The 112,427-nt window shown below is 74.3% G+C and carries 110 protein-coding genes, 1 tRNA gene and 1 pseudogene; 35 read left to right on the forward strand and 77 right to left on the reverse strand.

Going from position 1 to position 112,427, the window contains the following annotated elements; translation table 11 throughout:
* The first annotated feature begins 12 nt into the window (after positions 1–12).
* Positions 13–675 carry an SGNH/GDSL hydrolase family protein gene (locus ABEA53_RS08455; protein WP_345480659.1) on the forward strand — a complete coding sequence of 221 codons (663 nt, stop codon included), beginning with the start codon at positions 13–15 and terminating at the stop codon, positions 673–675.
* Here the strand turns inward: ABEA53_RS08455 and ABEA53_RS08460 are convergent.
* Positions 648–1,592, reverse strand: coding sequence for a DMT family transporter (locus ABEA53_RS08460; protein WP_345480660.1), 945 nt, complete (start codon positions 1,590–1,592; stop codon positions 648–650). The two genes, ABEA53_RS08455 and ABEA53_RS08460, sit on opposite strands and share 28 nt — an antisense overlap.
* A gap of 82 nt (positions 1,593–1,674) precedes the next feature.
* Between ABEA53_RS08460 and ABEA53_RS08465 the strand changes: the two genes are divergently transcribed.
* Entirely contained in the window at positions 1,675–2,586 is a 912-nt protein-coding gene (locus tag ABEA53_RS08465; protein WP_345480661.1) for a LysR family transcriptional regulator, read from the forward strand.
* A gap of 22 nt (positions 2,587–2,608) precedes the next feature.
* On the opposite strand, the gene ABEA53_RS08470 is transcribed toward ABEA53_RS08465, so the two are convergent.
* Both ABEA53_RS08470 and ABEA53_RS08475 read right to left on the reverse strand, forming a co-directional pair.
* Positions 2,609–3,478 (reverse strand): alpha/beta fold hydrolase, encoded by an 870-nt coding sequence (locus ABEA53_RS08470; protein WP_345480662.1) that lies wholly within the window; start codon positions 3,476–3,478, stop codon positions 2,609–2,611.
* A complete protein-coding gene (locus ABEA53_RS08475; protein WP_345480663.1) occupies positions 3,475–4,269 on the reverse strand; it encodes an alpha/beta fold hydrolase in 795 nt (264 codons plus the stop codon). The genes ABEA53_RS08470 and ABEA53_RS08475 overlap by 4 nt, the downstream gene beginning before the upstream one ends.
* Before the next feature lie 148 nt (positions 4,270–4,417).
* Between ABEA53_RS08475 and ABEA53_RS08480 the strand changes: the two genes are divergently transcribed.
* Positions 4,418–5,794, forward strand: a complete 1,377-nt coding sequence (locus ABEA53_RS08480; protein WP_345480664.1) for a protein kinase domain-containing protein — start codon at positions 4,418–4,420, stop codon at positions 5,792–5,794.
* Positions 5,795–5,881: 87 nt separating this feature from the next.
* Here the strand turns inward: ABEA53_RS08480 and ABEA53_RS08485 are convergent, their stop codons facing one another.
* The 5 genes from ABEA53_RS08485 to ABEA53_RS08505 all read right to left on the reverse strand — a co-directional run bounded on the left by ABEA53_RS08485 (position 5,882) and on the right by ABEA53_RS08505 (position 11,303).
* Complete coding sequence (locus tag ABEA53_RS08485; RefSeq protein WP_345480665.1) at positions 5,882–6,565, reverse strand: phage holin family protein; 684 nt, start codon at positions 6,563–6,565, stop codon at positions 5,882–5,884.
* 85 nt (positions 6,566–6,650) lie between these two features.
* Positions 6,651–7,475: a carbohydrate ABC transporter permease gene (locus ABEA53_RS08490; protein WP_345480667.1), complete on the reverse strand. Its 825-nt coding sequence runs from the start codon at positions 7,473–7,475 to the stop codon at positions 6,651–6,653.
* Between the two features lie 118 nt (positions 7,476–7,593).
* A complete protein-coding gene (locus ABEA53_RS08495; protein WP_425550613.1) occupies positions 7,594–9,243 on the reverse strand; it encodes an AMP-binding protein in 1,650 nt (549 codons plus the stop codon).
* A gap of 81 nt (positions 9,244–9,324) precedes the next feature.
* Positions 9,325–10,386, reverse strand: a complete 1,062-nt coding sequence (locus ABEA53_RS08500) for a mandelate racemase/muconate lactonizing enzyme family protein (RefSeq protein WP_345480669.1) — start codon at positions 10,384–10,386, stop codon at positions 9,325–9,327.
* On the reverse strand, positions 10,383–11,303 hold the full coding sequence (locus ABEA53_RS08505) for a 5-dehydro-4-deoxyglucarate dehydratase (RefSeq protein WP_345480670.1): 921 nt from the start codon (positions 11,301–11,303) through the stop codon (positions 10,383–10,385). Before ABEA53_RS08505 ends, ABEA53_RS08500 begins: the two co-directional genes overlap by 4 nt.
* 86 nt (positions 11,304–11,389) lie before the next feature.
* Here ABEA53_RS08505 and ABEA53_RS08510 point away from each other — a divergent pair, with 86 nt between their 5' ends.
* Both ABEA53_RS08510 and ABEA53_RS08515 read left to right on the forward strand, forming a co-directional pair.
* Positions 11,390–12,070, forward strand: coding sequence for an SDR family NAD(P)-dependent oxidoreductase (locus tag ABEA53_RS08510; RefSeq protein ID WP_345480671.1), 681 nt, complete (start codon positions 11,390–11,392; stop codon positions 12,068–12,070).
* 118 nt (positions 12,071–12,188) lie between these two features.
* Positions 12,189–12,548 carry a UBP-type zinc finger domain-containing protein gene (locus ABEA53_RS08515; RefSeq protein ID WP_345480672.1) on the forward strand — a complete coding sequence of 120 codons (360 nt, stop codon included), beginning with the start codon at positions 12,189–12,191 and terminating at the stop codon, positions 12,546–12,548.
* A 7-nt stretch (positions 12,549–12,555) separates the two neighbouring features.
* Here ABEA53_RS08515 and ABEA53_RS08520 read toward each other — a convergent pair whose 3' ends face one another.
* Together ABEA53_RS08520 and ABEA53_RS08525 are read right to left on the reverse strand one after the other, a co-directional pair.
* Positions 12,556–13,434, reverse strand: a complete 879-nt coding sequence (locus tag ABEA53_RS08520) for an aldo/keto reductase (protein WP_345480673.1) — start codon at positions 13,432–13,434, stop codon at positions 12,556–12,558.
* Positions 13,435–13,448: 14 nt separating this feature from the next.
* Positions 13,449–13,766, reverse strand: coding sequence for a DUF7882 family protein (locus ABEA53_RS08525; protein ID WP_345480674.1), 318 nt, complete (start codon positions 13,764–13,766; stop codon positions 13,449–13,451).
* A 443-nt stretch (positions 13,767–14,209) separates the two neighbouring features.
* Here ABEA53_RS08525 and ABEA53_RS08530 point away from each other — a divergent pair, with 443 nt between their 5' ends.
* From ABEA53_RS08530 to ABEA53_RS08550, 5 genes are all read left to right on the forward strand, one after another.
* Positions 14,210–15,889, forward strand: a complete 1,680-nt coding sequence (locus ABEA53_RS08530; protein WP_345480675.1) for a CocE/NonD family hydrolase — start codon at positions 14,210–14,212, stop codon at positions 15,887–15,889.
* A gap of 48 nt (positions 15,890–15,937) precedes the next feature.
* Complete coding sequence (add, locus tag ABEA53_RS08535; RefSeq protein ID WP_345480676.1) at positions 15,938–16,990, forward strand: adenosine deaminase; 1,053 nt, start codon at positions 15,938–15,940, stop codon at positions 16,988–16,990.
* Between the two features lie 140 nt (positions 16,991–17,130).
* Positions 17,131–17,775 (forward strand): hypothetical protein, encoded by a 645-nt coding sequence (locus ABEA53_RS08540; RefSeq protein ID WP_345480677.1) that lies wholly within the window; start codon positions 17,131–17,133, stop codon positions 17,773–17,775.
* Positions 17,759–18,346: a signal peptidase I gene (locus tag ABEA53_RS08545; protein ID WP_345480678.1), complete on the forward strand. Its 588-nt coding sequence runs from the start codon at positions 17,759–17,761 to the stop codon at positions 18,344–18,346. The genes ABEA53_RS08540 and ABEA53_RS08545 overlap by 17 nt, the downstream gene beginning before the upstream one ends.
* Positions 18,343–20,031 (forward strand): hypothetical protein, encoded by a 1,689-nt coding sequence (locus tag ABEA53_RS08550; RefSeq protein WP_345480679.1) that lies wholly within the window; start codon positions 18,343–18,345, stop codon positions 20,029–20,031. Before ABEA53_RS08545 ends, ABEA53_RS08550 begins: the two co-directional genes overlap by 4 nt.
* A 16-nt stretch (positions 20,032–20,047) precedes the next feature.
* On the opposite strand, the gene ABEA53_RS08555 is transcribed toward ABEA53_RS08550, so the two are convergent.
* Positions 20,048–21,127 (reverse strand): spore photoproduct lyase family protein, encoded by a 1,080-nt coding sequence (locus ABEA53_RS08555; protein ID WP_345480680.1) that lies wholly within the window; start codon positions 21,125–21,127, stop codon positions 20,048–20,050.
* A gap of 85 nt (positions 21,128–21,212) precedes the next feature.
* Between ABEA53_RS08555 and ABEA53_RS08560 the strand changes: the two genes are divergently transcribed.
* The gene (locus tag ABEA53_RS08560) at positions 21,213–22,139 is read left to right on the forward strand and encodes an aldo/keto reductase (RefSeq protein ID WP_345480682.1); all 927 of its coding nucleotides are present in this window, start codon (positions 21,213–21,215) and stop codon (positions 22,137–22,139) included.
* 63 nt (positions 22,140–22,202) lie between these two features.
* Here ABEA53_RS08560 and ABEA53_RS08565 read toward each other — a convergent pair whose 3' ends face one another.
* A complete protein-coding gene (locus tag ABEA53_RS08565; protein WP_345480683.1) occupies positions 22,203–23,105 on the reverse strand; it encodes a 2-deoxy-5-keto-D-gluconate 6-phosphate aldolase domain-containing protein in 903 nt (300 codons plus the stop codon).
* A gap of 84 nt (positions 23,106–23,189) precedes the next feature.
* Between ABEA53_RS08565 and orn the strand changes: the two genes are divergently transcribed.
* Both orn and ABEA53_RS08575 read left to right on the forward strand, forming a co-directional pair.
* The gene (orn, locus tag ABEA53_RS08570) at positions 23,190–23,813 is read left to right on the forward strand and encodes an oligoribonuclease (RefSeq protein ID WP_345480684.1); all 624 of its coding nucleotides are present in this window, start codon (positions 23,190–23,192) and stop codon (positions 23,811–23,813) included.
* Between the two features lie 47 nt (positions 23,814–23,860).
* Positions 23,861–23,936 (forward strand) — tRNA-His (locus tag ABEA53_RS08575).
* Between the two features lie 46 nt (positions 23,937–23,982).
* Here ABEA53_RS08575 and ABEA53_RS08580 read toward each other — a convergent pair.
* Complete coding sequence (locus ABEA53_RS08580; RefSeq protein ID WP_345480685.1) at positions 23,983–24,180, reverse strand: hypothetical protein; 198 nt, start codon at positions 24,178–24,180, stop codon at positions 23,983–23,985.
* 174 nt (positions 24,181–24,354) lie between these two features.
* Between ABEA53_RS08580 and ABEA53_RS08585 the strand changes: the two genes are divergently transcribed.
* Positions 24,355–24,633 carry a metallopeptidase family protein gene (locus ABEA53_RS08585; protein ID WP_425550614.1) on the forward strand — a complete coding sequence of 93 codons (279 nt, stop codon included), beginning with the start codon at positions 24,355–24,357 and terminating at the stop codon, positions 24,631–24,633.
* Positions 24,634–24,676: 43 nt separating this feature from the next.
* Here the strand turns inward: ABEA53_RS08585 and ABEA53_RS08590 are convergent, their stop codons facing one another.
* The 5 genes from ABEA53_RS08590 to ABEA53_RS08610 are packed head-to-tail and all read right to left on the reverse strand — an operon-like array spanning position 24,677 to position 28,409.
* A complete protein-coding gene (locus ABEA53_RS08590; protein ID WP_345480687.1) occupies positions 24,677–24,955 on the reverse strand; it encodes a hypothetical protein in 279 nt (92 codons plus the stop codon).
* An 11-nt stretch (positions 24,956–24,966) separates the two neighbouring features.
* A complete protein-coding gene (locus tag ABEA53_RS08595) occupies positions 24,967–25,557 on the reverse strand; it encodes a nucleoside/nucleotide kinase family protein (protein WP_345480689.1) in 591 nt (196 codons plus the stop codon).
* On the reverse strand, positions 25,550–26,347 hold the full coding sequence (locus tag ABEA53_RS08600; protein ID WP_345480691.1) for an energy-coupling factor transporter transmembrane component T family protein: 798 nt from the start codon (positions 26,345–26,347) through the stop codon (positions 25,550–25,552). The genes ABEA53_RS08595 and ABEA53_RS08600 overlap by 8 nt, the downstream gene beginning before the upstream one ends.
* Positions 26,344–27,774: an ABC transporter ATP-binding protein gene (locus ABEA53_RS08605; protein ID WP_345480692.1), complete on the reverse strand. Its 1,431-nt coding sequence runs from the start codon at positions 27,772–27,774 to the stop codon at positions 26,344–26,346. The genes ABEA53_RS08600 and ABEA53_RS08605 overlap by 4 nt, the downstream gene beginning before the upstream one ends.
* Entirely contained in the window at positions 27,771–28,409 is a 639-nt protein-coding gene (locus ABEA53_RS08610; protein WP_345480693.1) for an ECF transporter S component, read from the reverse strand. The genes ABEA53_RS08605 and ABEA53_RS08610 overlap by 4 nt, the downstream gene beginning before the upstream one ends.
* 181 nt (positions 28,410–28,590) lie before the next feature.
* Between ABEA53_RS08610 and ABEA53_RS08615 the strand changes: the two genes are divergently transcribed.
* Complete coding sequence (locus ABEA53_RS08615; RefSeq protein WP_345480694.1) at positions 28,591–29,493, forward strand: TIGR03560 family F420-dependent LLM class oxidoreductase; 903 nt, start codon at positions 28,591–28,593, stop codon at positions 29,491–29,493.
* Positions 29,494–29,555: 62 nt separating this feature from the next.
* Here the strand turns inward: ABEA53_RS08615 and ABEA53_RS08620 are convergent, their stop codons facing one another.
* Both ABEA53_RS08620 and ABEA53_RS08625 read right to left on the reverse strand, forming a co-directional pair.
* Positions 29,556–31,115, reverse strand: a complete 1,560-nt coding sequence (locus ABEA53_RS08620) for a molybdopterin-dependent oxidoreductase (protein ID WP_345480695.1) — start codon at positions 31,113–31,115, stop codon at positions 29,556–29,558.
* Positions 31,116–31,433, reverse strand: a complete 318-nt coding sequence (locus ABEA53_RS08625) for a hypothetical protein (protein ID WP_345480696.1) — start codon at positions 31,431–31,433, stop codon at positions 31,116–31,118. It lies immediately after the preceding gene.
* A 114-nt stretch (positions 31,434–31,547) separates the two neighbouring features.
* Between ABEA53_RS08625 and glgX (ABEA53_RS08630) the strand changes: the two genes are divergently transcribed.
* The 4 genes from glgX (ABEA53_RS08630) (at position 31,548) to ABEA53_RS08645 (ending at position 39,180) form a co-directional block, all read left to right on the forward strand.
* Positions 31,548–33,770 carry a glycogen debranching protein GlgX gene (glgX, locus tag ABEA53_RS08630; RefSeq protein ID WP_345480697.1) on the forward strand — a complete coding sequence of 741 codons (2,223 nt, stop codon included), beginning with the start codon at positions 31,548–31,550 and terminating at the stop codon, positions 33,768–33,770.
* A 6-nt stretch (positions 33,771–33,776) separates the two neighbouring features.
* A complete protein-coding gene (gene treY, locus ABEA53_RS08635) occupies positions 33,777–36,119 on the forward strand; it encodes a malto-oligosyltrehalose synthase (protein ID WP_345480698.1) in 2,343 nt (780 codons plus the stop codon).
* The gene (gene treZ, locus ABEA53_RS08640) at positions 36,116–37,864 is read left to right on the forward strand and encodes a malto-oligosyltrehalose trehalohydrolase (RefSeq protein ID WP_345480699.1); all 1,749 of its coding nucleotides are present in this window, start codon (positions 36,116–36,118) and stop codon (positions 37,862–37,864) included. The genes treY and treZ overlap by 4 nt, the downstream gene beginning before the upstream one ends.
* A gap of 119 nt (positions 37,865–37,983) precedes the next feature.
* Positions 37,984–39,180 carry an NAD(P)/FAD-dependent oxidoreductase gene (locus ABEA53_RS08645; protein ID WP_345480700.1) on the forward strand — a complete coding sequence of 399 codons (1,197 nt, stop codon included), beginning with the start codon at positions 37,984–37,986 and terminating at the stop codon, positions 39,178–39,180.
* Here the strand turns inward: ABEA53_RS08645 and ABEA53_RS08650 are convergent.
* The 7 genes from ABEA53_RS08650 to ABEA53_RS08680 form a co-directional block, all read right to left on the reverse strand.
* Positions 39,177–39,812 carry a class F sortase gene (locus tag ABEA53_RS08650; protein WP_345480701.1) on the reverse strand — a complete coding sequence of 212 codons (636 nt, stop codon included), beginning with the start codon at positions 39,810–39,812 and terminating at the stop codon, positions 39,177–39,179. The genes ABEA53_RS08645 and ABEA53_RS08650 overlap by 4 nt on opposite strands.
* Before the next feature lie 47 nt (positions 39,813–39,859).
* Positions 39,860–40,702: a DUF4397 domain-containing protein gene (locus ABEA53_RS08655; protein WP_345480702.1), complete on the reverse strand. Its 843-nt coding sequence runs from the start codon at positions 40,700–40,702 to the stop codon at positions 39,860–39,862.
* A gap of 51 nt (positions 40,703–40,753) precedes the next feature.
* Complete coding sequence (locus tag ABEA53_RS08660) at positions 40,754–42,697, reverse strand: hypothetical protein (protein WP_345480703.1); 1,944 nt, start codon at positions 42,695–42,697, stop codon at positions 40,754–40,756.
* 5 nt (positions 42,698–42,702) lie between these two features.
* The gene (gene dinB, locus ABEA53_RS08665; RefSeq protein ID WP_425550615.1) at positions 42,703–43,869 is read right to left on the reverse strand and encodes a DNA polymerase IV; all 1,167 of its coding nucleotides are present in this window, start codon (positions 43,867–43,869) and stop codon (positions 42,703–42,705) included.
* Between the two features lie 215 nt (positions 43,870–44,084).
* Positions 44,085–44,579: a GNAT family N-acetyltransferase gene (locus ABEA53_RS08670; RefSeq protein WP_345480705.1), complete on the reverse strand. Its 495-nt coding sequence runs from the start codon at positions 44,577–44,579 to the stop codon at positions 44,085–44,087.
* On the reverse strand, positions 44,576–45,151 hold the full coding sequence (locus ABEA53_RS08675; protein ID WP_345480706.1) for an isoprenylcysteine carboxyl methyltransferase family protein: 576 nt from the start codon (positions 45,149–45,151) through the stop codon (positions 44,576–44,578). The genes ABEA53_RS08670 and ABEA53_RS08675 overlap by 4 nt, the downstream gene beginning before the upstream one ends.
* Positions 45,148–46,239 (reverse strand): type III polyketide synthase, encoded by a 1,092-nt coding sequence (locus ABEA53_RS08680; protein WP_345480707.1) that lies wholly within the window; start codon positions 46,237–46,239, stop codon positions 45,148–45,150. The genes ABEA53_RS08675 and ABEA53_RS08680 overlap by 4 nt, the downstream gene beginning before the upstream one ends.
* A gap of 75 nt (positions 46,240–46,314) precedes the next feature.
* Here ABEA53_RS08680 and ABEA53_RS08685 point away from each other — a divergent pair, with 75 nt between their 5' ends.
* Entirely contained in the window at positions 46,315–47,331 is a 1,017-nt protein-coding gene (locus tag ABEA53_RS08685) for a magnesium and cobalt transport protein CorA (protein ID WP_345480708.1), read from the forward strand.
* A gap of 57 nt (positions 47,332–47,388) precedes the next feature.
* Here the strand turns inward: ABEA53_RS08685 and ABEA53_RS08690 are convergent, their stop codons facing one another.
* The 3 genes from ABEA53_RS08690 to ABEA53_RS08700 all read right to left on the reverse strand — a co-directional run bounded on the left by ABEA53_RS08690 (position 47,389) and on the right by ABEA53_RS08700 (position 49,566).
* Positions 47,389–47,832: an OsmC family protein gene (locus ABEA53_RS08690; protein WP_345480709.1), complete on the reverse strand. Its 444-nt coding sequence runs from the start codon at positions 47,830–47,832 to the stop codon at positions 47,389–47,391.
* 102 nt (positions 47,833–47,934) lie between these two features.
* On the reverse strand, positions 47,935–48,819 hold the full coding sequence (locus ABEA53_RS08695) for an oxygenase MpaB family protein (protein ID WP_345480710.1): 885 nt from the start codon (positions 48,817–48,819) through the stop codon (positions 47,935–47,937).
* A 99-nt stretch (positions 48,820–48,918) separates the two neighbouring features.
* Complete coding sequence (locus ABEA53_RS08700; protein WP_345480711.1) at positions 48,919–49,566, reverse strand: hypothetical protein; 648 nt, start codon at positions 49,564–49,566, stop codon at positions 48,919–48,921.
* Positions 49,567–49,749: 183 nt separating this feature from the next.
* Between ABEA53_RS08700 and ABEA53_RS08705 the strand changes: the two genes are divergently transcribed.
* The gene (locus ABEA53_RS08705) at positions 49,750–50,730 is read left to right on the forward strand and encodes a TIGR03557 family F420-dependent LLM class oxidoreductase (RefSeq protein ID WP_345480712.1); all 981 of its coding nucleotides are present in this window, start codon (positions 49,750–49,752) and stop codon (positions 50,728–50,730) included.
* 68 nt (positions 50,731–50,798) lie between these two features.
* Here ABEA53_RS08705 and ABEA53_RS08710 read toward each other — a convergent pair whose 3' ends face one another.
* Both ABEA53_RS08710 and ABEA53_RS08715 read right to left on the reverse strand, forming a co-directional pair.
* Positions 50,799–51,026 (reverse strand): DUF3072 domain-containing protein, encoded by a 228-nt coding sequence (locus ABEA53_RS08710; protein WP_345480714.1) that lies wholly within the window; start codon positions 51,024–51,026, stop codon positions 50,799–50,801.
* 65 nt (positions 51,027–51,091) lie between these two features.
* Complete coding sequence (locus ABEA53_RS08715) at positions 51,092–51,763, reverse strand: HAD family hydrolase (RefSeq protein WP_345480715.1); 672 nt, start codon at positions 51,761–51,763, stop codon at positions 51,092–51,094.
* A gap of 30 nt (positions 51,764–51,793) precedes the next feature.
* Between ABEA53_RS08715 and ABEA53_RS08720 the strand changes: the two genes are divergently transcribed.
* Positions 51,794–52,288, forward strand: a complete 495-nt coding sequence (locus ABEA53_RS08720; RefSeq protein ID WP_345480716.1) for a metallophosphoesterase family protein — start codon at positions 51,794–51,796, stop codon at positions 52,286–52,288.
* On the opposite strand, the gene ABEA53_RS08725 is transcribed toward ABEA53_RS08720, so the two are convergent.
* Both ABEA53_RS08725 and ABEA53_RS08730 read right to left on the reverse strand, forming a co-directional pair.
* A complete protein-coding gene (locus ABEA53_RS08725; protein WP_345480717.1) occupies positions 52,231–53,229 on the reverse strand; it encodes a prenyltransferase/squalene oxidase repeat-containing protein in 999 nt (332 codons plus the stop codon). The two genes, ABEA53_RS08720 and ABEA53_RS08725, sit on opposite strands and share 58 nt — an antisense overlap.
* 43 nt (positions 53,230–53,272) lie before the next feature.
* The gene (locus ABEA53_RS08730) at positions 53,273–54,109 is read right to left on the reverse strand and encodes a DUF3097 domain-containing protein (RefSeq protein WP_345480718.1); all 837 of its coding nucleotides are present in this window, start codon (positions 54,107–54,109) and stop codon (positions 53,273–53,275) included.
* A 103-nt stretch (positions 54,110–54,212) separates the two neighbouring features.
* On the opposite strand from ABEA53_RS08730, the gene ABEA53_RS08735 reads away from it, so the two are divergent.
* A complete protein-coding gene (locus tag ABEA53_RS08735) occupies positions 54,213–55,013 on the forward strand; it encodes an NAD-dependent epimerase/dehydratase family protein (protein WP_345480719.1) in 801 nt (266 codons plus the stop codon).
* Between the two features lie 21 nt (positions 55,014–55,034).
* On the opposite strand, the gene ABEA53_RS08740 is transcribed toward ABEA53_RS08735, so the two are convergent.
* From ABEA53_RS08740 to ABEA53_RS08755, 4 genes are all read right to left on the reverse strand, one after another.
* Entirely contained in the window at positions 55,035–55,499 is a 465-nt protein-coding gene (locus ABEA53_RS08740; protein WP_345480720.1) for a nucleoside deaminase, read from the reverse strand.
* Positions 55,496–56,926 carry a purine-cytosine permease family protein gene (locus ABEA53_RS08745; protein WP_345480722.1) on the reverse strand — a complete coding sequence of 477 codons (1,431 nt, stop codon included), beginning with the start codon at positions 56,924–56,926 and terminating at the stop codon, positions 55,496–55,498. The genes ABEA53_RS08740 and ABEA53_RS08745 overlap by 4 nt, the downstream gene beginning before the upstream one ends.
* An 83-nt stretch (positions 56,927–57,009) precedes the next feature.
* On the reverse strand, positions 57,010–57,834 hold the full coding sequence (locus ABEA53_RS08750) for an SDR family oxidoreductase (RefSeq protein ID WP_345480723.1): 825 nt from the start codon (positions 57,832–57,834) through the stop codon (positions 57,010–57,012).
* 36 nt (positions 57,835–57,870) lie between these two features.
* A complete protein-coding gene (locus ABEA53_RS08755) occupies positions 57,871–59,313 on the reverse strand; it encodes a phytoene desaturase family protein (RefSeq protein ID WP_345480724.1) in 1,443 nt (480 codons plus the stop codon).
* 73 nt (positions 59,314–59,386) lie between these two features.
* Here ABEA53_RS08755 and ABEA53_RS08760 point away from each other — a divergent pair, with 73 nt between their 5' ends.
* On the forward strand, positions 59,387–59,671 hold the full coding sequence (locus ABEA53_RS08760; RefSeq protein WP_345480726.1) for a GNAT family N-acetyltransferase: 285 nt from the start codon (positions 59,387–59,389) through the stop codon (positions 59,669–59,671).
* A gap of 58 nt (positions 59,672–59,729) precedes the next feature.
* On the forward strand, positions 59,730–60,221 hold the full coding sequence (locus ABEA53_RS08765; protein WP_345480727.1) for an FBP domain-containing protein: 492 nt from the start codon (positions 59,730–59,732) through the stop codon (positions 60,219–60,221).
* A gap of 19 nt (positions 60,222–60,240) precedes the next feature.
* Here the strand turns inward: ABEA53_RS08765 and ABEA53_RS08770 are convergent, their stop codons facing one another.
* From ABEA53_RS08770 to ABEA53_RS08780, 3 genes and pseudogenes are all read right to left on the reverse strand, one after another.
* On the reverse strand, positions 60,241–61,095 hold the full coding sequence (locus ABEA53_RS08770) for an NAD-dependent epimerase/dehydratase family protein (protein WP_345480728.1): 855 nt from the start codon (positions 61,093–61,095) through the stop codon (positions 60,241–60,243).
* Positions 61,096–61,131: 36 nt separating this feature from the next.
* Positions 61,132–61,866: a DUF7782 domain-containing protein gene (locus ABEA53_RS08775; RefSeq protein WP_345480730.1), complete on the reverse strand. Its 735-nt coding sequence runs from the start codon at positions 61,864–61,866 to the stop codon at positions 61,132–61,134.
* 271 nt (positions 61,867–62,137) lie between these two features.
* Positions 62,138–62,779 (reverse strand): annotated as a pseudogene (locus tag ABEA53_RS08780) (DUF7059 domain-containing protein); the annotation flags it as partial.
* A 325-nt stretch (positions 62,780–63,104) separates the two neighbouring features.
* On the opposite strand from ABEA53_RS08780, the gene ABEA53_RS08785 reads away from it, so the two are divergent.
* Positions 63,105–63,932 (forward strand): alpha/beta hydrolase family protein, encoded by an 828-nt coding sequence (locus ABEA53_RS08785; RefSeq protein ID WP_345480731.1) that lies wholly within the window; start codon positions 63,105–63,107, stop codon positions 63,930–63,932.
* A 194-nt stretch (positions 63,933–64,126) separates the two neighbouring features.
* The gene (locus ABEA53_RS08790) at positions 64,127–64,486 is read left to right on the forward strand and encodes a VOC family protein (protein ID WP_345480732.1); all 360 of its coding nucleotides are present in this window, start codon (positions 64,127–64,129) and stop codon (positions 64,484–64,486) included.
* Between the two features lie 147 nt (positions 64,487–64,633).
* On the opposite strand, the gene gatB is transcribed toward ABEA53_RS08790, so the two are convergent.
* The 8 genes from gatB to ABEA53_RS08830 all read right to left on the reverse strand — a co-directional run bounded on the left by gatB (position 64,634) and on the right by ABEA53_RS08830 (position 75,572).
* Entirely contained in the window at positions 64,634–66,157 is a 1,524-nt protein-coding gene (gatB, locus tag ABEA53_RS08795; RefSeq protein WP_345480733.1) for an Asp-tRNA(Asn)/Glu-tRNA(Gln) amidotransferase subunit GatB, read from the reverse strand.
* Positions 66,157–67,713: an Asp-tRNA(Asn)/Glu-tRNA(Gln) amidotransferase subunit GatA gene (gene gatA / locus ABEA53_RS08800; RefSeq protein ID WP_345480734.1), complete on the reverse strand. Its 1,557-nt coding sequence runs from the start codon at positions 67,711–67,713 to the stop codon at positions 66,157–66,159. Before gatA ends, gatB begins: the two co-directional genes overlap by 1 nt.
* Positions 67,713–68,024, reverse strand: coding sequence for an Asp-tRNA(Asn)/Glu-tRNA(Gln) amidotransferase subunit GatC (gene gatC, locus ABEA53_RS08805; protein WP_345480735.1), 312 nt, complete (start codon positions 68,022–68,024; stop codon positions 67,713–67,715). The genes gatA and gatC overlap by 1 nt, the downstream gene beginning before the upstream one ends.
* 101 nt (positions 68,025–68,125) lie before the next feature.
* The gene (locus tag ABEA53_RS08810; RefSeq protein ID WP_345480737.1) at positions 68,126–68,719 is read right to left on the reverse strand and encodes a GDSL-type esterase/lipase family protein; all 594 of its coding nucleotides are present in this window, start codon (positions 68,717–68,719) and stop codon (positions 68,126–68,128) included.
* Positions 68,720–68,790: 71 nt separating this feature from the next.
* Positions 68,791–71,172, reverse strand: a complete 2,382-nt coding sequence (gene ligA / locus ABEA53_RS08815; RefSeq protein ID WP_345480738.1) for an NAD-dependent DNA ligase LigA — start codon at positions 71,170–71,172, stop codon at positions 68,791–68,793.
* A 57-nt stretch (positions 71,173–71,229) separates the two neighbouring features.
* Positions 71,230–72,327, reverse strand: a complete 1,098-nt coding sequence (mnmA, locus tag ABEA53_RS08820; RefSeq protein ID WP_345480739.1) for a tRNA 2-thiouridine(34) synthase MnmA — start codon at positions 72,325–72,327, stop codon at positions 71,230–71,232.
* Positions 72,328–72,400: 73 nt separating this feature from the next.
* Positions 72,401–74,293 carry a S53 family peptidase gene (locus ABEA53_RS08825; RefSeq protein ID WP_345480740.1) on the reverse strand — a complete coding sequence of 631 codons (1,893 nt, stop codon included), beginning with the start codon at positions 74,291–74,293 and terminating at the stop codon, positions 72,401–72,403.
* 139 nt (positions 74,294–74,432) lie between these two features.
* The gene (locus tag ABEA53_RS08830) at positions 74,433–75,572 is read right to left on the reverse strand and encodes a cysteine desulfurase family protein (protein WP_345480741.1); all 1,140 of its coding nucleotides are present in this window, start codon (positions 75,570–75,572) and stop codon (positions 74,433–74,435) included.
* A 20-nt stretch (positions 75,573–75,592) separates the two neighbouring features.
* Between ABEA53_RS08830 and glgX (ABEA53_RS08835) the strand changes: the two genes are divergently transcribed.
* Positions 75,593–77,614, forward strand: coding sequence for a glycogen debranching protein GlgX (glgX, locus tag ABEA53_RS08835; protein WP_345480742.1), 2,022 nt, complete (start codon positions 75,593–75,595; stop codon positions 77,612–77,614).
* 123 nt (positions 77,615–77,737) lie between these two features.
* Here glgX (ABEA53_RS08835) and glgP read toward each other — a convergent pair whose 3' ends face one another.
* Positions 77,738–80,320, reverse strand: coding sequence for an alpha-glucan family phosphorylase (gene glgP / locus ABEA53_RS08840; RefSeq protein ID WP_345480743.1), 2,583 nt, complete (start codon positions 80,318–80,320; stop codon positions 77,738–77,740).
* Between the two features lie 117 nt (positions 80,321–80,437).
* On the opposite strand from glgP, the gene ABEA53_RS08845 reads away from it, so the two are divergent.
* The 3 genes from ABEA53_RS08845 (at position 80,438) to ABEA53_RS08855 (ending at position 86,754) form a co-directional block, all read left to right on the forward strand.
* Positions 80,438–82,570 (forward strand): alpha-1,4-glucan--maltose-1-phosphate maltosyltransferase, encoded by a 2,133-nt coding sequence (locus tag ABEA53_RS08845; protein ID WP_345480745.1) that lies wholly within the window; start codon positions 80,438–80,440, stop codon positions 82,568–82,570.
* Between the two features lie 82 nt (positions 82,571–82,652).
* Positions 82,653–84,866, forward strand: a complete 2,214-nt coding sequence (gene glgB / locus ABEA53_RS08850) for a 1,4-alpha-glucan branching protein GlgB (protein WP_345480747.1) — start codon at positions 82,653–82,655, stop codon at positions 84,864–84,866.
* A gap of 427 nt (positions 84,867–85,293) precedes the next feature.
* Positions 85,294–86,754 (forward strand): sugar transferase, encoded by a 1,461-nt coding sequence (locus tag ABEA53_RS08855; protein WP_345480749.1) that lies wholly within the window; start codon positions 85,294–85,296, stop codon positions 86,752–86,754.
* An 81-nt stretch (positions 86,755–86,835) separates the two neighbouring features.
* Here the strand turns inward: ABEA53_RS08855 and ABEA53_RS08860 are convergent, their stop codons facing one another.
* Both ABEA53_RS08860 and ABEA53_RS08865 read right to left on the reverse strand, forming a co-directional pair.
* Complete coding sequence (locus ABEA53_RS08860; RefSeq protein WP_345480750.1) at positions 86,836–87,801, reverse strand: tetratricopeptide repeat protein; 966 nt, start codon at positions 87,799–87,801, stop codon at positions 86,836–86,838.
* A 5-nt stretch (positions 87,802–87,806) separates the two neighbouring features.
* On the reverse strand, positions 87,807–89,543 hold the full coding sequence (locus ABEA53_RS08865; protein ID WP_345480751.1) for a DUF8094 domain-containing protein: 1,737 nt from the start codon (positions 89,541–89,543) through the stop codon (positions 87,807–87,809).
* A gap of 236 nt (positions 89,544–89,779) precedes the next feature.
* Here ABEA53_RS08865 and ABEA53_RS08870 point away from each other — a divergent pair, with 236 nt between their 5' ends.
* On the forward strand, positions 89,780–91,201 hold the full coding sequence (locus ABEA53_RS08870; protein WP_345480753.1) for a DivIVA domain-containing protein: 1,422 nt from the start codon (positions 89,780–89,782) through the stop codon (positions 91,199–91,201).
* 16 nt (positions 91,202–91,217) lie between these two features.
* The gene (locus ABEA53_RS08875; RefSeq protein ID WP_345480754.1) at positions 91,218–92,297 is read left to right on the forward strand and encodes an AI-2E family transporter; all 1,080 of its coding nucleotides are present in this window, start codon (positions 91,218–91,220) and stop codon (positions 92,295–92,297) included.
* A gap of 4 nt (positions 92,298–92,301) precedes the next feature.
* On the opposite strand, the gene ABEA53_RS08880 is transcribed toward ABEA53_RS08875, so the two are convergent.
* The 9 genes from ABEA53_RS08880 to rpsB all read right to left on the reverse strand — a co-directional run bounded on the left by ABEA53_RS08880 (position 92,302) and on the right by rpsB (position 99,209).
* On the reverse strand, positions 92,302–93,039 hold the full coding sequence (locus ABEA53_RS08880) for an alpha/beta hydrolase (protein WP_345480755.1): 738 nt from the start codon (positions 93,037–93,039) through the stop codon (positions 92,302–92,304).
* Entirely contained in the window at positions 93,036–93,308 is a 273-nt protein-coding gene (locus tag ABEA53_RS08885) for a hypothetical protein (RefSeq protein ID WP_425550611.1), read from the reverse strand. The genes ABEA53_RS08880 and ABEA53_RS08885 overlap by 4 nt, the downstream gene beginning before the upstream one ends.
* Positions 93,309–93,314: 6 nt before the next feature.
* A complete protein-coding gene (locus ABEA53_RS08890; RefSeq protein WP_345480756.1) occupies positions 93,315–93,983 on the reverse strand; it encodes an aggregation-promoting factor C-terminal-like domain-containing protein in 669 nt (222 codons plus the stop codon).
* 77 nt (positions 93,984–94,060) lie between these two features.
* The gene (locus tag ABEA53_RS08895) at positions 94,061–94,603 is read right to left on the reverse strand and encodes a DivIVA domain-containing protein (protein WP_345480758.1); all 543 of its coding nucleotides are present in this window, start codon (positions 94,601–94,603) and stop codon (positions 94,061–94,063) included.
* Positions 94,604–94,676: 73 nt separating this feature from the next.
* The gene (locus ABEA53_RS08900; protein ID WP_345480760.1) at positions 94,677–95,600 is read right to left on the reverse strand and encodes a phosphatidate cytidylyltransferase; all 924 of its coding nucleotides are present in this window, start codon (positions 95,598–95,600) and stop codon (positions 94,677–94,679) included.
* A 108-nt stretch (positions 95,601–95,708) separates the two neighbouring features.
* Positions 95,709–96,263, reverse strand: a complete 555-nt coding sequence (gene frr / locus ABEA53_RS08905) for a ribosome recycling factor (protein ID WP_345480761.1) — start codon at positions 96,261–96,263, stop codon at positions 95,709–95,711.
* 69 nt (positions 96,264–96,332) lie between these two features.
* Complete coding sequence (pyrH, locus tag ABEA53_RS08910; protein WP_345480762.1) at positions 96,333–97,031, reverse strand: UMP kinase; 699 nt, start codon at positions 97,029–97,031, stop codon at positions 96,333–96,335.
* 135 nt (positions 97,032–97,166) lie between these two features.
* Entirely contained in the window at positions 97,167–97,994 is an 828-nt protein-coding gene (gene tsf / locus ABEA53_RS08915) for a translation elongation factor Ts (protein ID WP_345480763.1), read from the reverse strand.
* Between the two features lie 105 nt (positions 97,995–98,099).
* Complete coding sequence (gene rpsB, locus ABEA53_RS08920; protein WP_345480764.1) at positions 98,100–99,209, reverse strand: 30S ribosomal protein S2; 1,110 nt, start codon at positions 99,207–99,209, stop codon at positions 98,100–98,102.
* A gap of 426 nt (positions 99,210–99,635) precedes the next feature.
* Here rpsB and ABEA53_RS08925 point away from each other — a divergent pair, with 426 nt between their 5' ends.
* Positions 99,636–100,118: a peptidoglycan DD-metalloendopeptidase family protein gene (locus ABEA53_RS08925; RefSeq protein ID WP_345480765.1), complete on the forward strand. Its 483-nt coding sequence runs from the start codon at positions 99,636–99,638 to the stop codon at positions 100,116–100,118.
* A 3-nt stretch (positions 100,119–100,121) separates the two neighbouring features.
* On the opposite strand, the gene ABEA53_RS08930 is transcribed toward ABEA53_RS08925, so the two are convergent.
* From ABEA53_RS08930 to ABEA53_RS08985, 12 genes are all read right to left on the reverse strand, one after another.
* Entirely contained in the window at positions 100,122–101,036 is a 915-nt protein-coding gene (locus ABEA53_RS08930; RefSeq protein ID WP_345480766.1) for a tyrosine recombinase XerC, read from the reverse strand.
* 90 nt (positions 101,037–101,126) lie between these two features.
* A complete protein-coding gene (locus tag ABEA53_RS08935; protein WP_345480767.1) occupies positions 101,127–101,981 on the reverse strand; it encodes a metallophosphoesterase in 855 nt (284 codons plus the stop codon).
* A 71-nt stretch (positions 101,982–102,052) separates the two neighbouring features.
* Positions 102,053–103,219 (reverse strand): DNA-processing protein DprA, encoded by a 1,167-nt coding sequence (gene dprA / locus ABEA53_RS08940; RefSeq protein WP_345480768.1) that lies wholly within the window; start codon positions 103,217–103,219, stop codon positions 102,053–102,055.
* Complete coding sequence (locus ABEA53_RS08945) at positions 103,216–104,784, reverse strand: YifB family Mg chelatase-like AAA ATPase (protein WP_345480770.1); 1,569 nt, start codon at positions 104,782–104,784, stop codon at positions 103,216–103,218. The genes dprA and ABEA53_RS08945 overlap by 4 nt, the downstream gene beginning before the upstream one ends.
* Positions 104,781–105,140, reverse strand: a complete 360-nt coding sequence (locus ABEA53_RS08950) for a YraN family protein (protein ID WP_345480771.1) — start codon at positions 105,138–105,140, stop codon at positions 104,781–104,783. Before ABEA53_RS08950 ends, ABEA53_RS08945 begins: the two co-directional genes overlap by 4 nt.
* Before the next feature lie 119 nt (positions 105,141–105,259).
* Positions 105,260–105,670 carry a hypothetical protein gene (locus ABEA53_RS08955; RefSeq protein WP_345480772.1) on the reverse strand — a complete coding sequence of 137 codons (411 nt, stop codon included), beginning with the start codon at positions 105,668–105,670 and terminating at the stop codon, positions 105,260–105,262.
* Positions 105,671–105,735: 65 nt separating this feature from the next.
* Positions 105,736–106,149: a nitroreductase/quinone reductase family protein gene (locus ABEA53_RS08960; RefSeq protein ID WP_345480773.1), complete on the reverse strand. Its 414-nt coding sequence runs from the start codon at positions 106,147–106,149 to the stop codon at positions 105,736–105,738.
* 141 nt (positions 106,150–106,290) lie between these two features.
* Complete coding sequence (locus ABEA53_RS08965) at positions 106,291–106,614, reverse strand: DUF2469 domain-containing protein (protein WP_345480774.1); 324 nt, start codon at positions 106,612–106,614, stop codon at positions 106,291–106,293.
* Between the two features lie 12 nt (positions 106,615–106,626).
* Entirely contained in the window at positions 106,627–107,319 is a 693-nt protein-coding gene (locus ABEA53_RS08970; RefSeq protein ID WP_345480775.1) for a ribonuclease HII, read from the reverse strand.
* Positions 107,316–108,056, reverse strand: coding sequence for a signal peptidase I (lepB, locus tag ABEA53_RS08975; protein ID WP_345480776.1), 741 nt, complete (start codon positions 108,054–108,056; stop codon positions 107,316–107,318). The genes ABEA53_RS08970 and lepB overlap by 4 nt, the downstream gene beginning before the upstream one ends.
* An 86-nt stretch (positions 108,057–108,142) precedes the next feature.
* Positions 108,143–108,493: a 50S ribosomal protein L19 gene (gene rplS, locus ABEA53_RS08980; RefSeq protein WP_345480777.1), complete on the reverse strand. Its 351-nt coding sequence runs from the start codon at positions 108,491–108,493 to the stop codon at positions 108,143–108,145.
* A 202-nt stretch (positions 108,494–108,695) separates the two neighbouring features.
* A complete protein-coding gene (locus ABEA53_RS08985; protein ID WP_345480778.1) occupies positions 108,696–109,169 on the reverse strand; it encodes a hypothetical protein in 474 nt (157 codons plus the stop codon).
* Positions 109,170–109,317: 148 nt separating this feature from the next.
* Here ABEA53_RS08985 and map point away from each other — a divergent pair, with 148 nt between their 5' ends.
* Positions 109,318–110,085 (forward strand): type I methionyl aminopeptidase, encoded by a 768-nt coding sequence (gene map, locus ABEA53_RS08990; RefSeq protein WP_345480779.1) that lies wholly within the window; start codon positions 109,318–109,320, stop codon positions 110,083–110,085.
* 62 nt (positions 110,086–110,147) lie between these two features.
* Here the strand turns inward: map and trmD are convergent, their stop codons facing one another.
* Genes trmD through rpsP form a run of 4 tightly spaced genes read right to left on the reverse strand, consistent with a single transcriptional unit; the run spans position 110,148 to position 112,222 of the window.
* Positions 110,148–110,837, reverse strand: coding sequence for a tRNA (guanosine(37)-N1)-methyltransferase TrmD (gene trmD / locus ABEA53_RS08995; RefSeq protein ID WP_345480780.1), 690 nt, complete (start codon positions 110,835–110,837; stop codon positions 110,148–110,150).
* Positions 110,838–110,839: 2 nt separating this feature from the next.
* The gene (rimM, locus tag ABEA53_RS09000) at positions 110,840–111,514 is read right to left on the reverse strand and encodes a ribosome maturation factor RimM (protein WP_345480781.1); all 675 of its coding nucleotides are present in this window, start codon (positions 111,512–111,514) and stop codon (positions 110,840–110,842) included.
* Position 111,515: 1 nt separating this feature from the next.
* The gene (locus ABEA53_RS09005; protein ID WP_345480782.1) at positions 111,516–111,752 is read right to left on the reverse strand and encodes an RNA-binding protein; all 237 of its coding nucleotides are present in this window, start codon (positions 111,750–111,752) and stop codon (positions 111,516–111,518) included.
* Positions 111,752–112,222 carry a 30S ribosomal protein S16 gene (rpsP, locus tag ABEA53_RS09010; protein WP_345480783.1) on the reverse strand — a complete coding sequence of 157 codons (471 nt, stop codon included), beginning with the start codon at positions 112,220–112,222 and terminating at the stop codon, positions 111,752–111,754. The genes ABEA53_RS09005 and rpsP overlap by 1 nt, the downstream gene beginning before the upstream one ends.
* Positions 112,223–112,427 lie beyond the last annotated feature (205 nt).

A 112,427-nucleotide genomic window follows, 5' to 3' on the forward strand; every position in this document is an offset into this window, starting at 1 on the left:
CACACTCGAGGGATGCAGCGGCGTGCACCGACCCGGCGGACCGTGGCGGTGCTCGGCGCCGCGGCGGTCGCGACGCTGCTGGCGCCGGACCGGGACGTCCGGTCGCTGTTCGTGCTCGGCGACTCCTGGGCCGCCGGGCTGCACGCCGACCCCGCGCGGGCGCTCGGTCAGGTCGCGGCGGCGCGGCTGCACTGGGCGGTCACCGTCGACGCCGTCTCGGGCACCGGCTACGTGACGGATGCGGGCGGGGGCGCCGCCTACGCCGATCGCGTGGCGCGCGTCGAGCCCTCGGTGCGCGCCGACCTGGTGGTGGTGCAGGGCGGCAGCAACGACCGCGACGCGTCGCAGGCGGAGCTGGCCGCCGGTGCGCGGCGGACCCTGCGGGCGCTGGGGAGCCGGTTCCCCGCGGCGCCGCGCGTGATGCTCGGGCCGGGACCCGATCCCGAGCCGGTGACCGCCGAGCAGCGCGCGGTCGACGACGTGCTCGCCGACGTGGCCGAGGCGGAGGGCGTGGCGTACATCTCCATGCTCCGCGCGGCATGGATCCCCTCCGCGCCGACCCGCGTGCTCGATCCGCGGAACCATCACCCGACGATCGACGGCCAGGCCTACCTGGGGCTGCGGCTCGAGCAGCGTCTGCGGGGCCTCTACCCGCGGCTGACGCGCTCCGTCTGACGGCCCCCGACCGCAGGCGCGCGGCGCGGCCGGCCGCCGAGCACGCCGGTGGCGAGGGCGACGCCGACCAGGCAGATCGCGCCGCCGACGAAGGTGAGCGGTGCGGGCACCTCCGCGAGCACCGCCCAGGACAGCAGCACGACCAGCGGCGGGACCGCGTAGGTCGACGCCGCCATCCGGCCCGCGCTGGTCCGCGACAGCGCCCAGCCCCACAGCAGGAACGCGATCGCGGTCGGGAACACGCCCAGGTAGACGACCACGGGCAGGGTGGCGCCCGGTGCCGTGGCGACCTGCTCGACGAGCCGCGGGGCGAAGGGCAGGCAGACGACGGTGCCCGCGGCCGCGCCGAGCCAGGTGAGCGTCAGCGCGTCGAGCCGCACGAGCAGCCGCTTCTGCACCGTCGCCGCACCCGCGTAGAGCACCGCCGCGGCGAGGCCGAGCAGCACGCCGAGCAGGTCGCCTCGACCGGTGGAGGTCGTGACCGCGATGAGCGCGACGCCCGTGAAGGCGACGGCGAGCCCGATCATCAGCCGGGCGGGGAACCCCTCGCCGAGCAGCAGCCCCGCGAGCACGCCCACGATCACGGGCGCCAGGTTCACGAGCAGAGCGGTGGTGCCGGCGTCGATCCGCGTCTCGGCGGTGTTCAGCGCCAGGTTGTACAGGCCGAACCAAGCGACGCCCCACGCGGCGACGGCGAGCAGCAGCCGGCCGCGCGGCAGAACCGGCGCTCTCCCGCGTCGTGCCGCGCGCACGCCGACCACCAGCGTCAGCACGAGGGTCCCGACCAGCATCCGGCCCAGCGCGAGCGGGCCCGGGTCGAGGTCCGCCCCGACCGCTCGCACCCCGATGAAGGCCGATGCCCAGAGCACGACGGTCACGACGGCGGCGAGCACGGGCAGGACGCGGGAGGCGGGCACGGCTCCACCTTCGAGCAGTGGAGGATTCAGTGCAATCACCGGATGCTTCCGCTCCCTTCAGCCCGACTGTACGATCCGGCGCATGCTCGACGTGCAGCGCCTCCGCGTGCTCCGCGCCGTCGTGGCGACCGGTTCCGTGCAGGCGGCAGCCGCGAACCTGGGGTACACGCCCTCGGCGGTGAGCCAGCACGTCGGCGCCCTGCAGCGGGAGACCGGCCTGGTGCTGCTCGAGCGGGCGGGCCGGGGCGTGCGCCCCACCGCGGCGGGCCGCACGCTCGCCGCCGAGGCGGAGGCGGTGCTGGCGCGGATCGCGGAGAGCGAGACCCTCGTCGCCGATCTGCGCGCCGGCCGCACGGGCGCGCTCTCCATCGCGTACTTCGCGTCGGTCGGCGCGGTGTGGATGCCCGTCGTCGTGCGGGGGCTCATCGAGGCGTTCCCGGCGGTCCGGCTCGACCTGCGGCTCGCCGACGACCCGGCGGAGGACGGGATGGACCGCGCGGACGTCCAGCTGGTCGTCGACCGGCCCGACCTCGCGCCCGCCGTCGGCTCGACGGCCCACCACCTGCTCGACGACCCCTACGTGGTCGTCCTCCCCGAGCAGCACCCCCTGGCGTCGCGCCCGGAGGTGCCGCTCGGCGATCTGCCCGCCGAGTCCTGGATCGACAACGACTTCACCCGGGGCTGGTGCCGCCGCGTCCTGCTCGACGCGTGCGCCGCGGCCGGCTTCGCCCCGACCTTCCGCGTGGAAGCGCACGACTACCCGTCCGCGATCTCCTTCGTGGCCGCGGGCGTCGGCGTCACGGTGCTGCCCGCGCTCGGCGCGGCCCGGCTGCCGGCCGGCGTGGTCGCCCGGCCCATCGTGCGGCCGACGCCCGTCCGCTCGATCCACGCGGTCGTGCGGGACGCCGTCGCGCGGACGCCGCCGGTCGCGCTGGCCCTCCGGCTGCTGCAGCAGGCGGCCTCCGCGGACGTGGCCGACCCCGCGCGGACGTAGTCGCCCCGCTGCCGCGTCCGGATCAGGCGCCGGCCGCGGGCTCCTCGTCGACCGGGTGCGCCCGCAGGTGCGCGATCACGAGGGCGGCGAGCTCGTCGGGCCGCTCCTCCGGGATCCAGTGCGACGCCCCGCGCAGCACCTCGAACCGGTAGGGCGCCCGGACGAAGTCGGCGGCCCCCTCCGCGGCCCGGCGGCCGATCGCGGTGTCGCGGTCGCTCCACACGAACAGCGTCGGCACGCGGGTGCGGCCCGCGCTCAGCTGGCCGCGCAGGCGGATCGCCCGGTACCAGTTCAGGGTCGCCGTGGCGGTGCGGGGATCGGTCAGCAGGCGGAGGGAGGCGTCGAGCGACGGCAGCCCGGTGCCGGCGAGCAGCCGGCGCGCGAACGCGCCGCCGCGCGCCCGCAGCAGGCGCTCGGGCAGCACCGGCGGCTGGAACAGGCCCATGTACCAGGACCGCAGCAGCTGCGGGCCCGCGAGCGCCCGGCGCAGCGCCGCGGGGTGCGGCACCGACACGGCGGCGAGCGACGCGACGCGGTCGGGGTGCCGCCCGGCGAGGGTCCAGCCGACGGCGGCGCCCCAGTCGTGGCCGAGCACCGCGAACCGGTCGGCTCCCGCCGCGTCGGCGAGCGCGAGCACGTCCCCGGTCAGGGCGCCCATCGCGTAGTCCGCGACGCGCTGCGGCTGCGCGCCCCGCGAGTAGCCCCGCTGGTCCGGCGCGAGCACGCGGTACCCCGCCGACACGAGCCGCGGCGTCACGGCGGCCCAGCTCGCCGACGTCTGCGGGAACCCGTGCAGCGCGATCACGACGGGGCCGTCGAGCGGCCCCTCGTCGCGGACGGAGAGCAGCAGCCCGTCGGACGCGAAGCTCGCGAGGCGTTCCGGCACGCTCACCCCTGCAGGAACGCGGCGGCGCGGCGACCCCACCCGCGCACCTCGTCGGGCGTCGACGCCACCTCGAGCGTCGCGGCGGGCAGCAGCGCGGCGAGGTGCTCCGCGCTCGAGACGGGGTGGCTCGCGTCCGTGCCCCAGGCGAGCACCAGCGTCGGCTGCACGATCGTGCGGAGGGCGTCGTCCTCCGGGAACGCGCTGCCCGCAGCGCCGCGCAGCACGGACGGCACGAGCTCGTCGCGGATCGGGATCCAGGAGGGGCGGGTCCAGCCGCCGCGCTGCAGGATCTCGGGCGGCGCGGCCGCGGTGACGAGGCGCTGCCACGCCTCCGGTCCCCGCAGGTCGATCAGCTCGGCGGCGCCGCGGTAGAGCTCGGCCTGCTCCGCGCGCGCGGCTCCCGTGGTCGGCGGGATGACCAGCACGAGGCGCCGGAACCGGTCCGGCGCCGCGAGCACGGCGTGGAGCAGGACGCCGCAGCCCGTGCTCTCACCGAGTGCGTCGACGGGGTCGGTCGGCGAGACGGCCCGGGTGACCGCGACCAGGTCCTCGGCGAGCGCCGGCCAGCGGTACTGCTCGTCCGTGGCGCCGCCGCTCGACTCGCCGTGGCCGCGGCTGTCGATGCGCACCAGCCGCTGCCCCGCGTCGGCGACCGGGCTCCAGTCGAAGACGCCCGCCTCGTCCTCCCAGCGGCGGCTCGTCGCGAGCGAGTGCGCGACCACGAGGGTCCGGTCGGCTGCGGCGAGGGTGCTGCTGTACGCGATGCGGGCCTGCGGGCGCTCGAGGTACTCGTCCACGGCGGGGAGTCTACGAACGCGATCCGGCCGCACTCCTGGACGGGCTCCGGGTGCACATCCGGCCGGTTCGCGCACGCCTCGGCCGCTCCGGCGCCCGAGATGGAACGATGCTCCCGACCTGCTCGCGACGGAAGGGAGCGCTGGACCCGTGGTCGACGCCGCCTCCCCGGTCTCCCTCCCGTCCGTCCTCCAGGGCCGGTACCGCATCGGCCCCGTGCTCGGGCGCGGCGGCGCCTCCGTCGTGTACCGCGCGCGCGACCTGCTGCTCGGCCGCGACGTGGCCATCAAGGTGTTCAGCGCCCGCGCGGCGACCCCGGAGCAGCTGAAGGCGCAGGAGGGCGAGGCCCGCATGCTCGGCGGGCTGAACCACCACGCGCTCGTGGCGCTGCTCGACGCGGGGGTGGACCTCACCGACGCCACGGCGCCGCAGATGTTCCTGATCATGGAGTTCGTCGACGGGCCCGACCTGCGCCGTCGGCTCCGCACCGGGGCGCTGACGCCCTTCGAGGTCGCGTACCTCGCGTGGGACCTGCTCGCCGCGCTGCAGTACGTGCACGAGCGGGGCATCATCCACCGCGACCTGAAGCCGGCGAACGTGCTGCTGGCGCCCGCGCAGGCGCGTCCCGCGCGCGGGAAGATCGCGGACTTCGGCATCGCGGTGCTGAGCGGATCGACGGACGAGCCGAGCGAGGAGACGACGGGCACCGCCGCATACCTCAGCCCGGAGCAGGTGGAGGGCGAGCCGCTCGGCTCGGAGACGGACATCTACTCCCTCGGCCTCGTGCTGCTCGAGGCGTACACCGGACGCACGGCGTTCCCGGGCGGCGTGCTCGAGTCGGCGTTCGCGCGACTCGACGCGGACCCCGCCATCCCGGGCGACATGCCCGCGGAGCTCGCCGCGATCCTCCGCGGCATGACCGCGCGCGACCCGAAGGACCGTCCGACCGCCCAGGAGGCGGTCACCGCCTTCCGGGCGATCATCGTCGGCCACCTCGGCGGCGATCGCCCGAAGCCGGCGGACTCCGAGTCGTCGCGCCTCGCCGCGGTGCGCGACTCCGACCTGCTGGACAGCGAGCCGGACGTGGAGTTCGACCGGATCACCTCGCTCGCCGCGCGGATCTTCGACGTGCCCGTCGCGGTGATCAGCATCGTCGACGCCGATCGCGTGTGGCTGAAGTCGCGCCAGGGCATCGACGTGCAGGAGCTGACGCGCGACCGCGGCCTGGGCGGCACCGGCGGGCTGCACGACGAGACGCTCGTGATCGAGGACGTGCGCGCCGACCCGCGCACCGCCTCCCGCCCCGCCGCGGAGCACGCGGGCCTCCGGTTCTACGCGGGCGCGCCGCTGATCACCGCGGACGGCCACAACCTGGGCTCGCTCTCGATCTCGGACGTGCGGCCGCGCTCGATGGGCGCCGCGGAGGTCGCCACCCTCGAGGACCTCGCCGCGATGGCGCTGCACGAGATGGAGCTGCGCCGCGCCGCCCGCCGGGTCGCCCTCGGCCTGCTCGGCAAGCGCGACTAGCCCCGTGCGCGCAGCTGCGCGCCGTGGTCCCGGATGCGCGCGCTCGCTCGCGCGCAACTGCGTCTGGCGCGCGCAATCGCGGGACCGTCAGTCCTCGCGGGGTGCGGCGGGGCCGAGCGCGATCGGGCCGCGCTCCGTCTTCTCCGGAGCGGGTGCGGGTGCGGGTGCGGGCGACGTCGCGCTCGGCGTGGGAGCGGGCGACGTCGCGCTCGGCGCGGGAGCGGCCTCCGGGGCGGGAGGCGCGGGCGTCTCGGCAGCGGGTGCGGGGGCCGCGCCGTCGGAGGCGGCCGCCTTCCGGGCCGCGCGAGCGGCGGCCTGCACGCGCCCGAGCTCCGCGGTGCCGCTGGCGGCGAGCGCGGCCGCTGCGCCCGCGGACAGCGCCGCGACGACGAGCGCCGACTTCGCGAAGCCGATCCGGTTGCCGAGCCCGCGCCACACCGCGACGCCCGTGAAGAGCACCGCCGTGTTCCCGGCAGCCGCGGCGCCGCCGAGCAGCCCGGCGCCGCGCGCCGCCGACTTGGCGGAGGCGACCACGTCCGAGCGCGCCGCGCCCAGCTCCTGCCGCACGAGGTCCGCGACGTTCTGCCCGACCCCGCCGACGAGCCCGCCGAGCGCCGCCGCGGCTGCCCGCTTCGCCGACTGCGGGTCGCCCTCCGCGCGGGTCGCGTCGAACTCCTGCTTCACGCGCTCGGAGACGTTCTGCCCGACCCCGCTCATCAGCCCGCTGAGCGCCGCCATGGCGGCCCGCCTGCCCGACTTCGCATCGCTCACGGACGCGCCTCCTCCACCGCTGCACGCGGATCCCGCGCTCCGACCACCTTTCCGCAGCCGCCGGTGAGGAGGCCGCGAGACGGCGCTAGGCCCGGGCAGCCGAGTCGGCGATGCCGCCGAACCGGAACCAGCGGTGCAGCAGCAGGTAGACGACCACCGGGGGCACGAGGCCGATTATGGCGAGCCCCGGCGACCGGCCGCCGCTGACGAGCGCGAGGCCCACGGTGAAGAACCGCTGGTCCTGCACGAAGAGCAACGCGATCCAGTACTCGTTCCAGGCGAACAGGAACGTGATGAGCGCCGTCGACAGCAGCGCGGGCCCCGAGTTCGGCAGCACCATCCGCACGAACGCGCCGAACGGGGTGCAGCCGTCGAGCCACGCGGCCTCCTCCACCTCGATCGGCAGGGTGGAGAACCAGGTGGTCGTGGTCCAGGTCGCGACCGCGAGGGAGAACCCGACGTACAGCACCGTCAGCCAGACCAGGTCGTCGATGCCGCCGACTTGCACGAGCATCACGTAGAGCGGCGGCAGCAGCACCATCGCGGGCAGCGACTGCAGCCCGAAGAGCACGACGGCGTAGGCGCCGAGCGCACGGCTGCGCCCGCGCGACAGGGCGTAGCCCGCCGGGGCGGCGACGACGAGCACGCCGATCACGGTGCCGGCGGTCACGAGCACGCTGTTCAGGAGCCACTGCAGCGCGGGCCCGTCGCCGAGCTGCAGCAGCACGCGCAGCGGCGCGAACGTCCCGTCCCGGGTCACGACGAGCGGGAGGAGGATCGGCACGAGCGGCACGAGCGCCACCGCGGTGACGACGAGCAGGAGGGCCGACCGCAGCCACGCGCCGAGCGACGGCCGGGCGGGACGCCGCGACGGACGAGCTGCCGTCCGCGGCTGTGCGATCGCGCTCATGCGTCCTCCGCTCCCCACCGCGACCGCTCCCCCGGGCAGCCCGTCGCGGCCTCCGACGCTAGCCGGGTCCCCATGTGCCTCCGCGGCGCGGGCCGGGCGCCCGATCGCGTGGAGGCGGTCAGGCGCGGCCGCCGCGCAGCTGCGGGAACCCGTCGTCGCGCCACTCGTCGGGCAGCGCCACCCCGTCGCGCGCCGCGTCCGCCTCGCGCTGGCGCAGCTCGACGCGGCGGATCTTGCCCGAGATCGTCTTCGGCAGGTCGAAGAACTCGAGCCGCCGCACGCGCTGGAACGGCGGCAGCTGCTCCCGCGCGTACTGCAGCACCGCGAGCGCCGTGCCCTCGTCGGCCGCCCAGCCCGGCGCGAGCGCGACGTACGCCTTGACCGCGTTCAGCCGCGTCTCCTCCGGAGCCGGCACGACCGCCGCCTCCATCACCGCGGGGTGCTCGATCAGCACGCTCTCCACCTCGAACGGCGACACCTTGTAGTCGGAGGACTTGAAGATGTCGTCGGTCCGGCCGATGAAGGTGATCACGCCGTCGGCGTCGCGCTGGGCGACGTCGCCGGTGCGGTAGTAGCGCTCCGTCGTGCCCGCGCCCGTGCCGGGCACGCCCAGGTAGCCCGCCATCAGGTACGGGGAGGTCTGCTGCAGGTCGATCGCGATCTCGCCCTCGTCGGCCTGCTCGCCGGAGATCGGGTCGACGAGCGCGATGCCCACGCCCGGCAGCGGCACGCCCATGGATCCGCTCTTCACGGGGCTGCCGGGGGTGTTCGCGATGATGGCGGTCATCTCGGTCTGCCCGTAGCCGTCGCGGATCGTGAGGCCCCAGGCGTCCTGCACCCGGTCGATGACCTCGGGGTTCAGCGGCTCGCCGGCGGACAGCGCCTCGCGCAGCGCGAGCGGCTTCGCACCCAGGTCGGCGCGGATCAGCATGCGCCAGACGGTCGGGGGCGCGCAGAACGTCGTGACGCCGCCGCGGTCCAGCTGCTGCCGCAGGGCGGCGGCGTCGAAGCGCGCGTAGTTGAAGACGAAGACCGTCGCCTCCGCGATCCAGGGGGCGAAGAAGCAGCTCCACGCGTGCTTCGCCCAGCCGGGTGAGCTGATCGCGAGGTGCACGTCACCGGGCTGCAGGCCGAGCCAGTACATCGTCGTGAGGTGCCCGACCGGGTACGAGACGCGGGTGTGCACGACCATCTTCGGCCGGTTGGTGGTACCGGAGGTGAAGTAGACGAGGGAGGGGTCGTCCGACCGCACCGCCACCTCGGGCCGGGTGCCCGTCCACCCCGCGGCGTCGGCGTACGGGGCCCAGCCGTCGACCGGGTCGCCGACGACGATGCGCGAGAAGCCGCCGAGCCCGTCGAACTTGCCGGTGTCGGCCGCGTTCGCGATCACGTGCTTCACGAGCCCGCGCTCGACCCGGTCGCGCAGGTCGCCGGGCGTCAGCACCGTGGTGGTCGGCAGCAGCACCGCGCCGATCTTCATCACGGCGAGCATCGACTCCCACAGCTCGACCTGGTTGCCGAGCATCAGCATCACGTGGTCGCCGGGCGCGACGCCGTGCTCCGCGAGCCAGCCGCCGACCTGGTCGGAGCGCTGCCGCATGCGGTCGAACGAGACCTGCCGGTCGCGCCCGTCCTCCTCCACGATCCGCAGCGCGATCCGCTCGTTGCCGAGGGCGATGCGGTCGAACCAGTCGGTCGCCCAGTTGAACGTGGGGCCGACGTCGGGCCAGACGAACTCCTCGGTCGCCCGGCGGTGGTCGGCGCGCAGCGCGATCAGGCGGTCCGGGCAGCGCGGAAGACCTCGTCGGCGTCCATGCGTTCATTCTGCCGCCCGGCCGGAGGCGGGGGCTCAGGCGAGGCGCAGGCCCAGCCCCAGCGCCGGGCCGCCCTCGACGACGCCGTCGTGGAAGCGCAGACCGGTCGGCTCGGCGAGCGCGCCGAGCTGCTCGAAGCGGGCGTCCTCCACGTCCTCGATCCGCACCGGGTCCGGCAGCGCGAAGGCGAGCTGCGCGGACAGCTCGGGCAGCAGGTGCGGCGCGAGCCGGGCGCCGCGCTCCCGCACGAGCTCGGCGATGCGGAGGAACGGGGTGATGCCGCCCACGCGCACGACGTTGGGCTGCAGCACCCGGGCGGCACCCGCGTCGAGGTACTCCCGGAACCGGTGCTCCGTGTGCAGGTTCTCCCCGACCGCGATCGGGATCGCGATGCGCTGCGCGAGCGCGACGTGGCCGGCCAGGTCGTCCGCGCGCAGCGGCTCCTCGAGCCACGCCGGCGCGAACGGCTCGAAGGCCTCCGCGGCGCGGACGGCCGTCGCCAGGTCCCAGCGCTGGTTCGCGTCGAGCATCAGCTCGCGGTCCGGCCCGAGCAGCGCCCGCACGGCGGCGACGCGCCGCAGGTCCTCGGCGAGGTCGGGTCGTCCGACCTTGATCTTCACCGCGGTCATGCCGCCGTCGATCCAGCGCCGGACCTGCGCCTCGAGCTCCGGCAGCGGGTAGTGCAGGTTCACGCCGCTGCCGTAGACCGCGAGCGCGTCGTGCCGGCGACCGAGCAGCTCGGCGAGCCCGATCCCCGCGCGACGGGCGCGCAGGTCCCAGAGCGCGGTGTCGAGCCCGGCGAGGGCGATCGTCGTCACGCCTCCTCCCCCGGCCTCGTGGAGGTGCCGCCAGACGTCGTCCCACCCCTCCGGTTCCGCCGGACGGCCGACGACGAAGGGCGCGACGTCGTCGTCGAGCAGCGCGCGGACCGCCGTCGCGCCGATGGTCGGCGTCCAGCTGAATCCGGTGCCGATCGCGCCGTCGTCCGCGGTGACGCGGACCTCGACCACGCCGAGATCCGGCACGTCCGCTCCCCACGGGCGCGACAGCGGGACGCGCAGCAGCCGCGTCGCGAGCGCGGCGATGCGCCCGCTCACCGGCCGGCGGCGACCAGCGCCCGCCCCGCCTCGAGGAGCGCGGCGAGCCGTTTCTCCTGCTCGTCGGTCGGGTCCGTGAGCGGCGGCCGGACCGGACCCACCGCCGCGCCGCCGAGGCGCAGCCCGGCCTTGATCAGCGACACCGCGAAGCCCGGCGTCTCGTCGCGGAGGCGCACGAGCGGGCCGTAGAACCCGTCGAGCAGGCGGGTGCGCGCCGCGTCGTCGCCCGACTCGAGCGCGGTGCGGAACGCGGTGGCGATCTCGGGCGCCATTGCGAAGACGGCCGAGGAGTAGCGGGGCACGCCGATCGCGGAGTAGGCGGCCTGCGACATCTCCGCGGTCAGCAGGCCGTTGAAGAACAGGACGTCGTCCCGGCCGGCGGCCTTCGCGGCGAGCACGAACGCCTGCATCAGCGCGGTGTCGCCCACGCCGTCCTTGATCCCGATCAGGCCGGGCACCTGCAGCAGCCGCCGCACCCCGTCGACCGTGAAGGCCGCGTTCGCGCGGTGGTACGCGATGACGGGCAGACCGCTCGCCGCGGCGATCGCCTCGACGTAGCGGACGAGCCCCTCCTGCGTCCCGCTCACGAGGTAGGGCGGCAGGACGAGCAGCGCGTCCGCACCCGCCTCCGCCGCGCCGCGGGCGCACGCGAGGGCGTGCCCGAGCGGCCCGCCCGTGCCCGCGACGACGGGGACCGCGCCGCCGGCGGCCGCGACCGAGGCCCGCACCGCGGTCCGGTGCTCCTCCGCCGACAACGCGTGGAACTCCCCGGTGCCGCAGGCCGCGAACACCCCGCCGGCGCCGTGGCGCAGCCCGTCCGCGACGAGGCGGGCGAGCAGCGCCTCGTCCACGCGGTCCCGGTCGTCGAAGGGGGTGACCGGGAAGAACAGCACCCCGTCGCCGAACGTCGTCGTCATGTGGCCTCCATCGCGCCGCGACCCGCTGCCGGGTCCCGTCGATCGTAGGCGGGCGCCGCGCAGGACCCCGTGGCTACCGTGGAGGCATGGATCTGCAGCTGCGCGACCGGGTCGTCCTCGTGGTGGGCGGGGCCGGCTACATCGGCTCGGCGATCGTGGAGCGGGCGCGGGAGGAGGGCGCGACGGTCGTCGTCGCCTCCCGCCACCCGGGCGAGGGCGGGATCGAGCTCGACGGCCGCGACGACGGGTCCGTGCGCCGGGCGATCGCCGCCGTGCTCGCCGAGCACGGCCGCATCGACGCCGCGGTGCTGACCGCCGCGCCGAGCCTGGGCACGCTCGACCCGGCGCGCAAGAACGATCCCGACCAGGTCGCGGACGCCGTCGCGGGCAAGGCGCTGACGTTCCTCCGCGTCGCGAACGCCGTGCTGCCCGGGATGCGGGAGGCGGGCTACGGGCGCGTCGTCGGCATCGCCGGCCAGGCCGCGGTGCTGACCGGCAACCTCGCGGGCGCGGTCCGGAACACGGCGCTGATCGTCGCCGCGAAGAACCTGGCGGACGAGTACGCGGGCACCGGCGTCGGCGTGAACGTCGTGAACCCCGCCGTCGTCACCGACGAACCCGCCGCCGAGGTGACGCCTGGGCAGGGCGGCCAGTCGAGCCCCGACCAGATCGCGGACCTCGTGACCTTCCTCATCTCGCCGCGCAACGTCGTCTCGGGCGAGGCGATCGCGATCGGGCACCGCGTGCAGGGCGTCACCGCGCTCTGAGGACCCGGTCCCGGCTGCGGACCGGCCGGACGTCCGACCACGCGCTCCCTGGTCCGGCGTCCGGGACCGGGGCGGACGGAGCGGTGCGCGCCGCAGCGCGAGCCCGCATGCTGGAGCGATGACCGACACCGCGATGATCGACCCGACCGCCCGCCCCTCCGGCACCGGCTGCGCGGAGTGCGAGGCGACCGGCTCGTGGTGGCTGCACCTGCGGCGGTGCGCGGCGTGCGGGCACATCGGCTGCTGCGACGACTCCCTGGGCCGGCACGGCACCGCGCACTGGCGCGAGACCGGCCACGCGGTCGAGCAGTCGTTCGAGCCGGGCGAGGACTGGTTCTGGGACTACCGGGTCGACGCGTTCGTCGACGGGCCGCGCCTCGCCGACCCGCAGAGCCGTCCGGATGCGCAGACCGTGCCCGGGCCCGCGGAGCGGGTGCCGGCGGACTGGACGGCGCAGCTCGAGGCGAGCCGGGGCTGACGCGCGCTCAGGTCGAGCTCGGCCAGTCCGCGCCGACACGACGCCACGTCGAGTCGATGCGCTGCAGCACCTCCTCCGGCAGCGGCCCGCGCTCGAAGGCCTCGACGTTCCGCCGCAGGTTGTCGAGCTTCGCGGTGCCGACGATCGCGCTGTGCACCCCCGGCGCGTGCGCGGTGAAGCGCAGCGCGAGCTCCGCGGGGTCGAGGTCGCCGAAGTCGTAGTCGAGCTCGCGGAGTCGCTGCCAGTACAGCTCCGCGTAGTGGCCGACCGGGCGCTCCGCGAACCGCCACGGCGCGTTCGCGATGGGCCGCTTCGCGATGACCCCGAGCGCCGGGGAACGCCCGATCACGTGGCGCAGGTTCCACTGGTCGGCGATGCTCGCGCTCGCCTCGACCGAGCCGAAGCGGCCGGAGTCCGCCGCGAAGGCGAGGTGCTCGTTGTCGCCGCTGTACGCCGCCACGCCCACGTCGCCCGCGGCGACCGCGTCGTCGAGCACGTCCTGCAGGTCCCCGCGACGCAGCACCTCCACCGGGCAGGAGTGCAGGTGGAACACGTCGATGCGCTCGGAGCGCGTGCGGCGGAGGGAGTCCTCGATGCCGCGCCGCAGCGCCTCCGGACTCCAGTCCGGCTCGCCCTCGACGCCCGCGCCGCCCTTGCTCGACAGCACGAACTCGCCGCGCCGGTGCGCCAGGTGCCGGCCGATCCGCTCCTCGCTCAGGCCGTAGCCGCGGGCGGTGTCGATCAGCGTGACCCCGAGGTCGAGGGCGCCCTGCAGCACCGCGGCCGCGTCGTCCTCGCCGACCTCGCGCTCGCCGATCTGGCCCGCGCCGAGCCCGATCGCCGAGACCTGCAGACCCGTGTCCCCGAACCGCCGCTGCTCCAGCACCGGGCGATCCTCCCTCAGCCCCGCTTGGCGCTCGTCGAGCGCGCGGTGCGCCCGTCCTCGGTCGTCACGATCAGGCCGCGCGAGCCGCGGGCGGACTCCGTGAGCCGCTGCACCCACTCCTCGTCGATCTCGGGCGCGCGGGAGCCGGCGAAGCGGAAGGAGAGGTCCCCCTCCGGATGCAGCCAGATCGAGCTGCGGCCGCTGCCGGCCTCGACGCCGTCGATCCACGACAGCACGAACCGCTCCTGCATGCGCGGGCGCTGCACGATCACGATCTGCAGGTGCGCCAGCAGCCGGTCGTCGAACTCGACCGTCCACTGGCCGCAGGTCATGCTCCCCGAGGCGCGTCGTCCTCGTCGGTGCCCGTGCCCCGAGCGGCTGCGCGGCGATCACGTCGTAACTCGCGATGCGCGACCGCAGGTAGGCCTCGGCCTCCGCGTTTGCCGGCTCGGGCAGCGACGTCGTGGCGGACTGGATCACAAGGGCGGTCCCGCTGTTCAGGAGGAGCCCGGCCGTCACGTCGTTGCCGTCCGTGTCGGTTGCGTGCACGGAGACGCTGTCGCCGCTCCGCAGCTGCGCCAGCAGCGCGCCGTACCGCAGCAGCAGCTCCGCGACCTCGTCCCCGACCAGCAAGGTCTTGTCGGCGATGAGCAGGTGCTTCACGGATCGACCGTATGAAAGGCGGACATTCGCGAACCGGGGCTCGACGACAGTCGCTCACCCCGCCAGGCGCCCTCGCGGCGCGCTGTCGAGCGGGGCGAGCAGACTGCGGTCCATGAGGCGATCCCGCGCACTCCCCCTCGCCCGCGTCGGTCGACGGGCGGCCGAGCTCGCCCTCGGGCTGCCGGCCGGCGGCACCGACTACGCGGTCACGCGAGACCTGCGCGTGCCGATGTCCGACGGCGTCGACCTGCTCGCCGACCTGTACCGGCCACGCGGATCCGGCCCGGGCCCCGTGGTGCTGATCAGGACTCCCTACGGCCGCACGACGCTCGGCAGCCGGCTGTTCGCGATCGTGCTCGCGCGGCGGGGCTTCCAGGTGCTGCTGCAGTCGGTGCGGGGCGGCTTCGGCTCGGGCGGGTCCTTCCGGCCGTTCACGACCGAGCACCAGGACGGGCTCGACACCCTGGCGTGGGTCCGCCGGCAGCGGTGGTGCGACGGCCGCGTCGCCACCACCGGTGCGAGCTACTTCGGGCACACGCAGTGGGCGGTGGCGCCCTACGCCGACCCGCCGCTCGTGTCCTCCTCCCTCCACATCACGGCTGCGCGCATCAGCGACGGCTTCTACGAGCACGGGGCGCCGGGCCTGCTGAACGGGCTGACCTGGAGCGACCTGCTCGCCAGGCAGGAGCTGCCCGCGCCGCTGCCGCTGATCGGCGGCTTCGGGCGGCGCACCCGCGTGGTCCGGGCCCTGCGGACCCGGCCGCTGCGGGACGCGGACGTGACCGCCGCGCAGGTGCCGGTCGCCTTCTGGCGCGACTTCACCGGCCACGCGGAGCCGGGCGACCCCTTCTGGCAGGTCGCCGACCACGACGGCGCGGACCTCGGCCGCATGCCGCCGGTCAACATGGTGACCGGGTGGTGGGACCTCTTCCTCCAGGCCCAGCTGCACGACCACGAGCGGCTCGTCGCCGCCGGGGTGCCCGTGTGGCTGACGGTCGGCCCGTGGCTGCACGGCGCGACGCCCGAGGTGCGCGAGATGCTGCGGACGGACCTCGAGTGGCTCGAGCACCACCTGCACGGCGGGCCCGCGCCGGAGGGGGCGCCCGTGCGGGTCTGGCTGCAGCAGGCGGACCGCTGGCTCGACCTCGAGGCCTGGCCGCCGCCCGCCGCGGTCGTCGAGCGCCGCTGGCTCGCGCCGGACGCCGCGCTCGCGCCGTCGCCGGTGGGCGGCGCGGCCGGGCCGAGCGTCTTCGTGTTCGACCCCGCGGACCCGACCCCGGTCGACGGCGGTCCGCTGCTCGCTCCCCCGGGAGGTCAGGTCGACGACCGCGAGACGGAGGCGGGCATCGACGTGGTCGTCTTCACCGGCGCGGCGGAGGCGCAGGACCTCGACCTGGTCGGACCGGTCGTCGCCCGCGTGCACGTGCAGCCGGAGCGGGACCGCGCCGACGTGTTCGTCCGCCTCTGCGACGTCGACCCCGACGGGGTCTCCCGCAACGTCGTCGAGGGCATCCGTCGCCTCGATCCGCTGACGGTGCCGGCCGACGACGTGACGGTCGGGGACGACGGGGTGCTCGCGGTCGACGTCGAGCTGTTCCCCACCGCCTACCGCGTCGCCGCCGGGCACCGCCTCCGCCTCGTCATCGCGGGCGGCGCCTTCCCGCGGTTCGCGCCGAACCCCGGCGTCGAGGGCGCGCTGGGCGACTCGCCCGAGGGCGTGCCGTGCCGGTTCCGCGTCTTCCACGACGCGGAGCACCCCTCCCACGTCCGGCTGTCCGTGCTGCCGGCCTGAGACGGGAGCGGTAACACCGCGGAAACCGCGCTCCCCTAGCGTGCGCCGATGCTCGCACTCGACGACTACCTGCGCCTGCTGCCGAAGACGGAGCTGCACTGCCACTTCGTATCGACGATGTCAGCAGGGATGCTGATCGCGCAGGCCGAGCGCTACGGCGTCCCCCTGCGGACCTCGGACGCCGCCGAGCTGTTCGACTACGCGGACCTGCGCGAGTTCCTCGTCGACTTCGAGGCGGCGCATCAGGTGCTGCGCACGCCGCAGGAGCTCGCCCGGGTCGCGTACGACGGCGTCCGCCTCGCGGCGGCCGACGGCGCGCTGCGGTACCGCGAGTACTTCGTCAACCCGCACTCGTTCGCCGCGGTGGGCCTGGGCTACGGGCCGCTGATGGACGGCGTGCTCGACGGGCTGCGGGCCGCCGAGCGCGACTTCGGCGTCGGCTTCAACGTCGTCGTCGCGATCCGGAAGGACGTGACGCCGACGGAGGCGACCGAGTTGGTGCAGCTCGTCACCGACACCCCGTACCCGGAGGTGGTCGGCATCGGCGCCGACTACCTGACCGCGGAGGGGACGGAGGACCCGGCCCGGTTCGCGGAGGCGTACGCCCTCGCGAAGCGGGTGGGGCTGAGGACGACGATCCACGCCGGCGAGACGCCGCACTCGGGCCCGGAGGACGTGCGGGCCGCGCTCGACGTGCTGCACGTCGACCGCATCGACCACGGCTACCGCGTCGTCGACGACGCCGAGCTGCTCGCCCGCGTCGTCGACGAGCAGGTGCCGTTCGATGCGACGCCGATCTCCACGACGATCTGCTCGGGCTGGCGTCTGGACCCCGAGCACCGGCTGGCGACGCTGATCGCCGCGGGCGCGAACGTCAACATCTCCACCGACGACGCCCTGTTCTTCCGCACGGATCTCGGGCGCGAGTACCGGGAGGGGCTCGTAGCCCTCGGCGTCGACGCCGCGACCGCGCGCCGGCTCGCCCTGAACGGCGTCGAGGCGGCCTTCTGCTCCGACGACGAGAAGGCCGCGCTGCGCGCCCGGTTCACCGGCGAGCTGCTCGCGCTCGACGCGATGCTCGACCCGGCGGTCGCGGGGTAGCCCCCTCCACCTGGGGTCGAGAGGCGTGCGCCCGTCGCGACGAATCGTGCAGCCGCTGCGCCATCCGCTGCAGACCGCCTCCCGGGCCTCCAGCCTGGCCCCTGCCGCGATCGACGCGGCAGCGAACGGGAGCCGACACCATGACCTCACCGACCGTGCAGCGCCGACGGCGCCGCCGCCTGCTCGCCGTCGCGACGGCGGGCCTGGCGCTCTGCATCGGCGTCAGCGTCACCTCGCTGGCCGCCTGGCAGCAGTCGATCACCGTCGCCGGGTCCGACGGCAACGGCGGCTTCGGCTCGTCGCTGCTGAAGATCGAGCTCAGCCTCGACGGCGGGACCACCTGGACCGCCGCGACGGTGAACGCGAACGGCAGCCTGAACTTCGGTTCCAACGCGTCGCTGCTCACCCCGGGCGACACCGTGTACGCCTCCGTGCTGCTGCGCGCCGCGGCCGGCTCCCGCGGCGCGGACGTGACGCTGCAGGGCGGCACCGTCGGCTCCGACGCGCTGCTCGGCGCCCTCACCTACGGTGCAAGGCTCGGCGTCCTCCGCGCCGACTGCAACGCCGCCTCCTTCCCCTCCGCCGGTCAGGTGCTCGTGAACGCGGGCTCCGTGCTGTCGGCCGCCGCGCCGACGAGCTTCTCCGTGCCGACGCCGACGACCACCGGGCAGCCGGGCACCGCGGTCGGCGTGTGCCTCGCGGTGTCGCTGCCGACCGGCGTGCCGAGCGCGCTGGGCGGACAGACGACGTCGCCGCTGTGGCGCTTCGATGCGACGTCCCGCTGACGGCACGGCGCGCGGAGCCCGCCCCCTGAGCCGCGCGCTCGACGTCGCGCTCGCGTGCTGCGCGCTCGCGGGGCTGGCGAGCGTCGCCTGGTGGATCGTCTCGGCGGCCCTCGGGCTCGGACTCGTCACCTTCGCGACCGGCTCGATGTCGCCCGACTACCCGACCGGCTCGCTCGCGGTCTCCGCGCCGATCGCGCTCCGCGACGTGCGCGCGGGCGACGTGGTCACGGTGCAGCGCGGCAGCGGGCAGCCGCCGATCACCCACCGCGTGGTCGCGGTCGCGGTCGACCCGTCGGGCCGCACCGCCACGGTGCGATTGAAGGGCGACGCGAACCGGGTGCAGGACCCGCAGCCCTACACGGTCACCGCGCTGCGACGGGTCGTGCAGCCGCTGCCCGCGGCCGCGGACGTGCTGCGCTACACCGGCTCCCCCGTCGTGATCGCCGCCGTCGCGGCCGTCATCGCGGGCAGCCTCGGCTGGGCGTTCTGGCCGGAGCGGATCCGCGCCCGGCACCGCGGCCCGGTCACCACCGCGCCGGTCGGTCCTCCGATGGGACGGCACCTGGCATGAGGCGCCACCTGGACGCCGGACGGAGGCGCCGCCGCCGATTCGGCACAGGCGTCGCAGCCGCCGCGGCGCTGGCCGTCGCCGTCGGCGCGGGCGTGCAGTCCAGCTCGGCGGCGTGGGTGAGCAGCACGACCCTCGGCGACGCCGTGGGCTCGGCGTCCTCCTCCTGCACCACCCCGGGCGTCTACCGCACGACCGCGAGCAGCCGGTGGCTGGCCGGATCGGTCGCGGGCGCACCGCTCACGGCGCGCGCCGCGCTCGCCCCGATGACCGCGGACAACCCGGCGTCGATCGCGGTCTTCCCCGCCGGCGCCGTCCCGCAGGGGTCCGACGCGGCGACGACCGCGGTGAGCAGCGCGTCCGCGGCAGCGGCGCTGGGCTCCGCGCTCACCGCGCCGTCGGGTTCGCAGACGCAGTACGCCGCCGCGACGAGCACCGGCACCTCCGTGGCGGGCGTCGGTGCCGTCGACACGGCGGGCATCGCCTCGGGCAGCGCCCCCGCCCTCGGCGCGCTCGACGTCGACGGCCTGCTCGGGCAGGTCTCCGGCGGCACCGCGGCGGCGGGCGACCTGTCCCGCCTCCGGCTGGCCGTCGGCCGCGTCGCTGCGACGTCCACCCTGCGCGAGTGCAGCAGGCGGTGGGGCGCGTCCCTGGCGAGCGCCCTCGACCGCGGCGTCACGGTGTCGTCCCTGTCGCTGACCACCAGAACGGCGTCGGTGACGAGGCTCGTCGGCGCGACGGGTGCGCAGCGCGCCGCGGTCCGCACCGCCTTCGACGCGGTCACGGGCGGCGCCGGGACGAGCCCGGCGGAGACGTCGTTGGCCGGCACGGCCGGCACGGGCCTCGTCGGCGCGGTGAACGCCGCGCTGGGCTCGCTCGGGTCCCTCGCCCGCGCGGGCGGCGCGTCGGCGACGGTGCGGATCGGCGCGGACCTCGGCGCGGTGGACACCGCCGCCGCGCAGACCACGCCGGCCGGCGGCCTCGTCCGGCTCGACGCCTCCGCCGGCGACGTCGTCGTGGACGTCGGCTCGCTCGCACCCGCTGCTCCCGCGCCCAACACAGCGCTGCTGACCGCGGCGGACGCGAGCCGGATCGCCTCCGGGACGTCCGCCGCTGCGGGCGCGGTCGTCACCGACGTCGGCGCCGCCTGGAGCGCGGCGGCCTCCGAAGCGACGGTGTCCGTCGACGTCAGCGTGCCCGTGGTCCTGGCCGGCGCGACGATCGCGACGGTCGGCGAGTCGATGTCGGGCACGGTGGCGCAGTTCGCCGCGGGCACGGAGACGCGGAGCGCCCCGAGCGTGGTCGTGCTGTCCGTGCTCGACCCGACGAGCCTGCTCGCGGCGGTGACCGCGCAGCTCGCACCCCTGCTCCTCGGGCCCGTGGAGGGAGCGGTCGGCACGGTCGTGTCGGCGCCGCTCACCGCCGCCGTCGCGGACGCGAAGGGCTCGCTGGCGACGTCGCTCACCGCCGCTCGAAGCGCCTTGCCCGGCGAGCTCGGCGTCCTGCCCGCGGTGCTCTCCGTGACCCTGAACGAGCAGCCCGACGTCGCGCCCCATCCGGCTCCGGCGGCCGGCACGGGCGGCGGCTACCGCACGACGGCGCTGCGGCTGAAGGTGCTGGGCGGCAGCGCGCTGGACCTCGCCGTCGCCACGACCTCCGTCGGCCCGGACCGCACGGTGAACGAGTGAGGCGGGCCGGAGGGGGTCAGAACGCGTAGCGGACGCGGCAGTACGGCAGCTCCTCCGCCATGATCGCGAGCAGCTGGTCGAGGTACCGGCGCTTCTCGCCCATGCGGTACCGCACGTTGATCGCGCCGTTCTCGCTGCGCTTCGGCTCCTGCAGCTGCGGCTGCCAGAGCACCTCCTCCGCCTTCGGGTGCCAGCCGAGGTTCACCTCGTGCAGCGCGGCGTTGTGCGTGAGCAGGATCACCTCGCAGGCGAGCTGCGCCTTCGCCGCCGGCCCGATGCCCGCGTCGAGCTGCCGGAACAGCTGCCGCCATTCCTCCTGCCAGCCGGGCGCGATGATCACCGGCGAGAAGTTCACGTGCACCTCGTACCCGGCGGCGACGAAGTCGTCGATGGCCGCGATGCGCTCGGGGATCGGCGTGGTGCGGATGTCGGTCAGCTTCGCCATCGCGGCGGGCATCAGGGAGAAGCGGACGCGCGTGCGCCCCTGCGGGTCCCACTCGAGCAGCTCGCGGTTCACGAACTTCGTCGCGAACGACGCCTTCGCCGTGTCGAACGTCGCGAACAGGTCGACGAGGTCGTGCACGTTGTCGCCGAGCAGGGCGTCGGCCGAGCAGTCGCTGTTCTCGCCGAGGTCGTAGACCCAGTCGACCGGGTCGCACTGGTTCGCCTCCGGCTTCGCCCCCTGCTTGTGCACGTGCTTCGCGATCGCGCCAGCGATGCGGTCGATGTTCGTGAAGGCCGTGATCGGGTTGCTGTAGCCCTTGCGCCGCGGCACGTAGCAGTAGGAGCAGGCCATCGCGCAGCCGTTCGCGGTGGAGGGGGCGATGAAGTCGGCGCTGCGGCCGTTCGGGCGCACGGTCAGGGTCTTCTTGATCCCGAGCACGAGCGCCTCCCGTTTGATGCGCACCCAGCGCCGCACGTTCGCCTCGTCGCCGTGCAGCTCGGGGATGCGCCAGTGGCTCTCGACCGGCACGATCTCGGCGTCCGGCCATCGCGCCGCCATCTCGCGCCCGCGCGGCAGGTCGAGCGCTGCGGGCTCCGCGTAGATGCGGCTGATGTCGATCAGCGGCGGAGCGGCGACTGCAGCGGTGGGCATCGGAACAGCCTGCCGCCGACCACAGACACCGCCCCTGCCCGGGCTTCCCCGGCGGATCCCGGCGACCGGTGGCACGATCCCACCCGTGAAGCAGCTCGACCTCCCCCAGACCGACCTCACCGCGCCGAACGTCGTCCTCGGCCTGATGCGCATCCCCGACATGAGCGACGAGGAGATCCGCACCCTCGTCCGCTCGGCGATCGACGTCGGCGTGACGATGTTCGACCACGCCGACGTGTACGGCGGCGACCACCTGTGCGAGCGCCGCTTCGGCGAGGCGATGGCCTTCTCCCCCGCCGAGCGCGACGACGTGGTCCTGCAGTCGAAGGTCGGCATCCGCGACGGGTACTTCGACTTCTCGACCGAGCACATCCTCGCCTCCGTCGACGAGTCCCTGCAGGCGCTGCGCACCGACCGCCTCGACGTGCTGCTGCTGCACCGCCCCGACGCGCTCGTCGAGCCGGACGAGGTCGCGGCCGCGTTCGACCAGCTCGCGGCGGCGGGCAAGGTGCAGGCGTTCGGCGTCAGCAACCACACGCCGTACCAGGTGGAGCTGCTGAAGCGGTCGGTCACGCAGCCGCTCGCGTTCAACCAGGTGCAGCTGTCGATCACGCACGCCAACCTCATCGCGGCCGGCGTCGCGTCGAACATGGCGGCCCTGGACCAGTCGATCGACCGGGACAACGGCATCCTCGACTACGCGCGCATCAACGGGATCACCCTGCAGGCGTGGTCGCCGTACCAGGCGGGCTTCTTCACCGGCCCGTTCATCGGCGACCGCGAGCACTACGCCGAGCTGAACGACGTGCTCGACGAGCTCGCCGCGAAGTACGACGTGACGCCGACCGGCATCGCGACGGCCTGGATCACCCGCCACCCCGCGGACATGCAGGTGATCCTCGGCACGACGAAGCCCGAGCGCGTGCGGGAGGCGGCGGCCGGCAGCGAGCTGCGCCTCACCCGCCCCGAGTGGTACCGCCTCTTCACCGCCGCGGGCCACACCGTCCCCTGACCTGCAGCCCGTTCACGGATCAGGGGATGCCGTCCCGGAGACCCCTGATCCGTGAACAGGTGGTCAGGCGCGAGCGGCCAGGTACGTCTGCACGAAGTGCGTGTAGTTGTCGGCGACCTGCTTGCGGGCCGCCGCCTCGTCGAGGTCCTCCGCGAGCCGGCCCTCGAGCGCGTCCCACCACACGCTGCGACCGATGGCGAAGCCGATGAAGCCCTCGACGGGCGCCGCGACCCGCAGCCACTCGTCGAGCTGCTCCTGCGGCGCGTGCCGCCCGAGCACGATGCAGCGGGCGTCGCGGCCGTCCCGGCGCGCGGCGGCGGCCACGCGCTCCGCGTCCTCCCGCTGCGCGAGCCCCTCGATCTTCCAGATCGCGGGCTCGACGCCGTGGTCCTGCAGGTACTCGATCGCCCGCACCGTGAGCCCCGGGCGGATCTCGCGGTCGTAGCGGTCGGTGTCGCCGTCCACCTCCGCCAGGTCGTCGTCGCCCGCGGGCACGAGCAGCTCGACGATGAACTCGAGACCCGCCTTGCGCGCCCAGGCGGAGATCGTCGCGATCTTCCCCGCCTGCTCGGCCCGGTGCTGCTCGTCGAGCCCCGGGTTGTCGCGGATCAGCACCTTCGGGTGCTCGGCGCCGAAGAACTCGGCGTGCGTGCGCCAGTCGTGCCCGTAGGCGAAGTCGAACCACTCCTGCCCGCTCGCCTCGATCGGCATCGCCACGCTGACGCGCGAGTCCGCAGCGGCGAGCACCGCAGGCGACCCGCCGTACTGCTCGTCGACCAGGAAGCCGGGCCTCGCCCCCTCCGGCACGCCGGGCACGGCGTCGAGCAGGCCGCGGTAGACGAGCAGCTTGTTCGCCGCGATGCTCGCGGACTGCTCGGGCGTCGGAGCGGACTGCAGCTCGTACAGCTTCTGCTCGATGCTGTCGCGCTGGTCCATGGCGAGGATGAACAGGAGCGGTTCGGTCATCGCAGCATGCTGCTCGCGCTCCGCTGCACGTTGCTCGAACGCCCGCCGGACGGCGGTGACAGGGGGCCTCGGTAGGATCGGGGTATGCCGTCCGGTGACCGTCTCGTCTGGATCGACTGCGAGATGACGGGACTGGACCTCACCGTCGACGAGCTCGTCGAGGTCGCCGTCGTCGTCACCGACTTCGAGCTGCGGGTGCTCGACCCGGGCTTCGACGTGGTCATCAAGCCGTCGGAGGCCGCGAAGGCGCAGATGGGCGACTTCGTCACGAAGATGCACACGAACTCGGGGCTGCTCGAGGCGATGGAGCAGGGCGTGACGCTCGAGGAGGCGCAGCGCCAGGTGCTCGAGTACCTGCAGCGCTTCGTCCCGCAGGCCGGGCAGGCGCCGCTCGCGGGCAACACGATCGGCACGGACCGCGGGTTCCTGTCGAAGTACATGCCCGACGTCGACGGGTTCCTGCACTACCGCAGCATCGACGTCTCCTCCATCAAGGAGCTCGCCCGCCGCTGGTACCCGAAGGTGTACTACGCGGCGCCGACGAAGCACGGCGGTCACCGCGCCCTCGCCGACATCCTCGAGTCGGTGCGCGAGCTCGGCTACTACCGCGCGACCGTGTTCGCTCCGCTGCCCGGTCCGACGTCGGAGGAGGCGCAGGCCGCCGCGGCGCAGGTGGTCGAGGACTTCGCGAGTGGGACCGGGGCCTGAGTCTCCGGTACACTTCTGAACGCTCCGGTGGCGACGCCGGACGCATGGTGGGCGTAGCTCAGTTGGTAGAGCGCTGGCTTGTGGTGCCGGATGTCGCGGGTTCGAGTCCCGTCGTTCACCCCAGTTCCGCGGACGACCCGGTCGGGTCTGCCGCGGAGGGCGGTCTCCCTCAGTCCCTGCGGTGGGTCCGCCGGTCCTCGTAGGCCGGCAGCAGCAGCACGAGTCCGACCAGGCCGATGCCGCCGCTGATGAACGGCAGCACGTCGAGGTCCAGGCCGCTGCCGAGCTGGATCGCGACGCGCGCCGCGGCCGAGATCATCAGCCACAGCGCCATCGCGACGTACACGATCACGAAGACGGTCCTCACCGCACCAATATGACGAACGCTGCTTGGGCGGTTGCTCAAGGTCATCGGTGCGGACCTCGTGCGCAGTGCACGGGGGTGCCGCCGCCCGGCTAGCGTCGACGCGTGGGGCTCGAGCTGACCGCCGCCGCGTTCGAGCGGATCGTCGAGGAGGAGCTCGACGCGCTGCCCGACGACATGGTGGAGGGCCTGCAGAACGTCGCGTTCGTGATCGAGGACGCGGCCGCCGACGGCGAGGACCTGTTCGGCCGGTACGAGGGCGTCGACCTGACGTCCCGCGGCCAGTACGGGTTCGGCGAGCTGCCCGACCGCATCGTCGTGTTCCGGCTGCCGCACCTGGGCGCCGCGGACACGGAGGAGCAGCTGCGCGACGAGCTGCACACGACGCTCGTGCACGAGATCGGCCACTTCTACGGCCTGGACGACGAACGCCTGCACGACCTCGGCTGGGCCTGACTGGGCCGAGGGGTGCAGGCGTCCGCCTGAGGATCCCGAGGGATCAGAGGTGCTCGGACTCCTCGTTCGGATCCGCCTGGCCCTGCAGGTCGTCGCTGTCCTTCGCGTCGAAGGAGTACTGCACGTACTGCTGGCCGTTCAGCTCGCGCGGCTCGCCGGCCACGTACTCGAACATCGCGTCGGTGCCGTCGACGAGGGCGTACTGGGTGACGCGCGGCTCGATGGCACCGTCCTGGAGGAAGCGGTGCTCGGTCGTGCCCTCCAGCGGACCGTCGAGGTACTCCGCGACGTACTGGTTCGAATCGGAGGAGGTGTCGCTCATGGGACTCGAGATTAGTGAGCGTCTTCCGTAAGGTCGCTGACCATCGGCTGCGGGAGGCTCCGCCCGTCGACGACGAGCCCGGCGAGCCGCTGCGGCTCCTGCACGGCGATCGCCGCCGCCTCCTGCGCCGCCCAGCGCCGCCACTGCCGCGCGTAGGGCTCGCCGTCGCGCGCGATCGCCCGGCGGCGCCGCTCGGGCTCGTCGAGGTCGACCCACACCGCCAGGTCGGCGAGCGGGGCGGAGGCGCGGGTCAGCACGCCGGAGCCCTCGCAGACCAGCCCGCCGCCGGCCGGCACGACCGACCGCTCGGCGGGCGCGTCCGAGGCCCAGTCCCACCGGCGCCAGGTGCCGGCGCGACCGGTCGCCCTGGGCACGAGCAGGTCGCGGCGCACCGCCTCCGCGCCCGCCGCGAGGCCGTCCCAGCCGGGGTAGAGGTCGTCGAGGCGCACCAGCACGGCACCGGTGGCGGCGACGAGCAGGTCGGCCAGCGTCGACTTGCCGGCGCCCGAGCCGCCGTCGATCAGCACCGTCCAGCTGCGCCGGGCCGCCGCCAGCGCCCGCACCGCCGCGACGGCCGCGGCGGGGGGCAGGGGCTCAGCCACCGGACACCGGGTTCCAGGTGCCGGCCGCGAGCGCTGCGCCGACGGCCGCCGCGAGCACGAGCGCGGTCGCCAGCACGAGCACCGCGTCCGCTCCGCCGAGGCGCGAGGGGCGCGCCCACGTGCGCCCGCCCGGCCCGTCGAAGCCGCGCGCCTCCATCGCCGTCGCCAGCGCGCCGCCGCGGCGCACGGCGAGCACCAGGAGGCCGAAGGCCTGCCCGGCGAGCCGGCGGAGGCGCTTGTCGTCCGCGATCCCTCGCGCCCGGCGGGCCAGCCCGAGCGCCCGCCAGTCCTCCCCGAGCAGCCCGAACAGGCGGAAGGCGGCGAGCGCCCCGAGCACGAAGCGGGCGGGCAGGCGCAGCAGCTGGGCCAGCCCGTCGGCCAGGCGGGTCGCGTCGATGCCGCCGAGCAGCCCGATGCCGCACACGCCGATCGCGAGGATGCGCAGCAGCGTCGCGGCGGCCAGCGCGAGCGACCCGTCGCTGACCCGCACGAAGCCCCAGGCGAGCAGGACCCGCCCGCTCTCCTGCCCGTAGAGCGCGATCGTCAGCGCGGCGAGCGGCGCGGCGACGACCACCGGCAGCATCCGGAGCGCGAGCCGGCGGCCGCCCGCGCCGGCGGCGAGCAGCAGCACACCGCCAAGCACGAGCGCGACGCCGGCCGACACGACGTCGACGCTCAGCACGAGGACGACGGCGAACGCGAGGGAGGCGAGCAGCCGCACGACGGGGTTCGTCCGCTCGAGCGGCGTCGTCCGCCGCCGGTCCGCCGTCCGCTCGGCGACCGCGGTCATGCGACGGCCCCGATCTCGAGCCGGTCGGCCCCGATGGCGCGGGTGAAGTCCTCGTCGTGCGTGACCGCGACGAGGCCCGTGCCCGCGTCGAGGAGGCCGCGGAACAGGTCGACCAGCGCGCCCCAGGTGCGGGCGTCCTGCCCGAAGGTGGGCTCGTCGACGACGAGGACGCGCGGGGCCGCCGCGAGCGCGGTGGCGACGGAGAGGCGCCGCTGCTCGCCGCCGGAGAGCGTGAAGGGGTTCGCCTCCGCGAGCGCGGCGAGCCCGAGGCGGTCGAGCAGCTCGTCCACCCGTCGCGCGACCTCCGCGTCGGGCAGGCGCAGCGCTCGCGGGCCGATCGCGAGCTCCCGCCGCACGTCGGGGGCGAGGAACTGGTGCTCGGGCTGCTGGAAGACGCAGCCGATCCGGGTGAGCAGCTCGCGCGACCGCCAGCGGATCGGCGCGGGTCGCAGGCCGCCGGCGAGGACCGCCTCCGCGCGGACGGCGCCCGCGACCGGCGGCAGCAGCCCCGCGAGGGTGTGCGCGAAGGTCGTCTTGCCGGCGCCGTTCGGCCCGAGCACGGCGAGCGCGCCGCCGCTGCGCACGGTCGCGCGCAGGTCCGTCTGCACGGCGGCGCCCGACCGGCCGACGGCGAGCCCGTCCGCGACGAGCAGCGCCTCCCCGTCCGTCAGCGGGGTCCTCGGGGCGCGCGGCACGGAGCCCGGCACCCACACGCCCGCTGCCCGCAGCTCGTCACCGCGGGCGCGCAGCACCTCGTCGGGGTCGCCGTCGGCGAGCACGCCACCGCCCGGCTGCAGCACGACCACCCGGTCGACGGAATCGCGCCACACGGCGACCCGGTGCTCCACGACGAGCAGGGTCGCTCCCGCCGTCGCGGCGAGCACCGCGTCCCGCACCTCCTCCACCCCCGCCGGGTCGAGGTTCGCGGTCGGCTCGTCGAGCAGCACCGCGCCCGGCCGCATCGCGAGCACGCCCGCGATCGCCAGGCGCTGCTGCTGGCCGCCCGAGAGCGCGGAGGTGGAGCGGTCGAGCGCGACCCGCAGCCCGACCGCGTCGAGCGCCTCCCGCACCCGCCCACCGATCTCGGCGGGCGGCACGCGGAGGTTCTCGCAGCCGAACGCGACGTCGTCGCCGACCCGTTCGAGCACGATGTTCGAGTCGGGCGCCTGCATGACCAGGCCGACGCGGCCGCGCGCGTCGTGCGCGTCGCGCCCGTCGACGAGCAGCCGCCCGTCGTCCTCCCCCTCGTCGTCGCCGAGCACCGCCGCGAACGCGCGGAGCAGCGTCGACTTGCCCGCGCCGGAGGCGCCGAGCAGCAGCACCCGCTCCCCCGCGGCGACCTCGAGGTCGACCCCGCGGAGCGCCCAGTCCGGGCGCCCCGCGTGCCGCCAGCCCCAGCCGCGCGCCGCGAGCGCGGCGGGCGTCATCGTGCGGCGCGGACCCGGCCGGCGGGGAAGCGCGCGAGCACGCCCGTCGCCGCGAGCGCCCGGACGATCACCCAGGCGAGCAGGCCCGCGAGCACCGCGCCCGAGATCGCCTGCGAGACGAGGTACACGACGGCGAAGCCCGGGCGGGAGCCCGCGTAGTAGCCGGCGAGCCCGGGGATCACCCCGAGGTCGTAGACGGACGCGCCGACGCCCGCTGCCGCGCCGGCGAACAGCGCGCTCCACCAGGTCCAGACGCGGTAGGCGAGGACCGCGAACACGATCTCGGCGCCGAGGCCCTGCACGAGCCCGGAGATGATCGTCGTCGCGCCCCACTGGTTGCCGACGAGCGCGGAGACGATCGCCGCGAGCAGCTCGCCGTACAGCGCCGCGCCCGGCTTGCGGATCACGAGCGCGACGAGCGGTCCGGCGATGAACCAGGGCCCGTTCACGAGGCCCTGCACGCCCGGCAGCAGCGGCGTGAGCAGGTTGCTCGGGCCCTCGTAGCCGACGTTCCAGACGATGAAGAGGAAGGAGCACGCCACGGCGAGCACGCTCGCCACGACGATGTCGACGACGCGCCAGCGGAGCCGCCGCCCCGCCGTGCCGGTCCGCCTGCTGGTCTCGGTGGTGCTCATGGGGTGCCCGCCTTCGAAGGATCGAGCACGGGCGATGTGAAGAGTCTCCCTGCGCCGGCATGATCCGGATCAGGTGCGGGGTGCGCGCCCTCGGGCCCGCCCCCACGGTCGAAGCTTGGAGCAGCTTCCTCTCAGCCCGGCTCACCGGACTCCCGTGTCGCGGACAGCCTAGCCTCGGCGCATGGAGCTCTGCGTCTTCACCGAACCCCAGCAGGGCGCGAGCTATGACCTGCAGCTCGCGCACGCGCAGGCCGCGGAGGCACTCGGCTTCACCGGCTGGTTCCGCAGCGACCACCTGCTCGCGATGAGCGGCGACGGGCTGCCCGGGCCGACCGACGCGTGGACCACGCTCGCGGGACTCGCCCGCGAGACCTCCCGGGTGCGGCTCGGGACGCTGGTGTCGAGCGTGACGTTCCGGCACCCCGGCCTGCTCGCGATGCAGGTCGCGCAGGTGGATGCGATGTCGGGCGGCCGCGTCGAGCTCGGGCTCGGTGCCGGCTGGTTCGCCGCCGAGCACCTCGCGTACGGCATCCCGTTCCCCGAGCGCCGGTTCGACCTGCTCGAGGAGGCGCTCGAGATCGTCACCGGCCTCTGGTCGACCGAGGTCGGCGACACGTACGCGTTCGACGGCGTGCACTGGCGGCTCGAGGAGTCCCCCGCGCTGCCGAAGCCCGTGCAGCAGCGGGTGCCCGTCATCGTCGGCGGCACCGGGGCGAAGCGCACGCCGGCCCTCGCCGCCGAGTTCGCGACCGAGTACAACGTGCCCTGGGCCGACGGCGACGACCTCGAGCGGGCCTGGGGCCGCGGGCGCGCGGCAGCGGACGCGGCGGGCCGCGACGACCTGCGCCTCTCGGTCGCGAAGCAGACCGTGGTGGGGCGCACGGAGGCGGAGTTCCGCCGCCGTGCGGAGGCGATCGGCGCGGATCCCGACGAGCTGCGGGCCACCCAGCTGGGCGGCACGGCGAACGAGGTCGCCGACCGCGTCGCGGCGCTCGGCGAGGCGGGCGCGGTGCGGGTCTACCTGCAGACGATCGACATGACCGACCTCGACCACCTCGACCTGCTCGCCGCCACCCTCCTCTGAACCTTGCTCACGCTTCGTGCCGCCCCGACCGCAGCCGGGCGGCACGAAGCGTGAGCAAGTGATCAGGTGATGGAGACCTGGACCGTGTGGAGGCCGGTCGCCCCGTCGGGCGCCTCGCCCGCGAGCTTCGCGGTCTGCACCAGGCCCTTCGCGTCGGTCGCCCGCACCCGCAGGGTGTGCTCGCCCTTCGGCGCCGTCCAGCGGTAGCGCCACTGCCGCCAGACGTCGGCGGACCAGGCGTCGGCGAGCTCGCAGTCGCGCCACGGTCCGTCGTCGATCTGCAGCTGCACGCGCGCGATGCCGGTGTGCTGCGCCCACGCGACGCCGGCCACGTCCACCACGCCGGCGGCGCTCGGCCGGTTCGGCACGTCGATGCGGCTCGACACCTTCACCGGACCGCGCGCGCTGTACCCGCGGGTGGTCCAGTAGGCGGTCGCGCGGTCGAACCGCGTCACCTCGAGCCTCGTCAGCCACTTCGTGGCCGACACGTACCCGTAGAGCCCGGGCACGACCATGCGCACCGGGAAGCCGTGCAGCTGCGGCAGCGCCTCGCCGTTCATCCCGACCGCGAGGAGGGAGTCGCGACCCGCGTCCTGCAGCACGGACAGCGGCGTGCTGGCGCTGAAGCCGTCGGCGCCGGACGAGAGCACCATGTCCGCGCCGGCCTTCGGAGCCGCGCGCACGAGCAGGTCGCGGATGGAGGTGCCGAGCCAGACGGCCGTGCCGTTCAGGGTGCCGCCGACGGGGTTCGAGACGCACATCAGCGTCGTCGCCGACTCGTGCATCGGCAGCTTCAGCAGCTCGTCGTACCCGATCGAGAACGGGTGCTCGACCTCGCCGGTGACCTCGAGCCGCCAGCTCGCCGGGTCGACGGCGGGCGGCGACAGGGCGATGTCGATCCGGTAGAAGTCGGCCGTGTCCGTGACGAGCGGCGTCAGCCCCGCGACCTTCAGGGAGTCGGCCGCGGCCGGCGCCGTCGCGGTCGCGGTGGGCTTCGGCAGCACCACCGTGTCGATCGCCGCCTGCACCCCGCGCTGCCCGGCGCTCAGCGAGCGCGCGAGCACACCGGCCGCGACCCCCGCTGCGGCGGAGACGGCGGCGCTCATCAGGAACGCGCGTCGGCCCGTCGTCACCGAGCGCGTGACGAGGCGCGCGAGCAGGGCCCCGCCGACGACCGCCGTGATGACCGACGGCGCCGCGTCGGGCACGCCCGCACCGGAGCGCGTGATCGCCGCGACCGCCGCGACGAGGCCGAGCACCGCCACGACGACGACGCCGAGGGGCGGACGACGGGCCTGCAGCACGCCGGCGAGCGCCCCGATCGCGAGCACGACGACCAGCAGCACGACGACCAGGAACGGCTTGTCGCCGGTGCCGAACGCCGCGATGACCGCGGACTTGAGGAAGGGAGGCGTGAGGTCGATGACCAGCGACCCGACGGACAGCAGCGGGCTCGCCGCCGCGTTGAACACCGACGCGGTCAGCTCCCCCGCGCCGATCGCCGCGGCGCCGGCCGCGATCCCGGCGATCGCCGCGGAGCGGTCGTCCCGCGGTGCGCGCAGGCGCGGCTCCGGGGCGTCCGGCTCGGCGGGCGCGTCGACGACGAACGGGCGGTCCGCCACCTACTTCTTCAGCGCCTTCACGACGCGCGCGAGCGCCTTGCCCGACACCCAGACGAGCGGGATGGCGACCGCGGCGAGCGCGACCGGGTTGGCCTGGAAGCGGATGCCGAGGCTGTCGCCGACGTAGGCGCCGACGGGGATCGCGTAGGCGCCGCCGCCCCCGCCGCCCTCCTCCTCGGGTCCGCCGCCGCCGAAGCCGTAGGCGATGAGCGCGACCGGGACGAAGGTGGTGCCCTCGATCTCCCGCTCCTCGCCGTAGGCGACCTGGGCACCGAACTGCTTCAAGGTGTCCGCGATGCGGACCGGGAGCGCACTCATGACGACGACGGTAGCCCCGGTTCTTCAAGGAGTCCGCCAGTACCCTCGACGCCGTCCATGCGGCGCCCGAGCGCGCGCCGCAGACTTCCGCGCCTTCCCCTCGAGGAGACCTCCGTGCAGACCTGGCCAGGCACCGCGTACCCGCTGGGTGCCACCTTCGACGGGAGCGGCACGAACTTCGCGCTGTACTCCGAGGCCGCCGAGCGCGTCGAGCTGTGCCTCTTCGACGAGGACGGCACCGAGACCCGCGTCGACCTGATCGACGTGGACGCGTACGTGTGGCACGCCTACCTCCCGCAGATCCAGCCCGGCCAGCGCTACGGCTACCGCGTGCACGGCCCCTACGACCCGGAGAACGGCGTCCGCTGCAACCCGGCGAAGGTGCTGCTCGACCCGTACGCGAAGGCGACCGTCGGCGCCTACGACTGGGACCAGTCGCTGTTCTCGTACACGTTCGGCGACCCCGACTCGTTCAACGACGAGGACTCCGCGTCGCACGTGATGCTGTCCGTCGTCGTCACGCCGTTCTTCGACTGGGGCGGGGACCGCCCGCCGAAGGTGCCCTACAACGAGACGCTGATCTACGAGGCGCACGTGAAGGGCCTGACGAACCTGCACCCGGACGTGCCGGAGGAGGAGCGCGGCACCTACGCGGGCCTCGCGAACCCGCACGTGATCGACCACCTGCAGAAGCTCGGCGTGACCGCGATCGAGCTGATGCCGGTGCACCAGTTCGTGCAGGACTCGACGCTCGTCGAGAAGGGCCTCCGCAACTACTGGGGCTACAACACCATCGCGTTCTTCGCGCCGCACAACGAGTACGCCTCCGCGGGTCAGCTCGGGCAGCAGGTGCAGGAGTTCAAGTCGATGGTCCGCGCGATGCACGACGCGGGCATCGAGGTCATCCTCGACGTGGTCTACAACCACACCGCGGAGGGCAACCACCTCGGCCCGACGCTGTCGATGCGCGGCATCGACAACAGCGCGTACTACCGCCTCGTCGACGACGACAAGCGGTTCTACATGGACTACACCGGCACGGGGAACTCGCTCAACGTGCGGCACCCGCACGCGCTGCAGCTGATCATGGACTCGCTGCGCTACTGGGTGACCGAGATGCACGTCGACGGCTTCCGCTTCGACCTCGCGGCGACGCTCGCCCGCGAGTTCTACGAGGTCGACCGGCTGTCGACCTTCTTCGAGCTCGTGCAGCAGGACCCGATCGTCAGCCAGGTCAAGCTGATCGCCGAGCCGTGGGACATCGGCCCCGGCGGCTACCAGGTCGGCAACTTCCCGCCGCAGTGGACGGAGTGGAACGGCAAGTACCGCGACACCGTCCGCGACTTCTGGCGCGGCGAGCCCTCGACGCTCGGCGAGTTCGCGGCGCGGCTCACGGGCTCCGCCGACCTGTACGAGAACTCGGGCCGGCGCCCGGTCGCCTCGATCAACTTCGTCACGGCGCACGACGGCTTCACGATCCGCGACCTCGTGTCGTACAACGAGAAGCACAACGACGCGAACGGCGAGGGCGGCAACGACGGCGAGAGCCACAACCGCTCCTGGAACGGCGGCGTCGAGGGCGAGACCGACGACACCGCCGTGCTCACCCTGCGCGCGAAGCAGCAGCGCAACTTCATCGCGACCCTGCTGCTCAGCCAGGGCGTGCCGATGCTGCTGCACGGCGACGAGCTCGGCCGCACGCACCGCGGCAACAACAACACCTACGCGCAGGACAGCGAGATCGCCTGGCTGCACTGGGACCAGGCGGACCAGCCCCTGATCGAGTTCACGGCCGCGATCTCCCGCCTCCGCAAGGAGCACCCGGTCTTCCGCCGCGCCCGCTTCTTCGACGGCCGGCCGCAGCGCCGCGAGGAGGGGGCCGCCAAGCCCGACATCCTCTGGCTGCGGCCCGACGGCTCCGAGATGCAGCCGGAGGACTGGGACAGCGGCTTCGGCCGGGCGGTCGGCGTGTACCTGAACGGGGAGGGCCTGCAGGACCGCGACGCCCGCGGCGAGCGCGTCGTCGACGTCGACTTCCTCCTGTACTTCAACGCGGGCGACGACGTGGTCGAGGGCAAGCTGCCTGCGAAGACGTACGGAGCCTCCTGGGACGTCGTCGTGGACACGAGCGCCCGCAACACGGACCGTGGTCCACTGCGTGCCGGGAACCAGCTGCACCTCGAGCCGCGCTCGCTCGTCGTGCTGCAGGCCCACCAGGCTCCCGAGATCGAGCCCGACCACTCCGTCGCCGCCTCCCTGGCGGTCCTGGCCAATGCGCAGGCGACCGGCCAGGCCGCTGCCCAGGTGGCCTCCGACGCCAAGCCCGACAAGAAGTAGGCCCTCGTGACCGACCACGCAGCTCCCTCGTCCGCCCCCGCCCAGACGCCCGTCTCCACCTACCGCGTGCAGGTGCGCAAGGCGTTCGACCTCCACTCCGTCGCGGAGCTGACCGGCTACCTCGCCGACCTCGGCGCGGACTGGGTCTACCTGTCGCCGCTGCTCGAGGCGGAGCCCGGCTCCGACCACGGCTACGACGTCGTCTCCCACGAGCGGGTCGATCCCGACCGCGGCGGCGACGAGGGCCTCGTGGAGGCCGCGAACGCCGCCCACGCCAAGGGCCTCGGCGTCCTGATCGACATCGTGCCGAACCACATGGGCGTCGCCACCCCGGCGAAGAACGCCTGGTGGTGGGACGTGCTGCGGAACGGGAAGGCGTCGCGCTACGCGGACGCGTTCGACATCGACTGGGACTTCGGCGGCGGCAGGCTGCGCATCCCGGTGCTCGGCGACGAGAGCGACCTCGACTCCCTGGAGGTCGAGGGCGACGAGCTCGTCTACTACGACAACCGCTACCCGATCGCGCCGGGCACCGCGGACGACGGCGCCGACGCGCGCACCGTCCACTCCCGTCAGCACTACGAGCTGATGCACTGGCAGCGCGCCGACTCCGAGCTGAACTACCGGCGCTTCTTCGCGGTGAACACCCTCGCGGGCATCCGCGTGGAGCTGCCGCAGGTGTTCGAGGAGTCGCACCGCACGATCGTCGGCTGGGTGCGCGACGGCCTGGCCGACGGCCTGCGGATCGACCACCCGGACGGGCTCGCGGACCCGAAGGGGTACCTCGACGACCTGGCGGAGGCGATCGGCGGACGGTACGTCCTCGTGGAGAAGATCCTCGAGGGCGACGAGCCCCTGCCCGAGGACTGGGCCACCGCCGGCACCACCGGCTACGACGCGCTCGGCGACGTCGACCGCGTGCTGATCGACCCCGCCGGCGAGGGTCCCCTGACCGTGCTCGCCGCGCGCCTCGACGGCCCGACCGACTGGCAGGACCTGATCCACACCACGAAGCGCGAGGTCGCCGACGGCATCCTCCACTCCGAGGTGCTGCGGCTCGTCCGCACGGCTGCCGACGCCACGGAGGGCACCGACCCGGAGCGCCTCGCGGACGCGATCGGCGAGCTGCTCACCTGCTTCCCGGTCTACCGCTCCTACCTCCCGCGCGGCGTCGAGCAGCTCGACGTCGCCGTGCAGGAGGCGAAGCGGTACCGCCCCGACCTCGCGGCCGAGATCGACGTCGCCTCCGCGGTCCTGCGCGACCCCGCCTCCGCCGCCGCCCAGCGCTTCCAGCAGACGAGCGGGATGATCATGGCGAAGGGCGTCGAGGACAGCGCGTTCTACCGCTACACCCGCCTCGGCAGCCTGACGGAGGTCGGCGGCGAGCCGAACGACTTCGCGTTCTCGCTCGACCGGTTCCACGAGCGGCAGGCCCGGCGGCAGGCCGACTGGCCGAACGCGATGACGACCCTGTCGACGCACGACACGAAGCGCGGCGAGGACGTGCGCGCCCGCATCGACGTGCTGTCCGAGCTGCCCGGCGAGTGGGCGGAGGCGCTCGCGACGCTCGAGCGCGCCGTCGGCTTCGGGGACCCGACCTTCGCGAACCTGCTGTGGCAGGCGGCCGTCGGCGCCTGGCCGATCGAGCGCGACCGGCTGCAGGCCTACGCCGAGAAGGCGTCGAAGGAGGCGGGCGTCTCCACGACCTGGACCGCACCGGACGAGGCCTTCGGCGAGCGGCTGTCCGCCGCCGTCGATGCGGCGTACGACGACGACGCGGTGGCGGAGCTGGTGCAGCGGATCGCCACGCGGCTCAGCCCCGCGGGATGGACGAACAGCCTCTCCATGAAGCTGCTGCAGCTGGCCGCGCCGGGCGTGCCCGACGTGTACCAGGGCAGCGAGCTCTGGGAGCAGAGCCTCGTCGACCCCGACAACCGCCGGCCGGTCGACTTCGCGACGCGGCGCGAGCTGCTCGCGCAGATCGACGAGGGCGCGCTGCCCGACGTCGACGAGACGGGTGCCGCGAAGCTGCTCGTCGTCGCGAAGACGCTGCGCCTGCGCCGCGACCGGCCCGAGCTGTTCACCGGGTACACCCCGCTGACCGCCTCCGGCACCGCCGCCGAACACCTCGTCGCCTTCGACCGCGGCGGCGCCATCGCGCTGGCCACGCGGCTGCCGATCGGCCTCGCCGAGCACGGCGGCTGGGGCGACACCACCGTCGACGTCGGCAGCGCGCCGGTCATCGACGTCCTGACCAACCGCGAGTTCGAGGGCGGCGTCCTGCGCGTCGCCGACGTGCTCGCCCACTACCCGGTCGCGCTGCTGATCGAGGTCGGAGGAAAGCCGTGACCGTCCCCATCCGTCATCCCCTCGCCGTCTGGGCGCCGAAGCCCGAGCGGCTCCGGCTGCAGCTCGGCGAGCAGGTCGTGCCCATGACGCGCGACGAGGACGGCTGGTGGACCCCCGACGGCGTCGACGCCGTGCCCGCCGACGCCCGCTACGGCTACCTGATCGACGACGAGGAGACCCCTCGGCCCGATCCCCGCTCCCGACGTCAGCCCGACGGCGTGCACGGGCTGTCCCAGCGGTTCGACCCGGCCTCCTACGAGTGGACCGACGCCGCGTGGACGGGCCGCCCGCTCGCAGGAGGCGTCGTCTACGAGCTGCACATCGGCACCTTCACCCCGGACGGCACGCTCGACTCGGCGATCGACCGCCTCGACCACCTGGTGCGCCTCGGCGTCACCCACGTCGAGGTGCTGCCGGTCAACGCCTTCAACGGGATCTGGAACTGGGGCTACGACGGGGTGCTCTGGTATGCCGTGCAGGAGACGTACGGCGGCCCCGGCGCCTACCAGCGCTTCGTCGACGCCTGCCACGCCCGCGGCCTCGCCGTGATCCAGGACGTCGTGTACAACCACCTCGGTCCCTCCGGGAACTACCTGCCCGAGTACGGTCCGTACTTCTCGGAGGGCGGCGCGAACACCTGGGGCACGTCGATGAACCTGGACGGCCCCGAGTCGGACGAGGTGCGCCGCTACATCATCGACAACGCGCTGATGTGGCTGTCGGACATGCACGTCGACGGCCTGCGCCTCGACGCCGTGCACGCGCTCGTCGACCACCGCGCGCAGCACCTGCTCGAGCAGCTCGCCGAGGAGACCGCCGTGCTGTCGGCGCACCAGAGCCGCCCGCTCACGCTGATCGCCGAGTCGGACATGAACGACCCGCGGCTGATCACGTCGCGGGAGGCGCACGGCTACGGGCTCGACGCGCAGTGGAGCGACGACTACCACCACGCCCTCCACGTGGCGCTGACCGGCGAGACGACGGGGTACTACTCGGACTTCGAGAGCCTGTCGACGCTCGCCCGCGTGATGACCCACGGGTTCGTGCACGACGGCACCATGTCGACGTTCCGCGAGCGCCACCACGGCCGCCCCATCGACCGGCTCACGATGCCGACGAACCGGCTGGTCACATTCGCGCAGGACCACGACCAGATCGGCAACCGGGCGGAGGGCGACCGGCTGTCCCAGTCGCTGTCGCCGAAGCGCCTCGCCGTGGGCGCCGTGCTGAACCTGCTGACGCCGTTCACGCCAATGCTGTTCATGGGCGAGGAGTGGGGCGCGACCACGCCCTGGCAGTTCTTCACCTCCCACCCCGAGCACGACCTCGGCGAGGCGACCGCGAAGGGCCGCATCGACGAGTTCGCCAAGATGGGCTGGGACCCGGCGGTCGTGCCGGATCCGCAGGACCCGGAGACGTTCCAGCGCTCGAAGCTCGACTGGGCCGAGCCGGAGCAGGGCCACCACGCGGCGCTGCTCGACCTGCACACGCGGCTGATCGTGCTGCGGCGGCGCCTGTCGGACCTCACCGACCCGCGCTTCACGACCACCAGCGCCGTGGCGGACGACGAGGCGAAGACCCTCGTGCTCGTGCGCGGCGGCGTGACGGTCGCCGTGAACCTCGGCACCGCGGACGCCGTGGTGCCGGCCGACGGCGCCCTGGTGCTGAGGACGGCGGAAGGCGTCGCGGTCTCCGCGGGCGACCTCACCCTGCCGCCGGACAGCGCCGCGATCCTCGTCGCCTGATCCCTTTCGTCTCTCCGGAGTTCTGGCGCAGCCAGAACTCCGGAGAGACGAGAGCCCCCGTCTGCTCGGGATGCGACGATGCTCAGGCTCGGGGTGCGGACGGCTGCCACAGTGAAGCCATGACGCGCTACGAGTACGTGATCGTGGGCGCCGGCATGGTCGCCGACGCCGCCGCCAAGGGGATCCGCGAGCTGGACCCGGACAGCGCGGTGCTCGTCCTCGGCGACGACCCCGACGAGCCCTACACGCGCCCCGCCCTGTCGAAGCTGCTGTGGACCGACCCCTCCTTCACGGAGGACAAGGTGCCGCTCGGCACCGAGGCGACCGGCGCCGAGATCCGCACCGGGGTCACGGTCGAGTCCTTCGACCCGGAGGCGAAGACCGTCACCGCGGGCGGCGAGACCATCGAGTACGGCGCCCTGCTGCTCGCGACGGGCGGCTCCCCGAAGACGCTGGACCTCCCCGCCGGCGACCGCGTCGTGTACTTCCGCACCTTCGCCGACTACCGGCACCTCCGCGCTCTCGCCGAGGACCAGCCCGCCGTCGTCGTGGTCGGCGGCAGCTACATCGGCACCGAGATCGCGGCGGCCCTCGTGCAGAACGGGTGCCGCGTCACCCTCGTGATCCCGGACTCCGGGCTGCGCGAGGGGGTGCTGCCCGCGGACCTCGCGAGCCGCTTCCAGAGCTGGTTCGAGGACGCCGGCGTCGAGATCGTCACCGACACCCGCATCGCCTCGGGCGAGGCCTCGGAGGACGGCGTCGTGCTCACCACCGAGGACGGCCGGACGCTCGAGGCGGACGTCGTCGTGCTCGGCCTCGGCATCACCCCGAACACGCGGCTGGCGGAGGAGGCGGGCCTCGCGGTCGACGACGGCGTCGTGGTCGACGAGCATCTGCGCACGAGCAGCCCGTCCGTCTACGCCGCGGGCGACGTCGCCTCCTACCCCGACGCGCTGCTCGGGCGCCGCCGCATCGAGCACGTCGACCTCGCGCGCAAGCAGGGCCGCGCGGCCGGTCGCGCGATGGTCGGCGACGAGACGCCGTTCACCTACACGCCGTACTTCTACTCGATGGTCTTCGGCCACCGCTACGAGGCGATCGGCACGCTCGACGCGTCGCTCGACGTCGTCGAGGCGTGGGCCGAGCCGCAGGAGAAGGGCACCGTCTACTACCTGGACGGCGATGCGGTGCAGGGCGTCCTGCTGTGGGGCAACTCGTCCGACGCGGAGCCCGACGCGCGCGACGGGGCGAGGGCCGTGCTGGCCGAGCCCGCCCGCTGGTCGAAGGCGGAGCTGGCGGAGCGCTCGCTGGCCTAGCCCTGGGCCGACCCGCCCCGCAGCGTCGCGAACACGACGAGGTTGTCCGTGTAGCTGTGGGCGACGGGGTCGAACGGCTCGCTGCAGGTGATGAGCCGCAGCTGGGCGTCCGGGGTGGCGCCGTAGACGGCGTCGCTCGGGAAGAGCGCCTTCTTCACGACGTGGCTGCCGTCGACCGAGAACCGCACGGTGCGGCCGTCCGACATCCGCACCGCGATGAGGTCGCCCGGCCGCAGCTGCTTCAGGCGCACGAAGACGGCCGGGCCGAGGATCGTGTCGAGGTGGCCGACGATCACGGCCGCGCCGATGTCGCCGGGCACGACGCCCTTCGTCCACCAGCCGGCGGTGTCCGCGTACTCGGGCGCGACGAGCACGCCCCGCGAGTCCTGGTGCAGGTCCTCGAGCGCGCTGTCGACGCCGATCCGCGGGATCACGAGCCGCACGGGCGTCGCGGTGCTGCGGGTCGGCGGCTGCGACACGGTCGGGTCCTGCAGCCCGTCGGTGCCGCCGCGCGCGGCGCGGCGCTCCGCGGCGGTCATCGCGGCGAGGCGCGCCCGCTCCACCTCGACGCGCTCGGCCGCCGCACGGCGCTCGACGACGCCGTGCCACGTCACGGCGGCACCGCCGCCCATCGCGAGGACGAGGGCGACGACCGCCGCGAGGACCCGGACCCTGGCGATCAGGACCGGCGCGCCCCGCTGCGTCGGCGCGCCATGACGCCGAGCGCGCCGGCGCCGCCCGCCGCCGCGATGCCGGCGAGCAGCAGCGCGAGCTGCGAGTCCCCGTCAGCGAGCCCGCCGCCGCCCGCGGCGAGGGAGCCGACGGGCTTCTCGGTGGCGGCGGCGCTGTCGAGCGCAGGCGACACCGTGAGGTCGCCCTTCGAGTCGTCGATGACGAACAGCGTGTGCGCGCTGCCCGCGGTGAAGCGCTGCGAGACCGTCTGCACGTCGGAGCCGGCCTTGAGGTCGATGGAGGTCGACCCGGCGGGCACGGTCGCGTAGCCCGACACCTTGCCGAACGACGCGTCGTCCGCGACCGTCTTCTCGCCGGCCGTCGCGTCGACCGTCTTGTGCGTGACGGAGGCCTGCACGATGCGCACGCGGGCGTCGCCGCCGCCGACCGCGTCGAGGTCGTCGGGGAAGACGACGGTCTTCAGCGCGTCGTTCTTGCCGATGGCCGCGAGCGTCTCCGCCTCGCCCGCCTTGATCTGCACGGAGCCGCTGATGACGGGCGTCGCGTCCGGGTCGTCCTCCCCCGCCGGCACCATCGCGAGCGCGTAGGTGCCCTGGGGCAGCCGCATGTACTTCGAGACCGCGCCGTAGCCGACGTTCTGCAGCCGGAACAGCGTCACGTCGCCGGAGAGGCTCGACAGCGTGATGTTCACGGCCGCGGTGTCGGGCGACATGTGGGCGAGGCGCACCCAGCCGTCGCGGGAGGCGGCGGAGGCGGGCGCGGCCGGCAGCGCCACGGCGACGAGCGCGGCGGCGAGCACGGCGAGCAGGGGGCGGCGGTAGCGGTTCATCGGAACCGGATTGTGGACCATCACGCTTGGCATCGCCCGAGCACCGGCGTGTCAGCCCTTCGGGACGAGGTCCGGCCGTGGTGCGAACGACGCGGTGATGCCGTCGTCGGCCGCGTCGATGGAGCGGGTCGCGAAGTCGCCCCGCAGGTCGGAGAGGAAGCGCAGCAGCACCCCGGTCTTCGTGCCGTCGGACGGCACCCGGCGGTCGTCGATCTCGCTGATCGCGACCGTCGTCCGCACGCCGGAGGCGTCGCCCTCCGTCGTGCCGAAGTCGCGGACGGCGATGCGGTGCGCGGTCGCGAACTGGGCGAGCACGAGCACGATCCGGGCGTCCACCTCGCCCGCGAGCAGCCGGGCGCGGTCCTGCCCGTCGACCTCGATGCGGGGGTTCTGCGCGAGCTGCGCGCCGACGGTGCGGCGGAAGCGGGCGGCCTCGCGCCCCGCGGCCGTCGTCGGGGGCGCGGGCGCCGCCGCAGCCGCCGGCTCGCGGACCGCGCGGATCGCCATCGCCGCATCGCCGGCGCCGTAGGACGCGACCTCGAGCGAGCGCGAGAGCGCGGTCGCGGCGGCGCCCGTGCGATCGGGCGGCAGGGAGGCGTCCTCGACGACGTAGTCGGCGGTGCGCCACGGCACGGAGCTGCGCACCGCGGTGCCGCCCCGCTGCCCGGCGTACCAGCCGACGTCCGCCCGCCCGTGCGTCACGAGGTCGGGCCACGCGCCGAGGCCCACGAGCACCGTCTGGCCTGCGGGCACGCCGCTGTCGATCCACCGCGCGACCTTCGCCACCGGCTGGTCGCGGCCGGGCACGAGCCCGCTCAGGCCGACCAGCCAGGCGACGGTCGCGACGACGAGCAGCGCGAGCACGCCGGTGAGCCAGGCGGAGCCGAGCACGCTGCGCACGAACAGCGGGTCGGCGAGACCCGCGATGCCGACCTCGACCGAGCGGGCGACCGCCGCGGCGACGACCGGCAGCAGCACGACGGTCGGCGCGACCGGGTCGCCGCCCTCGGGCCAGACGGACGCGGCCAGCAGCACCACCGCGACGACCGGGACCGCGCGGTCCCGGGCGACGACCGCCGTGAGCACGAGCGCCCCGACCGCGACCAGGAGGCCGAGCGGGTCGACGACGGCCCACCGCGCGAGCGCGGCACCGCCGAGCACCGGCGACGGGGACTCGGCGGCCACCAGCGCGTCGAGCCGCGCCGCCGCGGCCGTGGCGGGCAGCGCGGCGAGGACCGCCAACACGGCGGCGAGCAGCACCGCGACGACGCCGAAGCCGGCGCCGACCGCGAGCAGGGCGCGAGCGGGCCGCTCCCCGCCCGGCGACCGGGCCAGCCGCAGGACGAGCAGCACGGCGAGCGGGACGACCGCGACGACGAGCACGGGAGCGGACGCGACGGCGACCGCGGCGAGCGCACCGGCGGCGACCAGCGACGATCGGCGCCGACCGAGCCCCAGGCCGACCGCCCCGAGCAGCCAGACCGCGGCGACGGCCGTCGCGGACACGGCGGCGTGCGTCGCGACGGCGACGGGCGCGATGGCGAACACGGCCGTGGCGAGCCCGGCGGCGATGCCGCCCGAGCCGAGGCGCCGCAGCACCCACCACAGCAGCACGGCCTGCACGACCGCGAGCAGCAGCATGCCGCCGTGCGCGGCCGCGAGCACGCTCTGCGCCGTGCCGCCCTGGAGCGCGCGCAGCAGCAGCCCGAGCTGCAGACGGCCGAGCGCAGGGGTGGTCGGCCAGGAGGTCGTGCCCGCGAGCGCGCCCGGCGCGGAGGCGAGCCAGGCGCCCGCGGTCTCGAAGCGCGCGGCGCCCGTCGGCACCCGCTGCGCGACCGGGCTGAGCGCCTGCACGACGACCAGCAGGACGAGGGGCGGCAGGAGGGACAGCACCGGGGTGAGCACGGCGGCGGCGCGGCCGGCCGGCCGCGGCAGCGCGAAGCGCGACGCGGAGCGGTGCCGCGACGCGCCCCGTCGCGGGTCCTGCGTCTCCACCCGGCTCAGCCCTCGCCGTCGGCGAGGCGCTCGCGGCCCGCGGGCCGCTCGAGCAGGGCGGCGGGCATCACGGCGCCGCGACCGAACCGCAGGGCGGCGAGGTCGGCGGCCGTCTCCGCGCCGCGCCACTGCTCCTGGTCGCTCCACAGGCCGAGCACCTCGTCCTCGGCGCGCACGAGCTGCTCGCCGCGCGTGCCGAGCAGGCGCACCGCCCGCCCGCGCAGCTGGGCGGCGTCGAGCAGCGCGACGGTCTCCTCGTGGATGCGGCGGGCCAGGTCGGTCGCCTCGGGCAGCGTGTGCGAGCGGGTGATCGTGGTGAAGTCCGCGAACCGCACCTTCAGCGAGATCGTGCGGGCGCGCCAGCCCGCCTTCCGCAGCCGCGCGCCGACGCGGTCCGCCTGATCGAGCAGCTCGCGCTTCAGCGCGTCGACGTCGCGCACGTCGGTGCCGAACGTGTTCTCGTGGCCGATGCTCTTGTCCGCCCGGCTGGTCGTGACGCGGCGCGGGTCGCGGCCCCAGGCGAGGTCGTGCAGCTTCGCGCCGGCGCCCGCACCGACCCAGCCCTCGAGCACCGCGCGGGGCGTCTCGGCGAGATCGCGGACGAGGCGGATGCCGCGGCGCTCGAGCGACTCCCGCGTCGCGGGACCCACGCCCCAGAGCGCGCCGATGGGCAGCGGGTGGAGGAACTCGAGGGTCTGCTCGGGCGGCACGACGAGCAGCCCGTCGGGCTTCGAGCTCGTGGAGGCGAGCTTGGCGATGAACTTCGTGGCGCCCGCGCCGATGCTGCAGGTGAGGCCGGTCTCCCGCTGCACCCGCGCGCGCAGCTCGGCGGCGATCTGCGCGGGCGGACCGAACAGCTTCACGGCCCCGGCCACGTCGAGGAACGCCTCGTCGATCGACAGCGGCTCCACGAGCGGCGTCACGTCGCGGAAGATCCGCATCACCTCGGCGGAGGCGTCGCGGTACTTCTCGAAGTGCGGGCGCAGCACCACGGCCTGCGGGCAGAGCCGCATCGCCCGGGCGACCGGCATCGCCGAGCGCACGCCGAACCGGCGGGCCGGGTAGTTCGCGGAGGTGACCACGCCGCGGCCTCCCTCGTGCCCGATGATCACCGGCCGGTGCACGAGCTCGGGGTGGTCGAGCAGCTCGACCGATGCGAAGAACGCGTCCATGTCGACGTGGAGCACGGTGGCCCGGGTGCTGTCGACGTCGGCGGCGGACACCTGCCGCTCGCCCTGCCCGCCCTTCGCCGCCACGCCTTCATTCTCCCTGGCGGCACCGACCTTCCGCACGCGCCCGGACGCGGAGGACCGGTGCCGCCGTGCGGACCGGGCGCGACGTCTCCCCCCGACCCGCACCGCGACGCTGCGGCGGCGCGGCGACGGGCTCAGCGCAGCGGCTTGACCATCTCGAGCTCGAGGGAGGGCGGGTCGAGCGGGTACGGGGTCGTGCGGCCGGTCATCACGAAGCCGCGCCGGCGGTACGCCTCGATCGCCCGGCCGTTGAACTCGTTCACCTCGAGCCGCAGCTGGTCGCCGTGCTGCGCAGCCCAGCGCTCGACGCCCGCGAGCAGCGCGTCCGTGACGCCTGCGGCGGTGCCGCGGAAGCCGGGTGCCACGTACACGGCGACGAGCGTGGGCGAGCCGTCCGCGACGACGCCGCCCATCGTGCCGACCCACCGGCCGTCGTCGAGCTCGGCGACGAGCTTCACGCCGCCAGGACGGCCGCGCGCGGAGCGCTGCCAGTGCGACACCGGGTGCCCCTGCGCGCTCGCGAGCGTCTCGAGGTAGGCGATGGGGGTGTCCGCGAGCATCTCGAGGCGCAGCGCGCGGAGGCGCACCCAGTCGCGCTCCTCGATCTCGCGGACGGTGAAGCCGGTCATCCCGCCGGTGCTGCGGCGAGCGCCTCCCGCAGCGCCCGCTCCTCCGCCGGGATCCGGAAGCCGAGCAGCAGGACCGCGTTCAGCACGGTGAAGACCAGCGCTGTCCCCCACGCGGTCGCGACGAGGGGCAGGGCGATGCCCTCGAGCACCACGACGACGTAGTTGGGGTGCGACAGGAACCGGTAGGGCCCGCGGCGCACGAGCGGCAGCCCGGGCACCACGACGATGCGCGTGTTCCACCGCGGCCCGAGCGTGCCGATGCACCACCAGCGCAGCGCCTGCGAGGCGAGCGCGAGCACTGCGGCCGGCACGGCGAGCGCGGCGATGAAGGGCCGGCCGGCGAGCAGCGGCTCCAGCGCGCAGGCGAGGATCAGCCCGGAGTGCAGCAGGACCATCGGCCCGAAGTGGCCGCGCCCGGTCTCCCGACCGCCGCGCTCGAAGGCCCACCGCGCGTTCCGGTTCGAGACGCGCAGCTCGACGAGCCGCTCGACGGCCGTGCCGGCGAGCAGCAGCAGGTAGGCGGTGTACGCCGCCCACCAGCCGGAGGTCCCGGCGACCAGCTCGGCGGTCACGCGGCCGCCAGCGCCTCGGCCGCCTCCGGCCAGCGCAGCAGCACGAACTCGGCGCTGACACCGGGGCCGAGCGCGAACAGGAGGCCGTGCTCCCGGGCGTCGTGCGGGGCCCGCAGCTCGTCCGCGAGCACGTGCAGCACGCTGGAGGAGGACAGGTTGCCGACCGCGGCCATCGACGCCCAGCTGCGGTCGAGGGCGCCGTCGGGCAGGTGCAGCCCGCGCTGGAACGCGTCGAGCACCTTCGGTCCGCCCGGGTGCGCGATCCAGGTGCCGACGTCCGGCACGCGGAGGCCCTGGTCCTCGAGGAACCCGGTGGCGTCGTCGGCGAAGTTGGCGTCGATGACGTCGACGACGCCGGCCGTCAGGATCACGCGGAACCCGGTCTCGCTCGGTCGGAAGCCGATCACGGCGCCGCTGCCCGGGTAGAGGCGGCTGCGGGTCGCGACCACGTCGGGGCCGCGCACGTCGTCGCGGACCGCGCGGTCGGCGCCGACGAGCAGCACCGCGGCGGCGCCGTCGCCGAACAGACCGCTCGCGACGAGGTTGTCGACGGAGTCGTCGTCCCGCTGCACGGTCAGCGAGCACAGCTCGACGGACACGAGCAGCGCGACGCCGTCGGGGTGCCCCTCGAGGTAGTCGTGCACGCGGGCGATGCCGCTCGCGCCGGCGACGCAGCCGAGGCCGAACATCGGCATGCGCTTGACGTCCTCCCGCATCCCGAGGCGGGGCACGAGCAGCGCGTCGACGCTCGGCGCCGAGAGCCCGGTGACGGAGGTGAAGACGATGAGGTCGACCTCGTCGGGCTGCACGCCGGCCTGCGCGAGCGCGCTGGACGCGGCCGACTCCGCGAGCGCGGTCGCCTCCGTCACGAACCGGTCGTTCGTCTGCCCGAACGTGAGGGCGTCGCGGTACTCCTCGAGGGGCAGCACCAGGTGGCGGGTGGCGACGTGGGACGAGGCGTGCATGCGGCGCATCAGCGCCTGGCGGCCCGGGTCGTGGGCGACCATCGGCGCGAAGAGGTCGGTGATGGCCTGCTGGGGGTAGGCGTGCGCCGGCAGGGCCGTCGCGACTGCGGCGATGCGGGACACCTGCCGAACGGTACCCCGCGAAACCGCGCGCTCCGCGTGCAGGCCGGTGTTCCCGGCCCTCACTAGTCTCCGCAGGTGCCGATCATCGACAACGCGGTGTACGTGGACGGGGCGCGGACCGCCGACCCCTCGAACCTGACCGAGACGTGCGAGCTGATCCGGGCGCGGCACGGCATGGGCTGGATCGGCCTGTACCGGCCCGACTCGAGCGAGCTGCAGGCCGTCGCCGACGAGTTCGCGCTGCATCCGCTCGCGGTCGAGGACGCGCAGGAGGGGCATCAGCGGCCGAAGATCGAGCGCTACGGCGACGACCGCTTCGTGGTGCTGCGCCCTGCGCGCTACATGGACGCCGAGGAGCGCGTCGAGTTCGGCGAGGTCGACCTGTTCCTCGGCACGGACTTCGTCGTGGTGGTGCGGCACGCGGAGGCGCCGGACCTGAAGGCCGTGCGGTCGCGGCTGGAGGCGGAGCCGACGCTGCTCGACGCCGGCCCGCTCGCGGTCTTCTACGGAGTCGCCGACCGGGTGGTCGACGACTACGCGGCGGTGGTGAACGGCCTCGAGAACGACATCGACGAGATCGAGGACCAGCTCTTCGCCGGCGAGTCCAGCGTGTCCCAGCGGATCTACGAGCTCACGCGCGAGGTGATCGTCTTCCAGCGCGCGATCGCGCCGCTGAGCGGCCTGCTCGAGCAGGTGCGCGCCGAGATCGACGGGCACGAGGCGCTGATCGAGGTGCGCCGCGGGCTGCGGGACGTGCTCGACCACGTGGTCCGCATCCAGGAGCGCGTGGAGGGCTTCCGGGTGCTGCTGCAGAACGCGCTCACCGTGAACTCGACGCTCGTCGGGCAGCGGCAGAACGACCAGATCGAGAAGCTGACGCGCGACTCGTTCGAGCAGGGCAACCAGGTGAAGAAGGTGTCGTCCTGGGCGGCGATCGGCTTCTTCCCGGCGACGCTCGCCTCGATCTGGGGCATGAACTTCGAGAACATGCCCGAGCTGCACTGGCGCTTCGGCTACCCGCTGGCGCTGCTCGCGATGCTCACGCTCGGGGTGGTCCTCTACATCACCTTCCGGCGGCGCAACTGGCTCTAGGACGTGCGGAGGGGACCCGGCCGACCGGCCGGGTCCCCTCGATGCGGTGCGGGGTCGTCAGCTGACGAGCGCCGCGTCCAGCGTGACCTCGACGCCGGTGAGCGCCTTGCTGACGGGGCAGCCGGCCTTGGCGGCCTCGGCGGCGCGCTGGAAGCCCGCGGCGTCCAGGCCCTCGACCTCGCCGCGGACCGTGAGCACGATGCCGGTCAGCTTGAAGCCGCCGTCGGCCTTGTCCGGGCCGAGCGTCACGTCCGCCTTCACGTCGAGCGTGTGGGGCGTGCCGCCCTCCTCCGCGATGTTGGCGGACAGCTGCATCGCGTAGCAGGCGGAGTGCGCCGCGGCGATGAGCTCCTCGGGGCTCGTGGTGCCGCCGGCGTCGTCCGCGGCGCGCTTCGGGAAGGAGACGTCGTAGGTGCCGACCTTGGAGCTGCTGAGCTCGACCTGGCCGGAGCCGTCCTGGAGGCCGCCGTCCCAGGCGGTGCGTGCGGTGCGAGTGGGCATGAGGACCTTCTTCCGACGAGTGGAGAACGACCGTTCTCGTCGATCACCCTAGTCGAGAACGCGCGTTCTCGCCACGCGGGCGGCGCGCCCCGCAGGTTCTGCTCAGGCGGCGAGCGCCGCGAGCCGTCGCCGGGCCTGCTGCGGTGCGGCGGCCTCCCCCAGCAGGCGCCGAGTCGCCGCGAGCACCGCCTTCGTGCCCGCCTCCACGACCGGCGAGGGCGCGGGCAGGTCGAGCAGCGCGCGGGCCTGCGGCGGCAGCGTCGCGACCGCGCCGCCGAACAGCACCGGGTAGCTGGGCTTCAGCAGCGCGGGCAGCGGCGGCCGCCGGATGAAGCGCACGGCGTCGCGCACCCGCTCGTCCGCGCGGAGGATCCCGCTCGCCCAGATCGCGTCGAGCCGCGCCTCCAGCTCGGCCAGGCTGCGGGGCGGGTCGGGCACCCCCATCAGCTCCCCCGCGATCGCCCAGTCGCGCACGTAGGCGTCCGGACCGCCGGGGATCGGCCGGCCGGAGAAGCGCTGGAAGCTGCGGAGGAAGGAGTCGGCGAAGGCCAGGTGCACCCACGTCACCAGGTCGGCGTCCTGCGCCGAGTACGCGCGCGCCTCCCCGTCCGGCCCGGTGTAGGTGCCCTGCACCTTCTCGTGCAGGCGGTGCACCCAGCGGCTGGCGCCGATCGCCTGCTCGGTGCTGCCGTAGGTGACGGTCGTGATCCAGCGGATCGTGCCGTTGAGCCGGCCGAACGGGTCCTCGCGGTAGCGGGAGTGGTCGTGCACGCCCGCCATCGCCCCGGGGTGCAGCGCCTGTACGAGCAGCGCGCGCGGCCCGGCCACCAGGGTCGAGATGTCGCGGTGCACCTCCCAGACGGCGCTGCCCTCGGGGAAGAAGCCCGCGTCGTTCCCGCGCGACAGCTCGAGCACGTACTCGGGCACGCCGGTGGTCTGCCCCGAGAGGACCTCGAGCACCCGCTCGCGCACGCGGTCGGTCAGCATGTCCGCATCCTGCCGGGCGCCGGAGCGCGCTCCGCGCACGGTCGCCGGAACGCGGAGCGGATCCGCAGCCGGCACGAGCCCCCGGGGCAGGGGCGGCGACTAGAAGTCGCCGCCGCCGAAGTCCCCGAACCCGCCGCCGTCGCCGCCGCCGAAGTCGCCGAACCCGCCGCCCCCGAAGTCGTCGGCCCCGGAGGCGAAGTCGCCGCCGGCGTCCGCCAGGTCGGCGGCGCCGTCGCCGAAGTCGGAGGCGAAGTCGCCGATGCCGGGCAGCACCATGTCCGCGATCGCCGATCCGATCACGACGCCTGCGACGGTGCCGAGCAGCGAGCCGCCGATCATCGTGCCGAGCCCGGGCCCGCGCGACATGCCGCCGCCCGCGCCGCTGCCGAGCGTGCGCTCGAGGAAGCCGGGCTGCCGCAGCTCGGACCGGGTCGCGCTGCGCGCGAGCGTGCGGGGGTCGTCGGAGGCGGGCCGGTCCGCGGCCGCCGCGTTCTGCGACAGCTCCTCGAACACGAGGCGCCGCTGCTGGGGCGTCAGCTTCGCGAACGCCTCCGCGTGGACCTCCTCCACCGCGTCGGGCGGCGCGGTGCGCAGCAGGTAGCGGTAGCGGTCGACGGCGATCTCGTCCTCGGAGCGGGCGCCGCCCGCGGGTCGCCGGGTCGCTTGCGCGCGGTAGCCCGACCCGCCGCCGCGCGAGCCCGTCGCGTCGTCGTTCAGGTAGCTCCTCAGCCGGTCCAGCAGACCCATCGCGCCCTCCTCGGCCCTGTGACCACCGACGGTAGAGGGTCCTCCCCCGGAAGCCGGACCCAGCCGCCTCTGCATCGGCTATGACCCTGCCGGGAGCGGTTCAGGGAGCCGCAGCCACCGCTCGGCCGACGGTCACGCAGCCCTTCGTACGCTCCAGGTGACCATTCGAGGAGAGGACCACCGATGACGCGGTTCGGCTACACGCTCATGACCGAGCAGAGCGGCCCGAAGCAGATCGTGCAGTACGGCATCAAGGCGGAGGAGGTCGGGTTCGACTTCGCCGTCTCCAGCGACCACTACTCCCCCTGGCTCACCGAGCAGGGGCACGCGGGCTACGCGTGGACGATGCTCGGCGCGATCGCGCACGCCACCGAGCGCATGGAGCTCATGACGTACGTGACCTGCCCGACGATCCGGTACCACCCGGCGGTCGTCGCGCAGAAGGCGGCGACGCTGCAGATCCTCGCGGACGGGCGCTTCACCCTCGGGCTCGGCTCGGGCGAGAACCTCAACGAGCACATCACGGGCGACGGCTGGCCGCCGGTGGCGCAGCGCCAGGACATGCTCGAGGAGGCCGTGCACATCATCCGCGCGCTGCACACCGGCGAGCTCGTGACGTGGGAGGGCGACTGGTTCCGCGTCGACTCCGCGCGCATCTGGGACGTGCCGGAGGGCGGCGTGCCGATCGGGCTCGCCGTCGGCGGCGAGAAGGCGGTCGAGCGGTTCGCGCCGCTCGGCGACCACCTGATCGCCACGGACCCGCTGCCCGAGCTGCTGCAGGGCTGGGACGCCGCGAAGGGGAGCTCCTCCTCGCGCAAGATCGGGCAGATCCCGATCTGCTGGGCGCCGACGAAGGATCAAGCGATCGACCTGGCGCACGAGCAGTTCCGCTGGTTCGCCGGCGGCTGGGCCGTCAACGCCGACCTGCCGACCCCGCACGGCTTCCACGGCGCCAGCCAGTTCGTCCGCAAGGAGGACGTGGCCGACCAGATCGCGTGCGGCCCGGACCTCGACGAGCTGGTCGAGGGCGTCAAGCCGCTGTGGGAGGCCGGCTTCACCGACGTCGCGGTCGTGCAGGTCGGGGACGCGCTGCAGCAGCACTTCCTCGACGAGGTCGCCGAGCCGCTGCTCGAGAAGCTGCGCGCCGCCGCCCCGAAGGCCTGATCGGAGCGTTCATCGATACGGGGATCCGGCGAGCCGGATCCCCGTATCGATGAACACCGGGCCCGGGGTCAGGACTGGCCGCGGCCGGTCTCCTCCTGCAGGCGCTCGATGGTCTCGGACGCCTCCGCCTTCGTGATGTCCGCGGGGATCTCCTCCCCCGCCTGACGGGCGAGGGTGTCGATGTAGCTCTTCTGCGCGCCGGTCGCGGGCTCGCCGCCCGTCACCCAGTCGCTGGGGTCCTTCTCGGTGCTGCTGTTCTCGGTGCCGCCGAGCATCTCGGTCTTGTCGTCGCTCATGGCGCGACTGTAGAACGAATCTCCGAACGCACTCTGAGGATCCGCCCCGGGTCCGCCGCTCGGCGTCAGGCGGAGAAGATCGGGCTCTCGTCGAGCCGGCGCAGCACCTCGGCCACGTCGTCGTAGACCGCGACGGCCCCCGCGTCCCGCAGCTCGGAGGCGCCGTAGCCGCCCGACAGCACGCCGATGCACCGAACGCCCGCGCGCGCGCACGACTCCGCGTCCCAGGCCGCGTCGCCGACCATGACGGCCTCGTCCGCGGACACGCCCGCCTTCTTCAGCGCGACCTCGATGACGTCGGGCGCGGGCTTGGCGGCCTCCACGTCCTCCGCGGTCGTGACCTCCGACACCGAGTCGCCGGGGGCGAGGACCTCGATGACCATGTCGTACTCCTGCTGCGGCGCGGAGGTCGCGAGCACCACCTGCAGCCCGCGGTCGGCGAGCTCGCGGAGCAGCTCCTGCGACCCCGCGAACCGCCGCATGCGCTCGCGCTGGGCCGCGTAGTGCTCCGCGTGGCGCTCCTTGACGGCGTCGCCGAGGCGGTCCGCGTGCTCGTCGAGCAGCGTGCCGAGGAGCTTCGACGAGTCCATGCCGATCGCTCGGTGCACCCGCCACGCGTCGACGGGGTGCCCGACGTCCGCGCAGGCGCGCAGCCACGCGTCGACGTGCAGGAAGTTCGTGTCGACGAGCGTGCCGTCGATGTCGAAGAGGACGGCCTTGCAGGTGGCGGTGGGCATCCGCCGATCCCACCAGCCGAGGATGGGAGCGTGCCCACCAGGTTCCTCGTGCTCGCCGACACCCACCTGCCGAGACGCGCCAAGCGCCTGCCCGACGCGGTGCTCGCCGCGCTGCAGCAGGTCCACGGCGTCGTGCACGCGGGCGACTGGGTCGACGAGGCGACCCTCGACCTGCTGCTCGCGACGGGGCTGCCCGTGATCGGCGTGGCCGGCAACAACGACGGGCCCGCGCTGCACGCCCGGCTGCCGGAGGTCGCCCGCACCGTCGTCGAGGGCGTCCGGCTCGCCGTGGTGCACGAGACGGGCGCCTCGACCGGGCGCGAGCGCCGGATGGACGAGGCCTTCCCCGCCACCGACGTGCTCGTCTTCGGGCACAGCCACATCCCCTGGGACACGACCACGCCGAACGGCCTGCGCCTGCTGAACCCCGGCTCGCCGACGGACCGCCGACGGCAGCCGCGCTGCACCTACGCGCTGCTGGAGCTCGACGCCGGCGAGGTGTCCTGGGAGCTGCTCGGGGTCTGAGCGTCCCACCACCGCAGCACCCGCAGCGCGCGGAGCGTGATCCAGCGGCTCGGGAAGCCCTCCCCCTCCTCGTCGAACTCGAACAGCACCGGGCCCATGCGCGTCTGCTCGAGGTTCCACAGCCCGTTCGGCAGCCGCTTGCCGCGCAGCAGCTCGACCGCCTCCGCGCAGCGCTCGTCCCCCTCGGGCCGGGCGACCCGGAAGTGCTCGAGCGCGCGCAGCACGTCGTAGTACCAGCGCGTTGGGAAGGCGGGCATCGCGAACCGCGGATCGATCACCTCCCCCGTGCTGCGGCGGCGCAGCAGGCGGCGCTCGAGCAGGTACTCCTCCCCCGCGATGCGGGCCGCGCGCACCTCGCCGGACCGGCCGCCCGCCCGCTCCCAGGCGAGCAGCCCCTCGACGACGCAGATCGTGGAGTGGAAGGAGGAGGGGGTCTCGGAGCCCTGCGCCCAGCAGTTCCAGCCGCCGTCGGCCTGGCGGCTCGTCAGCAGGGTCTCGACGATCGCGTCGCCGCCGACGCCGAAGTACGCGGCGGAGGCGAGCGCGGTGCCGTTGACGCACGGCTCCGTCTCGCCGTCGAAGTAGGCGCGTCCGTCCCCCTTGTCCCACACCACCCGCTCGCGAACCAGGTCGATCGCGCGGCGCACAGCGGGCGCGGCGGGGTCCGCGCCCAGGTCCCGCAGGGTCTCCAGCGCGAAGTGCGTGGCGGTCCAGGCGTCGAAGAACGGGCGCGCCTCGTCGACCCAGCCCGGCCGGTAGACGCCGCCGTCCCAGCGGCCGTCCTCGCCCTGCTCGGCCAGCAGCCGGGCGCCCCAGCCCTCCGTCACGACCCTGGCGCGCTCCGCAGCGACCTCCTCCGCGGGCGCATCCGCCAGGTCGCGCAGCGCCTGCCAGCGCACCGAGGGGTCGCCGTCGAGCAGGTGGCCGGGAACGTCGTCCATCGCGCGACGGTAGCCCCGAGCACCGCGCCGCGGGAAGCGCCTGCTACGCCGTGACGAAGTCGATCAGCTGCTCGACCCGCCCGAGCAGCGCGGGCTCGAGGTGCTTGAAGTGGTCGACGCGGCCGAGGATGCGCTGCCAGGCGCGCGCGATGTCGGCCTGGTCCTCGTGCGGCCAGCCGAGCGCCTCGCAGATGCCGTGCTTCCACTCGGTGCCGCGCGGGATGACGGGCCAGGCCTTCAGGCCGAGGCGCTCGGGCTTCACCGCCTGCCAGATGTCGATGTAGGGGTGCCCCACCACGAGCACGTCGTCGCCCCAGGGCTTCACCGCCGCCTCGGTGAGCCGGGTCTCCTTGCTGCCGGCGACGAGGTGGTCGACGAGCACGCCGACCTTGCGGCTCGGGTCCGGCTTGAAGACGTGGAGCACCTCCTCGAGGTGGTCGACGCCCTGCAGGTACTCGACCGCGACGCCCTCGATGCGCAGGTCGTGGCCCCACACCTTCTCGATCAGGTCCGCGTCGTGGCGGCCCTCGACGAAGATGCGGCTGCCGCGCGCGACCCGCGCCTTGGCCCCCTCCACGGCGAAGGAGCCGGAGGCGGAGCGCAGCGGACCGGTCCGCTTCGGCTGCACCTTCGGCACCCGCAGCGCGACGGCCTGCCCGTCGATGTGGAAGCCCGGGCCGATCGGGAAGACGCGCACCTTCCCGCGGCGGTCCTCGAGCTTCACCATGCGGCCCTCGACCCCGACGACGGCGCCGACGAAGCCGCTCGCGACCTCCTCGACGACGACGCCCTTCAGCGCCTCCACCACCTTCGGCGGCGGCGGCTTGCGCTTCCAGTCGCCGTTGCTGAGGACGTCCGCGCCGTACCGGTCGAAGCTCATCGTCCGACGCTAGGCGGGCCCGCGCGGACGACCGGCGTTGCGGCTCGCGTGTCACGATCAGCGCGTCCAGCCGAGTGCCCGATGCCGGTCCTAGCGTCGAGGCGTGGCGAACATCCTGATCACCGGCGCGGCCGGGTCCATCGGCACGGCCGTCCTGCCCCTCCTGCGCGACGCCGGCCACCGGCTGCGGCTGCTCGACGTCGTGCAGCCGAGCGGAGCCGTCGAGGCGGACGACGTGCGCATCGCCTCCGCGACCGACCTGGCGGCGATGCGGGACGCGGCGACGGGGACGGACCTCGTCGTGCACCTGGCGAGCTTCGCCTCCGAGCGCGGCTGGCGCGACGTCGTCGACGTGAACGTCGAGTCCGCCCGCGTCGCCCTCGACGCCGCGCGCGACGCGGGCGCCGCGATCCTGCTCGCCAGCTCGGTGCACGCCGCGGGCTTCGTGCCCTCGGACGAGGCGGGCGAGGGCATGCCGCGAGCGCGGCCCGACACCTACTACGGCTTTTCGAAGGTCGTCGCGGAGGCGCTCGGCGACCTGTACGCGGACCGGTTCGGCATGCGGATCGTGTCGGCGCGGATCATGACCTTCGGCGCGACGCCGCCCACGGCCCGCGCCCGCTCCACCTGGCTCTCCCCCGGCGACTTCGCGCGGCTGATCGAGGCGTCCCTGTCGGCGCCGCCCGGCAACCACGTCGTGTGGGGCGTCTCCGCGAACGCGAGGCGGACGGTGTCGCTCGAGCCGGGGCGCGCCATCGGGTTCGAGCCGCAGGACGACGCGGAGGCGCACGTCGCCGAGCTCGCGGAGCGGCTCGGCCTCTCCTCCCCGGACGAGCTGCGCCCGGTCGGCTCCGACCCGCTCGGCGGCGTCTTCACGACCGCGCCCCTCGGCGAGCCGATGTAGTGCGGTCGGCGAAGAAGCCGGTCAGTCCTCGCCGATGTCCTCGTTCCAGAGGGCGGGGTGCTGGGCGATGAAGTCGCCCATCATCGCGATGAGGTCCGGGTCGTTCACCACGGTGACGTGGGCGCCGTGCTCGGCGACCCAGTCCTGACCGCCGAGGAAGTTGCGGTCCTCGCCGACGATCACGCGGCCGATGCCGAACTGGCGGACGAGGCCCGAGCAGTACCAGCACGGCGAGAGCGTCGTCGCCATCGTCGTGCGCCGGTAGGAGCGCTGCCGTCCGGCCGCCTGGAACGCGTCGGTCTCCCCGTGCACGGAGGCGTCGTCGTGCTGGACCCGCCGGTTGCGCCCCGCGCCGAGCAGTCGGTCGTCCTCGTCGAAGAGCGCCGCCCCGATCGGAATGCCGCCCTCCTCCAGGCCGATCCGCGCCTGCTCCGCGGCGACGGCGAGCTTGTCCGCGTCGGTCGGGTAGCGCCGCTCGTCGCTCACGCGCGGGCCGCCGCGTCCACGTGCTCGGGCTGCTCGTAGCCGTCGGCGGGCAGCGGCCCGCCGTGCTCCGGCGGCAGCACCCGGGCCAGCGCGACGTAGAGCACGGCGCCCAGCACGAAGCCGACGAACGGGGTGAGGTCGCCGACGGAGCCCGCGAGCGGCCCGACGTAGGCGGACTGGTTGCTGAACAGCACGACGGAGACCACGAGCGCCACGAGGAACGCGATCAGCCCGGCCCGGTTCACGTACCGGGCGTCGTCCGCGAGGAACGCGGCGATGCGGGTGCCGCGGCGCGACGCCCGGTCGGCGAGCAGCACGCCCAGCCACGGCGCGATCCAGTAGGCGATCACGAGCAGGAACGCCTCGTACGCCTCCCCCGCGTTCGGCAGCGCGGTCAGCGCGACGACGAACCCGATCGCCCCGAAGGCGACGGCGACGATCGCCCGCCGCAGCGCGAACGGGATCCGGACGCCGGCGGCGAGGAAGCTCATCGCACCGGAGTAGACGTTCAGCGCGTTCGCGGCGACCGCCCCGACCGCGATGGCGAGCAGCGTGAGCTTGCCGACCACCTCCGGCATCACCGAGGTGCTCGTGAAGGAGCCGGTCGGATCGCCGGCGTCGAAGCCCGCCACCGTCGCCGCGGCCGCGCCGGCCGCCATCAGCAGGCTGCAGGAGAGGAAGTTGCCGAACCCGGCGGCGAAGCCGAGCGTGCGGCGGGAGGTGCGCGGCGGCAGGTACCGCGTGTAGTCGGAGGCGTACGGGTTCCATCCGGCGGCGTAGCCGAAGGCGGCGGAGATCGCCAGCGTGATGCCGGCGAAGGGCGCGCCGCCGGCCTTGCCGCCCGCACCGCCCGTGAGGTGACCGCTGCCGAGGGCGAAGACCAGCGCGAGCAGGAAGACGATGCCGAGCGCGATGCTCGCGTACCGCTCGAACCGCTGCACGAGGTCGTGGCCGACGAACGCGACCGCGACCTCGAGCACGACGATCAGCAGCAGGGTCAGCCAGGCGGGCAGACCCGTGAGGGTGGCGAGCGCGAGCGCACCGCTGACGGAGTTGACCGCGAACCAGCCGATGCCGGCCATCACGGTGTTGATGGCGGCCGGCACGACGTTGCCGCGGCTGCCGAAGGCGACCCGCCCCAGCACCATCTGCGCGACCCCGTCGCGCGGTCCCCAGCTCGACAGGATCCCGTGCGTCAGGCCGCCGAGGGCGTTGCCGACGACCAGGGCGGCGATCGCGACCGGGAACGAGAGCCCGAAGAAGGCGACGGCGATGACGCCGACGAAGATCGTCGCGAACTCGAGGTTCGGGGCGGTCCACGTGGTCAGCAGCTGCCACGGCGAGCCGTGCCGGCGATCGACGGGGATCGCCTCGATCCCGCCCTGCTCCACGAACGACGGTCTGGGCTGCGCCTCGGCGGTGGTCACGACGGGCAGGGTACGGCCAGGGGCGGCCGGACCCCGCATCCGTCACGCGCCCGAAACAGATCGGGCGCGTCGCCCCGTGCCGGTCAGCCCTGCGCGCGCTCGGACAGGGGCTGCCACTGCTCCCAGGTCTCGATCCGCTTCGCGTAGTCGGCCTTCGCGATGCCGAGCGGGGACCTCCCGAAGAAGACGCGCAGCGGCGGCTCCTCCGCGTCGACGAGCTCGAGGATCGGCCCGCGGGTGGCCTCCGGATGCCCGGGCTCCGCGTTGCGGCTCGCCCGCTGCTCCAGCACAGCCTTGCGGTAGTCCGCGTAGGCGGGCAGCTCGGCGGAGCGCTTCGCGGACGGGCCGGCCCAGTCGGTGGAGAACCCGCCGGGCTCGATGAGCGTGACCTTGACGCCGAAGTCCGCGACCTCCTGCGCGAGCGACTGCGAGAGGCCCTCGAGGGCCCACTTCGACGCGTGGTAGGCGCCGACGAGCGGGAAGGCGCTGATGCCGCCGATGGAGGAGACCTGCAGGATGTGGCCGGAGCCCTGCTCCCGCATCGTCGGCAGCACCGCCTGCGTCACCCACACGGCACCGAAGAGGTTCGTCTCGAGCTGCGCCCGCAGCTCCTCCTCCGAGACCTCCTCGACGAAGCCGAAGTGGCCGTAGCCCGCGTTGTTGATCGCGACGTCGATGCGGCCGAACGTGTCGACGGTCCGCCGGACGGCGGCCTCGACGGCGGCCTTGTCGGTCACGTCGAGGGCGATCGGCAGGATCGCGTCGCCGTGCTGCTGCACGAGGTCGTCGAGCGAGTCGACGCTGCGGGCGGTCGCGGCGACCCGGTCGCCGCGCTCCAGCGCCGCGATCGTCCACTCCCGGCCGAAGCCGCGCGAGGTGCCCGTGATGAACCAGACCTTGGATGCCATGTCATCAACCCTGCGCGCGACCGCCTGGGTGCGGCCTCAGCGGAGGCGGGGCGGCGTGCGGATGCCGAACTCGTGGCGGAGCGCGGACCGCGCGGCGAGGTAGCCGCCCTGGCCGTGCAGGCCGGGACCGGGCGCCGCCGCCGCGGAGCAGAGGTAGACGCCGTTCGCGAGGTGCCACGGCTCGGGCGACGGCACGGGGCGGGCGAGCAGCTGCCGCAGGGACACCGCCCCGGCCGCGAGGTCGCCGCCGCCGAGGTTCGGGTTCCAGGCGCCGATGTCGGCCGCGCTCTGCGCGTTCGCGGCGAGCACGACGTCGCGGAAACCCGGCGCGACGCGCTCGATGGCCGACGTCACGAGCTCGGCGGGGTCGAGCGTCGAGCCGTTCGGCAGGTGCGTGTAGGCCCACAGCACGTGCTTGCCCGCGGGCGCGCGCGTCGGGTCGACCGTGCTCGGCTGGGCCACGAGCACGTAGGGGCGGTCGGGCACGCGCCCCGCGGCGACGTCCGCCTCCGCCGCCGCGATCTGCGCGCGCGTGCCGCCGACGTGCACCGTCACGGCTCGGCGCACGGTCGGATCCAGCCACGGCACCGGGGCGTCGAGCGCGTAGTCGACCTTGCCGATGCCCGCGCCGTGCCGGAACGTGCGCAGCCAGGCGCGCAGCGGCGCGGGCAGGCGCCGTCCGGCGACGTCGAGGAGCACGGGCACGCTCGTGTCGAACAGGAGCGCGCGGGCGGGCGGCAGCTCGGCGAGGTCGCGCACGGGACGGCCGGTCTCGATGCGGCCGCCGTGCGCGAGCAGGTCGGCCACGAGTGCGTCGGTCACGGCTCCCGTGCCGCCGACGGGCACCGGCCAACCGACGGCGTGGCCCTGCACGGCGAGCGCGAGCCCCGCCGCCGCGGAGGGGATGGACGGCATCGGCCGCACCGTGTGCGCCATGACGCCGGTCAGGAGCGCGGGCGCGTCCCGGCCGAGCCACCGTCGGTTCCAGCCCGGCGCGCCCTGATCGAGCACGGAGAGCCCGAACCGCGCGGCGACGACCGGGTGGGGCGGCACCCGCAGCACCGGGCCGAGCGTGAACCGGGCCACCTCCCGCGCGCGCCGCACGGACGGCCCCACGAGGCGCGAGTACGCGGGTCCGTCCGCGCCCAGGCCGGCCGCCGTGCGGTCGAGGTCCCGCCAGGCGTGCACGGCCGTGCCGTCCTCGAAGGGGTGCGACCAGGAGATCTCCGGCGTGATGAACGGCACCCGCTCCTCCAGGCCGAACCGGCGGAAGAACGGGGAGGCGAGCGCCATCGGCTGCACCGCGGCGCCGAGGTCGTGGCGGAACCCCGGCAGCGTCGTCTCCTCCGTGCGCGCGGCGCCGCCGGGCCGGTCGGCGCCCTCGAGCACCAGCACGTCGAGGCCGGCTCGGGCGGCGGTCACGGCGGCCGCGAGCCCGTTCGGCCCCGATCCGATGACGACGAGGTCGGGGGTGCTCATGCCCCGATCCTCCCCCTCCTCCCCAGGAGGACCCTCGGTTGCCGGGGTGACGGGGGCGGTGCAGGATGACCGCATGGCCGACATCGCGACGGAGCACGACACCGAGCACCACCGGTACGTCGCGGTGCTGGACGGGGAGCCGATCGGCGAGCTCGTCTACCGCGACACCGACGAGGGCCGGGTCTTCACCCACAGCGAGATCCTGCCCGAGCACGAGCACCACGGCTTCGGCACGCAGATGGTGCGCGCGGGCCTCGACGACACGCGGGCCGCGGGCATCAGGCCGATCGGGCAGTGCTCGCTCGTCCGCAACTTCCTCGCCGAGCACCCCGACTACACGCGGGTCCCCCAGCGCTGATCCCAGCGTGCTGCACGGCCGCGCCCCGCCTCGGGCGCTCAGGTTTACCCTGGACGGGATGCAGCCGCTCACCGAGGACCAGATCCGCGAATCCTTCGTCAACACGACGCGCGGAGAGGCCGAGCGGCTCCCGATGCCCGGGCTGCACGAGGTGCTCTGGGACGATCGCGAGTACCTCGGCTGGCACGACGCGAAGGCGCCCCAGCGCGCCTACCTGACCGTCTGGCAGGACGAGCGGCCCGTGTCGTTCGCGCTGCGCGCCTCCGAGAGCCGCATCCGCTCCGGCATCAGCGCGATGTGCTCGCTCTGCCACACCGCCCAGCCGGGCGCGCAGGTCACCCTGTTCGCGGCACCGCGCTCCGGCGACGCCGGCCGCAAGGGCGACACCGTCGGCACCTACATCTGCGCGGACCTCAACTGCTCCGCGATCATCCGCATCGCTCCCCCGGCGGCGCCGATGCAGCTGCCGCCCGAGGAGATCGTGCAGCGGCGGATCACCGGCCTGCAGGAGCGGCTCGGCTCGTTCGCCTCCACCGTCCTGGCCGGCTGACCCGCCGCCGGGCCACCGCTCAGGAGCGGCTGAGCTCCTCCGCCAGGGACGGCTTGGTCGGCGTCCACCCGCCGATGCCGCGCGCCTTCGCGCCGGTCGCCTGCTGGTCGAGCAGCAGCGCCTCCGCGAAGCCCGAGCCGAGTCGCGACTCCGTCGCCGACGGGTCCTCCGCCTCGACGCCCGCGTCGCCCGCGAGCACGGCGCTCAGCTCGGCGACGGTCGGGTTCGTGCCGCTGACGCCGAGCACGGCGCCCTGCCCGGTGCCGCTCGTCACGACGGCCGCGTAGAGCGCGGCGAGGTCGTCGACGTGGATCGTGGTCCAGTGCTGCACGCCGCTGCCGAGCGTCGTCAGCTTCCCGTCGCCCGTGCGGGGCTGGCCCGCGAGGATCTGCGGGATGCCCGCGCCGCCGTCGCCGTAGACGATGCCCGGGTGCAGGACCGTGAGCGCGAGGTCCTCCGCCTCCAGCGACTCGATGACGCCGAGCCGCCACGCGGTGATGGCCGGCGCGTCGTAGGGGGTCGCCTCGGTGAGGTCGTCCCCGGAGCCGTAGACCCAGACGCCGCCGGTGTGCACGTAGGGCTTGCCGGTGCCGCCGAGCGCGCCGACGGCGGCCTCCGCGACCCGCCGGTCGAACGCCTCCGCGTCGTCGCCGGCGGCCGCGAGGTGGATCACGGCGTCGCCCGGGCGGAAGGCCTCGGCGATGGCCGTCGCGCTGTCGAAGTCGATGACGGCGGGCGTCGCGCCGGAGGCCTGCGCCTTGGCGGCGGCCTCCTCGCTGCGGACGAGGGCGGTGACCCGGTGGCCCTGCTCGACGAGGTGCGGGACGACGGCGGATCCGATGAGACCGGTTGCTCCGGTGAGGACGACATGCATGCAGCAAGGCTCGCACCGGGCGGCTGAGCGCCGCGGTCAGCGGAGCGCCAGGAAGCCCTCGACGAGCAGCTCCCGGACGACGGGCAGCACGGCGGCCCGGGCGGCCTCCGCGTCCGCGTCCAGCAGCCGGGCGACCGCGTCGACGATCGCGCCGACCGGCAGGTCCCCGTCGCACGCGCCGACCACCGCGGCGGTCACGGTGTCCACGCGGCGCACGCGGGCGAACCCGGTGCCCTGCCGCAGCTCGATCACGGTCGGGTCCGCGTCGCCCGGCCAGTAGTGCCGGTGCTCGGTGACGTCCGGCGCGACCTCGAGCACGGTGTCCGCGAGCGCCTCGTCGGGCAGCACCCGCTGCAGGTCGTGGGCCGCGAGGCCCGCCTCGATCGCCCCGCCGATGTCGCTGCCGACCGCGCCGTCCAGGTGCTCGAACCGGCGCAGCGTCGGTGCGCCCCGCGGCCGGCGGAGGGTCACGTAGCCGGCGCCGATCGCGGTCACCCCGCGCGCGGCGAAGTCGTCGAGCCAGGCGCGCACGAGCGCCCGGTAGCGGGCGCTGCCGGGCTGCGCGCCGCCGTCCCGCACCCAGGTCTCCGCGTACTGCGCGGGATCGAGCAGGTCGCGCTGCACGATCCAGACGTCGAGGGGTCCGGCCCAGTCGAGCACCCGCTCGCGGGCCTCGACCTGGTCGCCGCCGCGCACCTCCCAGTTGCCGAGCAGCTGGGCGATGCCGCCCTCGGCGAGGTGGTCGGCGGCCCCGCGCACGACCGCCTCCACGAGTCCGTCNTCCGGCCCAGTCGAGCACCCGCTCGCGGGCCTCGACCTGGTCGCCGCCGCGCACCTCCCAGTTGCCGAGCAGCTGGGCGATGCCGCCCTCGGCGAGGTGGTCGGCGGCCCCGCGCACGACCGCCTCCACGGGTCCGTCGCCGCGGAAGCCGCCGTCGCGGTAGGTGTACTCGGGCACCTCGGCCGAGCCGCGCGGGGTGATCACGAAGGGCGGGTTGCTGACGATGCGGTCGAACCGCTCCCCCGCGACCGGCTCGTAGAGGGACCCCTCGCGCAGCTCGAGCGCCGTGCCGTTCAGGGCGGCGTTGAACCGCGCGAAGTCGAGCGCTCGCGCGGACACGTCGGTGGCGACGACGCGGGAGGCGGTGCGGGCGACGATCAGGCCCTGCACGCCGCTGCCGGTGCCGAGGTCGAGCACCGAGCCGGTGCCGGTGGGCACCAGGATCTGCGCGAGCGTCGTCGACGCCGAGCCCGCGCCGAGCACGTGCTCCGCCGGCAGCTCGCCGCCGAGCGCCATCTCGCCCGGGTCGGAGGCGATCCACCAGGAGGCCACGCCGGACTCGTCCGCGAGGGCGTACGGCCGCAGGTCGACCAGCACGGCCGCCGCGTCCTCGATGCGGACGAGACCGAGCCGCGCGGCGCCCGTGGCGCCCGTGCCGGGCAGGGCGCCGTCGAGCGCCGCGACCGGCTGCGGCGCGCCGAGCACGAAGAGCGCTCCGAGCAGGCCCGCCGCGGACGGGTCGCGGCGGTCCAGCTCGAGCAGCGCCGGCACCGGGTCGTCCCGCCCCAGCGCCTCGGCCGCGACCGGGCCCCACGCGGCCTCCAGCCCCTCGACCGTGAAGCGCGCGGCGTCGAGGTCGCGGCGGAGCGCGGAGACCAGCTCGGGATCGGGCGACGCCTGCATGCGGCCATCCTGCCCGAACGCCGTCGGCGATCCGCTGATCAGAAGGGTGTTCAGTGGGATGCGCGACACGACGCGACGGCGTGCGCGCCGCGCATCCCGCGACACGGCGGACGGGGACCGTCCGCACGAGGCCACCGCGCAGCACGTCGAGTGAAGAGAGAGGACGTGAGCCGCGGCGCCTGCGACGAGCGTACGCGGCGCCCGGATCGCACCCCGCCCGTGTCGTGCGCCCCGTTCCGGGGGGACTCGATCACGATTCGCTACCGACGGCCGACCTTTTCCGCAGTGGTCCGAGGAGACCTGCGAATCACCTCAGAATGTCGGTGTGCCCTTCCGTCCGCGCCGTGCTGCGATCGCGGCGCTCGCGGCACTGCTCGTGACGCTCGACCTCACCGGGTGCGCGTCCTCGTCGACGGTCCCGCCCGGCGCGACGCCGCGCCCCGTGGCCACCGCGGAGCCCGCCGCGCTGCGCGCCGCGGGTGCCCGGGTCGTCGACGACGAGGCGTCCGCCTCCCTGGTGCTCGTGCCGAAGCGGTCGAACGGCGGCCTCGTCGTGTTCCTGCACGGCTGGGGCCAGACGCGGTGGTCGCTGCTGAGCCGGCGCCAGGAGGCGTCGGTCGCGCACGCCGTCAGCGAGGCCGGGTTCACGATCCTGGCCGCCGACGCGGACGGCAAGGCCTGGGGCGACGCGCCGAGCGTCGCGGACTACCGGCGGCTCATCGAGCGGACGCAGCGCCGGTACCGGCTGCACGACGTGTTCCTGATGGGCGAGTCGATGGGCGGGCTGGCGACGATGCAGCTCGGCCGCGAGCTGCCCGCCGTCCGCGCCTCCACCGCCTGGTTCCCCGTCTGCGATCTGCGGACCATGCACGAGCCGCGCTTCCAGGCCACCATCCGCGGCTCGTGGCGCGGGGTCAGCCGGGCGCCCGTCTCCCCCGTGCGCGTCGGGCGCACGCCGATGCTGGTGTGGGCCTCACCGGCCGACACGATCGTGGACGCGGCGACGAACGCCGCCGTGTGCGTCGCGGAGGCGAAGGCCGCCGGCGCCGAGGTCACCTACTTCCACACCACCGGCGAGCACGGCGACCCGTCCAACTACCAGCCCGCGACCGTCGTCCAGTTCTTCGAGAAGTACCGCACCCCCGGCGCCTGACCCGCCCCTCCCGGCTCGCTCTTGCGCGCTCCAGTCGCAGTTGCGCGCGAGCGCTCGGCCGCAACTGGGACTGCGGCGCGCAGCTGCGCGCTCAGAGGCCGCATGCGACGCCCCGGCGGCAGGCTGACCGGATCGTCTCGGAGCAGGGGTACGGCGAGGACGCCGAGTCGGGCTGGTCCTACGGGCTGCACCACGTGCTCCTCGCGATCCCCGCGGGATCGGAGGACGAGCTGCGCGGGTTCTCCGTGGGCGTGCTGGGGATGAGCGAGGTCGCCGAGCCGCCGGCGCTCGCCGCCCGCGGCGGCCTCTGGGTCCGCGCCGACCGGCTCGAGTTGCACCTGGGCGTGGAGGCCGGGTTCCAACCGGCGCGGAAGGCGCACCCCGGCATCCGCGTGCGGGCGCTCGACGCCTTCGCTGCGCACCTCGCAGCGCACGGGGTCGCGGTCGAGTGGGACGAGTCGCTCTTCCCCGGCCACCGCCGCTGCTCCGCCTCGGACCCGGTCGGCAACCGCCTGGAGTTCATCGAACGCGACGCCGACGTCCCCACCTGGTGACTTCCGGTCGCCCGCGCGCACTTCCGGGCGCACCTCGCGGACCGGATCTGCACGCGACGGACCGGAAGCCGCGGAGGTGCTTGTTCACGGATACGGGGATCCGGCGCGCCGGATCCCCGTATCCGTGAAGAGGAGCAGGCGGGCGGATCAGGACCGGGCGCGCTCCAGCACGAGCTCGCGGACGCGGGCCGCGTCGGCCTGGCCGCGCATCGCCTTCATGACGGCGCCGATGACCGCGCCGGCGGCCTGCACCTTGCCGTCGCGGATCTTCTGCAGCACGTCGGGCTGCGAGGCGAGCGCCGTGTCGATGGCCGCGATGAGCGCGGAGTCGTCGGACACGACCTTCAGGCCGCGGGCCGCCACGACCTGCTCGGGGCTGCCCTCCCCCGCCACGACGCCCTCGAGCACCTGCCGAGCGAGGCGGTCGGTGAGGTCGCCGTTCTCGACCAGCGCGATCAGCTCGCTGACGTGCAGCGGCGAGACGAGGCTGCCGGCGTCGACGCCCCGCTGGTTCGCGATCCGGAGGATCTCGCCCAGCCACCACTTCCGGGCCTGGGCGGGCGCTGCGCCCTTCGACACGGTCTCCTCCAGCTCGGCGAGCACGCCGGCGTTGAGGATGTCGCGGAACTCTCCGTCAGTGAAGCCGTAGTCGGCCTGCAGGCGGCGGCGGAACGCTGCGGGCGACTCGGGCAGCGCGGCGCGCAGCTCCTCGATCAGCTCGAGCGACGGCTCGACGGGCAGCAGGTCCGGCTCCGGGAAGTAGCGGTAGTCGTCTGCGTCCGACTTCGGGCGGCCGGCGCTGGTCGTGCCGGTGTCCTCGTGCCAGTGCCGGGTCTCCTGGATGATCGTGCCGCCCGCCTTCAGGATCGCGGCCTGCCGCTGGATCTCGTAGCGGACCGCGCGCTCGACGGACCGGAGGCTGTTCACGTTCTTCGTCTCGGTGCGGGTGCCGAGCTTCTCCTGGCCTCGCGGGCGGAGGGAGACGTTCGCGTCGCAGCGCAGGTTGCCGCGCTCCATCCGCGCCTCGGAGATGCCGAGCGACTTCACGATGTCGCGGATCGTGGCGACGTACGCCTTCGCGATCTCGGGCGCGCGGTGCTCGGCGCCGAAGATCGGCTTCGTGACGATCTCGACGAGCGGCACGCCGGCCCGGTTGTAGTCCACGAGCGAGTGGTCCGCGCCCTGGATGCGACCGGTGGCGCCGCCGACGTGCGTGAGCTTGCCGGCGTCCTCCTCCATGTGGGCGCGCTCGATCGGCACGGTCCACAGGGTGCCGTCCTCGAGCTCCACCTCGACGGTGCCCTCGAACGCGATCGGCTCGTCGAACTGGCTGATCTGGTAGTTCTTCCCGAGGTCCGGGTAGAAGTAGTTCTTCCGCGCGAAGCGGCTCGACGGCGCGATGGAGCAGCCGAGCGCGAGCCCCAGCGAGATCGAGTACCGGATCGCCTGCGCGTTCACCGTCGGCAGCGCGCCCGGCAGGCCCATGTCGACGGGCGCGACGAGCGTGTTCGGCACGGAGGCGTCGGCGCCCGGCGCTGCGGGGTTCGGCGCGGGCGAGAACATCTTCGTCGCGGTGGAGAGCTCCACGTGGACCTCGAAGCCGAGGACCGGCTCGAAGCGCTCGAGCGCCTCGTCGAAGTCGAGGAGCAGGTCGGTGCCGCCAGCAGCCATCAGAGGGTGCCTCCGTCCGGTTCGGTGCCGAAGCCCGGTGCGGGCACGGGTCTGCCGAGCTTCGGCGCGCGCGACAGCAGCGGCGCGCCCCACTCCGCCTCGAGCAGCGCCTCGACGGTCGCGCCCACCCGGTACAGGCGGGCGTCCTCGCGTGCGGGCGCCATGAGCTGCAGGCCGACGGGCAGGCCGTCCTCGGGCGCGAGCCCGATGGGGAGGCTCATGCCCGGCACGCCCGCGAGGTTCGCGGGGATGGTGGTCACGTCGTTCAGGTACATCGCCAGCGGGTCGTCCACCTTCTCGCCGAGCGGGAACGCGGTCGTGGGCGCGGACGGCGAGACCAGCACGTCGGCCTGCTCGAACGCGGCGGTGAAGTCGCGCTGCACGAGCGTGCGGACCTGCTGCGCGCTGCCGTAGTAGGCGTCGTAGTAGCCGGCGGAGAGGGCGTACGTGCCGAGGATGACGCGGCGCTTCACCTCCGGCCCGAAGCCCTGCTCGCGGCTGAGCGCCATGACCTGCTCGGTGGTCGAGCGGCCCGGGTCGACGCGCAGGCCGAAGCGGATCGCGTCGTACTTCGCGAGGTTGCTCGACGCCTCCGCGGGCAGGATCAGGTAGTAGGCGCTGATCGCGTACTCGAAGTGCGGGGCCGCGACCTCGACGATCTCGGCGCCGGCCTCGGCCATGCGCTGCAGCGCCTCGCCGAAGCGCTGGCGGACGCCGGCCTGGAAGCCGGAGCCGTTCAGCTCGTGCACCACGCCGACGCGGATGCCGGCGAGGGAGCCCTCGGTCCGTCCGCGGCGCGCGGCCTCCGCCATCGACGGCCAGGTGTCCGTGAGGCTCGTGGCGTCGTGCGGGTCGTGCCCGCCGATGACGTCGTGGATCAGGGCGGCGTCGAGCACCGTGCGGCTGACCGGGCCGACCTGGTCGAGGCTGGAGGCGAGCGCGATCGAGCCGTACCGGCTCACGCCGCCGTAGGTGGGCTTGACGCCGACCGTGCCGGTGACGGCCGCGGGCTGGCGGATCGAGCCGCCGGTGTCCGAGCCGAGCGCGACCGGGGACTCGTAGGCCGCGACCGCCGCGGCGGATCCGCCGCCGGAGCCGCCCGGGATGCGCGTGAGGTCCCACGGGTTGTGCGTCGCGCCGTACGCGGAGTACTCCGTCGACGAGCCCATCGCGAACTCGTCCATGTTCGTCTTGCCGAGCGGCACGAGGCCCGCGGCGCGGAGGCGGGCGACCGGCGTCGCGTCGTACGGCGGCACCCAGCCCTCGAGGATCCGCGAGCCCGCGGTCGACGGCATGTCGCTCGTGCAGAGCACGTCCTTGATCGCGACCGGCACGCCGGCGAGCGGGCTGGGCGCCTCGCCCGCCGCGCGCAGCCGATCGAGCTCGGCGGCCCGGCGCAGCGCGGCCTCGCCGGAGACGTGGAGGAAGGCGTGGACGTCGGGCTCGACCTCCGCGATGCGGTCGAGGTGCGCGCGGGTGGCCTCGACGCTCGAGACGTCGCCCGCGGCGAGGTGCTCGGCGAGCTCCGCCGCGGTGAAGCGGGTCAGGTCGCTCATCACTGCTCCTCGCCGAGGATGGCCGGCACGCGGAAGCGGCCGTCGAAGGCGTCGGGCGCCCCGGAGAGCACCTGCTCCTGCGTGAGCACCTCGCCGACGACGTCGGGGCGCAGCACGTTGACGAGCGGGATCGGGTGGCTGGTCGCGGGGACGTCGGGCGTGGCGACCTCCTGCACCTTCTTGACCGAGTCCACGATCACATTCAGCTCACCGGCGAGATGCTCGATCTCGGCCGGCTCGAGTGCGATGCGGGCGAGGCCTGCGAGGTGCTGGACGTCGGCGACCGTGATCACCGGGGACGCGTCGGGCATGGATTCGATCTTATCGAGGCCCGCCGCGCGTCCCCCTCGCCGGCTCTCACGCGGTCCCCGGGGCGATGCGCGGTGCGCATGCGGACCGCGGGACGCCAGGACTACCGCGCGACGGGCTCGCGCAGCCAGGCGACGACCGGCGGCGCGAGCACCGCGGCCAGGTGGGCGTACCCGGCGGCGTCGGGGTGGAAGCCGTCGCCGACGTGCACGGGGTGCCGCCACACGGGCGACGAGACGGTCGCCGGGAACGCTGCGACGTAGGGCACCGCCAGCGCGGCGGCCTCGTGCTCGAGCGCCCGGTCGAGGACGAGGATGCGGTCGTTCTGCTCGTCGTCGTCCACCGCGGGCGGGCCGACGAGCAGGATCGGCACGGGTGCCGCGCGGTCGCGCATCGTCCGCAGCGCCTCGAGCGTCCGCTCGGTGGGCTCCCGCTGCCGCCCGTCCTCGACGATCGTGTCGTTCACGCCGAAGGAGAGCACGATCCGGGCGTCGTCGCCCGCGGTGAGCCTCGGCCGGGCCTCGATCGCGAGCCGGCGCGCGACCTGCACCGACGTCGCGCCGCGCACGCCGAGGTTGTACGCGGTGAGGTCCAGGCCGCCCGCGATCGCCGCGGCGGCCACCCGGCCGACCCAGCCCCGCGCGGACTCGTCGCCCGTGCCGGCGACGAGCGAGTCCCCCGCGAAGCACACGCGCACGTCTCGCCTCGCGGGGCCGTCCGCTGCTGACGGGGCCGTGCGCACCGGCGGATCGGCAGCGGCGGGCCCCATCAGGCCTCGTCGCCGTCCGGCTCGGCGGGAGCGACCGCCGCGGGGCCGCCATCGAGCAGGCGACGGAAGCCGTCGGCGTCGAGCTGCGGGGTGCCGATCGCCTCCGCCTTCGTCAGCTTGCTCGCGCCGGGGTTCGCGCCGATCACCACGAACGCCGTCTTCTTGGACACGGAGGAGCCGGACTTGCCCCCGGCCGCGAGGATCGCCTCCTCGGCCTCCTCCCGGCTGAAGCCCTCGACCGTGCCGGTGACCACGACCGTCACGCCGGCCAGCGGGCCCTTCGGCGCGGTGTCCGCCTCACCGGGACCGGGGTGGCCCGGGATCTCGAGCCGCACGCCCGCCGCGGTCCATCGGTCGACGATCTCCGCGTGCCAGTCGACGGCGAACCACTCGATCAGCGCGTCCGCGATGATCGGGCCGACGCCGTCGACGTTCGCGAGCTCGTCGCGGGACGCCGCGCGGATGGCGGCCATCGAGCCGAAGTGCGCGGCGAGCGCGCGGGCGGCGACGGGGCCCACGTGCCGGATCGACAGCCCGACGAGGTACCGCCACAGGTCCTTCGTCTTCGCGATCTCGAGGTTCGCCAGCAGGTCGACCGCCTGCTTCGACGGCACGCGGGCGCCCGGCTCGAGCGGCGCGCCCGCCTCCTTCGCCGCCCGGCGCTCGTCCGCGTTGGCGTTCCGCTCGAACGGGGCCAGCAGCTTCTCGGAGCCGTCCTCGTTCAGGCGCGGCATCCCGGTCTCGGGGTCGCGCGGCACGACGCGGATCGGCAGGAGGTCGTCCATGGTGAGGTCGAACAGGCCCGCCTCGGTGACGAGCGGCGGGGTCGCCGGCACCGACGGCTGGGTGAGCGCGGCCGCGGTGACCTCGCCGAGCGCCTCGATGTCCAGCGATCCGCGGGAGCCGATGTGCTCGACGCGCCCGCGCACCTGCGCCGGGCAGCTGCGGGCGTTCGGGCAGCGGAGGTCGACGTCGCCCTCCTTCGCCGGCCGCAGCTCGGTGCCGCACTCGGGGCAGTGCGTGGGCATCACGAACTCGCGCTCCGTGCCGTCGCGCAGCTCGACCACCGGCCCGAGCACCTCGGGGATCACGTCGCCCGCCTTGCGCAGCACGACGGTGTCGCCGATCAGGACGCCCTTCTCCTTCACGACGTCCTGGTTGTGCAGCGTCGCCTGCCGCACCTCGGAGCCGGCGACGAGCGCCTTCTCCATCACCGCGAACGGCGTCGCGCGCCCGGTGCGGCCGATGGACACGACGATGTCGAGCAGCTTCGTGTGCACCTCCTCGGGCGGGTACTTGAACGCGGTCGCCCAGCGCGGCGAGTGGCTCGTCGCGCCGAGGGCCACGTGCAGGTCGAGGTCGTCGACCTTGATCACGATGCCGTCGATCTGGTGCTCGACGGACGCGCGCTGCGCCCGGTACTGCTCGATGAACCCCCAGACCTCGTCGACCGCGTCGAACACGCGGTAGTGGCTGGAGGTGGGCAGCCCCCACTCCGCGAGCAGGTCGTAGACCTCGCTCTGCGCGGTCACCGGGGTGGTGCGCTCGATCTGCTCGACGGGCCAGGCGCCGATGCCGTGCACGAGCATGCGGAGGCCGCGGATCCGCGCCTCCATCAGCGCGAGCTTCTCGGGGCTCTTGCCCTCGGCCTTCTGCCGGAGGGAGCCGGACGCGGCGTTGCGCGGGTTCGCGAAGAGCCGCTCCCCCGCGGCCGCCTGTCGCGCGTTCAGCTCGTCGAAGTTCGCGACGGGGAAGAAGATCTCGCCGCGGACCTCGACGAGGTCGGGGTGCCCGGTGCCCTGCAGCCGCATCGGGATCGTGCCCATGGTGCGGACGTTCGGCGTGACGTCCTCGCCGGTGACGCCGTCGCCGCGCGTCGCGGCCGAGGTGAGCACGCCGCGCTCGTAGCGGAGGTTGATCGCGAGGCCGTCGATCTTCAGCTCGCTCAGCCAGCGGACCGGGGCCTCGGGCAGCGCCTTCGCGGCGTCGCGCTGCACCTTCTCGGCCCACGCCTCGAGCTCGGAGCGGCTGAACACGTTGTCCAGCGAGAGCATCGGCTCCCTGTGCACGACCGGGTCGAAGAGCTTCGTCTCCGGCGCGCCGCCGACGGTCTGCGTGGGGCTGTCGGGCCGCAGCAGCTCGGGGTGCTGCTGCTCGAGCGCCTGCAGGCGGCGGACGAGGCCGTCGTACTCCTCATCGGACGCCGTCGACTGGTCGCCCTCGTAGTACTCGTGGCGCAGGTCGTTGATGCGGGCGGTGAGGTCGCCGACCTCGCGCGCGCGCTCGAGCGCCGCGCCCTCCGCGGCGCGCGCCTCGGCCGAGTCGTGGGTGTCGCCGCCGTCGGCACCGCCCGCGGGGACCTGGGTCGCCGTGTCGCTCATGCGGCGAGCATAGGGGCGCCCACCGACAGCCGGCCGATCACGGAAAGCGGGGTCCGATCAGGCGACGGGCGCCACGGAGACGGTGCGGTCGACCGTGACCTGGCCGAGCACGCGCGTGCCGTCGTAGAGCACGGCGCTCTGTCCCGGCGCGAGCCCGACGAGCGGCTCGTCCGGCCGGATCACGAGCTCGCCGTCCTCGAACGCCGCCGTCGCGGGCACGGGGTCGGCGTGGGCTCGGACCTGCACGTCGCAGCGGAACTCCTGCCCCTCGGGCCGCGGACCGGCCCACGACGTCCGCGCACCGGCGAGCGCGCCGACGGCGAGCGCCTCCTTCGGCCCGACGACCACGGTGTTCGTCGCGGGCTTCACCTCGAGCACGAAGCGGGGTCGCCCGTCCGGCGCCGGACGGTCGAGCGAGAGCCCCCGGCGCTGCCCGACCGTGTAGGCGTGGGCGCCCTCGTGCCGCCCGACCTCGGCGCCCGTCGCGTCGAGCACCGGCCCGGGCGCGCTGCCGAGGCGGTCGGCGAGCCAGCCGCGGGTGTCGCCGTCCGGGATGAAGCAGATGTCGTGGCTGTCCGGCTTCGTCGCGACGCGGAACCCGCGCTCCGCCGCCTCCGCCCGCACGACCGCCTTCGACGGCGTCTCGCCGAGCGGGAACATCGCGTGCGCGAGCTGCTCGGCCGTCAGCACGCCGAGCACGTACGACTGGTCCTTCGCCTCGTCGGAGGCGCGGTGCAGCGCACGGGTGCCGTCGGCCTCCGTGCGCAGGACCGCGTAGTGGCCGGTCGCGACGGCGTCGAAGCCGAGCGACACCGCGCGGTCGAGCAGCGCGGCGAACTTGATCCGCTCGTTGCAGCGGAGGCAGGGGTTCGGCGTGCGGCCGGCGGCGTACTCCGCGACGAAGTCGTCGACGACCTCCTCCGCGAACCGGTCGCTGAAGTCCCACACGTAGAAGGGGATGCCGATGCGGTCCGCCACCCGGCGGGCGTCCATCGCGTCCTCGATGGTGCAGCAGCCGCGCGCGCCCGTGCGGACCGTGCCGGCGTTGCGGTTCAGCGCCAGGTGCACGCCGGTCACGTCGTGGCCCGCCTCGACCGCGCGCGCAGCGGCCACGGCGGAGTCGACGCCGCCGCTCATCGCCGCCAGCACCTTCACCGCTCCAGGCTACGTGCCGCCGCCGCGGGGGCCGGTCGCCGCTCGACGTGCGTCGAGCGACGACCGACCGGCGCTAGGGACGGCCGAGGGCGGCGAGCGCGGCCGGCGTCAGCTCGCCGAGCCCGGTGGGCAGGTCGTACCCTCGGCGCGCATTCAGCGACGAGTCGCGGTCGACCGTGACGAGCAGCACGTCCTTCCCCGACCGCAGCGCGACGGCCCGCCGCGCGGCCGACGGCACCACGTCGCGGAACGCGGAGGGGGTGCGGCGCGCGAGGGCGTAGAGCGCGGGGTTCAGGAACCCGAGCCGGCGACCGGACGCCTGCTGGGCGAGGGCGACCTGCGCCGCCACGATCGGCGTCGCCAGCGAGGTGCCGCCGACGGCCGCCGTGCGGTAGGTCAAGGTGCCCGTCTCGCGGACGCCGACCTGGAACCCGGTCGTCATGGCCGCGAGCGCCGACACGTCGGTCGCCGTGCGCATGCCGCCGGAGAGGGAGGCGGGCACGAGGCCCGCCTGGTAGGCCGGCGCCGGGAACAGCTCGCTCGCCCCGCCGCCCGCGCCGCCGATGAACTCACCGGGCAGCTTCGGCGACCACGCCTTCTTCCGCGCGCCCGACAGCAGCGAGACGTTCTCGCCCCACGGGGTGGTGAAGACGCGCTTCCCGTGCCGGTCGAGGCCGACGGCGGTGCCGCCCACGGCGGTCACGAACGGGGACGAGGCGGGGAAGTCGACGGCGGGCGCGTCCGCGACCATCGAGTCGTCGCCGAGGTCGCCGCTCGCGAAGTAGAGGCCCACGCCCTGGCCGGCGGCCTGCAGCTGCTGGTGCAGCATCACGACCATGCTCTGGCGGGTCGCGTCGTCGACGAGGTCGCTGCCCGCGAGGGTGTCGAGCGCGGTGGAGCCCCAGCTGTTGGACACGATCGACGCGAGGCCGTCGTCGAGCACGCGGGACATGGCGACGTCGAAGCCGGCGCCGCAGTCGCTCGCGCCGACGTAGAGGAGGTGCGCCCTCGGGGCGACCGCGTGGACCGCCTCCAGGTCGAGCGCCTGCTCGACCTGCCAGTCGGCGGGCGCGCAGGCGTACGAGGGCCGCCCGGGTGCGACGAGCTCGGTGTAGGAGGCGGCGGGCAGGCCGTTGCGCTGCGAGTACGTCGCGAGGTCGCGGCGCATGGAGGGCGCGCCGAACGCGTCGATGACGGCAACGGTCTGGCCCGCGCCGTCGAGGTTCGAGCGCTGCAGGCCGGTGAGCTGCCGCAGCTGCTTCGCCGAGTAGCCGCAGAGCGGCGTGCTGGCGGTGGAGCGGCGGTAGGCCTTCTTCGGCAGCTTCACGGTGTGCTGGCCCCAGTACTGCGAGCAGGGCGAGACGGTCGGCTTCTTCTTCTTCGCGTTCGGCCCGGGCGTGATCCGCGGGTGGGTGAGCACGACGGCCGCGACGGCACGCGCGACGGGCTGCGGCAGCGTCGCCGTACCGGCCGCGGCGAGCCGCTGCTGCCCGTCGACGTCGTAGGCGTGCACGCGGGTGCCGAGGAACGCGTCGACCTGCGCGGCGGACCCCTGCAGGGTCACGAAGAGGCGGCTCTTCGGCACCGACTCCAGGGTGAGTCCGGCCTTCTGCACCGCGGCCGCGATGGTGTCGACGGTGGCCTGCGCGGGGGCGAAGCGCGCGATCCAGTCGGCGGGCGACAGGTGCTGCCCGTACTGCGGGGTGCCCGGGGTGGAGACGGCGAGTGCGAAGGCCTTCGCCGCCTCCTCGTCGGGCAGGCGGAGCGCGAGCTCGAGCTCGACGGAGGTCGCGGAGGCGAGGGCCCCGCTGTCGGCGGCGGCGGTCGCCCAGGCGGGTTTCGCGGCGGGGACGGCGACGCGGCGGCCGTCGGCCTGCGCGGGTGCGGCCGCGACGGCGGAGCCGGCCACGAGTGCGGAGGCGAGGAGTGCGGCGAGCAGGGCGGCGCGCCGGGGCGATGTGGGCACAGGGGTCCTCGGGGAGAGGGGCCGGCGCTGGGGCGGCGCCGATCGCGGGCGGGTCACCCGGATGCGGCCGAGCCTAAGAACCGCCTGAGAGCGCGGACAGCCCCCGTGGGAGGGCCACGGGGATCCGGTGCGGCGCGCGTCAGCGGGCGAGCACCGGCGCGAGCGCGGGCAGGGCCGCGAGCAGGGCGTCGACGTCCGACGCCGTCGACGAGTGGCCGAGGGTGATGCGCAGCGCGCCGCGCGCCTGCTCCGCGGGCACGCCCATCGCGAGCAGCACGGGCGACAGCCGGGTGACGCCGGCGAGGCAGGCGGAACCCGTGCTGACCGAGACCCCGGCGCCGTCGAGCAGGAACAGCAGCGACTCCCCGTCCGCGCCCGCGACCGTGACGTGGAGGTTGCCCGGCAGGCGCCCGGGCCCGGGCGGGGTGCCGCGCAGCACCGCGCCGGGCAGCGCCGCGAGCACCCCGGTGAGCGCGCGGTCCCGCAGGGCGGCGACGCGCACCGCCTCCGCGTCGCGGTGCGCCGCCGCCTCCTCCGCCGCGACGGCGAAGGCGAGCGCGAGCGCGGCGGAGGGGGTGCCCGAGCGGAGCCCGCGCTCCTGGCCGCCGCCGTGCAGCAGCGGGCGGACGGGCGCCGTGCGGGCTGCGAGCAGCGCGCCCACCCCCGCCGGTCCCCCGACCTTCACGGACGAGACGCTCATCAGCTGCGCACCGGAGGCGTCGAAGCGCGTCGGTACCGCCCCGAAGGCGGCGATCGCGTCGACGTGCACGGGCACGCCGGCCGCGCGGGCGACCGCGGTGAGCGCGGCGACGTCCTGCACGGAGCCGACCTCGTTGTTGGCGGCGAGCACCGTGAGCAGCGCGGCGTCGGGCTCGGTCGCGAGCGCGTCGGCGAGCACGGCCGGGTCGAGCCGCGCCTCCGCGTCGACGGGCAGGTGCACGATGCGGGCCCCCTCGGCCTGCAGCGCCTCCGCCGCCTCGACCGTCGCCGCGTGCTCGCCGCCCGGCAGCAGCAGCGCTCCCCCGCCGCGGGCGCGCCAGCCGCCGACGACCGCGAGGTTCACCGCCTCCGTGCCGCCGGACGTGAAGAGCACCTCGACCGGCTCGCAGCCCGCTGCCGCGGCCAGGCGCTCGCGCGCCTCCTCGAGCACCGCCCGCGCGGCCTGCCCGTGCCGGTGCACCGAGGAGGGGTTGCCGACCGCGCCGAGCGCCTCCGCGAACGCCGCCGCGGCCGCGGGCCGCAGCGTCGTGCCCGCGGCGTGATCGAGGTAGACGGCCATCGCATCATTAGGGTAGGCGCGTGCAGGAGCCTCCCGCCGCGGCCGACCGCTTCCGCGACCTGGGGGTCCGTCTCGATCCGGACGGCGGCACCCTGCGGGTGGCGAGCAGCACCGCGACGAGCATGGACCTCTGCCTGCTCAGCGAGCGCGACCCCTCGTGGGTGGAGCGCACGGTGCGGATGCAGCGCGACGCCGAGGGCGTCTGGACGGGCCGATCCGCCCTCCTCACCCCCGGGCGCCGCTACGCCGTCAAGGCCGACGGTCCCGCCGGGCCCCGTGACGCGTTCGACCGGTCCCGCCCCCTCCTCGACCCCTACGGCCGCGGGATCGTGCGGATCGACCAGGACTCGTGGCGCAGCGTCGTCGTCGACGACGCCTTCGACTGGGGCGAGGTGCGCAAGCCGAACACGCCCCTCGCCGAGACCGTCGTCTACGAGGCGCACGCGAAGGGCCTCACGAAGCAGCTGCGGTCCGTGCCGCGCCAGTTCCGCGGCACGTACGCGGGCATCGCCCACGAGTCGACGATCGCCTACCTGCAGGACCTCGGCGTCACGGCGGTCGAGCTGCTGCCCGTGCACCAGTCCGCGAGCGAGCGGCGGCTGCAGAAGCAGGGCCTCGTGAACTACTGGGGCTACAACACCGTCGGCTTCTTCGCGCCGCACGCGCAGTACGCCTCCCTCACGGCGCAGTCCGCGGGCCCGCAGGCCGTGCTCGACGAGTTCAAGGGCATGGTCAAGCACCTCCACGCCGCCGGCATCGAGGTGTGGCTCGACGTCGTCTACAACCACACCGCGGAGGAGGGTCCCGCCGGGCCCGTCCAGAGCTTCCGCGGCCTCGATAACAGCACCTACTACCGGCAGGACGACGGCCGGTACATCGACACCACGGGATGCGGCAACAGCCTCGACTGCTCGCAGGAGCAGGTCCGGCGCCTCATCCACGACTCGGTGCGCTACTGGGCGGAGGAGGTGCAGATCGACGGATTCCGCTTCGACCTGGCCGTCACGCTCGGCCGCGACGAGCACATCACCTACACGCCCGACGCGCCCCTGCTGCACGAGCTGCTCGGGGACCCGGCGCTCAAGGACGTGAAGCTGATCGCGGAGCCGTGGGACGTGGGCCTCGGCGGCTGGCAGACCGGCGGCTTCCCCGCGGGCTGGTCCGAGTGGAACGACCGATACCGCGACACCGTGCGCGACTTCTGGCTGACGGACACGGTCGTCACCCGGCACGGCGGCCTCGCCCGCACCGGCATCGGCGCGCTCGCGAACCAGCTGTCGGGCTCGTCGTGGCACTTCTCCGCGGAGCGCGGCCCCCTCGCGAGCGTGAACTTCATCACCGCCCACGACGGCTTCACGCTCGCCGACGTCACCTCCTACAACACGAAGCACAACCTCGGGAACGGGGAGTCGAACCGCGACGGCACGGACAACAACCGGTCGTTCAACTTCGGCGTCGAGGGCGCGACCCGCTCCGAGCGCGTGCTCGCCGACCGCCGCCGGGCGATGCGCAACCTGCTCGGCACCCTGCTGCTGTCGGCCGGCGTGCCGATGCTGCTCGCCGGCGACGAGCTCGGGCGCACGCAGCGCGGCAACAACAACGCCTACTGCCAGGACGCGGCAGTGAACTGGATCGGCTGGAACCTGACCGAGTGGCAGCAGGAGCTGCAGGACGTCGCGCGGCGGCTGATCCGCATCCGCCGCGAGCACCCGGCGCTGCGGCCCGCACAGCACCCCGACGCGGCGACCCCGAACGCGATGCACTGGTTCAACGCGGACGGCGGCGCGATGGACGAGGCCGCCTGGTCCACGCCGGAGAACCGCACGCTCCAGTACCTGGCCGAGACGGACGGCGACGCGACGCTGCTCGTCGTCCACGGCGACGAGACCGCGATGCGCGTCACGCTGCCGGAGCACGGCGCCTGCACGGACCTCGAGCTGCTCTGGACCAGCGCGGACGACGCCGCGACCGGCGTGCACTCCGCGCCGGGCGAGCACATCGCGATCGACGGCCCGACCCTCCTCCTCTACGCCGTCCGGTGAGCGCGCCGGCCTGAGCGCTTCAGCAGGAAGGAACGACATCAGCAGGAGAAATCGGGCGATTCCTTCCTGCTGATGTCGTCCTGTCCTGCTGTCGTGCTCGCTTCCTCCTGCTGACGTGCTCGGTCAGTGGGCGACGGCGACGAGGCCCATCTCCGCGGGGTCCGCCAGGTACTCGTTCTTCGGCACGACGCGCACGTTGTAGCCGAAGGAGCCCGGGCGGCCGAGGGTGACGGTGCCGGCGAACGTGCGCGAGCCGTCGAGCGCGATGGCGCCGGTGCTCGAGAGCGCGTCGTCCTCGAGCGGAGCCAGCTCCACGGTGGCGGTGTTCACCAGGTCGTCGCCCTCGCGGGACGTGCCGTAGACCACCTCGACCGCGACGTCGCCCGGCTGCAGCGAGCCGAGCTGCACCTGCGCGCGCACGTGCAGCCGGTCGCCGACCTGCGGCACCGGAGCCAGACCGCCCGACTCGACGTGCACCACGGAGACGCCGCTCCACGCCGACGAGACGACGCCCTTCCAGGCGGCGAGCTCGCGGCCGCCCGCGTAGTCGGCGGCGGTGATCGCCTCCGCCGCCTTCGCCGCGGGCATGTAGAGCCGCGTCACGTATTCCCGCACCATGCGGTCCGCGGAGAGCTCCGGCGAGAGCGTCGCCAGCGTGTGCCGGACCGACTTGAGCCAACGCGTCGGCACGCCGGCGGCGTCGCGCCGGTAGAAGCGCGGTGCGATCTGGTTCTCGATCAGGTCGTAGAGGCTCTCCGACTCGAGCTTGTCGCGCTCGGCCGCGTCGCCCGCGGCATCGGCCGACGGGATCGCCCAGCCGTCCTCGCCGTCGTAGTACTCGTTCCACCAGCCGTCGAGGATCGACAGGTTCAGCGCACCGTTCAGCGCCGCCTTCATGCCCGACGTGCCGCACGCCTCCAGCGGCCGCAGCGGGTTGTTCAGCCAGACGTCCGTGCCCGGGTACAGCACCTGCGCCATGGCGATGTCGTAGTTCGGGAGGAAGACGATGCGGCGCCGCAGCTCCGGGTCCTGCGTGAAGCGCACCAGCTTCTGGATGAGGCGCTTGCCCTCGTCGTCCGCCGGGTGCGACTTGCCCGCGATCACCATCTGGATCGGCCGCTTCTTGTGCGTGAGCAGCGAGGCGAGGCGGGCCTCGTCCTCGAGCATCAGCGTGAGCCGCTTGTAGGTCGGCACCCGCCGCGCGAAGCCGATCGTCAGCACGTCGGGGTCGAGCAGGTCGTCGAACCACGCCGGCGCGGAGGCGCCCGGGTTCTCCTCGTGCCACGCCGCCTTCACGCGGCGGCGCGCGTCCGCGACGAGGTTGGCCCGCATGCGGTTGCGGACGGCCCACAGCTCGCCGTCGCCGACGCCGGGCCCGGCCCAGTCGGCGGCGGTCGTGTCGGAGGTGCCGAGCTTCTGCTGCGACAGCTCGAGCAGCATCGGGTCCGTCCACGTCGGCGCGTGCACGCCGTTCGTGACCGAGGTGATCGGCACGTCGGAGGAGTCGAACCCCGGCCAGAGGCCGCTGAACATGCCGCGGCTCACCTCGCCGTGCAGCTGCGAGACGCCGTTCGCGTGCTGCCCGAGCCGGAGGCCCATGACCGCCATGTTGAACATGTCGCCGGAGCCGCCCGGGTAGTTCTCGCCGCCGAGGTCGAGCACCTGCCAGGCCTCGACGCCGGGCAGCAGGTCGCCGGAGAAGTACTGCTCGACGAGACCCCGGTCGAACCGGTCGATGCCCGCGGGCACCGGCGTGTGCGTCGTGAACACGGTGCCGGCGCGCACGACCTGCAGCGCCTCCGCGAAGGTGAGGCCGTCGTGGATCAGGGTCGAGATGCGCTCGAGGCCCTGGAAGCCCGCGTGGCCCTCGTTGGTGTGGAACACCTCGGCGTCGGGCCGGCCGGTCAGCTCGGTCCAGATGCGCAGCGCGCGCACGCCGCCGACGCCGAGCAGCAGCTCGTGCAGCAGGCGGTGCTCGCCGCCGCCGCCGTAGAGGCGGTCGGTGACGTCGCGCAGCGCGTCCTCGTTCTCGGGGATGTCCGTGTCGAGCAGCAGCAGCGTGACGCGGCCGACGAGCACCTGCCAGATGCGCGCGTGCAGCGTGCGGCCCTCCGGCAGGGCGAGGGAGACGAGCGCGGGCGCGCCGTCCGCGTGCCGGGTGAGCGTCAGCGGCAGCCCGTCCGGGTCGAGGACCGGGTACGCCTCCTGCTGCCAGCCGTCCGGTGAGATCGACTGCTTGAAGTAGCCCGCGCGGTAGAAGAGGCCGATGCCGGTGAGCGGCAGGCCCAGGTCGGACGCGCTCTTCAGGTGGTCGCCCGCGAGGATGCCGAGGCCGCCCGAGTACTGCGGCAGCGCAGCGGCGATGCCGAACTCCGGCGAGAAGTAGGCGATGTGCGCGGGCGCCTCGGTCAGCGACTGGTACCAGCGCGGCTCGCTGCAGTAGGTGGCGAGGTCGTCGCGCAGCGCGTTCGCGCGGGCGACGAAGGCGCCGTCGGCGGCGAGCCCCTCGATGCGGGACTGGCTGACCGCGCCGAGCAGCGAGACCGGGTCCGACGCGTGGCTGCGCCAGAGGTCCGGGTCGATCTCCTCGAACAGGCGCCGGGTCGGCTCGTGCCAGGACCACCGGAGGTTCGCGGCGAGCTCGTCGAGCGCGGACAGCGACGCGGGCAGCACGGTTCGGACGGTGAAGCGGCGGATTGCTTTCACAAGAAGGAGCTCCTCGGACCTCGGCGACTGCGGTCACCATACGGGGAAGCGGTGTCGCCGATGTGGACGATCCGCGACCCGCTCGCGGGGCCCGATCGCCGCACCTATCCGGCTCTCATGCGGTTCTCGTATGGTGTGCGCGTGGCTGACACCCAGGCAGCGGAAGGCGGCCGGCCCGCGACGACGCGATCCAGGAGCACGGGCACCCGTGCGCCCGCCGGGCGTCGCCCGGCCCGGAAGACGGAGCCGTGGAAGCCGGTCCTCGGCCGCATCCCGATCCTCGACCTCTCCCCGCAGCAGCCGGACGACCTCTGGCCCGCGAAGGCGTTCGCCGGCGAGGTCGTGCCGTTCTCCGCGACCGTGTTCAAGGAGGGCCACGACGTCATCGACGCCGCGGTCGTGCTGACCGCCCCCTCCGGTCGCGTGCTGCGCCGCCCGATGGTGCAGGTCAACCCGGGGCTCGGCCGGTGGACCGCCTCGGTGCAGGTCGACGAGACCGGCGCGTGGACCTGGCGGGTCGATGCGTGGCTCGACGACTGGGGCACCTGGCTGCACGACGCGGGCATCAAGATCCCCGCCGGCATCGACGTGGAGCTCATGTTCGAGGAGGGTGCGCGCCTGCTCGAGCGCGCCGCCGAGGAGGAGGGCCGCGGCGACGACGCGCCCGCCCTGCTCCGCGACAGCGCGGCCGCCCTCCGCGACGTCGGCACCGACCCCGGCACCCGCTGGAGCGTCGTGACGCAGGGCCGGGTCGCCGACGCGCTCGCCGCCGCACCGATCTCGAGCCTGCTCACCGCGGGCCCGTCGCGCACGCTGCGCGTCGAGCGCCTCCGCGCCGGCTCCGGCTCCTGGTACGAGTTCTTCCCGCGCTCCGAGGGCGCGGTGCGCCACGAGGACGGCTCGTGGACCTCCGGCACCTTCCGCTCGGCCGCGCTGCGGCTGCCCGCGATCGCCGAGATGGGCTTCGACGTCGTCTACATCCCGCCGGTGAACCCGATCGGCCGCACGAACCGCAAGGGCCCGAACAACACGCTCACCGCCGGCCCGAACGACCCGGGCTCCCCCTACGGCATCGGCTCGGAGGACGGCGGCCACGACGCCATCCACCCCGACCTCGGCACCGAGGAGGACTTCCTCGCCTTCGTCGAGGCCGCGAAGCGCCTGAAGCTCGAGATCGCGCTCGACATCGCGCTGCAGGCCTCCCCCGACCACCCGTGGGTGGTCTCGCACCCCGAGTTCTTCACGACGCTCGCCGACGGCTCGATCGCCTACGCCGAGAACCCGCCGAAGAAGTACCAGGACATCTACCCGCTGAACTTCGACAACGACCCCGAGGGCTCGTACGCGGAGATGCGGCGGATCTTCCAGGTCTGGATCGACCGCGGCGTCCGCATCTTCCGGATCGACAACCCGCACACGAAGCCGCTCGGCTTCTGGGAGCGCCTGATCCACGACGTGAACGCGGCGCACCCCGACGTGATCTTCCTCGCGGAGGCGTTCACCCGCCCGCCGATGATGCGCGGCCTCGCGAAGGTCGGCTTCCAGCAGAGCTACACCTACTACACGTGGCGGAACACGAAGGAGGAGCTGACCGAGTACCTGGTCGAGCTCTCCCAGGAGACGGCCGACTACATGCGGCCGAACTTCTTCGTGAACACCCACGACATCCTCACGCCCTACCTGCAGTTCGGCGGCACCGCCGCCTACAAGATCCGGGCGGCCATCGCGGCGACCTCCGTGCCCACCTGGGGCGTCTACTCCGGCTACGAGCTCGTCGAGAACGTGGCGCGGCCGGGGTCCGAGGAGAACATCGACAACGAGAAGTACGAGTACCGGCCCCGCGACTGGGCGCGGGCCGCGATGCTCGGCACGACCCTCGCGCCGTACATCGCCCGGCTCAACGGCATCCGGCGCCACCACCCGGCGCTCGGCCAGCTGCGGAACATCCACTTCCACTGGACCGAGTCCGACCAGGTGATCGCCTACTCGAAGCACCTCGACGCCGAGTTCACCGGCACCGGCTCGGCCGACACGATCATCGTCGTCGCGAACCTCGACCCGAACGGCGCCCGCGAGACGGTCGTGCACCTCGACCCGACCGCGTTCGGGCGCCTGCCCGACGACGTCTTCACCGTCCGCGACCTCGTCAGCGGGGCCGTGTGGCAGTGGGGCGCCGACGACTACGTCCGCCTCGACCCGTTCGGGGAGCCCGTCCACATCTTGACCGTCGAGGACGATCCGGACCAGTAAGCAGCGTCCCGTCCCCGGCGGCGGTCGGACCCTCCGACCGCCGCCGGTGCCGACGGGGACCGACGACCCAGGAGGTCCGACCATGCCCAAGAAGACCGACGCCGAGGCCCCGGCCGACGCGACGCCGATCGCACCCGTCCCCTCCGAGGGCGAGCTGGCGAGCCTCGCCGACGGCCGGCACTCCGGCCCGCACTCGGTGCTCGGCCAGCACCCGATCGAGGGCACCGAGGCCGTCGTCATCCGCGCGCTGCGCCCGCTCGCGCGCGAGGTCGTCGCGGTGCTCGCCTCCGGCGCCCGCGTCGAGCTCGGCCACGTCGGCTCGGGCGTCTGGCAGGGCGTCTCCGTCGCCGGGCTGCAGGACTACGCGCTCGAGACGAGCTACGACGAGGACGCGAGCTGGACGGCCGACGACCCGTACCGCTTCCTCCCGAGCGTCGGCGAGGTCGACCTGCACCTGTTCGGCCAGGGCCGGCACGAGCGGCTGTGGGAGATGCTCGGCGCGCACCACCGCGAGCTGCAGGGCGTCTGGGGCACCTCGTTCTCCGTCTGGGCGCCGCACGCGCAGGCCGTGCGGATCATCGGCGACTTCAACGGCTGGGACGGCCGGCTCCACCCGATGCGCCGCCTCGACGTCACCGGCGTCTGGGAGCTGTTCGTGCCGGGCCTCGACCCGTACAACGCGTACAAGTACGAGATCCTCACGCGGGCCGGCGAGTGGATCGAGAAGGCCGACCCGATGGCCCGGCAGGCGGAGGTGCCCCCGGCCACCGCCTCCGTCGTCACCGAGAGCACCTACCGCTGGGGCGACTCCGGCTGGTTGAGCGCCCGCGCGGCGAGCAACCCGACCGAGCAGCCGATCAGCATCTACGAGATGCACTTCGGCTCGTGGCGCCAGGGCCTCGGCTACCGCGACGCCGCGGACCAGCTGATCGACTACCTGCACGAGACCGGGTACACGCACGTCGAGTTCCTGCCGCTGGCGGAGCACCCGTACGCGCCGTCGTGGGGCTACCAGGTCAGCGGCTACTACGCCCCGACCTCGCGGTTCGGCCACCCCGACGACCTCAAGTACCTCATCGACCGCCTGCACCAGGCGCGCATCGGCGTGTACATGGACTGGGTGCCCGGCCACTTCCCGAAGGACGCGTTCGCCCTCGCGAAGTTCGACGGCGAGGCGCTGTACGAGCACAGCGACCCGCGCCTCGGCGAGCACATGGACTGGGGCACGCTGATCCCGAACTTCGGCGACAGCCAGGTCCGGAACTTCCTCGTCGCGAACGCGCTCTACTGGCTCGACGAGTTCCACATCGACGGGCTGCGCGTCGACGCGGTCGCCTCGATGCTGTACCTGAACTACTCCCGCAACGAGGGCGAGTGGGTGCCGAACAAGTTCGGCGGCCAGGAGAACCTGGAGGCCATCGGCTTCCTGCAGGAGACCACCGCGACGGCCTACAAGCTGCACCCGGGCGTCGTCATGATGGCCGAGGAGTCCACGAGCTGGGGCGGCGTCACGCACCCCACCGACAACGGCGGACTCGGGTTCGGGCTCAAGTGGAACATGGGCTGGATGAACGACTCGCTCCGCTACATCGCGAACGACCCGATGTGGCGCAGCCATCACCAGAACGAGCTCACGTTCTCGTTCGTCTACGCGTTCAGCGAGAACTTCCTCCTGCCGATCAGCCACGACGAGGTCGTGCACGGCAAGGGCTCGCTGATCGGCAAGATGCCCGGCGACCCGTGGCAGCAGATCGCGAACGTGCGGGCCTACCTGGCGTTCCAGTGGGCGCACCCGGGCAAGCAGCTGCTCTTCATGGGCCAGGAGTTCGGGCAGCGCAGCGAGTGGAGCGAGGAGCGCGGGCTCGACTGGTGGATCCTCGACCAGCCGGCGCACCGGTCGCTGCTCGGGTACGTCGGCCAGCTGAACCGCGTCTACCGCGAGAACGCGTCGTTCTGGCAGCAGGACACCTCCGCCGCCGGCTTCAGCTGGATCGACGGCAGCGACGCGCAGAACAGCGTCATCGCCTTCCTGCGCTGGGACCGCGACGGCAACCCGATCGCCTGCATCTTCAACTTCTCCGGGCGCCCCATCGGCGACTACCGGGTGGGGCTGCCGTTCGCCGGCACCTGGGAGGAGCTGCTGAACAGCGACGCGGCCGAGTTCGGCGGGTCGGGCGTCGGCAACTACGGCGCCGTCGTCGCGGAGGCGGAGCCCTCGCACGGCCTGCCCGCGTCGGTCGTGCTCACCCTGCCGCCCCTCGGCGCGCTGTTCCTCAGCCCGAAGGCGCGCAAGTAGGGCCGTCCGCACCGGCGGAGCAGGAGGGGGATGCGAGGGCTCGAGCCCTCGCATCCCCCTCCTCGCGTGTACCCCGACGGCCTGTACCCCTGAACTGGGGTCCGCACAAATGCGGACACGGCTTGTCGCCCCAGCAGCACCGGGATACCGTCGGATCACCCCCAGACGGGCCCCTCGCCTCCCCGGCGTCCGGTGCCGTCGACCCGAGACCGGTGCCGTCCCCGCGGCGCCGACAGGACGTGCGACCCCGATCGCGCGCCCGGTACCCGAAACGAGCCCCCCATGCTCATCGCCCATCCTCCTCCCGGTCCCGGCAGGGCCCGTCCGGCGCGCACCGCGCGCTGAACCCGCCCCTCCCCGCCAGCACCGAGCCGACGCGCCCCGAAGCCGTCGGCCCGGGTCCCACCCCCATACGGACCCAAGGAACATGACCGCCTCCCCCATCACCCTCCCGGCGACCGCCACCCGCGGCGTCGCCGCCACCCGCTGGTCGCTGCGCCTCGCCCGCCGACTCGCGATCACCGACGCCGCGATCGTCGCCGTCGTCGTCCTCGTCGGCCACCTGGCGCTGTTCGGCGCCGCCGAGCGCGTCGCCAGCCGCGGCGAGTACGCCGCCTCGCTCCCCTACCCCGCCGTGTCGATCGCGCTCGCCGTCCTGTGGCTGCTCGCCCTCGCGGTCGTCGACTCCCGCGACGAGGACGAGATCGGCACCGGCACCACCGAGTACCGCCGCGTCATCCGCGCCGGCGTCGCGACGCTCGTCATCACGATCGTCCTCGGCTTCTTCCTCGGCGTGGACCTCTCCCGCATCTGGGCGGGCGCCGTCGTGCCGGTCGGCACCGCGCTGCTCGTCGGCGGCCGCTGGGGCTGGCGCCGCCACCTGATGGCGCGCCGCGCCCGGGGCCTCGACTCGCACCGCGTCGTCCTGCTCGGCTCGACGCAGACCGTGATCCGCACGGCGCTCGACCTCGCCCGGCAGCCGGGCCACGGCTACCGCGTCGTCGGCGTCGCGCTGACGGACGGCCCGTCGGAGGGGTCGGTCGCCGACCTGCGCATCGTCGGCGGCGTCGACGACGTGCCCGACGCCATGCGCGCCCTCGAGGCGGACACCGTCATGGCCACGAGCAGCGACCACCTGCCCGCCGACCGCATCCGCGACCTCGCCTGGCACCTCGACCCGGCGCACCACCTCGTCGTCGCCCCGAGCATCACGGACGTCGGCGGCTCGCGCATCCACCTCCGCCCCGTCGCCGGCCTGCCGCTGATCCACGTCGAGACGCCGCACCAGGCGGGCATCGGCCGCACGATGAAGCGCCTGTTCGACGTCGCCGCATCCGCGCTGGCGCTCGTGGTCCTCGCGCGGGTCCTCGCCGTGATCGCGGTGCTCGTGCACCGCGACAGCCCCGGCGGGGTGCTGTACCGCCAGGAGCGCATCGGCCGCGACGGCGAGCCCTTCTCAATCCTGAAGTTCCGATCGATGTCGTCGGACGCCGACGTGCGCCGCGCCGAGCTGACCGCCGGCCACGGCAAGGGCCTGTTCAAGATGGCCGACGACCCGCGGGTCACCCGCGTCGGCAAGGTCCTGCGCCGCTACTCCCTCGACGAGCTGCCGCAGCTGGTGAACGTGCTGCGCGGCGAGATGAGCCTCGTCGGGCCGCGTCCGGCGCTGCCCTCGGAGGTGTCGGAGTACGACCGGCGCGAGCTGCGCCGCCTGGCCGTCACGCCCGGCCTGTCCGGCCTGTGGCAGGTCAGCGGACGGTCGGACCTCGAGTGGGCGGACGGCATCCGGCTCGACCTCTACTACGTCGAGAACTGGTCGATGACCCAGGACCTGCAGATCCTGTGGCGCACCGCGAAGGCCGTCGTCGCCCCCTCCGGCGCCTACTGAGCACCTCGGCGGTCCCTGAGCCCGCGCAGTGCGCCCGCTCGGGGACCCGCCGCTGCCGCGACCGCGCGGTGCCCGGTCGCGTCAGTAGAGCAGCATCGCGAGGCGCCGTCGCGCCGCCGCCACCCGGGGGTCGTCCGCACCGGTGAGCGCGAAGTAGTCGAGCAGGCGGGTGCGCAGCACCGTGCGGTCGTCGCCCGACGCCCCGGCGAAGGCGTCGAGCAGGCGGTCGAACGCGTCGTCGACGTGGCCGCCGGCGACGTCGAGGTCGGCGACCGCGAGCGCGGCGGGCACGTCCTTCGGGTCGGCCGCCGCCGCGGTCCGGGCGTCGGCGGGCACGGTCTGCAGCCGGTCGAGCAGCTCGACCTGCGCGAGCGCCGCGACCGCCGCGGCGTCGCGCGGGTCCTGCGCGATCGCGGTGCGGAACAGGCGGGCCGCCTCGGCGTAGTCCTGGCGGTCGATGGCCGCGTACGCCTCCTGGTGCAGCGGCGGCAGGGGCTCGGGCTCCGGCTCGGCCGCGGCGCCCTCCGGCGCGTCCTCCGCACCGGGCACGGTGCCGGTCACACCGTTCTGCGCGGCCAGCTCGAGCACCTGCTCGAACAGCGGCGCCATGCGCTCCTCCGGCAGCACGCCGGCGAAGAGCGGCACGGGGCCGCCCGCGATCACGGCGACGACGGTCGGGATCGACTGGGCCTGGAAGGCGGCGGCGATCTGCGGGCTCGCGTCGGCGTCGACGATCGCGAGCAGCAGCCGCCCGGCGGCCGACTCGACGACGCGGCGCAGCGAGACGACCAGCTCCTGCGACGGCGTGCTCCACGAGGCGACGAGCGCGACGACCACCGGCACGGTGCTCGACAGCTCGATCAGCTGCGGGAACTCGGCGTCGCCGATCTCGACGACCAGACCGGACGCCTGCTCGGGTGCTCCCCCGGCGGGCGCCTGCCGGGCCTGCGCGGCCTGCGCGGCCTGCTGGTTCTGCCGGGACACGAGCGGCGACAGGTCGATCGCGCCTCGGAGCCCACCGGGAGGCGGAGCGGGAACAGCGGCCACAGTCGTCACAACTCCTTCGCGGAAACCAGCCCCTGATCGTAGCCGAGCAGGACGACGGGCTTCCCGGAGCCCGCTGACGGCACCGCGAACAGCAACTGGTAGCCGTAGACCGAGGTGATGCCCTTGGCGGTGGAGTCCGTCTTCGACAGGATCCGGGTCCCGCCGCTCGGCTTCACGGTCACGCCGGCGCGCTTCGGCTTCACGGTCCACTGCTCGTCGAGCCGCACGGCGACCAGCGCCCCGGAGTCCGCGGTCGAGAGCGCGAGCACCGACTCCGCGTCGCCGTCGGACGCGAGGTCCTTGAAGGTGATGCCGGCCGTGCTGCCGAGCTTCTTGGCGATCTTCTTCTTCGCCGCCTCGCCGACCGCCTCGACCAGCGGGTCGTCCTTCGTCAGGAACTCCTTCGCCGAGTCGCTCTGGTCGTCCCGGAGCACGGCGCCGTAGTCGGCCGCGAGGTTCCCGGGCTCGACCGCGAGCAGCGGGGTCGTCGCGGCGAGTCGGCTCGCCCCGTCGAGGGCGGAGGGCAGGTCGGGCAGCTTGACGCCGCCGATGAGCCCCATCGAGTACTCGACCTTGTAGTCGGCGCGCGGGTCCTGCTGCACGAGCGCCAGGGCGACGGGCGCGGGCTTCTTCGCACCCTTCTGCTCCACGACGGCGAACAGGTGGCGCGGCCAGGCGGCGGTGGCTTCGGGCAGGACGAGGCGCATCGTCGTGTCCTCGACCGGGATGGCGAGCGGCAGCCCCGCCTTCTTGTCCTTCGCCTTGATCCTGTACGCGGCCTTGCGCAGCTCGAGCGCCGGGCCGCTGAAGCGGTCCGCCAGCCGCTTCGCATCGCGCGCCTCGTCGGCCTCGGCCGCGACGGCCGCGACGCGCTGCACGATGCGCTTCGCCTGGTCCTCCGTCACGGAGGCGAGCGGGGTCTTCGTCGCCGCGACGGCCGGCGCGGCGGCGGGCACGAGCAGCGAGCCGGCGAGCACCGCAGCGACGGCGGAGCCGAGCGCGATGCGGGGGCGCACGCTGCGGCGGCCGCGGCCCGGTGCGGGCGCGGCGGAGGCGGGGCGCTGCGGGCGGTACTTGGGCGGCTGCGGGCGCTTCGGCATCTTCCCCGGCGGCCTGCGACGGGGTCCGCGCGAGCGGCGCACGTGGACGAGGGCCCAGAGGTAGAGGAGCAGCCCGACGACGGCGAGCGCGCCGCCGGCGATGATCAGCGGCACCGCGAACGGCGTGCCGGTGCTGACGGGCCAGGTGAGGCGCAGATCGGAGGGCGCGGCGGCGGCGCCGTCGGAGGCGACGAGCACGGACATGGAGGCGGGGAGCCTGAGGGGCCAGTCGAGGCTCCGGCGTCCGGTCTTCTGGTCGATCCAGAGGTCGGCGCCGTCCGGGTCGGGGGTGCCGCCGCGCAGCCCGGCCACGACCTTCGCGGTGCGCACGACGGGCTTCGTCAGCTCGCCCCGGTCGTCGACCTGCAGCTCGGCGTAGCGCTGGCCGGAGAGCCAGGCGGTGACGTCGGAGGTGCGTCCGTAGCCGGCGAAGGTCGTGCTCGCGCCCGCCAGGTGCAGTCCCTGCGCCCCGTCGTGGGACCGCAGCACGTCCCCCGGCACGAGCACGTAGTGCACGCCCGAGGGCACCTCGGCGGCCACGGACACGTGGTCCGCGGGCTTCAGCACGGTCCGCTGCGCCACACCCGTGGCGACGAGCACTCCGGCGATGAGCAGCGTGACCAACGCGATCGCGAACCGCACACCGTCTCCTCTCGTCCGGCGGGAATGAGCAGGACGAGCGGCACCGCCGACGGGCGGGCCGTTCCCGGGGGCGGCGTCCCGCAACGCACGGCCCGAAAACCGGGTCAGCCTAACCGCCGGCCCGGTCGGGGCGACGCATGTCGGCGGGCGCGGCGCGGACCCGCGGACCTACACTGCTACCCGCCGGACGGCACCGTCCTCCGGCCTACGAACCTTCGGCTGATGAGGAGCGACACGTGTCCGACGAGTCCGGCTTCACCACCGCGATGCGCGGCTACAACCGCGACGAGGTCGATCGCGCGATGCAGGAGCTGCGCCGCGAGCTGATCAAGGCGAACACCTCGATGGCCGAGGCGCAGCGCGAGGTCAAGCGGCTCGCGCAGCGCGTCGACGAGCTCGACGGCGAGCTCGAGGAGGTCGGCAGCCCCACCTACTCCGGCCTCGGTCACCGGCTCGAGAGCCTCCTCCGCCTCGCGGAGGAGCAGGCGACGCGCGTCATCTCCCAGGCCGACATCGACTCCGAGCGGCTGCGCACGGCGACGCAGGTCGACGTGGACCGCATGCGCGTGGAGGCGGCCGAGCTCGCCGAGCGGCTCGTCGGCGACGCCCGCGAGCAGTCGGACGCGATGCTCGCATCGGCTCGCGCGGAGGCGGACCACCTCGTCGAGCGCGCGGAGCTGCACGCCGAGACGACGACGGAGGACGCCACCCGCGAGGCGGCCGCCATCCGCGGCGCGGTGGCGACCGAGGCCGCCGAGCTGCGCGGCACCGCGAAGCGCGAGGCCGCCGCCGTGCGGACCGCCGCGGACCGCGAAGCGGCCGAGCTGCGCGTCGTCGTCGAGCGCGAGACGGCCGCTGCGAAGGAGGACGCCCTCCGGATCACCCGCGAGACCGAGTTCGCCCGGGCCGAGCTGGACCGCGAGCTGTCGGCCGCACGCGCCGACGTGGAGGCCGAGGTCGATCGGACCCGCACCGAGCTGCGGCTCGAGGTCGAGCGCGCCCACGCCGACCTGTCCCGGAAGGCCGAGCTGGCCCGCGCCGACGTCGCGCGCGAGACCGAGACCGCCCGGCTCGCCGCCGCCCGCGAGGCGGAGGCCGCCCGCGCCGAGCTGCTCGAGGAGCTGGAGGGCCTGCGCCGCCAGCAGCAGCGCGAGTACGAGGCCGCGCGCAACGCGCTCGCCGCGGACCTCGCCGAGCTCCGCGACGCCACCGAGCAGGAGATCGAGCAGGCGCGCCTGGACCTCGACATCGAGCTGAAGTCCCGCCGCGACGAGGCGGAGCAGGACTACCTGGCCCGGCACCAGGAGGCGGTCGCCTCCACCCAGCGCTACCTCGACGACGCGAACGCGCAGCTGTCGGACGCGATCCGCCGGTCGGCGGACAAGCGCCTCGAGGCCGACGCGCTGCAGATGCAGATCGAGGTCGACGGCCGCCGCTCGCGCGAGACCGCGCAGGCCGAGGCCGCCGAGCTCGTCGCGAACGCGCGGGACACGGCGCACGCCATCGTCAGCGAGGCGGAGCAGCGCTCGACGCAGCTCGTCCGCGACGCGGAGGACCGCCTCGCCGCGCTCCGCGAGGAGCGGGACGGCATCGCCCACTACTTCGAGTCCCTGCGCAGCGCGGTGACCGGCGTGCAGCCGGTCGACGTCGAGTCCTGAACCGGGAGCCGTCGCCGTGAAGGTGGAGAACCCGTTCCGCACGGGACTGATCGGCACGCTCGGCGTGCTGCTGGCCCTGGCGATCGGCGCGGCGACCCTGCAGCTCGCGACGATCCTCACCTACGTCGTCGCGGCGGCGTTCCTGGCGCTCGGGCTCGACCCGCTCGTCAGCCAGCTGCAGCGGCTGAGAATGCCGCGGTGGCTCGCGATGCTGATCGCCGTCGTCGTCGTGATCGGCGTCGTCGTCGCCATCGCGTTCCTGATCGTGCCCGTCATCGCGACCCAGATCGGCAGCCTGGTCGGCGGCATCGCGCAGTTCGCGAACCAGTACCAGGGCTGGAACGACTTCGTCGACCAGGTGCAGAGGGCCGTCGGCGACTCCATCCGGGTGCAGCCGCTGATCGACCAAGCCGTCAAGTACCTGCAGTCGAACGCGGGCGTCATCACCGGCGGCGTGCTCTCGGTCGGCGTCGGCCTGATCGGCGGCATCGGCGGCGCGGTGGTCGTCGTGATCCTCACGCTGTACTTCACGGCGTCGATGAACGAGTTCAAGGCGGCGCTGTACCGCATGGTGCCGATGACCAAGCGCGGCCGGTTCTCCAGCATCGCGGAGCAGATCTTCTCCTCCGTCGGCAAGTACGTCATCGGGCAGGTCGGCCTCGCGCTCGTCAACGGCGTGCTGAGCTTCATCTTCCTGTCGCTGGTCGGCGCGAAGCTGCCCGCGGTCTTCGCCTTCATCGCGTTCCTCGGCAGCCTGATCCCGCTCGTCGGCACCATCTCCGCGGCGGTCCTGATCGTGCTCGGTCAGCTCGTGCTGTCGCTGTCCGCGGGCGGCACGGCGTGGCCGTCGTCCGGCCTGCCGCTGTGGCTCATCGTCGCCATCTACTACCTCGTCTACATGCAGGTCGAGGCGTACGTGCTGAGCCCGAACATCATGAACCGGGCCGTCAAGGTGCCGGGCGTGATCGTCGTGATCGCGGCCCTCGTCGGCGGCACGCTGCTCGGCATCCTCGGCGCCCTCATCGCGATCCCGGTCGCCGCCGCGATCCTGCTGATCATCGACCAGGTGGTCGTCCCGAAGCAGGCGGAGGCGTAGGGGCTCAGGCCTCGACGAGCGCCGCCGGCACCTCGGTCGGCAGCGGGGACGCATCCGGGCGCACGACCCGCACGACCTCGTCGAGCACGCGGCGCACGGCCGCCTCCCCCACCCACAGGTGCTTCGCGCCGTCGACGGCGACGAGCTCCGCCTCCGGCACCACCGCGAAGCGCTCCCGGGCCTCCGGCGGCCGCAGGTAGTCGTCGAGCTCCGGCACCAGCGCCACCAGCCGGCGGCCCGAGCCGTGCCAGCGGGCGAGCTCCGCCTCCGAGGTGCGGTGCAGGGGCGGCGAGAGCACGATCGCGCCCTCGATCGCGTGGTCGAGGCCGTACTTCAGCGCGAGCTCCGTGCCGAACGACCAGCCGAGCAGCCACGGCCGAGGCAGGCCGCGCTCGGCCGCGAAGGCGACCGCCGCGGCCACGTCGTACCGCTCCGCGATCCCGCCGTCGTACTCGCCCTCGCTCGTGCCGCGCGGGCTCGAGGTGCCGCGGGTGTTGAAGCGCAGCACCGCGAGGTCCGCGAGCGCGGGCAGCCGCGCGGCCGCCTTCCGCAGCACGTGGGAGTCCATGAAGCCGCCGTGCGTCGGCAGCGGATGGAGGCAGACGAGCGTCGCGACCGGCGGGCCGTCCCTCGGCGTCGCCAGCTCGCCGACGAGGGTGAGCCCGTCGGCGGTGTCGAAGGCCACGTCCTCGCGGTCCGCGACCAGCGTCGTGCCGCTGCGGATCTCGACGGGCGCGCTCACGAGACGCGCCAGCAGGCCGTGTGCCAGTGCCGCCGCGCCTCCAGGTCGGCCTGGTCGCCGAGCACGCCGTCGGCCCGCCACACCACGAGGTGCGCAACCCCCTCCGGCACCACGCCGCCGCAGCCGGGGCAGCGGTAGGGCTTCAGCGCCTGCGCGGCCGAGATCGGCTGCACGTGCCAGGAGCGCCCGCCGCGCTCCTCCTCGCGCGCCCCGCCGCCGATGCGGAGGGGCGGCGGCTCGTCGCTGTGGAACCGGTTGCGGCGCGGCACTGCGGATCAGTACCAGTTGAAGGCGTTGGAGTGCGCCCAGGCGCCGCAGGGGCTGCCGTAGGAGCCGGCGATGTAGCCGAGGCCCCAGGTGATCTGCGTCTGGTAGCTGTTCTGCCAGTCGCCGCCGGCAGTCGCCATCTTGCTGCCGGGCAGCGCCTGCGGGATGCCGTAGGCGCCGCTCGGGTTCGCGGCGTGCGTGTTCCAGCCGGACTCGCGGTTCCAGAGGCTGACGAGGCAGCTGAACTCGCTCGGCGCCCAGCCGCGGGAGGCGACGGCCTTCGCGGCGAAGGTCTGCGCGACGCCGGCAGGCGTCGTGTAGCTCGGCGCGCTGCTGCCGCCGGCGGCAGCGGCCGCGCTGCCGGCAGCGCCCTTGGCGGCCTGCTTCGCGGGCTCGGGATCCGGCGCCTCGACGACCTTGAAGGTGTCGCGCTTGATGTCGACCAGCACGTAGCCGCCGTCGATCTTGTAGCGCTGCACGCCCGTCGTCTTCACCAGGACCGGCTTCTGGTAGTACGGCGCCGCGGTCGCGCCCGCGTACGGGTCGATCGCGCTCACCAGCGCGATGCCGGCGCTGGCCATCACGGCGAACACGCCGAGCACGAGTCGGCCGCGCGATCGGCGCCGCACGGGAGCGGGCGTCTGCGGCGTCTGGAGCACGTTCGTCGCTTGCCTCATCACGATCCGGTAACCCTACCCGAGCCCCGATCGCGCCCCCGGACGCCACTCCGCGCCCCGCGGCGCTGTCTCGCAGGTCAGCGGACGGCGAGCATCGTCTCCACGAGGCCGTCGATCAGCAGGTCCACCTGCGCCTCGCTGTACCCGCCGCGCTTGGGGTGGAACGCGATGGAGCGCACCCGCTCGACGGGCACGTGCGAGCCGTCCTCGAAGTAGCTGCGCGCCTCGTGCGCGAAGCGGTCGACCTCGGGCACGGAGTAGCCGATGCGGGAGAAGCCCACCCGGCTGAACCGCTTGCCGTCCGGGCGCTCGAGGCGGCCGATGATCTCCTTCGCGAGCTGCCGGGTGCTCGCGTAGTAGGCCCGCTCCCCGCCCGCCCGCACGGCGGTCTCCCGCTCGCGCACCGCGAAGGCGTCCTCGAGGCGCTCCAGCGCGGCGTCAACGGCCGGCGTGGCGTAGCCGCCGCGCCGCATCGTGAAGGCCGTGCGCCGCACGTCCGCGGCCCGCAGGCCGCCGGCCTGCCGGTCGAACTCCGCGCGCGCCGCCGTGATGAAGCGGTCGACCTCCTGCGGGTCGTAGCCGAGGCGGCGGGCGGATTCGCGCGGGAACGTCGACGGCATGGGCGACATGATGCCCGAATGAGGGCTGCGCGCCCCCAATACGCGGGGTCCCGGCGTGTCCGCCGAGGGGCGCTCAGGTGGTCGCGAAGTAGAGCAGCAGCGCAACGGCCGCGGACGGCAGCACCGAGTCGAGCCGGTCGAGGATCCCGCCGTGGCCGGGCACCCACGACGACATGTCCTTCACGCCGATGTCCCGCTTGATCATCGACTCGCCCAGGTCCCCCAGCGTGCCCGTCAGCAGGATCACGACCCCGAACAGCGGCCCGAACCAGACGGGTCGGTCGAGCAGCAGCGGTGCGAGCACCGTGCCGATCACGATCGTGGCGACAGCCGCGCCCGCGAGCCCCTCCCACGTCTTCTTCGGACTGATCCGAGGCGCCATCGGGTGCTTCCCGAACCGGAGGCCCGACAGGTACGCGAAGACGTCGCTCGCCACCACGACCGCGAGGAAGGAGAGCGCCCACCACTGGCCGTCCGGCTGCGCGACGAGCACGACCGCGGCGCTGCCGAGCCCGGTGACGTAGAGCTGCACGAAGGCCGTCACGAGCACGTCGCGCCCGAGCGTGCGCGCGGGCACCGGCGACCGCAGCTGCGAGCAGAGGCGCCAGACGACCGCCGCGACGACCGCGAACACGATCGCCGCGAGCCAGCCGCCGGGCACCTGCGGCTGGGGCAGCCCGGCGCCGGCGCGGACCGTCTGCGTGGCGGCGGGCAGCACGGAGAAGTAGGCGACCGGCACGGCGAGCACGCCCACCAGGGCTGCGCCGACCCGCGGCACCCGGATGCCCGCGTGCCGGAGCGCCACGGCGAGCTCGGAGGTACCGAACGCGACGAGCGCGACGCCCAGCACGAGGAACAGCGGCTTCCAGAAGACCAGGCTGACGAGCGCCGAGCCGGCGAGCACGACTCCGAAGACGGTCGCGAACAGGATGTTCCGCCCGGACCGCTTCGTCAGCCGGGCGTTCGCCTCGTCGAACTGCGCCCGGGTGTGGCGCACCTGGTCGCGGAGGTCACCGCGCGTCGTACGGATCTGGTCCTGCAGGTCGGCGGTGCTCCGCGGCGGGCGCCGGGAGCGACCACGCGAAGGATCGCCGTCGGACACCTCTCAGACCTCGAGCAGTTCGGCCTCTTTGCGCTTCAGCGCCTCGTCGATCAGGTCGACGTGACGCTTCGTCAGCGCCTCCAGCTCCTTCTCACCGCGGGCGATCTCGTCGTCGCTGACCTCGCCGGTCAGGGAGTCGAGGTCGTCCTTCGCGGTGCGGCGGATGTTCCGCACGGACACCTTCGCGTGCTCGCCCTTCTCGCGGACGACCTTCACGAACTCCTTGCGGCGGTCCTGCGTCAGCTCGGGGATCACCACGCGGATGATCGACCCGTCGTTCGAGGGCGAGCCGCCGAGGTTCGGCGCCGTCGCGATGGCGCGCTCCATGTCCTTCAACGCACCCTTGTCGTACGGGGTGATGACGAGCATCCGCGCCTCGGGCGCCTGGATGCTGGCCAACTGTCCGAGCGGCGTCGGGGTGCCGTAGTAGTCGACGGGGATGCGCTGGAACAGCGCCGGGTTGGCTCGACCGGTCCGGACGGTGTTGAAGTCGTCCTTGGCCGACTCCACCGCCTTGTCCATGCGGTCGCCCGCCTCCTGCAGCACATCGGCGATCACGGCGACCCCTCTCGTTCCGAAGCCCTGGGAGTCTACAGGGCGCGCCCTGGCTCCAGGCCGACTGCGGCCTCAGGCCGAGACGAGCGTGCCGACCTCGGCGCCCCGGATAGCGGCGTCGATGGAGTCCGCGCCCTCGATGCCGAACACGCGCATCGCCATGCCGTTGTCCATGCACAGGCTGAAGGCCGTCGAGTCGACCACCTTCAGGCCCTCGCGCAGCGCCTCCGCGTAGGTGACGGTGTCGAGCTTCGTCGCCGTCGGGTCGGTGCGGGGGTCGGCGGTGTAGACCCCGTCGACGCCGTTCTTCGCGACGAGCACCTCGTCGGCGTGGATCTCGAGCGCGCGCTGCGCGGCGACCGTGTCGGTCGAGAAGAAGGGCAGGCCGGCGCCGGCGCCGAAGATGACGATGCGGCCCTTCTCGAGGTGCCGGATCGCGCGCCGCGGGATGTAGGGCTCCGCGACCTGCGTCATCGAGATGGCGGACTGCACGCGCGTCTGCACGCCCGCCTGCTCCAGGAAGTCCTGCAGCGCGAGAGCGTTCATGACCGTGCCGAGCATGCCCATGTAGTCCGCGCGCGAGCGGTCCATCCCGGCCTGGCTCAGCTCGGCGCCGCGGAAGAAGTTGCCGCCGCCGACGACGACCGCGATCTGCACCTCCTGCGAGGCCGAGGCGATCTGCCCCGCGATCGACTTCACGACGTCCGGGGCGACGCCGAACGTGCCGCCTCCCAGCGCCTCACCCGACAGCTTCAGCACGACACGACGCATGCGGACCCCCTTCGACCGCAGACGAGGCTAGCGGACCCGCTCCTCCCGCTTCACGGTGTCCTGGCGCAGCCGGAGCCCCTGACGACGGAGAAGCCCCGCCGTCCGGAGACGGCGGGGCTTCTCGAGGATCAGTGCTTACGCGCCGACCTTGATGCGCGCGAAACCGGAGACGGTCAGGCCGGCGTCCTTCAGGACCTTGCCGGTCGAGACCTTGCTGTCGCGGGCGTAGGGCTGGTCGACGAGCACGACCTCCTTGAAGAAGCCGTTGAGCTTGCCCTCGACGATCTTCGGCAGGGCGGCCTCGGGCTTGCCCTCGTTGCGGGTCGCCTCGGTCAGGACCTGGCGCTCGCGCTCGACGGCGTCGGCCGGGACGTCCTCGCGGCTCGCGTACTTGGGGTCGTAGACCGCGATGTGCTGCGCGACGGAGCGGGCCGTCTCTGCGTCCGAGCCGGCGTAGCCGAGCACGACGCCGACCTGCGGGGGCAGGTCCTTGCTGGTCTTGTGCAGGTAGACGGCGAAGTCCTCGCCCTTGACCTGCGCGACCGAGCGGAGCTCGACCTTCTCGCCGAGGAGCGCGGCCTCGTCGTTGATGTAGGCCTCGACGGTCTTGCCGTTCAGCGGGGCGGCGTTGCCGGAGGCGACGTCCGTCGCACCGGCGGCGGCGACGGCGCGGAGCACCTCGTCGGCGAGCGCGGTGAAGCGGTCGTTCTTCGCGACGAAGTCGGTCTCGCTGGCGAGCTCGATGAGGGTCGCGACGCCGTTCTCGGCGGCGGCGGTGACGAGGCCGGCGGTGGTCGAGCGGCCGGAGCGCTTCTCGACGCCCTTCAACCCCTTGACCCGCAGGATCTCGATCGCCTTGTCCATGTCGCCGTCGGCCTCGACCAGGGCGTTCTTGCTGTCGAGCATGCCCGCACCGAGGCGGTCACGCAGGGTCTTCACGTCAGCGGCGGTGTAGCTGGCCATTGCTGACTCCTTTCATGGTTCGTGAGGAACCGCCCGCGGCCGCCCGGCGCGATGTCTCGCAGCCGGACGGCCGTCGGCGGGGTCGGGACCGGGGTCCCGGCGGGATCAGGCGGAGGGCTCGGGGTCCTCGGTGGCGGCCGGGTCGGAGACCGCGGCGGGACGCTGCTGCTCGGCGGTGGTGCTCGCCAGCTCCTGCGCCTCGACGTCGGCCTCGGTCTGCGGAGCGTGCTGCGGGACGAGGCCCTCGGCACCGGCGGAGAGGTCGGCGTCGGCCTGGGCGTCGGCGTCGTTCTCCTCGACCGGCTCGGTCGGGGCGACCTCGGTCGTGGCCGGGGCGACACCGGCGGACGCGTCCGCCGGGTCGGCGACGACCGTGTCGATGCGGTCCTGCGTGTCCGCGGTCTGACCGGTGACCCGGTCGTCGACCTGCTCGACCTGGAGCGACAGCGCCTCCGGATTCTCGGTCGCCTGGAGCAGCTCCTGCTCCCAGGCCGCGAGCGGCTCGGCGTCGGCCTGGTTCGTGCCCTGGTGGCGCTGGATCAGGCCCTCGGCGGCGGCGTCCGCGATGATGCGCGTCAGCAGCGCGACGGAGCGGATCGCGTCGTCGTTGCCCGGGATCGGGTAGGCGAGCTCGTCGGGGTCGGCGTTCGTGTCGAGGATGCCGATCACGGGGATGCCGAGCTTCTTGGCCTCGTCGACCGCGAGGTGCTCGCGCTTGCTGTCGATGACCCACATGGCGCTCGGGGTCTTCGACAGGTTCCGGATGCCGCCCAGCGTCTTCTCGAGCTTGTCGCGCTCGCGACGCTGGATCAGCAGCTCCTTCTTCGTGTAGCCCTTGGTCGTGTCGTCGAAGTCGACGAGGTCGAGCTCCTTGAGGCGGTTCAGACGCTTGTGGACCGTCTGGAAGTTGGTGAGCAGACCGCCGAGCCAGCGCTGGTTGACGTAGGGCTGGCCGACGCGCGTCGCCTGCTCGGCGATGGCCTCCTGGGCCTGCTTCTTCGTGCCGACGAACAGCACGGTGCCGCCGCGGGCGACCGTCTCCTTGACGAAGTCGTACGCCTTGTCGATGTACGACAGCGACTGCTGCAGGTCGATGATGTGGATGCCCGAGCGCTCCGTGAGGATGAAGCGCTTGACCTTCGGGTTCCAGCGCCTCGTCTGGTGCCCGAAGTGGACGCCGCTGTCGAGCAGCTGGCGGATGGTGACGACGGCCACGGCCGTGCTCCTGTCTGCGCCCGTTCCGGGCGCGGTTCTCGGTTGTCCGCCGGACGCGCGGGTGCGCCGTCCGGCCCTGGCGCCCGGCGGCCCGACCGCCCTGCAGCCTGAGCTGCGGGACCGATGGCCGGTGCTGCGCATGGTGGGCGCGCGAAGTCACCTCGCGTGCGAGATGCGGCCAGCACTCTACCAGCCGCCCGCCTCCCCCGGGGCCGCGCCCCCGTGGCCGGGCGCGAGCACGACAGCAGGAACATCCGAGCGCATGAACAGGAAGGAACGACTTCAGCAGGAAGGAACGGGCCGGATCCTCCTGCTGAGGTCGATTCGTCCTGCTGTCGTGCTCCGCCTCGTCGGCAGCGGGTCCGCACCGGCTCCTCCCCAGGGCCGGAGGCGGTGCGGTCGGGCCCGCGGGACGAGCATGGCCCGGTGCTCCGGATCGCTGCGCTCGTCGCCACCGTCGGGCTGCTCGTCGCCTCCCCCGCGCCCGTCTGGTCCTGGCCCACGGCGTCGCACGCGGTGGTGCGCGGGTTCGAGGCGCCGGCGACGCCGTACGCGGCAGGACACCGCGGCATCGACGTGGCCGCGGAGGAGGGCGAGGCGGTCCGCGCGGTCGACGACGGCGTCGTCGCCTTCGCCGGGACGGTCGTCGACCGGGGCGTGGTCGCGATCGACCACGACGGCGTGCGCTCGAGCGTCGAGCCGGTCGACCCGGCGGTCCACGCCGGCGAGGTCGTCCGGCGGGGTCAGGTGGTCGGGCACCTCGCGACCGGTGGCCCGCATCCGCCGGGGGTGCTGCACCTCGGCGCCCGCGTGCGCTCGGGCGACGGCTGGGCGTACGTCTCGCCGCTGCTGCGGCTCGGCGGCGCGACGCGCGCGGTGCTGCTCCCCCTCAGCGCCTGGCCGGGGTGATCGTCAGCTGCGGGGGTGCGCCAGCCGGTAGCTCTCGGCGAGCCGCTCCATCGACACGTGCGTGTAGATCTGCGTCGTGCCGAGGCTCGCGTGGCCGAGCATCGCCTGCACCGCGCGCAGATCGGCGCCGCCGTCCAGCAGGTGCGTCGCCGCGGAGTGGCGGAGCGCGTGCGGCCCGGAGGGCCCCGACCCGGGCACCGCCTCCAGCAGCCGCGAGGTGAGCCGGTGCACGCTGCGCGGGCCGATGCGGCCGCCCCGGTCGCCGAGGAACAGGGCGGCCCCAGCCGCCCCGCCGCCCCGCTCGGCGAGCACCGGTCGACCGCGGTCGCGGTAGGCGCGGATCGCACGGGAGGCGGGCACGCCGAACGGCACCACCCGCTCCTTCGCGCCCTTGCCCGTCACGCGCACGGTGAGCGCGCCGAGGTCCACGTCGTCGAGGTCGACCCCGCACGCCTCCGAGACGCGGAGGGCGGAGCCGTAGATCAGCTCGAGGAGGGCGAGGTCCCGGAGCGCGGACGGGTCGTCCTCCGCCGCCCGCGCCTCGAGCCCTTCGAAGAGCTCGCGCAGCTGGTCGTTCCCCACCACGCGCGGCAGCCGGCCCTGCGCCTTCGGCGCGCGGAGGCGGGCACCGGGATCGGCGGCGATGCGCTCGGTGCGGTGCAGCCACGCGGTCAGACTGCGGACCGCGGCGGCGCGGCGCGCGATGGTGGCGCGGGCGAGCTTGCGCTCCGTCGCCTCCCACAGCCAGTCGCGCAGCAGCTCGAGGTCGACGCCGTCGATGTCCTCGACCTCGCGGGACGCAGCGAAGCGGATCAGGTCGGCGAGGTCGGCGCCGTACGCGTCGATCGTGTTCGGCGAGTAGGCGCGCTCGTGCTCGAGGTGCCGCCGGTGGACCGCCACCGCCTCCGTCAGGCGCATGCCCGCAAGCGTGCGTCATCCGTCCGTCGCAGGGCGCGCGACCCTCCGACCGCGGCCGGGCAGGCCGGCGCTCGAGCTCGACCCTCGGGCTCAGTGCTCGACGTCGACGCCCATGGTCGTGAAGACGTCCTCCGGCGTGCTGTCGAGCACGTGCTGCGGATCGGCGGGCAGCGCGGAGTAGCCGACCCGGCCGTCGTCGTACAGCGACAGGAGACCCGCGGCGCGGGCGCCGTCGACGGCGATCACGCCGCCGCCCGGCTTCGTGAGCCGGATCGTGTAGGCCGTGGCGGGCGCGACGTGCACGGGCACGCCCGCGAACACTGAGCTGGTCGCGTAGTGCAGGTGGCCGCCGAGGATCGCCCGCACGTCGCTGCCGGCGAGCGCCGCCTCGAGCCGGTCCTGCTCGGTGAGGTGCAGCCGGGCCATGGCGGTCACCTCGACCGGCACCGGCGGGTGGTGCAGCGCGAGCACGGTGCCGTGCTCGGCGGGCTCCGCGAGCACCGCGCGCAGCCACTCGGCCTGCGCCTCCGTCACCGCGCCCTCGACCCGGCCGGGGATGGAGGTGTCGAGGGTCACGAGCCGCAGCCCGCGCACCTCGAGCACGCGGTCGAGCGGCTCGTCGGTCGCGGGCTCGCCGAGCAGCGCGGGTGCCATCGCGGCGCGCACGTCGTGGTTGCCGACCGCCCACAGCACCGGCCAGCCGGTGCGCTGCGTCGTCTCCCGCGTCACGGTGGCGGCGGCGACGTACGCGTCCGCCTCCCCGTGGTCGGCCACGTCGCCCGTGTGCACGAGCGCGTCGATCGGGATGCCGCTGCCCTCGAGCGCGGCGAGCGCACCCGAGTACGTGGCGGCGGGGTGCACGGTGCCGTGCATCGAGCCGGAGGCGGTGAAGTGGCTGTCGCTGACGTGCCCCACCCGATGGGTGGCGATGGGCTCCCTGGTCACGCGGGGGACGCTATCGACCTCCCCTGACGCCGCCTCTCGGCATCGAGCGGCGGAACGCTCGGCCCCGCGGCTCACGGGCGCGACCACCCGCCCGGACCCTCGACCGCGGAGCCGCCCAGCGAGAGCATGCCGAGCGCGGCGCCCGTGTCGGCGACGCTCAGACCGGCCCTCGCCGCGAGGTCGAGGACGGTGCGCGGCCGCTTCGCGAGCACCTCGAGCACGCGGCGCTCGTGCAGGTCCTGCGGCGCCTCCAGCGCCTCGAGCCCGTCGAGCATCACCGCCTCGTCCGGATCGCGGGCGAGCTCGGCCATGTCCGCGGCGTCCCGCACGAGCACGGCCCCGTAGTCCCGCACGAGCACGTGGGTCCCCGCGGAGGTCGCCGAGTAGACCGAGCCCGGCACGGCGCCGAGCGGCCGGCCGAGCTGCGCCGCGTGTCCGGCGGTGTTCGTCGCGCCCGAGCGGGCACCGGCTTCCACCACGACCGTCGCCCGGGACAGCGCAGCGATGATGCGGTTCCGCTTCAGGAAGCGCTCCGCCATCGGTCGGGCGCCGCACGGCATCTCGGACAGCACGACGCCCTGCCGGGCGATGCGGTGCAGCAGCTCGACGTGCTGCGCCGGGTAGAGCCGGTCGAGCCCGCCGGCGAGCACCGCGACGGTCAGCCCTCCGCTGGCCAGGGCGGCCCTGTGCGCCACGCCGTCGATGCCGATGGCGCCGCCGGAGACGACGCCGAAGCCGCGGTCGACGAGCCCGCAGGCGGCGTCCGTGGTCACGCGGTCGCCGTAGGCCGTCGACGACCGGGCGCCGACGAGCGCGACCGACCGGCCGAGCGCGGGCAGCGGCCCGGAGGGCGCGAGCGCCCAGAGCGCGAGCGGGGCGTGCAGCCCCAGGTCCGCGAGCCCGCCCGGCCAGTCGGGGTCGCCCGGCAGGAGCAGCCGGGCGCCGAGCTGCGCCGCGTTGCGGAAGGCGCGCGCGAACGCGCCGTCGTCGACCCGGGGCGCCCAGCGCTCGAACGCGCGCCGGACCTCCGGGTTCGGCGACGGCGGCGCGTTCCGTCGGAGGGCGTCCAGCGCGTCGACCGCCCCGAGCGTGGCGACCAGCGCTCCGGCGACGCCGTCGCCCGGCTCCACGAGCGCGGTCCAGGCGCCTGCGGCCAGGACCGCTGCCGGGTCGTCGTCGGCGCCGCCCGGCCGGACGGCGCGCACGAGGTCCTCGAGCGCGGTGGTGGTGGTGCTCATGCCCCGGGGCTCCGCATCGTGAGGGCCCGCCCGATCTCGGCGCGGCCCGGCCGATCGAGACCGCCGAGGTCCGCGAGCGTCCACGCCAGCCGCAGCACGCGGTCGTGCCCGCGGAGCGTGACCAGCCCGCGCTCGAGCGCGGCGTCGAGCGGTGCCCGGGCGCTGTCGGCGGGCTCCTGGTCGCTGTGGCGCAGCCAGACGCCCGGCACCTCGGCGTTGATGGACCAGGGCGTGCCCGCCAGGCGCCGCGCGGCGCGGTCCCGAGCCGCCAGCACCCGCTCGCGGGCGGCCGCGGTCGTCGTGCGCGGCAGCTCGCGGGAGAGGCGCAGCTCGGCCTTCGTCACCCGGTCGACGTGCAGCCGGATGTCGATGCGGTCGAGCAGCGGCCCGGACAGCCGCCCGAGGTAGCGCTGCCGCGCGGAGGCCGGGCAGGTGCACACGCCGTCGGTGGAGCCCCACTGCCCGCAGGGGCACGGGTTGGCCGCCAGCACGAGCTGGAAGCGGGCGGGGAAGTCGGCCCGGGCGGCCGCACGGTGCACGGACACCCGGCCGGACTCGAGCGGCTGCCGGAGGGAGTCGAGCACCGAGGGCGAGAACTCGGGCGCCTCGTCGAGGAAGAGCACGCCGCCGGAGGCGCGCGTCACGGCGCCCGGGCGGATGCGGCCGCTGCCGCCGCCGATGATCGACGCCTCCGACGCCGTGTGGTGCGGCGCCTCCCAGGGCGGCCTCGCGTGCACGCGGTCGACGCCGTGCCCGGCGAGGGAGGCGATGCTCGTCGCGTCGAGCGCCGCGTCACCCGTCAGGTCGGGCAGCAGACCGGGCAGCCGGGTGGCGAGCATCGTCTTGCCGGCGCCGGGCGGACCGGTCATCAGCAGGTGGTGGCCGCCCGCGGCCGCGACGACGAGCGCCTCGATCGCCTCCACGTGGCCGACGACGTCCGCCAGGTCGGCGGCGGTCCGCCGCTCGCGTCGGACCGGCGGTCCGGGCACGGGCTCCACGTCGACGGGGTCGAGCGGCGCGCCGTACCGGATCGCGAGCGCCCGAAGGCTCGGCACGGCCACCACCTCGATGCCGTCGACGAGCGACGCCTCCGCCTCGCTCGCGGCGGGCACCACGATGCGCGAGCGCCCGGCCCGCACGGCGGCGCGGACCGCGGGCAGGACCCCCGGCACCGGTCGCAGCCGACCGTCGAGCCCGAGCTCGCCGAGGAAGACCGCGTCACCCACGGCCTCCCGCTCGATGGATCCGGTCGTGCCGAGGACCGCGACGGCGATGCCGAGGTCGAAGCCGGAGCCGTGCTTGGGCACCGCGGCGGGCGACAGGTTCACCGTGAGGTGCCGGGACGGCATCTCGAACCCCGAGTGCTCGACCGCGCTGCGCACGCGCGCCTGCGCCTCCCGCAGCGCCGTGTCCGGCAGCCCGACGAGCTTGAGCGCGGGCTTCTGGTTCGTCAGCGCCGCCTCGATCTCGACGATCCGGCCGGTCAGCCCCTCGAGCGCCACCGCGGCCGCCCGGGCGGTCGATGCGGGAGCAGCGGGCGACGCGCTCGCCACCGCGGCGCTCATGCCGCGGCCCGCAGGTGGTCGACGAGCGCCTGCTCGTTCCGCGGCAGCAGCACCCCGACGAGGTCGATGCGGGTGCTCCGCGCCCGCACGCCGCGGTGCGCCCGACGCCAGGCGCCGGCCAGCACGCACAGCCGGGTCAGCTTCGCGTCGTCCACGGCCTCCAGGGGGTCGCCGTAGGCGCGGCTGCGCCGGGTCTTCACCTCCACGACCACGAGCTGCGCGCCGTCGAGCGCCACGATGTCGATCTCCCCGGACGCGCAGCGCCAGTTGCGATCCACGATCCGGTACCCGAGCGCCGTCAGGTACGCCGCCGCCTCGTCCTCACCCCGTCTGCCGAGGTCGTCCTTGTCCGCCACGGCCAGGACTGTGCCGGGCGAGGGCGCCGCCAGGACCACGTGCGGCGGCGTGGAACGAGGACGGCTCGATCCGGCCCTGGGGAGGAGCGTTCAGCGGCCTCCGCGATGCGGCGGAGGTGTCATGCGTCCTGACGCAGGAACTGCAGCAGGACGAGCTCGGAGTCCTGGAACCAGTCGAGACGGGTGGCCGGTGCTGCCGGCGGAACGACGTTGACGAGGAGCACCAGGCGCCCCGCGTGCCCGAGCGCCACGTCCCACGGGACCGGGTGCCGGTCGGGGAACGTCCCCCGCGCACGGCGGACCCCCGTCGCCGCCTCGACGAGGCTCACCGCACTGCTCTCCACGAGGTCCACCAGGTGGCGCCCCGGCTGCGGGACGGGCTCCCCCGACGCCGAGAGGCGGAGGGCGGACACGGCACCGAGGTCCTCGGACGTCAGGTTCCACTGCTCGAGCGCGAACGGGGTGACCGCCAGCCCGGGAAGGCCGACGGGCGTCGAGACGAGTCTCGTCCACGCCGCGATCCTCGCCATCCGGTCACCTCAGCAGACGTCGCACCGAGTGGCGACCCGCATCGATCCTCGTCGAGGAGGACCGGTCAGCGGCCCCGGCGGAGGCGGACGAGCGGGATCTCGCGGTCGCCGGCGCGCTCCTCGTGCTGCACGAGGAACGGGAAGCCGGCGGTCAGGTCGCGCCAGACGCGCGCCCGTTCCTCGCCCTCGAGGACCTCCGCGACGGCCTCCGCCGAGCACCCGTCCGGCGTCTCGACCGTCACCCGCGGGTCGGCGAGGAGGTTGACGAACCAGGCCGGGTGCTCCGCCGCCCCCGCGTTGCTCGCGACCACGAGGGGATCCCCCTCCAGGTCGACGAACATCATCGGCGCGGTCCGCCTCGTCCCCGACCGCCGCCCGGTCGTGGTGAGCAGCACCAGCGCGTCGCGGTGCAGGCCCTCGATCTGCTCGCCGGCCCGGAAGCGGCGGATGACGTCGTCGTTGAACGCCAGCATGTCCATGGCGCCACTCTGCCGAGCGCGGCGCGCAGGCGCGAGCCCCTGCACCCTTCTCCATGCAGGAACCGGGCCGCATCGGACGAGGCGGGCGTGCACGGACGCCGAGGACGTCCGGCAGCGCCCGCGATCGGCGAGCGGTGGGCGCTACTCGTCGAGCGCGAGCTCCTGCGGCAGCTCCAGCTCCTTGGCCGACAGCTCCTCCACGTTCACGTCCTTGAACGTGAGCACGCGGACGCTCTTCACGAAGCGGTCGGCGCGGTAGACGTCCCACACCCACACGTCGTGCATCTGCAGCTCGAAGTAGAAGTCGTGCTCGGTGTCCCGGCGCGTCAGCTCGACGTCGTTCGCCAGGTAGAACCGGCGCTCCGTCTCCACGACGTACTTGAACTGGCTCACCACGTCGCGGTACTCGCGGTAGAGCTGGAGCTCGACCTCCCGGTCGTAGTCCTCGATCTCGTCGTCGTCCATCGTCCGACGATCCTACGTTTCGTCGGCGGCGTCCGCGGCGGATGCGGAGACGGCGTGCAGCCATGTGCGGCGGTGCCAGTCGCACGGCCCGTGCTCGCCGATCGCGGCGTAGTGGTGCTTCGACGCGTAGCCCTTGTTGCTGCGCCAGCCGTACACGGGGTGCTCGTCGTGGCGGTCGATCATCAGGGAGTCGCGGTGCACCTTCGCGACGACGGAGGCGGCGGACACGGAGGCGCAGTCGCGGTCCGCCTTGATCCGCGTGACCACCTGCGGCAGCACCGGCAGCCCGGCCGCGATCAGCCCCGGCGTCAGCCAGTCCCAGTTGCCGTCGAGCAGCACGACCGCGCCGCCGAGGCCCACGCCGAGCGCGAGCAGCCCGCCCAGCGCCCGCGCGCCGGCGAGGCCCAGGCAGGCGGAGATGCCGGAGCCGTCGATCTCGTCGTTGCCCGCGAGGCCGACGGCGGAGGCGGCGGTCCAGGCGCGCACGCGCGGTTCCAGGGAGACGCGGTCCGGCTCCGGCAGCAGCTTCGAGTCGCGCAGGCCGTTCGGGATGCGCTTGCGCTCCGGGTCGAGCACGGCGACGCCCACGCCGACGGGACCCGCGATCGCGCCGCGGCCCACCTCGTCGCAACCGATGACGAGCGTCGCGCCGGAGGCGAGCAGGGCGCGCTCGACCGCGAGCCCGGGAGGACGACCCGCGGTCATCCGCTCGGCGCCCGGACCCCGTCGAAGGTCTCGGGGTAGTCGGAGAGCCACGACCAGTGCGACAGCGGCCAGGAGATGACGAAGGCGCGCCCGACGACGTCGGACATCGGCACGAAGCCCTTGGTCGCCGTGTCGGGGTGGAACCGCGAGTCGGCCGAGTTGTACCGGTTGTCGCCCATCACCCACAGGCGGTCCTTCGGCACGACGACGTCGAAGGTCTGGCCGGAGACGGCGCGGCTGCCCGGCTGCAGCACCACGTAGGGCTCGTCGAGCGGCGTGCCGTTGACGCTCATCTGCCCGAGGGCGTTGCAGCAGACGACGTGGTCGCCCGGCAGCCCGATGACGCGCTTCACGAGGTGGTCGTTGGCGTCCTGCGTGGACAGGCCCACGAGGGAGGCGATCCACTCGCCGGCGGCGGACACCGGGTTCGACGGCGGGGCGACCTGGTCGCCCTCGAGCCAGCCGCCCGGGTCCGTGAACACGACGACGTCGCCGCGCTGCAGCGGGATCAGACCGGGCACCAGCTCGTTCACGAGGATGCGGTCGCCGACCTGCAGCGTGTCCTGCATCGACTCGGAGGGGATGAAGAAGGACCTGATCAGGAACGTCTTGATCAGGAACGAGGCGAGGACCGCCACGACGACGATGACCACGAGGTCCCGCAGGAACCCCGCGGCGCCGCGGCCCGGGCGTCGACCGGATCGCTCCGGTGCGTCGCGCGGCGGGCTCTGGACCATGTCGAGAACGACCCCTCCCGCACCCCGCGCGCAGGTCGGTCGACCTGCGCGCGGGTCAGTGTACGGGGGCGGGTGAGCGCCGGGACTCAGGCGTCCCGCTTCTCCTTGATCTTCGCCTTCTTGCCGCGCAGCTCGCGCAGGTAGTAGAGCTTCGCGCGTCGGACGTCACCGCGGGTGACGATCTCGATGTGGTCGATGACCGGGGAGTGCACCGGGAAGGTGCGCTCCACGCCGACCTGGAAGCTGACCTTGCGGACCGTGAAGGTCTCGCGCACGCCGGCGCCCTGGCGCGCGATGACCGCGCCCTGGAACACCTGGATGCGGCTGCGGGTGCCCTCGACGATGTTCACGTGCACGCGCACGGTGTCGCCGGGGCGGAAGTCGGGGACGTCGGAACGGAGGCTGGCGGCATCCACCGCGTCGAGCAGCTGACTCATTCGGTACTACTTCCTGGGCGCGCCGCCGGTCGGCCCGCATCGGGGCGCTGGGATCAGCGCCGGGAGAAAGGGTGCCGCGGACTCATGGAGGTCCCCCAGGCGGCAGGAACGGCCGCGGCACGATCGACCATTGTGGCACACCGGGCGCGTCGGGGGCCTGCAGCGCGTGATCGGCGCCCTGCTCGGGCGCCCGGACCGGCTCCTACCGCGAGGAGGGCTTGATGACGACGTACTCGCCGGCGTCGATCGGCGCGCGCGCCGCGGGCGCCTGCGGCGGGCGGCCGAACGCGGTCATGGTCGCCTGCATCCGCTCGCGCACGTCGCGGACGAGGAGGCGGCCGCCGAGCCAGAAGCCCCCGATGGCGGCGACGGCTGCGAGCAGCCCGAACCACGCGGAGGCGGGGCCGAAGAACCCGAAGCCGATGACGCCGACCTGGTAGGCGGCGAGCACGCCGACCGCCGGCAGGTCGAGCGCCCTGCTGCGGCGCACCCCGGCGCGCGCGGAGAACAGCAGCGCGAGCCCGAGCTCGACGACGAGCACGAGCGGTGCCAGCAGCACGACGCTGAGCAGCCCGCCGACGGACGCGCCCCACACGGCGTAGCCGAGCAGGAGCCAGAGGGGCAGCACGGCGGCGGCCGCGAACTGCCAGGCGAAGAAGGCCCGACGAAGTGCCATGCGGCGAGACTAGATCCGCACCGGCGCTCCACCGAGGGTGTTCGCCCAAGGCAGAGGGTCCTCATGGGCACCGCTCGGGCGGCGGTCGCTCGGACCGCCGCCGCGCCCGTGCCGGTCTAGGGTCTTCTGGGCTGAACGAGGAGGCACCGTGATCGAGCTGCGCACCCCCGCCGAGATCGAGGCGATGCGACCGGCGGGCCGCTTCGTCGCCTCCGTCCTCGAGCGGCTGGCCGCCGACGCCGCCGTCGGCATGAACCTGCTGGAGCTGGACCGCATCGCCCACGGCATGATCCGGGACGCCGGCGCGGAGAGCTGCTACATCGACTACCACCCCTCCTTCGGCGCGATGCCGTTCGGGAAGGTGCTCTGCACGTCGGTGAACGACGCGGTGCTGCACGGCCTCCCCCACGACTACGCGCTGCAGGACGGCGACGTGCTGAGCGTGGACTTCGCCGCGAGCGTCGACGGCTGGGTCGCCGACAGCGCGGTCACCGTCATCGTCGGCACGCCCCGCCCGCAGGACGAGCGCCTCATCGCGACGACGCGCACCGCGCTCGACGCCGCGATCGCGACCGCGCGGCCCGGCTTCAAGCTCGGCGACGTCTCCGCCGCGATCGGCGACGTGTGCCGGGCGGCCGGCTACTCCGTGAACCTCGAGTTCGGCGGCCACGGCGTCGGGCGCACGATGCACGGCGACCCGCACGTGCCGAACGACGGCCGGCCGCACCGCGGCCTGAAGCTCAAGCCGGGCCTCGTGCTCGCGATCGAGCCGTGGCTGCTCGAGACGACCGACCGCATCTTCACGGACCCGGACGGCTGGACCCTCCGCAGCCAGGACGGCTCCCGCGGGGCCCACAGCGAGCACACGATCGCGATCACCGACGGCGACCCGATCGTCCTCACCGCCCGCGACTGACGCGGTTCTTCATCTTCACGGAGTTCTGGCACGCCAGAACTCCGTGACGATGAAGAACAGGGCTACTCGGGCGGCAGGAGGTCCGGGCGGACCCGGCGGGTGCGCTCGAGCGCCTGCTCGTGGCGCCACCGTGCGACGGCGCCGTGGTCGCCGGAGCGGAGCACCGCGGGCACCTCGCGCTCCCGCCACACGGCGGGCTTCGTGTACGACGGGTACTCGAGCAGGCCGTCCTCGTGGCTCTCCTCGGTGAGGCTCTCGGGGTTGCCGATGACGCCGGGCAGCAGCCGGCCGACGGCCTCCACGATCGCGAGCACCGCCACCTCGCCGCCGTTCAGCACGAAGTCGCCGAGGCTGATCTCCGCGACCCGGGCGCGGGAGGCGGTGTCGTCGACCACGCGCTGGTCGATGCCCTCATAGCGGCCGCAGCAGAAGACGAGGCGCCGCTCCCCCGCCAGCCGCTTCGCCGCGGCCTGGTCGAAGGGCGTGCCCGCCGGGGTCGGGAAGACGACGAGCGGGTCGTCGTCGTCGGCGAGCAGCGCGTCGAGGGTCTCGCCCCACGGCTCGGGCTTCATCACCATGCCGGCGCCGCCGCCGTAGGGGGTGTCGTCGACGGTGCGGTGCCGGTCGTGCGTCGCGTCCCGCAGGTCGTGCACGTGCACGTCGAGCAGGCCGGACGTGCGCGCCTTGCCCAGCAGCGAGACATCGAGCGCCGCGAAGAACTCGGGGAAGATCGTGACGACGTCGAGCCGCACGGTCAGGACCGCTCGGTCGACGCGGTCCCGTCGTCCTCGGCGTCCGGCTGCTCGGCGGCCTGAGCGCCCTCCTCGTCGGACGAGGCGGAGTCGGGCTCCGGCTCGGGCTCGTCGTCGATCGGCTCGAAGAGGCCGTCGGGCGGCGTGACGACGACGCGGCCGCCGTCGAGGTCGACCTCGGGCACGATCGCGCGCACGAAGGGCACGAGCACCTCGCGGTCGCCGAGCTTCACGACGAGCAGGTCCTGCGCCGGCAGGTGCTCGAGGCGGTCGATGGTGCCGAGGGTCTCGCCGTCGCGCACGACGTCGAGACCGACGAGCTGGTGGTCGTACCAGGCGTCGGGCTCGGCGACCTCCTCCGGGTCCTGGTCGACCCAGAGGATCGCCTTGACCAGGCTCTCGGCGGCGGTGCGGTTGGCCACGTCGACGAAGAAGCCGACGGGCATGCCGTTGTACCAGCGCAGCTCGGCGAGCTCGAGGCGCTTGCCGTGCCACGGCGACGTCTCCGGCACCTGCAGGGAGAACGAGGCGCCGGGCGTGAAGCGGCGGTCCGGGTCGTCGGTGAAGAGCTCGAGCTTGAGCCCGCCCTTCAGACCGTGGGCCTTGGTGAGGCGGCCCACGCGGAGCTGCGTCTGCGCAGCGCGGTTGCGGCCCCCGACCCGATCAGCGGCGGCCACGTCAGCGGTCGACGTCGACGACGTCGACACGGACCCGGCGGCCGTCGGCGAGCGCGGCGATCACGGTGCGCAGCGCCTTCGCGGTCCGGCCGGAGCGGCCGATCACGCGGCCGAGGTCGGCAGGCGCGACCCGCACCTCCAGCACCTCGCCGCGGGGTGACTCGTGCGACGCCACGCGGACGTCGTCCGGCGAGTCGACGATCCCCTTGACGAGGTGCAGGAGGGCGGATTCGAGCATCAGGAGTTCTCGACCTGCTGCGGCGTCTCGTGCTCGACGGTCGAGGAGGCCTCGGCGTCGTCGACGCGCACGTCGTCAGCGGCCTCGTCCGCGACGACCGCGGCCTTGGCGTCGGCGAGCGACTCCTTCGAGCGGACGACGGAGCCCTTCTTGGCGTCGGGCGTGAAGGCGACCTTCTCGTCCTTGACCTGCACGGTGCTCTTGGCGTTCGCGTCGCCCTTGAAGCGACCCCAGTCGCCGGTGAGCTTCAGCAGCGCCGCGACCTGCTCGGTCGGCTGCGCGCCGACGCCGAGCCAGTACTGCGCGCGGTCGGAGTCGACCTTGATGACGGAGGGGTGCTCGGTCGGGTGGTACTGACCGATCTCCTCGATGACGCGGCCGTCGCGCTTGGTGCGCGAGTCGGCGACGACGATGCGGTAGTAGGGGGCCCGGATCTTGCCGAGCCGCTTCAGGCGGATCTTGACAGCCACAGTTCGTGGTTCCTCACGTGAGTCGATGCGTTGACGATCCGCTGCGCCGGGGGCGTGGGGCACACCCGGCGAAAGGACCAAGAAGTCCGTCCACGAGCCTGATAGAGGGTCGAAGCTCGCGGACCCGACTGGACATTCTGCCAGACCGCGCCGCTTCCCGCTCCCACCCCCGCGTGTCCCGCCCCTCCGTCGCACCGACAGCATC

Source organism: Amnibacterium soli, from assembly GCF_039544415.1.
Taxonomy (GTDB): domain Bacteria; phylum Actinomycetota; class Actinomycetes; order Actinomycetales; family Microbacteriaceae; genus Amnibacterium; species Amnibacterium soli.

Coding starts and splice junctions, on each gene's coding strand:
- gatA (WP_345480734.1), bottom strand. CDS start 67,713: ATGAGCGACCTGACCCGCTTCACCGCGGCGGAGCTCGCCGAGCACCTC.
- ABEA53_RS08670 (WP_345480705.1), bottom strand. CDS start 44,579: ATGACCGGCTTCACCGTCCGCGAGATCGAGGAGCGCGACTGGGTGCGC.
- ABEA53_RS08725 (WP_345480717.1), bottom strand. CDS start 53,229: ATGGACGACGTTCCCGGCCACCTGCTCGACGGCGACCCCTCGGTGCGC.
- ABEA53_RS08960 (WP_345480773.1), bottom strand. CDS start 106,149: ATGGACATGCTGGCGTTCAACGACGACGTCATCCGCCGCTTCCGGGCC.
- glgB (WP_345480747.1), top strand. CDS start 82,653: ATGCCCAAGAAGACCGACGCCGAGGCCCCGGCCGACGCGACGCCGATC.
- ABEA53_RS08650 (WP_345480701.1), bottom strand. CDS start 39,812: ATGGGCGGCGGTGCCGCCGTGACGTGGCACGGCGTCGTCGAGCGCCGT.
- add (WP_345480676.1), top strand. CDS start 15,938: ATGCTCGCACTCGACGACTACCTGCGCCTGCTGCCGAAGACGGAGCTG.
- ABEA53_RS08555 (WP_345480680.1), bottom strand. CDS start 21,127: ATGCCCACCGCTGCAGTCGCCGCTCCGCCGCTGATCGACATCAGCCGC.
- ABEA53_RS08765 (WP_345480727.1), top strand. CDS start 59,730: ATGCAGCCGCTCACCGAGGACCAGATCCGCGAATCCTTCGTCAACACG.
- ABEA53_RS08700 (WP_345480711.1), bottom strand. CDS start 49,566: ATGGGTCTGCTGGACCGGCTGAGGAGCTACCTGAACGACGACGCGACG.
- gatB (WP_345480733.1), bottom strand. CDS start 66,157: ATGGCTGCTGGCGGCACCGACCTGCTCCTCGACTTCGACGAGGCGCTC.
- ABEA53_RS08530 (WP_345480675.1), top strand. CDS start 14,210: ATGAGGCGATCCCGCGCACTCCCCCTCGCCCGCGTCGGTCGACGGGCG.
- ABEA53_RS08760 (WP_345480726.1), top strand. CDS start 59,387: ATGGCCGACATCGCGACGGAGCACGACACCGAGCACCACCGGTACGTC.
- ABEA53_RS08625 (WP_345480696.1), bottom strand. CDS start 31,433: ATGAGTGCGCTCCCGGTCCGCATCGCGGACACCTTGAAGCAGTTCGGT.
- ABEA53_RS08755 (WP_345480724.1), bottom strand. CDS start 59,313: ATGAGCACCCCCGACCTCGTCGTCATCGGATCGGGGCCGAACGGGCTC.
- ABEA53_RS08655 (WP_345480702.1), bottom strand. CDS start 40,702: ATGAACCGCTACCGCCGCCCCCTGCTCGCCGTGCTCGCCGCCGCGCTC.
- dinB (WP_425550615.1), bottom strand. CDS start 43,869: ATGGACGCGTTCTTCGCATCGGTCGAGCTGCTCGACCACCCCGAGCTC.
- ABEA53_RS08730 (WP_345480718.1), bottom strand. CDS start 54,109: ATGAGCTTCGACCGGTACGGCGCGGACGTCCTCAGCAACGGCGACTGG.
- ABEA53_RS08525 (WP_345480674.1), bottom strand. CDS start 13,766: ATGACCTGCGGCCAGTGGACGGTCGAGTTCGACGACCGGCTGCTGGCG.
- ABEA53_RS08690 (WP_345480709.1), bottom strand. CDS start 47,832: ATGCCCACTCGCACCGCACGCACCGCCTGGGACGGCGGCCTCCAGGAC.
- ABEA53_RS08610 (WP_345480693.1), bottom strand. CDS start 28,409: ATGAGCACCACCGAGACCAGCAGGCGGACCGGCACGGCGGGGCGGCGG.
- ABEA53_RS08510 (WP_345480671.1), top strand. CDS start 11,390: ATGGATCTGCAGCTGCGCGACCGGGTCGTCCTCGTGGTGGGCGGGGCC.
- ABEA53_RS08490 (WP_345480667.1), bottom strand. CDS start 7,475: ATGAGCGCGATCGCACAGCCGCGGACGGCAGCTCGTCCGTCGCGGCGT.
- rplS (WP_345480777.1), bottom strand. CDS start 108,493: ATGAGTCAGCTGCTCGACGCGGTGGATGCCGCCAGCCTCCGTTCCGAC.
- ABEA53_RS08855 (WP_345480749.1), top strand. CDS start 85,294: ATGACCGCCTCCCCCATCACCCTCCCGGCGACCGCCACCCGCGGCGTC.
- ABEA53_RS08695 (WP_345480710.1), bottom strand. CDS start 48,819: ATGCTGACCGACCGCGTGCGCGAGCGGGTGCTCGAGGTCCTCTCGGGG.
- ABEA53_RS08750 (WP_345480723.1), bottom strand. CDS start 57,834: ATGGCATCCAAGGTCTGGTTCATCACGGGCACCTCGCGCGGCTTCGGC.
- ABEA53_RS09005 (WP_345480782.1), bottom strand. CDS start 111,752: ATGCTCGAATCCGCCCTCCTGCACCTCGTCAAGGGGATCGTCGACTCG.
- ABEA53_RS08550 (WP_345480679.1), top strand. CDS start 18,343: ATGAGGCGCCACCTGGACGCCGGACGGAGGCGCCGCCGCCGATTCGGC.
- ABEA53_RS08515 (WP_345480672.1), top strand. CDS start 12,189: ATGACCGACACCGCGATGATCGACCCGACCGCCCGCCCCTCCGGCACC.
- pyrH (WP_345480762.1), bottom strand. CDS start 97,031: ATGCGTCGTGTCGTGCTGAAGCTGTCGGGTGAGGCGCTGGGAGGCGGC.
- ABEA53_RS08830 (WP_345480741.1), bottom strand. CDS start 75,572: ATGGCCGTCTACCTCGATCACGCCGCGGGCACGACGCTGCGGCCCGCG.
- ABEA53_RS08545 (WP_345480678.1), top strand. CDS start 17,759: ATGCGACGTCCCGCTGACGGCACGGCGCGCGGAGCCCGCCCCCTGAGC.
- ABEA53_RS08895 (WP_345480758.1), bottom strand. CDS start 94,603: ATGCCGTCGACGTTCCCGCGCGAATCCGCCCGCCGCCTCGGCTACGAC.
- ABEA53_RS08945 (WP_345480770.1), bottom strand. CDS start 104,784: ATGAGCGCCGCGGTGGCGAGCGCGTCGCCCGCTGCTCCCGCATCGACC.
- ABEA53_RS08540 (WP_345480677.1), top strand. CDS start 17,131: ATGACCTCACCGACCGTGCAGCGCCGACGGCGCCGCCGCCTGCTCGCC.
- lepB (WP_345480776.1), bottom strand. CDS start 108,056: ATGGTCCAGAGCCCGCCGCGCGACGCACCGGAGCGATCCGGTCGACGC.
- ABEA53_RS08505 (WP_345480670.1), bottom strand. CDS start 11,303: ATGACGACGACGTTCGGCGACGGGGTGCTGTTCTTCCCGGTCACCCCC.
- ABEA53_RS08930 (WP_345480766.1), bottom strand. CDS start 101,036: ATGCGCCTGACGGAGGCGGTGGCGGTCCACCGGCGGCACCTCGAGCAC.
- ABEA53_RS08615 (WP_345480694.1), top strand. CDS start 28,591: ATGGAGCTCTGCGTCTTCACCGAACCCCAGCAGGGCGCGAGCTATGAC.
- ABEA53_RS08845 (WP_345480745.1), top strand. CDS start 80,438: ATGCGGTTCTCGTATGGTGTGCGCGTGGCTGACACCCAGGCAGCGGAA.
- ABEA53_RS08770 (WP_345480728.1), bottom strand. CDS start 61,095: ATGCATGTCGTCCTCACCGGAGCAACCGGTCTCATCGGATCCGCCGTC.
- ABEA53_RS08605 (WP_345480692.1), bottom strand. CDS start 27,774: ATGACGCCCGCCGCGCTCGCGGCGCGCGGCTGGGGCTGGCGGCACGCG.
- tsf (WP_345480763.1), bottom strand. CDS start 97,994: ATGGCCAGCTACACCGCCGCTGACGTGAAGACCCTGCGTGACCGCCTC.
- ABEA53_RS08600 (WP_345480691.1), bottom strand. CDS start 26,347: ATGACCGCGGTCGCCGAGCGGACGGCGGACCGGCGGCGGACGACGCCG.
- ABEA53_RS08645 (WP_345480700.1), top strand. CDS start 37,984: ATGACGCGCTACGAGTACGTGATCGTGGGCGCCGGCATGGTCGCCGAC.
- ABEA53_RS08710 (WP_345480714.1), bottom strand. CDS start 51,026: ATGAGCGACGACAAGACCGAGATGCTCGGCGGCACCGAGAACAGCAGC.
- ABEA53_RS08455 (WP_345480659.1), top strand. CDS start 13: ATGCAGCGGCGTGCACCGACCCGGCGGACCGTGGCGGTGCTCGGCGCC.
- ligA (WP_345480738.1), bottom strand. CDS start 71,172: ATGAGCGACACGGCGACCCAGGTCCCCGCGGGCGGTGCCGACGGCGGC.
- ABEA53_RS08970 (WP_345480775.1), bottom strand. CDS start 107,319: ATGACCGCGGGTCGTCCTCCCGGGCTCGCGGTCGAGCGCGCCCTGCTC.
- dprA (WP_345480768.1), bottom strand. CDS start 103,219: ATGAGCACCACCACCACCGCGCTCGAGGACCTCGTGCGCGCCGTCCGG.
- gatC (WP_345480735.1), bottom strand. CDS start 68,024: ATGCCCGACGCGTCCCCGGTGATCACGGTCGCCGACGTCCAGCACCTC.
- ABEA53_RS08565 (WP_345480683.1), bottom strand. CDS start 23,105: ATGACCGAACCGCTCCTGTTCATCCTCGCCATGGACCAGCGCGACAGC.
- ABEA53_RS08590 (WP_345480687.1), bottom strand. CDS start 24,955: ATGAGCGACACCTCCTCCGATTCGAACCAGTACGTCGCGGAGTACCTC.
- ABEA53_RS08585 (WP_425550614.1), top strand. CDS start 24,355: ATGGTGGAGGGCCTGCAGAACGTCGCGTTCGTGATCGAGGACGCGGCC.
- ABEA53_RS08955 (WP_345480772.1), bottom strand. CDS start 105,670: ATGGCGAGGATCGCGGCGTGGACGAGACTCGTCTCGACGCCCGTCGGC.
- ABEA53_RS08985 (WP_345480778.1), bottom strand. CDS start 109,169: ATGGCACTTCGTCGGGCCTTCTTCGCCTGGCAGTTCGCGGCCGCCGCC.
- ABEA53_RS08465 (WP_345480661.1), top strand. CDS start 1,675: ATGCTCGACGTGCAGCGCCTCCGCGTGCTCCGCGCCGTCGTGGCGACC.
- ABEA53_RS08715 (WP_345480715.1), bottom strand. CDS start 51,763: ATGCCCACCGCCACCTGCAAGGCCGTCCTCTTCGACATCGACGGCACG.
- orn (WP_345480684.1), top strand. CDS start 23,190: ATGCCGTCCGGTGACCGTCTCGTCTGGATCGACTGCGAGATGACGGGA.
- ABEA53_RS08890 (WP_345480756.1), bottom strand. CDS start 93,983: ATGAGGCAAGCGACGAACGTGCTCCAGACGCCGCAGACGCCCGCTCCC.
- ABEA53_RS08965 (WP_345480774.1), bottom strand. CDS start 106,614: ATGGACGACGACGAGATCGAGGACTACGACCGGGAGGTCGAGCTCCAG.
- ABEA53_RS08705 (WP_345480712.1), top strand. CDS start 49,750: ATGACGCGGTTCGGCTACACGCTCATGACCGAGCAGAGCGGCCCGAAG.